The organism is Pseudomonas sp. KH_024_B2 (genome assembly GCF_057839965.1).
This window is the reverse complement of record NZ_CM174502.1, coordinates 5307106-5422448: the sequence shown is the minus strand read 5'-3', so window position 1 is coordinate 5422448 and position 115343 is coordinate 5307106. Positions and strand designations below refer to the sequence as shown.

The 115343-nt window shown below is 59.7% G+C and carries 94 protein-coding genes, 1 tRNA gene and 2 pseudogenes (2 of these 97 only partly in view); 41 read left to right on the top strand and 56 right to left on the bottom strand.

The window, feature by feature from the left end; all coding sequences use genetic code 11:
- The 11 genes from yccS to betI form a co-directional block, all read right to left on the bottom strand.
- On the bottom strand, positions 1-88 hold the start of the coding sequence (gene yccS / locus AC3I0A_RS25215; protein ID WP_489375226.1) for a YccS family putative transporter. The gene continues 2096 nt to the left of window position 1, outside the view; only the first 88 of its 2184 coding nucleotides appear in the window; its start codon is at positions 86-88; the stop codon falls past the left edge of the window.
- Between the two features lie 251 nt (positions 89-339).
- Positions 340-1518: a BaiN/RdsA family NAD(P)/FAD-dependent oxidoreductase gene (locus AC3I0A_RS25210; protein WP_489375225.1), complete on the bottom strand. Its 1179-nt coding sequence runs from the start codon at positions 1516-1518 to the stop codon at positions 340-342.
- A 153-nt stretch (positions 1519-1671) separates the two neighbouring features.
- Entirely contained in the window at positions 1672-3009 is a 1338-nt protein-coding gene (gene dbpA, locus AC3I0A_RS25205) for an ATP-dependent RNA helicase DbpA (protein ID WP_489378596.1), read from the bottom strand.
- A gap of 105 nt (positions 3010-3114) precedes the next feature.
- A complete protein-coding gene (gene mdtD / locus AC3I0A_RS25200) occupies positions 3115-4542 on the bottom strand; it encodes a multidrug transporter subunit MdtD (RefSeq protein WP_489375224.1) in 1428 nt (475 codons plus the stop codon).
- 34 nt (positions 4543-4576) lie between these two features.
- Complete coding sequence (locus tag AC3I0A_RS25195) at positions 4577-5467, bottom strand: alpha/beta fold hydrolase (protein WP_489375223.1); 891 nt, start codon at positions 5465-5467, stop codon at positions 4577-4579.
- Between the two features lie 86 nt (positions 5468-5553).
- The gene (locus tag AC3I0A_RS25190) at positions 5554-6891 is read right to left on the bottom strand and encodes a TldD/PmbA family protein (RefSeq protein ID WP_489375222.1); all 1338 of its coding nucleotides are present in this window, start codon (positions 6889-6891) and stop codon (positions 5554-5556) included.
- The gene (locus AC3I0A_RS25185) at positions 6891-8333 is read right to left on the bottom strand and encodes a TldD/PmbA family protein (protein WP_489375221.1); all 1443 of its coding nucleotides are present in this window, start codon (positions 8331-8333) and stop codon (positions 6891-6893) included. Before AC3I0A_RS25185 ends, AC3I0A_RS25190 begins: the two co-directional genes overlap by 1 nt.
- A 116-nt stretch (positions 8334-8449) precedes the next feature.
- On the bottom strand, positions 8450-9145 hold the full coding sequence (locus AC3I0A_RS25180; RefSeq protein ID WP_489375220.1) for an RraA family protein: 696 nt from the start codon (positions 9143-9145) through the stop codon (positions 8450-8452).
- A gap of 310 nt (positions 9146-9455) precedes the next feature.
- The gene (betA, locus tag AC3I0A_RS25175) at positions 9456-11159 is read right to left on the bottom strand and encodes a choline dehydrogenase (RefSeq protein WP_489375219.1); all 1704 of its coding nucleotides are present in this window, start codon (positions 11157-11159) and stop codon (positions 9456-9458) included.
- Between the two features lie 152 nt (positions 11160-11311).
- A complete protein-coding gene (gene betB / locus AC3I0A_RS25170; protein ID WP_489375218.1) occupies positions 11312-12784 on the bottom strand; it encodes a betaine-aldehyde dehydrogenase in 1473 nt (490 codons plus the stop codon).
- Between the two features lie 106 nt (positions 12785-12890).
- A complete protein-coding gene (gene betI, locus AC3I0A_RS25165) occupies positions 12891-13484 on the bottom strand; it encodes a transcriptional regulator BetI (protein ID WP_489375217.1) in 594 nt (197 codons plus the stop codon).
- Between the two features lie 470 nt (positions 13485-13954).
- On the opposite strand from betI, the gene AC3I0A_RS25160 reads away from it, so the two are divergent.
- Positions 13955-15895, top strand: coding sequence for a BCCT family transporter (locus AC3I0A_RS25160; RefSeq protein WP_489378594.1), 1941 nt, complete (start codon positions 13955-13957; stop codon positions 15893-15895).
- A gap of 224 nt (positions 15896-16119) precedes the next feature.
- Here the strand turns inward: AC3I0A_RS25160 and choV are convergent, their stop codons facing one another.
- The 3 genes from choV to AC3I0A_RS25145 all read right to left on the bottom strand — a co-directional run bounded on the left by choV (position 16120) and on the right by AC3I0A_RS25145 (position 19155).
- Positions 16120-17298, bottom strand: a complete 1179-nt coding sequence (gene choV / locus AC3I0A_RS25155; protein ID WP_489375216.1) for a choline ABC transporter ATP-binding protein — start codon at positions 17296-17298, stop codon at positions 16120-16122.
- Positions 17295-18140 carry a choline ABC transporter permease subunit gene (gene choW, locus AC3I0A_RS25150; protein WP_489375215.1) on the bottom strand — a complete coding sequence of 282 codons (846 nt, stop codon included), beginning with the start codon at positions 18138-18140 and terminating at the stop codon, positions 17295-17297. The genes choV and choW overlap by 4 nt, the downstream gene beginning before the upstream one ends.
- 67 nt (positions 18141-18207) lie before the next feature.
- A complete protein-coding gene (locus tag AC3I0A_RS25145) occupies positions 18208-19155 on the bottom strand; it encodes a choline ABC transporter substrate-binding protein (RefSeq protein WP_489375214.1) in 948 nt (315 codons plus the stop codon).
- A gap of 447 nt (positions 19156-19602) precedes the next feature.
- On the opposite strand from AC3I0A_RS25145, the gene AC3I0A_RS25140 reads away from it, so the two are divergent.
- Positions 19603-20979: an L-serine ammonia-lyase gene (locus AC3I0A_RS25140; RefSeq protein WP_489375213.1), complete on the top strand. Its 1377-nt coding sequence runs from the start codon at positions 19603-19605 to the stop codon at positions 20977-20979.
- Positions 20980-21539: 560 nt separating this feature from the next.
- On the top strand, positions 21540-22643 hold the full coding sequence (gbdR, locus tag AC3I0A_RS25135; protein ID WP_419117515.1) for a choline metabolism transcriptional regulator GbdR: 1104 nt from the start codon (positions 21540-21542) through the stop codon (positions 22641-22643).
- 103 nt (positions 22644-22746) lie between these two features.
- Here the strand turns inward: gbdR and AC3I0A_RS25130 are convergent, their stop codons facing one another.
- The 6 genes from AC3I0A_RS25130 to choX all read right to left on the bottom strand — a co-directional run bounded on the left by AC3I0A_RS25130 (position 22747) and on the right by choX (position 28240).
- Entirely contained in the window at positions 22747-23010 is a 264-nt protein-coding gene (locus tag AC3I0A_RS25130; RefSeq protein ID WP_489375212.1) for a hypothetical protein, read from the bottom strand.
- Between the two features lie 371 nt (positions 23011-23381).
- Positions 23382-24545, bottom strand: a complete 1164-nt coding sequence (locus AC3I0A_RS25125) for a gamma-butyrobetaine dioxygenase (protein WP_489375211.1) — start codon at positions 24543-24545, stop codon at positions 23382-23384.
- 24 nt (positions 24546-24569) lie between these two features.
- Positions 24570-25046, bottom strand: a complete 477-nt coding sequence (locus AC3I0A_RS25120; RefSeq protein ID WP_489375210.1) for a thioesterase family protein — start codon at positions 25044-25046, stop codon at positions 24570-24572.
- Between the two features lie 166 nt (positions 25047-25212).
- A complete protein-coding gene (locus AC3I0A_RS25115; protein ID WP_489375209.1) occupies positions 25213-26178 on the bottom strand; it encodes an L-carnitine dehydrogenase in 966 nt (321 codons plus the stop codon).
- A 157-nt stretch (positions 26179-26335) separates the two neighbouring features.
- Positions 26336-27223: a 3-dehydrocarnitine:acetyl-CoA trimethylamine transferase CdhC gene (cdhC, locus tag AC3I0A_RS25110; protein WP_489375208.1), complete on the bottom strand. Its 888-nt coding sequence runs from the start codon at positions 27221-27223 to the stop codon at positions 26336-26338.
- A gap of 72 nt (positions 27224-27295) precedes the next feature.
- The gene (choX, locus tag AC3I0A_RS25105) at positions 27296-28240 is read right to left on the bottom strand and encodes a choline ABC transporter substrate-binding protein (protein WP_489375207.1); all 945 of its coding nucleotides are present in this window, start codon (positions 28238-28240) and stop codon (positions 27296-27298) included.
- A 195-nt stretch (positions 28241-28435) separates the two neighbouring features.
- Here choX and AC3I0A_RS25100 point away from each other — a divergent pair, with 195 nt between their 5' ends.
- Positions 28436-29395: a GlxA family transcriptional regulator gene (locus tag AC3I0A_RS25100; protein WP_489375206.1), complete on the top strand. Its 960-nt coding sequence runs from the start codon at positions 28436-28438 to the stop codon at positions 29393-29395.
- Positions 29396-29572: 177 nt separating this feature from the next.
- On the opposite strand, the gene AC3I0A_RS25095 is transcribed toward AC3I0A_RS25100, so the two are convergent.
- Complete coding sequence (locus tag AC3I0A_RS25095; protein WP_489375205.1) at positions 29573-29989, bottom strand: DUF3010 family protein; 417 nt, start codon at positions 29987-29989, stop codon at positions 29573-29575.
- 62 nt (positions 29990-30051) lie between these two features.
- Positions 30052-30453, bottom strand: coding sequence for a lysozyme inhibitor LprI family protein (locus AC3I0A_RS25090; protein WP_489375204.1), 402 nt, complete (start codon positions 30451-30453; stop codon positions 30052-30054).
- Between the two features lie 236 nt (positions 30454-30689).
- Here AC3I0A_RS25090 and AC3I0A_RS25085 point away from each other — a divergent pair, with 236 nt between their 5' ends.
- The 8 genes and pseudogenes from AC3I0A_RS25085 to AC3I0A_RS25050 all read left to right on the top strand — a co-directional run.
- Positions 30690-31667, top strand: a complete 978-nt coding sequence (locus AC3I0A_RS25085) for a dipeptidase (protein ID WP_489375203.1) — start codon at positions 30690-30692, stop codon at positions 31665-31667.
- 76 nt (positions 31668-31743) lie between these two features.
- Complete coding sequence (locus AC3I0A_RS25080) at positions 31744-32274, top strand: DUF5943 domain-containing protein (RefSeq protein ID WP_150807153.1); 531 nt, start codon at positions 31744-31746, stop codon at positions 32272-32274.
- A gap of 15 nt (positions 32275-32289) precedes the next feature.
- Positions 32290-34350 carry a dimethylglycine demethylation protein DgcA gene (gene dgcA, locus AC3I0A_RS25075; protein ID WP_008008115.1) on the top strand — a complete coding sequence of 687 codons (2061 nt, stop codon included), beginning with the start codon at positions 32290-32292 and terminating at the stop codon, positions 34348-34350.
- Between the two features lie 170 nt (positions 34351-34520).
- Complete coding sequence (gene dgcB / locus AC3I0A_RS25070) at positions 34521-36470, top strand: dimethylglycine demethylation protein DgcB (RefSeq protein ID WP_489375202.1); 1950 nt, start codon at positions 34521-34523, stop codon at positions 36468-36470.
- A complete protein-coding gene (gene etfA, locus AC3I0A_RS25065; RefSeq protein ID WP_489375201.1) occupies positions 36470-37690 on the top strand; it encodes an electron transfer flavoprotein subunit alpha in 1221 nt (406 codons plus the stop codon). Before dgcB ends, etfA begins: the two co-directional genes overlap by 1 nt.
- Before the next feature lie 15 nt (positions 37691-37705).
- A complete protein-coding gene (gene etfB, locus AC3I0A_RS25060) occupies positions 37706-38482 on the top strand; it encodes an electron transfer flavoprotein subunit beta (RefSeq protein ID WP_007907548.1) in 777 nt (258 codons plus the stop codon).
- Positions 38483-38582: 100 nt separating this feature from the next.
- Positions 38583-39149 carry a GNAT family N-acetyltransferase gene (locus AC3I0A_RS25055; protein ID WP_489375200.1) on the top strand — a complete coding sequence of 189 codons (567 nt, stop codon included), beginning with the start codon at positions 38583-38585 and terminating at the stop codon, positions 39147-39149.
- A gap of 882 nt (positions 39150-40031) precedes the next feature.
- Positions 40032-40175, top strand: a pseudogene (locus AC3I0A_RS25050) (metallophosphoesterase); the annotation flags it as partial.
- A 113-nt stretch (positions 40176-40288) separates the two neighbouring features.
- Here the strand turns inward: AC3I0A_RS25050 and gbcA are convergent.
- Positions 40289-41581, bottom strand: coding sequence for a glycine-betaine demethylase subunit GbcA (gene gbcA, locus AC3I0A_RS25045; RefSeq protein WP_489375199.1), 1293 nt, complete (start codon positions 41579-41581; stop codon positions 40289-40291).
- Positions 41582-41865: 284 nt separating this feature from the next.
- Between gbcA and gbcB the strand changes: the two genes are divergently transcribed.
- Positions 41866-42966: a glycine-betaine demethylase subunit GbcB gene (gbcB, locus tag AC3I0A_RS25040; RefSeq protein WP_489375198.1), complete on the top strand. Its 1101-nt coding sequence runs from the start codon at positions 41866-41868 to the stop codon at positions 42964-42966.
- Between the two features lie 127 nt (positions 42967-43093).
- Here the strand turns inward: gbcB and AC3I0A_RS25035 are convergent, their stop codons facing one another.
- Together AC3I0A_RS25035 and AC3I0A_RS25030 are read right to left on the bottom strand one after the other, a co-directional pair.
- On the bottom strand, positions 43094-43627 hold the full coding sequence (locus tag AC3I0A_RS25035; protein WP_489375197.1) for an REP-associated tyrosine transposase: 534 nt from the start codon (positions 43625-43627) through the stop codon (positions 43094-43096).
- A 258-nt stretch (positions 43628-43885) separates the two neighbouring features.
- A complete protein-coding gene (locus tag AC3I0A_RS25030; protein WP_489375196.1) occupies positions 43886-44926 on the bottom strand; it encodes a threonine aldolase family protein in 1041 nt (346 codons plus the stop codon).
- 102 nt (positions 44927-45028) lie between these two features.
- Between AC3I0A_RS25030 and AC3I0A_RS25025 the strand changes: the two genes are divergently transcribed.
- The 13 genes from AC3I0A_RS25025 (at position 45029) to creD (ending at position 60639) form a co-directional block, all read left to right on the top strand.
- A complete protein-coding gene (locus AC3I0A_RS25025) occupies positions 45029-45748 on the top strand; it encodes a TraX family protein (protein ID WP_489375195.1) in 720 nt (239 codons plus the stop codon).
- Positions 45749-46064: 316 nt separating this feature from the next.
- On the top strand, positions 46065-47318 hold the full coding sequence (gene glyA, locus AC3I0A_RS25020; RefSeq protein WP_489375194.1) for a serine hydroxymethyltransferase: 1254 nt from the start codon (positions 46065-46067) through the stop codon (positions 47316-47318).
- Between the two features lie 23 nt (positions 47319-47341).
- Positions 47342-48592: a sarcosine oxidase subunit beta gene (locus AC3I0A_RS25015; protein ID WP_489375193.1), complete on the top strand. Its 1251-nt coding sequence runs from the start codon at positions 47342-47344 to the stop codon at positions 48590-48592.
- A gap of 14 nt (positions 48593-48606) precedes the next feature.
- Positions 48607-48933 (top strand): sarcosine oxidase subunit delta, encoded by a 327-nt coding sequence (locus tag AC3I0A_RS25010; RefSeq protein ID WP_489375192.1) that lies wholly within the window; start codon positions 48607-48609, stop codon positions 48931-48933.
- A complete protein-coding gene (locus AC3I0A_RS25005; protein WP_489375191.1) occupies positions 48930-51947 on the top strand; it encodes a sarcosine oxidase subunit alpha in 3018 nt (1005 codons plus the stop codon). Before AC3I0A_RS25010 ends, AC3I0A_RS25005 begins: the two co-directional genes overlap by 4 nt.
- Before the next feature lie 200 nt (positions 51948-52147).
- Complete coding sequence (locus AC3I0A_RS25000; protein ID WP_489375190.1) at positions 52148-52780, top strand: sarcosine oxidase subunit gamma; 633 nt, start codon at positions 52148-52150, stop codon at positions 52778-52780.
- A 243-nt stretch (positions 52781-53023) separates the two neighbouring features.
- The gene (purU, locus tag AC3I0A_RS24995) at positions 53024-53881 is read left to right on the top strand and encodes a formyltetrahydrofolate deformylase (protein WP_489375189.1); all 858 of its coding nucleotides are present in this window, start codon (positions 53024-53026) and stop codon (positions 53879-53881) included.
- Positions 53882-54109: 228 nt separating this feature from the next.
- Positions 54110-55309 (top strand): formaldehyde dehydrogenase, glutathione-independent, encoded by a 1200-nt coding sequence (gene fdhA, locus AC3I0A_RS24990; RefSeq protein WP_489375188.1) that lies wholly within the window; start codon positions 54110-54112, stop codon positions 55307-55309.
- A 148-nt stretch (positions 55310-55457) separates the two neighbouring features.
- Positions 55458-56030 carry a DUF2780 domain-containing protein gene (locus AC3I0A_RS24985; RefSeq protein WP_489375187.1) on the top strand — a complete coding sequence of 191 codons (573 nt, stop codon included), beginning with the start codon at positions 55458-55460 and terminating at the stop codon, positions 56028-56030.
- A gap of 317 nt (positions 56031-56347) precedes the next feature.
- Positions 56348-56854 carry a retropepsin-like aspartic peptidase RloA2 gene (gene rloA2 / locus AC3I0A_RS24980; protein ID WP_489375186.1) on the top strand — a complete coding sequence of 169 codons (507 nt, stop codon included), beginning with the start codon at positions 56348-56350 and terminating at the stop codon, positions 56852-56854.
- Between the two features lie 59 nt (positions 56855-56913).
- Entirely contained in the window at positions 56914-57594 is a 681-nt protein-coding gene (gene creB, locus AC3I0A_RS24975; protein ID WP_489375185.1) for a two-component system response regulator CreB, read from the top strand.
- Positions 57594-59012, top strand: a complete 1419-nt coding sequence (creC, locus tag AC3I0A_RS24970; protein WP_489375184.1) for a two-component system sensor histidine kinase CreC — start codon at positions 57594-57596, stop codon at positions 59010-59012. Before creB ends, creC begins: the two co-directional genes overlap by 1 nt.
- A 256-nt stretch (positions 59013-59268) precedes the next feature.
- Positions 59269-60639, top strand: a complete 1371-nt coding sequence (gene creD, locus AC3I0A_RS24965; RefSeq protein WP_489375183.1) for a cell envelope integrity protein CreD — start codon at positions 59269-59271, stop codon at positions 60637-60639.
- A 210-nt stretch (positions 60640-60849) separates the two neighbouring features.
- Here the strand turns inward: creD and AC3I0A_RS24960 are convergent, their stop codons facing one another.
- From AC3I0A_RS24960 to AC3I0A_RS24925, 8 genes are all read right to left on the bottom strand, one after another.
- Complete coding sequence (locus AC3I0A_RS24960; RefSeq protein WP_489375182.1) at positions 60850-61479, bottom strand: glutathione S-transferase; 630 nt, start codon at positions 61477-61479, stop codon at positions 60850-60852.
- 226 nt (positions 61480-61705) lie between these two features.
- On the bottom strand, positions 61706-61879 hold the full coding sequence (locus AC3I0A_RS24955; RefSeq protein ID WP_489375181.1) for a hypothetical protein: 174 nt from the start codon (positions 61877-61879) through the stop codon (positions 61706-61708).
- Positions 61876-63006 (bottom strand): PepSY-associated TM helix domain-containing protein, encoded by a 1131-nt coding sequence (locus tag AC3I0A_RS24950; protein WP_489375180.1) that lies wholly within the window; start codon positions 63004-63006, stop codon positions 61876-61878. Before AC3I0A_RS24950 ends, AC3I0A_RS24955 begins: the two co-directional genes overlap by 4 nt.
- Before the next feature lie 69 nt (positions 63007-63075).
- Positions 63076-65484 carry a TonB-dependent siderophore receptor gene (locus AC3I0A_RS24945; RefSeq protein WP_489375179.1) on the bottom strand — a complete coding sequence of 803 codons (2409 nt, stop codon included), beginning with the start codon at positions 65482-65484 and terminating at the stop codon, positions 63076-63078.
- Between the two features lie 287 nt (positions 65485-65771).
- Complete coding sequence (locus AC3I0A_RS24940) at positions 65772-66752, bottom strand: FecR family protein (RefSeq protein ID WP_489375178.1); 981 nt, start codon at positions 66750-66752, stop codon at positions 65772-65774.
- Complete coding sequence (locus tag AC3I0A_RS24935) at positions 66749-67264, bottom strand: RNA polymerase sigma factor (protein ID WP_489375177.1); 516 nt, start codon at positions 67262-67264, stop codon at positions 66749-66751. The genes AC3I0A_RS24940 and AC3I0A_RS24935 overlap by 4 nt, the downstream gene beginning before the upstream one ends.
- Positions 67265-67543: 279 nt before the next feature.
- Positions 67544-68251, bottom strand: a complete 708-nt coding sequence (locus AC3I0A_RS24930; protein WP_489375176.1) for a 3'-5' exonuclease — start codon at positions 68249-68251, stop codon at positions 67544-67546.
- Entirely contained in the window at positions 68248-70188 is a 1941-nt protein-coding gene (locus tag AC3I0A_RS24925; RefSeq protein ID WP_489375175.1) for a putative nucleotidyltransferase substrate binding domain-containing protein, read from the bottom strand. Before AC3I0A_RS24925 ends, AC3I0A_RS24930 begins: the two co-directional genes overlap by 4 nt.
- Positions 70189-70440: 252 nt before the next feature.
- Here AC3I0A_RS24925 and AC3I0A_RS24920 point away from each other — a divergent pair, with 252 nt between their 5' ends.
- A complete protein-coding gene (locus AC3I0A_RS24920) occupies positions 70441-70887 on the top strand; it encodes a response regulator (RefSeq protein WP_489375174.1) in 447 nt (148 codons plus the stop codon).
- Between the two features lie 196 nt (positions 70888-71083).
- On the opposite strand, the gene AC3I0A_RS24915 is transcribed toward AC3I0A_RS24920, so the two are convergent.
- On the bottom strand, positions 71084-73276 hold the full coding sequence (locus tag AC3I0A_RS24915) for a malate synthase G (RefSeq protein ID WP_489375173.1): 2193 nt from the start codon (positions 73274-73276) through the stop codon (positions 71084-71086).
- 541 nt (positions 73277-73817) lie between these two features.
- Between AC3I0A_RS24915 and AC3I0A_RS24910 the strand changes: the two genes are divergently transcribed.
- Entirely contained in the window at positions 73818-74336 is a 519-nt protein-coding gene (locus AC3I0A_RS24910) for a glycine cleavage system transcriptional repressor (protein WP_489375172.1), read from the top strand.
- Positions 74337-74560: 224 nt separating this feature from the next.
- Here the strand turns inward: AC3I0A_RS24910 and rarD are convergent, their stop codons facing one another.
- From rarD to AC3I0A_RS24885, 5 genes are all read right to left on the bottom strand, one after another.
- Positions 74561-75448 carry an EamA family transporter RarD gene (gene rarD / locus AC3I0A_RS24905; protein WP_489375171.1) on the bottom strand — a complete coding sequence of 296 codons (888 nt, stop codon included), beginning with the start codon at positions 75446-75448 and terminating at the stop codon, positions 74561-74563.
- Between the two features lie 177 nt (positions 75449-75625).
- Complete coding sequence (locus AC3I0A_RS24900) at positions 75626-76600, bottom strand: serine/threonine protein kinase (protein ID WP_489375170.1); 975 nt, start codon at positions 76598-76600, stop codon at positions 75626-75628.
- A gap of 180 nt (positions 76601-76780) precedes the next feature.
- Positions 76781-78682, bottom strand: a complete 1902-nt coding sequence (locus tag AC3I0A_RS24895) for a PhoX family protein (RefSeq protein ID WP_489375169.1) — start codon at positions 78680-78682, stop codon at positions 76781-76783.
- A gap of 186 nt (positions 78683-78868) precedes the next feature.
- A complete protein-coding gene (locus AC3I0A_RS24890; RefSeq protein ID WP_489375168.1) occupies positions 78869-79633 on the bottom strand; it encodes a TOBE domain-containing protein in 765 nt (254 codons plus the stop codon).
- 64 nt (positions 79634-79697) lie between these two features.
- A complete protein-coding gene (locus tag AC3I0A_RS24885; protein WP_489375167.1) occupies positions 79698-80438 on the bottom strand; it encodes a double zinc ribbon domain-containing protein in 741 nt (246 codons plus the stop codon).
- A 93-nt stretch (positions 80439-80531) separates the two neighbouring features.
- Here AC3I0A_RS24885 and bioB point away from each other — a divergent pair, with 93 nt between their 5' ends.
- From bioB to AC3I0A_RS24855, 6 genes are all read left to right on the top strand, one after another.
- Positions 80532-81587, top strand: a complete 1056-nt coding sequence (bioB, locus tag AC3I0A_RS24880) for a biotin synthase BioB (RefSeq protein WP_489375166.1) — start codon at positions 80532-80534, stop codon at positions 81585-81587.
- A 174-nt stretch (positions 81588-81761) separates the two neighbouring features.
- On the top strand, positions 81762-82940 hold the full coding sequence (bioF, locus tag AC3I0A_RS24875; RefSeq protein ID WP_489375165.1) for an 8-amino-7-oxononanoate synthase: 1179 nt from the start codon (positions 81762-81764) through the stop codon (positions 82938-82940).
- Positions 82933-83664, top strand: coding sequence for an alpha/beta fold hydrolase (locus AC3I0A_RS24870; protein WP_489375164.1), 732 nt, complete (start codon positions 82933-82935; stop codon positions 83662-83664). The genes bioF and AC3I0A_RS24870 overlap by 8 nt, the downstream gene beginning before the upstream one ends.
- Positions 83657-84469 carry a malonyl-ACP O-methyltransferase BioC gene (bioC, locus tag AC3I0A_RS24865; protein ID WP_489375163.1) on the top strand — a complete coding sequence of 271 codons (813 nt, stop codon included), beginning with the start codon at positions 83657-83659 and terminating at the stop codon, positions 84467-84469. Before AC3I0A_RS24870 ends, bioC begins: the two co-directional genes overlap by 8 nt.
- Positions 84466-85146 (top strand): dethiobiotin synthase, encoded by a 681-nt coding sequence (gene bioD, locus AC3I0A_RS24860; RefSeq protein WP_489375162.1) that lies wholly within the window; start codon positions 84466-84468, stop codon positions 85144-85146. Before bioC ends, bioD begins: the two co-directional genes overlap by 4 nt.
- A 106-nt stretch (positions 85147-85252) precedes the next feature.
- Positions 85253-85549, top strand: a complete 297-nt coding sequence (locus tag AC3I0A_RS24855; protein WP_489375161.1) for a pyrroloquinoline quinone biosynthesis protein PqqE — start codon at positions 85253-85255, stop codon at positions 85547-85549.
- Between the two features lie 157 nt (positions 85550-85706).
- Here the strand turns inward: AC3I0A_RS24855 and AC3I0A_RS24850 are convergent, their stop codons facing one another.
- Positions 85707-85859 carry a hypothetical protein gene (locus AC3I0A_RS24850; protein ID WP_489375160.1) on the bottom strand — a complete coding sequence of 51 codons (153 nt, stop codon included), beginning with the start codon at positions 85857-85859 and terminating at the stop codon, positions 85707-85709.
- Positions 85860-85912: 53 nt separating this feature from the next.
- Here AC3I0A_RS24850 and AC3I0A_RS24845 point away from each other — a divergent pair, with 53 nt between their 5' ends.
- The 5 genes and pseudogenes from AC3I0A_RS24845 to AC3I0A_RS24825 form a co-directional block, all read left to right on the top strand.
- A complete protein-coding gene (locus AC3I0A_RS24845) occupies positions 85913-87718 on the top strand; it encodes a phenylacyl-CoA dehydrogenase (RefSeq protein WP_489375159.1) in 1806 nt (601 codons plus the stop codon).
- Between the two features lie 388 nt (positions 87719-88106).
- Positions 88107-89396: a GGDEF domain-containing protein gene (locus tag AC3I0A_RS24840; RefSeq protein ID WP_489375158.1), complete on the top strand. Its 1290-nt coding sequence runs from the start codon at positions 88107-88109 to the stop codon at positions 89394-89396.
- Positions 89397-89486: 90 nt separating this feature from the next.
- Positions 89487-91283, top strand: coding sequence for an acyl-CoA dehydrogenase C-terminal domain-containing protein (locus tag AC3I0A_RS24835; RefSeq protein ID WP_489375157.1), 1797 nt, complete (start codon positions 89487-89489; stop codon positions 91281-91283).
- Positions 91284-91534: 251 nt separating this feature from the next.
- The gene (locus tag AC3I0A_RS24830) at positions 91535-93313 is read left to right on the top strand and encodes an acyl-CoA dehydrogenase C-terminal domain-containing protein (protein ID WP_489375156.1); all 1779 of its coding nucleotides are present in this window, start codon (positions 91535-91537) and stop codon (positions 93311-93313) included.
- A gap of 604 nt (positions 93314-93917) precedes the next feature.
- Positions 93918-94160: pseudogene (locus AC3I0A_RS24825) on the top strand (type II toxin-antitoxin system RelE/ParE family toxin); the annotation flags it as partial.
- A 43-nt stretch (positions 94161-94203) separates the two neighbouring features.
- Here AC3I0A_RS24825 and AC3I0A_RS24820 read toward each other — a convergent pair.
- Positions 94204-95756, bottom strand: a protein-coding gene (locus AC3I0A_RS24820; RefSeq protein WP_489378534.1) for an IS3 family transposase whose coding sequence is annotated in 2 segments (ribosomal slippage) — positions 94204-95294 and positions 95294-95756 — 1554 coding nt in all. Because the reading frame shifts where the segments join, the coding sequence is not laid out codon by codon here.
- Positions 95757-95936: 180 nt separating this feature from the next.
- On the opposite strand from AC3I0A_RS24820, the gene AC3I0A_RS24815 reads away from it, so the two are divergent.
- A complete protein-coding gene (locus AC3I0A_RS24815) occupies positions 95937-96257 on the top strand; it encodes a helix-turn-helix domain-containing protein (protein WP_489375155.1) in 321 nt (106 codons plus the stop codon).
- 137 nt (positions 96258-96394) lie between these two features.
- Positions 96395-96553, top strand: a complete 159-nt coding sequence (locus tag AC3I0A_RS24810) for a YqaE/Pmp3 family membrane protein (protein ID WP_007904205.1) — start codon at positions 96395-96397, stop codon at positions 96551-96553.
- A 180-nt stretch (positions 96554-96733) separates the two neighbouring features.
- Here AC3I0A_RS24810 and AC3I0A_RS24805 read toward each other — a convergent pair whose 3' ends face one another.
- The 15 genes from AC3I0A_RS24805 to dnaG form a co-directional block, all read right to left on the bottom strand.
- Complete coding sequence (locus AC3I0A_RS24805; protein ID WP_489375154.1) at positions 96734-98566, bottom strand: alpha/beta hydrolase family protein; 1833 nt, start codon at positions 98564-98566, stop codon at positions 96734-96736.
- On the bottom strand, positions 98532-99704 hold the full coding sequence (gene pqqE, locus AC3I0A_RS24800) for a pyrroloquinoline quinone biosynthesis protein PqqE (RefSeq protein WP_489375153.1): 1173 nt from the start codon (positions 99702-99704) through the stop codon (positions 98532-98534). The genes AC3I0A_RS24805 and pqqE overlap by 35 nt, the downstream gene beginning before the upstream one ends.
- The gene (gene pqqD / locus AC3I0A_RS24795) at positions 99676-99951 is read right to left on the bottom strand and encodes a pyrroloquinoline quinone biosynthesis peptide chaperone PqqD (RefSeq protein ID WP_489375152.1); all 276 of its coding nucleotides are present in this window, start codon (positions 99949-99951) and stop codon (positions 99676-99678) included. Before pqqD ends, pqqE begins: the two co-directional genes overlap by 29 nt.
- The gene (gene pqqC, locus AC3I0A_RS24790; protein ID WP_489375151.1) at positions 99948-100700 is read right to left on the bottom strand and encodes a pyrroloquinoline-quinone synthase PqqC; all 753 of its coding nucleotides are present in this window, start codon (positions 100698-100700) and stop codon (positions 99948-99950) included. Before pqqC ends, pqqD begins: the two co-directional genes overlap by 4 nt.
- A 133-nt stretch (positions 100701-100833) precedes the next feature.
- A complete protein-coding gene (gene pqqB, locus AC3I0A_RS24785; protein WP_489375150.1) occupies positions 100834-101745 on the bottom strand; it encodes a pyrroloquinoline quinone biosynthesis protein PqqB in 912 nt (303 codons plus the stop codon).
- Between the two features lie 85 nt (positions 101746-101830).
- Positions 101831-101905, bottom strand: coding sequence for a pyrroloquinoline quinone precursor peptide PqqA (gene pqqA, locus AC3I0A_RS24780; protein WP_003194766.1), 75 nt, complete (start codon positions 101903-101905; stop codon positions 101831-101833).
- Positions 101906-102061: 156 nt separating this feature from the next.
- Positions 102062-104527 (bottom strand): pyrroloquinoline quinone biosynthesis protein PqqF, encoded by a 2466-nt coding sequence (gene pqqF, locus AC3I0A_RS24775; RefSeq protein WP_489375149.1) that lies wholly within the window; start codon positions 104525-104527, stop codon positions 102062-102064.
- A gap of 48 nt (positions 104528-104575) precedes the next feature.
- A complete protein-coding gene (locus AC3I0A_RS24770) occupies positions 104576-105370 on the bottom strand; it encodes a carbon-nitrogen hydrolase family protein (protein WP_489375148.1) in 795 nt (264 codons plus the stop codon).
- A gap of 12 nt (positions 105371-105382) precedes the next feature.
- Positions 105383-107080, bottom strand: a complete 1698-nt coding sequence (locus AC3I0A_RS24765; RefSeq protein ID WP_489375147.1) for a flavin monoamine oxidase family protein — start codon at positions 107078-107080, stop codon at positions 105383-105385.
- Between the two features lie 198 nt (positions 107081-107278).
- Positions 107279-107740 carry an Lrp/AsnC family transcriptional regulator gene (locus AC3I0A_RS24760; protein WP_027926714.1) on the bottom strand — a complete coding sequence of 154 codons (462 nt, stop codon included), beginning with the start codon at positions 107738-107740 and terminating at the stop codon, positions 107279-107281.
- Between the two features lie 95 nt (positions 107741-107835).
- The gene (locus tag AC3I0A_RS24755) at positions 107836-108633 is read right to left on the bottom strand and encodes a lipopolysaccharide biosynthesis protein (protein ID WP_489375146.1); all 798 of its coding nucleotides are present in this window, start codon (positions 108631-108633) and stop codon (positions 107836-107838) included.
- A 224-nt stretch (positions 108634-108857) separates the two neighbouring features.
- Positions 108858-108934: transfer RNA gene (locus AC3I0A_RS24750), tRNA-Ile, on the bottom strand.
- A 15-nt stretch (positions 108935-108949) separates the two neighbouring features.
- A complete protein-coding gene (locus tag AC3I0A_RS24745) occupies positions 108950-112693 on the bottom strand; it encodes an EAL domain-containing protein (RefSeq protein ID WP_489375145.1) in 3744 nt (1247 codons plus the stop codon).
- Positions 112694-112814: 121 nt separating this feature from the next.
- Positions 112815-114665, bottom strand: coding sequence for an RNA polymerase sigma factor RpoD (gene rpoD, locus AC3I0A_RS24740; RefSeq protein WP_489375144.1), 1851 nt, complete (start codon positions 114663-114665; stop codon positions 112815-112817).
- Between the two features lie 67 nt (positions 114666-114732).
- Positions 114733-115343, bottom strand: partial view of a DNA primase gene (gene dnaG / locus AC3I0A_RS24735; protein WP_489375143.1) — the 3' end only. The gene runs 1369 nt beyond the window's last position; 611 of the gene's 1980 nt are visible here — the last part of the coding sequence; its start codon lies off the right edge, out of view — the gene reads right to left on this strand; its stop codon occupies positions 114733-114735.

Below are 115343 nucleotides of genomic sequence, written 5' to 3'. Positions count from 1 at the left end.
TCAGGGCGATGAACACCCGCAGGCTGTAGCTGAATTTATCCAGCGCCCAGAGGCGACGCAGAGATTGACGAAACGAGGTCGATGGCATGAAGTGGAAAGGCCTTCCGGGGCAATGCAGCTAAATTGAGCCAGTAATGACGACGACGCAATGGCGCCGATCACATCTGACAGCAAAATCTGTTCCGTCCCTGTATGAATGCAATCTGCAAGCACTCACAGATTCCATGTGGGAGCGAGCTTGCTCGCGATAGCGGTCTGACAGTCAACATAGTTGTTGAATGTGCTGGCCTCATCGCGAGCAAGCTCGCTCCCACATTTTGTTTTGTGTACAACTTCGGATTAGACGTACTGCGCCGCAGCGTAACCAGAGGCCCAGGCCCACTGGAAGTTGAAGCCGCCCAAATGCCCGGTGACGTCCAGCACTTCACCGATGAAATACAGGCCGGGGCTTTTCAGCGATTCCATGGTCTTCGAGGAGACCTCGCGGGTGTCGACGCCACCCAGGGTCACTTCGGCCGTGCGATAACCTTCGGTGCCGGCCGGTACCAGTTTCCAGTTCGCCAGTTTCTCGGCGATTTCGGCCAATTCAGCGTGGGTGTATTGCTTCATCGGTTTGGAGGCGAACCAGTGTTCGGCCAACAGGTTGGCCATCTTCTTGGTGAAGATCTCACCGAGCAGGGTTTTCAGTTCGCTGTTGGGCCGTTCGGCCTGTTGCTGTTGCAGCCAGTTCGGCACGTCGTAATCGGGCAGCAGGTTGATTTCCACGGTGTCGCCCGAATTCCAATACGAAGAAATCTGCAGAATCGCCGGGCCGCTGAGGCCGCGGTGGGTGAACAGGATGTTCTCGCGAAAGCTCTGGTCGTTGCAGCTCACCAGGCAATCCACCGAAGTACCGGACAGCTCGGTGCAAAGCTCCTTGAGCTGGTCGGTGATGGTGAATGGCACCAGCCCGGCGCGGGTTGGCAGCAGGTCATGGCCGAATTGTCTGGCCACCTGATAACCGAAACCGGTAGCACCGAGAGTTGGAATCGACAGGCCGCCGGTGGCGATCACCAGGGATTCGCAGGTCAACTGCCCCAGGGTGGTTTCCAGCAGGTAGCCGCTGTCGAGTTTCTCGATCTGCTGGATCGAGGTGTCCAGGTGCAGGCTGACGCCGACCTGTTCGCACTCGTCGAGCAGCATGCCGAGGATGTCGCTGGATTTGTTATCGCAGAACAACTGGCCGAGCTTTTTCTCGTGGTAAGGCACGCCGTGCTTGGCCACCAGCCCGATGAAATCCCACTGGGTGTAGCGGGCCAGGGCGGATTTGCAGAAGTGCTCGTTCTGCGAGAGAAAATTGTTCGGTTCGGTGTACATGTTGGTGAAATTGCAGCGTCCACCGCCGGACATCAGGATTTTCTTGCCGGCCTTGTTCGCGTGGTCGATCAACATCACCTTGCGCCCACGCCCGGCAGCAGTCAGCGCGCACATCAAACCTGCGGCGCCAGCGCCAATGATCACGACTTCGGTAGAGCGCAAAACGGTGTCCTCATAATGTTTCACTACAAAACTAACTGTGGGAGCGAGCTTGCTCGCGATGGCGGACTGTCAGACAACATCTATGTTGAATGTGCAGGCCTCATCGCGAGCAAGCTCGCTCCCACAGGGGATCTTCGTTGGGGCGAAGAGTCCTTACAAAATCCGCACGCGCAACGAGCGGCCTTTGATTTTACCTTCGCTCAAACGCTGCACGGCCTGTTTGGCGATTCCGCGCTCTACCGCGACGTAGGCCTGGAAGTCGAAGATCGCGATTTTGCCGACCTGGGCACCCGGGATGCCGGCATCACCGGTCAGTGCGCCGAGAATGTCGCCCGGGCGAACCTTGTCTTTACGGCCGGCACCGATGCACAGGGTGCTCATGGCCGGCAGCAGCGGGGCGCCGCCCTGGGAGATCAGGTTGTCCAGCTGGTCCCAGCTCAATGGCGATTTCTGCAGTTGCTCGATGGCCTGGGCACGATGGGCTTCGGACGGCGCGACCAGACTGATCGCAATGCCTTTCTCACCGGCACGACCGGTACGGCCGACGCGGTGAATGTGGATTTCCGAGTCACGGGCCAGTTCGACGTTGACCACCATGTCCAGCGCATCGATGTCCAGGCCGCGAGCGGCGACGTCGGTGGCGACCAGTACCGAGGTACTGCGGTTGGCGAACATCGCCAGCACCTGGTCACGATCACGCTGTTCCAGATCGCCATGCAGGCCGACGGCGGAAATGCCTTTGGCGGTGAGGTGATCAACGGTTTCCTGCACCTGCTGCTTGGTGAAGCAGAACGCTACAGTGGACTGTGGACGGAAATGCGCGAGGACTTTGACTACCGCGTCCATGCGCTCTTCTGGCGAGATCTCGTAGAAACGCTGCTCGATTTGCGTGTCGTCGTGGAACGCCTCGGCCTTCACTTGTTGCGGGTTGCGCATGAATTTTGACGCAAGCTGCTTGATGCCCACCGGGTAGGTGGCGGAGAACAGCAGGGTCTGGCGACGCTCCGGGGACTGGGCGATGATTTCTTCGATGGAATCGTAGAAACCCATGTCGAGCATGCGGTCGGCTTCGTCGAGGATCAGCGTGTTCAGGCCGTGGAGCACCAGCGAACCCTTGCGCAGGTGCTGCTGGATGCGCCCCGGGGTGCCGACGATGATGTGCGCGCCGTGCTCCAGCGAACCGATCTGCGGGCCGAACGACACGCCGCCGCACAGGGTCAGGACCTTGATGTTGTCTTCGGCACGGGCCAGTCGACGGATTTCCTTGGCGACCTGGTCGGCCAGCTCACGGGTCGGGCAGATGACCAGCGCCTGGCAACCGAAGAAGCGCGGATTGATCGGGTTCAGCAGGCCGATACCGAAGGCCGCGGTTTTGCCGCTGCCGGTCTTGGCCTGAGCGATCAGGTCCATCCCCTTGAGGATCACCGGCAAGCTTTGCGCCTGGATCGGCGTCATCTGGGCATAACCGAGGGAGTCGAGGTTAGCCAGCATGGCGGCGGACAGCGGCAAAGTATTAAAAGCGGTGGCGATGGTGGTCACGGGACTGGCCTGCAAAACAAAATGTCGCGCAGTGTACCAGCCCTATGGCCATTCGCCCTAAGGCTCGATGTGCTCTTCCGGACGACGAACACGCCGGCCGTCCTTTGGCGACAGCTGCAAAAAGATCGCCGCAGCCAGCATTGCCATGATGCCGACGGTCAGAAAAGTCAGCTGAAAGGCCCCCAGAACGCTGTTTACGCCGTCGTTGCTCACTTCAGCGGTAAAGCCACCGAGCAGGGCACCGGCGCAGGCCACGCCCAGGCTCAGGGACAATTGCGCGACCACCGACAGCAGGCTGTTGCCGCTGCTGGCGCTGGCGTCGTCGAGGTCGATCAGGGTCACGGCGTTCATTGCGGTGAACTGCAAGGAGTTGATCGCGCCCAGGATGGCGAGCTGAAGCAACAGCAACCCATAAGGCGTCTGCTCGCTGACCAGGCCCATGCTTGCCAGCATCAGGCCGAGCGCCAGGGTGTTGCCGGTGAGCACGATGCGATAGCCCAGACGTTCGATCAGTGGTCGGGCGATGGATTTGGCGAGCATCGCCGCTGCCGCCAGAGGCAACATGCTCATCCCGGCCTGTGACGGCGAATAACCCAAGGCGATCTGCAGTAGCAACGGCACCAGAAACGGCAGGGCGCCGCTGCCCAGGCGAGCGAACAAGTTGCCGAGGATGCCCACCGCAAAGGTCCGGGTCTTGAACAGCGAGGGCGCAAACAGCGGATTGTCGATATGTCCGGCCCGCAGCCAATACGCCGCGAGGCAGGCCATGCCGGCGAACAGCAGCAACATCACCCGCAAGTGTGGCAGGTGCAGTTCGCCGAGGCCTTCCATGGCGATGGTGATCAGCGCCATTGCCGCGCCGAATAGCAGAAAGCCGAGGCTGTCGAAGCGCGTGCGTTCGCTGCCGCGCAGATCGGGGATGAAGCGCCAGACGGCGTAGCAGCCAATCAGGCCGACCGGCAGATTGATCAGGAAAATCCAGTGCCAGGTCAGGTACTGAACCATCCAGCCGCCCATGGTCGGGCCAAGCAGCGGGCCAAGCAGGCCCGGAATGGTGATGAAACCCATGATCCGCACCAGTTCAGAGCGTGGGTAGGCCCGCAGCACCACCAGCCTGCCCACCGGCAACATCAGCGCGCCACCCAGCCCCTGCACGACCCGGGCGCCGATCAGCATGCTCAGGGACTGGGATAACGCGCAGAGCAGCGAGCCGACGCTGAACAGAAAAATCGCACTGAAGAAAATCTTTTTGGTGCCAAAGCGGTCGGCGATCCAGCCCGAAGCGGGAATCAACAGGGCCACGGTGAGCATGTAGGCGATGATTACGCCTTGCATGCGCAGCGGGTCTTCCGCCAGGTCCCGGGCCATGGCGGGTAACGCCGTGTTGAGGATTGTCCCGTCGAGGGACTGCATGAAAAACGCGATGGCCACCACCCACGGTACCCAGCGGGCTGTTGTAGCGTCGAGGGGCGCGCGATTCGGCATGAGTACCTTTTGTTAGGAAGCTATGTGTTGGCGATTATGCGCCAACGGCGGGGCGTTTTCCCATTGGCGGTTTGTCTATTTCTGATAGCCCGACATCCTTGCCGACCAGGTAGTCGATCAACACCCGGTGCACCGCATTCGCTGCCTCGCGTGATTCCAGGTCCAGCAAGTGGCCGGTGTGCTCGGCGGTGGCAAAGCTGCTGTGGCGCACGTATTGCCCGAACAACTGTGCTTCCGGGGCGGGGGTGTATTCATCTAGCAGACCGTTGAGAAAGAGCACCGGGGTTTCGATCTGGCGCAGTGCCGGCAGGTAATTGCCGTCCCCCAGGCCCAGCACCTGATGGATATGAAAACGGGCCTGGCGGTACTCGGTGGTGGCCATGTTGGAGAGGTGACGGTGGTTATTGTGCTTGAGACGGGGTGACAGGTACTTGCCCACCGTTTCGTTGAGCAAGTGGCCGATGGCGGATTTGTCGTCACGCTCGATCAGTACCCGCACGCGTTCGACGTACTCGAGCATCGCCTGATTGAGGTTGGGGGCCAGGGCCATGACCACCGAGCTTTCGATGGAGGGCGGATTGTGGGCCAGGGTCAGCAGGGTCGAAATCCCGCCCCAGGACGCCGACACCAGGTGATTAACCTCAAAGCGCTCCACCAGCGCCCTGAGCATCTGCACTTCGTCGTCTTTGGTTACCAGGTCGAGTTCGCCGTTGTGCTCGCGCGAATAACCGGAAAACGGCAAGTCGAACATCAGGACATTGAAATGCTCCGCCAGGCACTTGCTGGTGCGGGCGAACGAGCGGGTCGTCGAGAGCGCTCCGTTGACCAGCAGCACGGTTTTTCGCTCGGGGTTGTCGCCCATCTGTTCAACGTGAACGTTGTAGTCCTTGTACAGCTTATGAATGACGAAACTTCCATGGTTCATGTCAACACTCCGGCAAACCCTTTCCCAGGGCCAAAGGTCATGCATCACTTGTACGCAAGTGGGCCGCAAACGAACCCCACAAGGGGTTACAGAGTCAGGGTCAAGCGCTTGACCAAGGCCCCCGGCAACAGATTGGACGAGGTGTCCCGCTGGCTATAAGTACTGGCCGACAGCAGCAACTCGCGCTCGGCGGTCAATGCTTCCAGCTGAGAACCGAGCAACTGATAAACGCTGTCGTCGAATCGCATGGTGCTGACCGGTGCCTGGATTTCGCCGTTCTCCACCCAGAAGGTGGCGAAGCGGGTCATGCCGGTCAGGCGCGCGGCGGGCAGGTCCGAGTAGTTCAGGTACCAGAGGTTGCTGATGTACAGGCCGGTTCCCAACTGCTTGAGGATCTCTTCCTGCGCCAGCGAACCCGCCGCCATGTTCAACGCACTTGGTGATTCACTGCCACCGGCACCGTTGGCGGTGAGGCCGTATTCGGCAGCGCTGCGCGAGTTGACCAGTCGCGCATCGGCCTTGCCGGCGTTGATCAACGTCAGGTCGCTGCGTGGATAACCTTCAGCGGAAAACGCCGGGCTTAACGATCCCGTTACTTTTTCATCAAGGGACAGCAGCGGGCTGAAATGACTATCGCCACCGTACAGCCGCTGCAGCGGGCTGTTCTTGCTGGCGATCGAGCGGGCCGAGAAACCGCCCCAGCAGAGCATGCCGATGATTTCTTCAAGGGCGGCCGGGGCGAGGTAAGCGCGGTATTGTCCCGGCGCCAGGGTGCGCAGCGGTCGGCCCAAAAACTCAAGCTGCTCGCGAGCCTGCTGGAAGCGCTTGGCGAAACCCTCGCTGCTCCAGTCATGCCCTGCGTAGCTGGCCTTCACCGCCTGGCCGTTGGCGTGGAACAGACTGAAGTCGAAGTTGAAGCTGTTGGCCTGATGCCAGCCAAAGGCTCCGGCGGAACTGGCGAAGCCACGGCTGATGGGACCGGCCGCATAGAAGCCGACCAGATCGAGCCCGTCAGCGGCGCGGCTGATGGCTTCCACGACCTGAGCGGTATCCGGCAGCGGGTGATCCTGCACACTTTTGCTCTGCCAGCCGGTGTAGTTGAGCAGCAGATATGGATCCTGCGGCAACAACGGCAGGGTTTCGCGCAGTTGTTGCAAACCGTCGGCAAGGCGCTGACGGTCGACTTGCGGATCACCGGCGAGGGTGATGCCGAGGTTCCCGTGGCGACCGTCGTTAATCAGCTTGAAGCTCAGGCTGGCCTGCTGCACATGCCCGGCCTGACGCACCTTGGCATGGTTGAAACGAATGAACTCCGAGGACTCGGCGTCGTAGCTGAGGGTGAACTGCTCCGGCTCGCGCAGGTTGTTGCGCAACCAACCGACCAGCGCCTGGAATTGTTGCGCCTGACTCATGGCAGTACTCATCAGGCATCTCCTCCAAACACATCAACGTTGCTGAATACGCAGGCCGGTGAGGCATGGCCGACCCGGATCACCTGATTCGGTTCGCCTTTACCGCAGTTCGGCGTGCCGAGGACCTTGAAGGTGCTGGCGTCACCGACGGCGCTGAGATTGCGCCAGAACTGCGCGGAAATGGCGCGGTAGTTGGGGTTCTTCACCACGCCCTTGAGTTCGCCGTTTTCGATCAACTGGCCCCATTCGCAACCGAACTGGAATTTGTTGCGGGCATCGTCGATCGACCAGGAGCGGTTGGTCGACATCAGCACGCCGTGCTCGATACCGCCGATCAGTTGCTCAAGTGACTGATCGCCCGGCTCGATGTTCAGGTTGGCCATGCGGTCGATCGGTGGACGGTTCCAGCCGCAGGCGCGACTGTTGGCGACGCCGTCGAGGCCGGAACGGTATTGCGACAGTGCGCCACCCAATGGACGTAACAGCAACCCTTCGCGGATCAGAAATTGTTTGCTGGCCGCGGTGCCGTCGTCGTCATGGCCGTAGCTGGCGAGCTGTTCGGGAATGTCCGGGTCGAAGGTTACGTTCAGCAGCTTCGAGCCGTATTGCAGGCTGCCGAAGTCGCTGGCGTTGACGAAACTGGTGCCGGCGTAGTTGCGTTCGTCGCCGAGAATCCGGTCCAGTTCCAGCGGGTGGCCGATGGATTCGTGGATTTGCAGCATCATCTGGTCCGGCATCAGCAGCAGGTCGCGCGGGCCTTGCGGGGTGTTCGGCGCCAGCAGCAGTTGCAGGGCCTGGTCAGCGACTTTGGGTCCGGCGCCTATCAGCCCGCAGCGACCGATCACATCGGCGCCGCCTTGCTGGCCGAAGTTCTCGCGGCCCAGGCTGCGAGTCTGGCTGTCGCTGCCGTCGTAGGCGGTGACTTCCAGGCTCGGGTAGACGAAACGCTGCGCCTGGCGCAGTTCGGCACCGGCGCTGTTGAGGTAGATCTGCTCGACGTTGGTGATGCCAATGCTCACTTCCCAGCTCACCAGTCGCTCGTCCTTTGGCACGGCGGCGGATTCGTCGCCAAGCAATTGATAGCAGTCGCTCAGAGAGGGGAAAGGCTGTTCCAGATTCGGTGAAAAATAATCGGCGCGTTCGCTGGACACTGGCTGTTGACGCAGGTCGAGCAGGGCGTGGACGGCGATCAACCGGGCTTGCTGTTCGGCCCGTTCGAGGGCCGCTTGCAGGCCGGTTTGGGACAGGTCGTTGGTCGCGGCGTAGGCTTCGACGCCATTGACCCGCGCGGTCAGCATCGCGCCTTCGTCGCGGCCAAGGTAGGGAGGCTCCGCAACGTTCTTGCGCACCGACAGGTACTGGCCCGACTCACGCACATAGCGCAGCGAAAAAAACTCGGCGTTCGTGCGCAATGCAGCAAAGCGTTGCTTGAGCTGGGGGTGGAAATCGAACATTCGGAGAACCTCCTTGTGAATACGCGGTGGCCTTGAGGGCCTCTTCGCAGGCAAGCCCGCTCCCACAGGGGTTGGTGGTGCTCTTGCAGGCTTGCCCGCGAAGCTTTTGCTTTTGCTTAGACCGGGCAACCCTTGGCCCGCAGAATCGCATCGAAACGATCCGGGTCCAGGGTGCCGGCTTCAATCGCTGCCAGCGTGGCTTTTTCGCGGGCCAGCAGATCGTGGCAGCGAATCAGCAATTCCGGCAACTCAGCGCGTGCCGCAGCGACCACGCCGTCACCGTCGCCGATCATCAAATCGCCCGGTGCGACGAGCATCCCTGCGCAGGAAATCGGCACGTTGATTTCGCCGCCACCGTCGGTGCTCGGGCCGCGATGCACGCCGCCGATGGCGTAGGCCGGCAGTTCACCGGTCTGCCATTCGTCGAGGTCGCGCAGGGCACCGTTGATCACCACGCCGACGATCCCGGCCTTGAGGGCCATGGCGCGCATGATGCCGCCGAACACGGCACGGGTCAGGTCGGCGCTGCCGTCGATCACCAGCACGTCGCCGGGACGGGCCATCTGCATGGCTTTGAGAATCATCAGGTTGTCGCCAGGACGCACGCGCACGGTCAGCGCGCTGCCGAGCATCGGGGCGTTGCCGTGGAAGGCTTTGAGACCCAGACCGCCGACGTTGCGACCCAGGCAATCGCTGACAGCGGCTGCGGGGATCTTGCTGAATTCCTTCAGCCATTTGGGATCGAGGGGTTCAACGTTTGGATTGATCAGGTAGCCGGTGGGCCATTTGCTCGAAGAAACGACATCAAACATGAGAAAGCCTCGTGGCCAGTCTAGTGGCAGCTTGTCGATTGGGGCGGGGTGAAACGTTTGCGCGGCAATAGATTAGGCCTGCGCAGGGGGTGGGATCAAGGGTGAAGCGGGGTGGGGTGGGTTAACGGGGGTGTGAGACCGGGAGTGATGTGGTGTTTGATAGAAAGTATTCGCGGGCAAGTCGGATCGCCGCACCGCCGCTCCCACAGTGTCCGGGTTGGATCACAGATTTGTGATCGAACCATTATCCTGTGGGAGCGGCGGTGCGGCGATCCGACTTGCCCGCGAAGGGGGCGACGCGGTGTCTTGGTTACTGCGCGGTGCGGCTCACTTCGCGCAGCGGCTTGCCACGTACCGGGGCGTCGCCTGCGACGTAGTACTTGGCCTTGCTGCGTGGAAGTGGCTGGCGGCCACGGATCTTGTCGGCGATTTTCTCGGCGATCATGATCGTCGGCGCGTTCAGGTTGCCGGTGGTGATCAGCGGCATGATCGAAGCATCGATCACACGCAGACTCTGCAGGCCATGCACGCGACCCTGGCCATCGACCACGGCCATTTCGTCGGTGCCCATCTTGCACGAGCAGGACGGGTGGAATGCGGTTTCGGCGTGCTCGCGGATAAAATTATCCAGTTGCTCGTCGGTCTGCACCTCGATGCCCGGGCTGATTTCACGACCGCGCAAAGCGTCCAGTGCCGGCTGCTGCATGATTTCCCGGGTCAGGCGGATGCCGTCACGGAACTCCTGCCAGTCCTGCTCGGTGGCCATGTAGTTGAAGAGGATGCTCGGGTACTCGCGCGGGTCCTTGGACTTCACTTGAATACGGCCGCGGCTCGGCGAACGCATGGAGCCCATGTGCGCCTGGAAACCGTGCTCTTTTACACCGTTACTGCCGTTGTAGTTAATCGCCACCGGCAGGAAGTGGTACTGAATGTTCGGCCATTCGAAATCTGGACGGGTGCGGATGAAGCCACCGGCCTCGAACTGGTTGCTGGCGCCGATACCGGTGCCCTTGAACAGCCACTCGGCACCGATGGCCGGCTGGTTGTGCAGCAGCAGCGACGGGTACAGCGAGACCGGCTGGGTGCAAGCGTACTGCAGGTAAAGCTCCAGGTGGTCTTGCAGGTTCTGGCCAACGCCTGGCAGATCGTGAACCACCGGGATCTCGAGGCTCTTCAGCAATTTGGCCGGGCCGACACCGGAGCGTTGCAGGATCTGTGGCGAGGCGATGGCGCCGCTGCACAGCAAGACTTCCTTGCGGGCCTTGGCCTGAATGCGCGTGTCGCTGTCGCCGACCATGTAAGCCACGCCGGTCGCACGCTTGCCTTCAAAGAGGATCTTGTCGGTCAGGGCGTGGGTGACGATGGTCAGGGTCGAACGCTGCTTGGCGATGTCCAGGTAACCGCGAGCGGTACTGGAACGACGGCCGTTAGGCGTCACGGTGCGGTCCATCGGACCGAAACCTTCCTGCTGGTAGCCGTTCAGGTCGCAGGTTCGCGGGTAGCCGGCCTGTACGCCTGCTTCAACCATCGCCTGGAACAGCGGGTTGTTGCCGGCTTTTGGCGTGGTCACGCTGACCGGGCCTTCGCCACCGTGGTAGTCGTTCGGGCCAATGTCACGGGTTTCCGCTTTGCGGAAATACGGCAGGCAATCGAGGTAAGACCAGTCTTCGAGGCCAGGGTTTTTCGCCCAACCGTCGTAGTCCATCGCGTTGCCGCGGATGTAGCACATACCGTTGATCAACGAGGAACCGCCGAGGCCTTTGCCGCGACCGCATTCCATCCGGCGACCGTTCATGTGGGGTTCTGGATCGGTCTCGTAGGCCCAGTTGTAGCGACGGCCTTGCAGCGGGAACGCCAAAGCGGCGGGCATTTGCGTGCGGAAATCCAGGCGGTAGTCCGGGCCGCCTGCTTCGAGCAGCAGCACGGTGACGCCTTCGTCTTCAGTCAGACGGGTCGCCAGGGTGTTACCGGCAGAGCCCGCACCGATGATGATGTAGTCGAATTCTTGGGACATTGAATGCACCCTCTTTGTGTTGGATCAGGTGGGGCCATTGCGAGTGCTGCGCACTCGATCGCGAGCAAGCTCGCTCCCACAGGGTATTGCAGTGCCCTTGTGGGAGCGGGCTTGCCCGCGAAGACGGCCTCGCAGGCGAAGCAAATACCGCCTTAGAAAACCGAGGCGTAATCGCCCAGCTCGACCTGTACCGATTTGATGCGTGTGAAGTTGTTCAGCGAGCTGAGGCCGTTTTCGCGACCCACGCCCGATTGCTTGTAGCCGCCGACCGGCATCTTGGCGTCGGACTCGCCCCAGGCGTTGATCCAGCAGATACCGGCTTCCAGTTGATGAATCACGCGGTGAGCGCGGTTCAGGTCCTTGGTCACCACACCGGCAGCCAGGCCGAACTCGGTGTCGTTGGCGCGACGGATCACTTCTTCTTCGGTTTCGTAGGTGAGGATGCTCATCACCGGGCCAAAGATTTCTTCACGAACGATGGTCATGTCGTCGGTGCAATCGGTGAACACGGTCGGTGCCACGAATGCGCCTTGGGCGAAGCGTTCTTCGGTCAGACGTTCGCCGCCGCACAACACGCGGGCGCCTTCTTCCTTACCTTTGGCGATGTAGCCGAGCACGCTTTCCATGTGGGCGAAGCTGACCAGCGGGCCGAAGTTGGTGTTTTCGTCTTCCGGGTTGCCGACGCGGATGCGCGCAACACGCTCAACGATCTTGGCTTCGAAAGCGGCTTTCAGGTGGCTCGGAACGAACACGCGAGTGCCGTTGGTGCAGACCTGACCGGAGCTGTAGAAGTTGGCCATCATGGCGGTGTCGGCGGCGCGATCCAGGTCAGCGTCGTCGAAGATGATCAGCGGGGATTTGCCGCCCAGTTCCATGGTCACGTCTTTGAGCGAAGAGCCCGAAGCGCTGGCCATGACCTTCTTGCCGGTGTCGGTGCCGCCGGTGAAGGAAACTTTTTCGATGCGCGGGTGCTCGGTCAGCCAGGTGCCGACTTCACGGCCGCTGCCGGTCAGCACGTTGAACACGCCATCCGGCAGGCCGGCTTCGGTGTAGATCTCGGCCAGTTTCAGGGTGGTCAGGGAAGTGACTTCGCTTGGTTTGAAAATCATCGCGTTACCGGCCGCCAGGGCTGGAGCGGATTTCCACAGAGCTATCTGGATCGGGTAGTTCCACGCGCCGATACCGGCCACGATGCCCAGCGGCTCGCGACGGGTGTAAACGAAAGAAGTGCTGCGCAGCGGGATCTGCTCGCCTTCGATGGCCGGGACCAGACCTGCGTAGTACTCCAGCACGTCAGCGCCGGTGACGATGTCGACGTAACGGGTTTCGGAGTAGGCCTTGCCGGTGTCCAGGGTTTCCAGATAGGCCAGTTCATCGTTGCGTTCGCGCAGGATGTCCACGGCACGGCGCAGGATCCGCGAACGCTCCATGGCAGTCATCGCGGCCCAGACTTTCTGGCCTTTTTCGGCGGCGACAACCGCGCGCTCGACGTCATCGAAAGTCGCACGTTGCACTTGTGCGAGGACTTCACCGGTAGCCGGGTTGATGGCGTCGAAGGTGGCGTCGCCGCTGGCGTCAGAGTAGCCGCCGTCAATGTAGAGCTTTTGCAGTTCGAAACGGGCCATAGTGTCCTCGCAAGTGCATTGTGGTTGGCGTTGACCACTGGGCGTGCCGTAAAGCCTGGGCAACGCTGGTCAGTGGCAGTTCAGGGGCCGAGCGGTTCTGTGTGCTCTAGCGCTCCTGCTTGGCCAGTTGGAAATCCATGTATTCGTAAGCGATCTGTTGCGCCTGCCCGGTGTCGAAAGCATCTCCCGACAGCGCGCCGCGCAACCACAAACCGTCGATCAGCGCTGCCAGGCCGCGTGCTGCGCTGCGTGCATCGTCAAGCGACAGCACTCGGCGGAACTGGCAGCACAGGTTGGAATACAGACGGTGATCGTTGATCCGCTGCAACCTGTGCAAAGACGGGTGATGCATGCTGGTGGCCCAGAAGGCCAGCCAGGTTTTCATTGCCGGGCCATTGACCTGGCTGGCGTCGAAGTTGCCTTCGATAATCACCTGAAGATGAGCCCGCGGGCAGTCATCTCCTATCGCCTGGCGGCGCACGGTGACGTTCTCGCTGAGGACGCTCATCAGATACCGCATCGTGGCGGCGATCAGGCCGTTCTTGTCCTGAAAGTAGTGACTGATGATGCCATTCGAGACACCGGCCAAACGGGCGATCAGCGCAATGCTGGCGTCCCCCATGCCGACCTGATCGACTGCCAGCAAGGTGGCTTCGATCAATTGCTGGCGGCGGATGGGTTGCATACCGACCTTGGGCATCTTGCACATCTCCTTAGGCCTGCCAGTAGTCGATAAGCGGCTACTGGCGTGAAGGCCAGTCTATTTTGTTTTGATTGAACGTTCAATCAACAAAGAATAAGATCTGCGACAATTCGTCGCTGCCTACAGGTTTTTCCTACGTGTAGTTGGCGGAAAAACGGCATCCGAAAAAGCTCGAAACCCAAGCAGAGCATGGCGTAAACCGCCGAGGAAGAACGTGTCGAGCGCTTGCGGCCATGTGCCCAAGCATTCTTTTCGCGCCAAGCCCTCGTCGTTTTCAGCGCGGTCTCTGCCGGTTCGGGCTTTTTTCGGGGTGTCTTTATATCACCCACTGATCGGCTGCCAACTAATCGATTGGTCGGGTAACGCGCTGCCTTGTGTCTTTCTCCCGCACTGCCTGGAGCATCTGTGCAATGAGTTCTGCCTCTCTTATAAAGACCCCACCGGAAAAGGTGACGGTCAACGGTTGGGTGTTCTACACCTCCACCGCGCTGATCCTTCTGCTGACTGTCATCCTCATCGCCGCGCCGCAAGAAGCCGGGAGAATGCTCGGGGTCGCCCAGGCCTGGTTGTCGCGCAGCTTCGGCTGGTACTACATGGTGGTGATCGCCGCCTACCTGGTGTTTGTGGTCGGCCTGGCGTTCTCGTCCTATGGCAAGCTCAAGCTGGGCAGCAAGGACGATACGCCGGATTTCAGCTATGGCGCCTGGGCCGGGATGTTGTTCTCGTCCGGCATCGGCATTTCGTTGCTGTACTTCGGTGCGTCCGAGCCGCTGGATCACTACTTCAACCCACCGGAAGGCGTGCCGGGCAGCAACCTCGCTGCGCGTCAGGCGTTGCAGTTGACGTTCTTGCACTGGGGCCTGCATGGCTGGGCGATCTACGCACTGGTCGGTCTGGCCGTGGCGTACTTTGCTTACCGTCATAACCAGCCGCTGGCGTTGCGTTCGGCGCTGTACCCGCTGATGGGCGAGCGCTGGGTGAAGGGCGCGGCCGGTCATGCGGTGGACGGTTTTGGCATGTTCGTGACCCTGCTGGGTCTGGTGACCAACCTCGGGATAGGTGCGATGCAGGTGTCGTCCGGACTGGAAAACCTGTTCGGCATGGAACACAGCAACACCAACCTGCTGATCGTGATCATCGTGATGAGCACCGTGGCGACCATCGCTGCCGTGTCCGGTGTGGAAAACGGCATCCGTCGCCTGTCCAACCTGAACATCGTGCTGTTCAGCGGTTTGTTGATTTTCGTGCTGCTGTTCGGCCCGACCCTGCACCTGCTCAACGGCTTCGTGCAAAACATCGGCGACTACTTGAACGGTGCGGTGCTGAAGACCTTCGACCTGTATGTGTATGAAGGCGACAGCGAAAAATCCGATCGCTGGTTGGGCCTGTGGACTCTGTTCTACTGGGCTTGGTGGATTTCCTGGGCGCCATTTGTAGGCATGTTCATCGCGCGTATTTCCCGTGGTCGTACGGTGCGTGAACTGGTGGCCGGCGTGCTGCTGATTCCACTGGGCTTCACCCTGGCCTGGCTGTCGATTTTCGGTAACTCGGCGATGGACCTGGTGATAAACCATGGCGCGGTGGAGCTGGGGAAAACAGCCCTGGAGCAACCGTCCATGGCGATCTATCAACTGCTTGAGCATTACCCGGCGTCGAAGCTGGTGATCGGTGTGTCGATCTTTGTCGGTTTCGTGCTGTTCCTGACCCCGGCGGATTCCGGCGCGGTGATGATGGCCAACCTGTCCTGCAAGGGCGGTAATGTCGACGAAGACGCGCCGCACTGGCTGCGGATCTTCTGGTCGGTGGTGATCACGCTGGTGACCATCGGTCTGTTGTTCGCCGGTAACTTCGAAGCCATGCAAACCATGGTGGTGTTGGCGGGGCTGCCGTTCTCGGTGGTGCTGGTGCTATTCATGTTCGGTTTGCACAAGGCCATGCGCCAGGACATGCAGATCGAGCAGGAAAAAGCGGAACTGGCCGCTCGCGGTCGTCGTGGTTTCAGCGAGCGTTTGACTCAGCTGGACCTGCAACCGAGCCAATCGATTGTTCAGCGCTTCATGGACAAGCAAGTCACCCCGGCGTTGGAAGATGCCGCTGCTCAACTGCGCGCTCAGGGTCTGAACGTGCAAACGTTGTTGGGCAAGTCCAAGCGTTGCATGGGTGTGCGACTTGAGATGGAAGAGGGCAACCCTTTTGTCTACGAAGTGAGCCTGGACGGTTATCTTGCTACGCCGACCGAATCGGCTCAGTCCGATGAGGCGCGTCAGCGTTACTACCGCGCCGAGGTGTATCTGCACAACGGCAGTCAGGACTATGACCTGATGGGCTTCACGCCAGAGCAGATCACCCGTGACGTGCTGGATCAGTTTGAAAGCCATCGGCAGCTTCTGGGCCGGGTGTATAGCTAAGACTTGATAGTGCGCGGTGTTTCTGTCTGAAGCACCGCGCTGTCTTCTTCGCGAGCAAGCTCGCTCCCACAGGTGACCGAGTTCTGCCAGAGGCATGCGGTCGAATGTGGGAGCGAGCTTGCTCGCGAAGGGGCCATCAGCGCCGAAGCTGCGTTGCCCGATATCCCGATATCCCTATAAACAAAAACGCCGCGATCTCTCGCGGCGTTTTTGTGTCTGCTGCCTTACCCCAGATTCTTCCCTAGCAAGGCGTGGTAGAGCTCGCTGTCGCCGAGTATTCCGACCACCTTTTGATTGTCATGCAGAACCAGCTTGTTGCCGGTCTGGTAGCGGATCTGCAGCGCGTCGCGCATGCCGATGTTGGAGTCCACCAGGGTTGGCCGGCGGCCCAGACCTTCAACAGCCTGGCCAGGCGCCCAGTTCTGCAGATCAAGGCTGGCGCCGTTCTGGCGTGCGCCCTTGATGGTGTTGCCTTCGGCCAGATCGAGCCAGGAGTCGCCACCCGGGTCCAGGCACACGGAGCCGTTGATGCGTTTGCAGTTGTCCAGCGTGCGCATCAGGCTGCGACCGCACAGGACATTCAGCGGATTGGTATGAGCAACGAAGGTCCGTACATAGTCATCGGCCGGGTTCAGCACGATCTCTTCCGGCACGCTGTACTGGATGATCCGGCCGTCTTTCATGATTGCGATGCGGCTGCCCAGCTTCAGTGCTTCATCGAGGTCGTGACTCACGAACACGATGGTTTTACTCAGCTTGTTTTGCAGCTCCAGCAATTCATCTTGCAGGCCTTGGCGGATCAGCGGATCGAGGGCCGAGAAGGGTTCGTCCATCAGCAGGATGTCGGCGTCCATCGCCAGGGCGCGGGCCAGGCCCACACGTTGCTGCATACCGCCGGAAAGCTCATCGGGCTTCTTGTTGCGCCATTGGGTCAGGCCCACCAGCTCGAGCTTCTCATCGACCAGTTTGCGCCGTTCCTTTTCCGGACGGCCCTGCATTTCCAGGCCGAAGCTGATGTTCTCGCGCACGGTCAGCCAAGGCATCAGGGCGAACTTCTGGAACACCATGGCGATGCGCTTGGTGCGCATCATCTTGAGTTCCGCCGGGGTGCAGGAGGCGATGTCGATTTGTCGGCCTTCATGCTCGACGAACAACTGCCCGCGGCTGACCGTGTTCAAGCCGTTGATGCAGCGCAACAGGCTGGATTTGCCTGAGCCGGAGAGGCCCATCAGTACGCAGATTTCGCCTTTCTCGATGTCCAGGCTGGCATTTTCAACGCCAACGATCTGCCCGGTCTGTTTCAGGATCTGGTCACGCGTCATGCCCTGGTCCAGCAGTCTGAGGGCCTCACGCGGATCTTTGGAGAAGACAACGTCTACCTTGTCGAAGCGGATTATGCTCATGCGTCACCCCCTACTTTAGCGTCGGGTTGTTTGCAAATACGGTCGAGCATGATCGCCAGCAATACGATCGCCAGGCCAGCTTCGAAGCCCAGGGCGATATCAGCAGTGTTCAGTGCGTTGACCACGGGTTTACCCAAGCCATCAGCACCCACCAGTGCCGCAATCACCACCATCGACAGTGAAAGCATGATGCACTGGGTGATGCCGGCAGCGATGCTCGGCATGGCGTGGGGCAGTTCGATACGCGAGAGCAACTGTTGGCGCGAGCAGCCAAAGGCCTTGCCAGCGTCCATCAACTCTTGCGGTACATCGCGGATACCCAGGTAGGTCAGACGGATGGGCGCGGCAATCGCGAACACCACCGTTGAAATCAGACCGGGTACCACACCCAGACCAAAGAGGGTCAGGGTAGGAATGAGGTAAACGAAGGTCGGTACGGTCTGCATCAGATCGAGTACCGGACGCATTACAGTATAGAACATCGGCTTGTGCGCCGCGACGATGCCCAACGGCACGCCGATGAGTACGCAGACCAGTGTCGCGAACAGCACCTGGGCCAGGGTTTCCATGGTTTCCTGCCAGTAACCCAGGTTCAGGATCAACAGGAAGGACAGGGCGACAAAGACTGTGAGGCCCCATTTGCGTTGAATGAAATGAGCCAGTAGCGCAATCAGGCCGATCAATGCCAGCGGATTGAACCAGGTCAGCGCAAACGTCACGCCGTGGATCATCGTTTCCAGTGACACCGCGATCGCATCGAAGGTGCTGGCGCCGTTTTGCGTCAACCATTCAACGAAGGCAGAGATGTACTGGCCAAGGGGGATTTTGTGATCAGTCAGCATGGTAATGAACGTCCCGCATGCAAGGAAAAAAACAGCCCGGGCGAGCGAACCCGCCCGGCATCAACGATTACTGCGCGAGTTTGGCTTTAACGGCCTCCAGGCCTGGTTTACCGTCAATGGTGGTCACGCCAGCGAGCCAGGTATCGAGCACCTGTGGATTCTTTTTCAGCCAGGCCTTGGCGGCCGCGTCAGGCTTCATTTTGTCGTCCAGGACGTTGCCCATCAGAGTGCTTTCCATGTCGAGGGTGAACGCCAGGTTTTTCAGCAACTGTCCAACGTTGCTGCATTCCTGGGCGTAACCCTTGCGGGTGTTGGTGTAGATGGTCGCCTGACCGAAGTTCGGGCCGAAGAAATCGTCGCCGCCAGTCAGGTATTTCATCTTGAAACGAGTGTTCATCGGATGCGGTTCCCAGCCCAGGAAGACCACCGCGGTGTTGCGGCGCTGAGCGCGATCGACCTGCGAGAGCATGCCCGCTTCGCTGGATTCGACGACCTTGAAACCGGCGTCTTTGAGGCCGAAGGCGTTCTTGTCGATCATACTCTGGATCAGGCGGTTACCGTCGTTACCCGGTTCGATGCCGTAGATCTTGCCGTCGAGTTCCTTCTTGAACTTGGCAATGTCGGCGAAATCTTTCAGACCCTTGTTATACAACTCTTCAGGCACGGCCAGGGTGTATTTTGCGTTTTCCAGGTTGGCGCGCACGGTGTCCACGGTGCCGGCATCGCGGTAGGCCTTGATGTCGTTCTCCATGGTTGGCATCCAGTTGCCGAGGAATATGTCCATGTTCTTGCCGTCGGCCAGGGACTTGTAGGTCACCGGTACGGAAATCATCGTGGTCTTGGTTTTGTAACCCAAGGCGTCAAGGACCACGCTGGTGGTCGCGGTGGTGACCGTGATGTCGGTCCAGCCGACATCGGAGAAGTTTACGGTGCTGCATTGAGCCGGTTCTGCGGCTTGAGCCAGAACAGGCAGACTCAGCATGGCGGCCAACAACAACGACTGGGAACCTTTCATGGGGTGGACTCCTTGGTGTTTTTTTTGGCGGTGTTCCGACTGGACGACCGCGCTTAATGTGTTGCGGTTGGATGGCGTTTTGGGAACAGCTCTACCACGGCGCCTTGCAATCGAGTCGACACTGATCATGTAACAGCAAAAATCAAACGCCTACAGGGTGCGTCGTATCCAGTACAGGGAGGGTCGCATCCAGTGTCGGTGACGTCGTTTACAGATTTTTTCAGCCCGGCAACCGCACTTTTTGTCCATCTGCACCGCAAAAAACGGCCGAAACCTGCTCTCGGTCGATTGCGACGTTAGTGGGCATGAGTGAGTCGGTGTGAGACGTCGTGCCTGACTGCAAAAGCCTGATGATGCGGCGATCCCGGCGGATTGCGGTTTGAGCGTAGCAGCTCCGTCACCGGGCGCCTTGGCGCCTGGAGTGTGCTTATCAGGAGGTTCGCGGTAATGGCTATCAGTGTGTTTGACCTGTTCAAGATTGGTATCGGGCCCTCGAGCTCTCATACCGTCGGACCGATGCGCGCCGCTGCGCTTTTCGTTCAGGTTTTGCGTGAACGCAATCTGTTGGAACAAGTGCGTCGAGTCGAAGTTCAGCTTTATGGTTCGCTCTCGGCTACCGGCATCGGTCACGGCAGCGACAACGCGGTGATCATGGGGCTGATGAATGAGTGGCCGGACGCCATTGATCCATCGCAGATCGGCGTGCGTATCGACACCCTGCGCGAAACCAACACACTGTTGCTCGACGGTCATTTGCCGATCCCGTTCCTCTGGGCGCGGGACATGCGCCTGATCGATGAAAACCTGCCGTTCCATCCCAACGCCATGACCCTGGTCGCCGAAGGCGATAACGGCGAGCTGCATCGCGATACCTATTACTCGATCGGCGGCGGCTTTGTCGTCGACGAAGCGCAAGCCAGCAGTGGCGTGGCGGATATGGATCGCACCGTGCTGCCGTACGATTTTTCCAGCGCCGTCGAACTGCTCAGCCTCTGCCAGAAGCACAACCTGCGCGTCGCTGAACTGATGATGGCTAACGAGAAGGTCTGGCGCCCGGAAGAAGAAATTCGCAGTGGTTTGATGAAACTCTGGCGAGCGATGCAGGACTGCGTCGAGCAAGGGCTCAAGCACGAAGGCATCCTGCCTGGCGGTCTGAATGTACGGCGCCGCGCGGCCAAGCTGCATCGCAGCCTGCAAGAGCTAAACAAACCCAACGTGATCGGCTCGACCCTGAGCGCCATGGAGTGGGTCAACCTGTTTGCCCTGGCGGTCAACGAAGAAAACGCCGCCGGCGGGCGCATGGTGACGGCACCCACCAACGGTGCCGCGGGGATCATCCCGGCGGTGCTGCACTACTTCATGAAGTTCAGCGAAGTGGTGACCGAGGCCAATGTCGTCGACTATTTCCTGAGTGCGGCGGCGGTGGGGATTCTGTGTAAAAAGAACGCTTCGATTTCCGGTGCCGAAGTCGGCTGCCAGGGCGAGGTCGGTTCGGCGTGCGCGATGGCTGCGGCCGGGCTGGCGGAAATTCTCGGCGCGACGCCGGAGCAACTGTGCAACGCGGCGGAAATCGGCCTGGAACATAACCTTGGCCTGACCTGCGATCCGGTCGGTGGCCTGGTGCAAGTGCCGTGTATCGAGCGCAATGCGATTGCCGCAGTGAAAGCCATCAACGCAGCGCAGATGGCCTTGCGCGGGGATGGTCAGCACTTTATCTCCCTGGACCGGGTGATTCGCACCATGCGTGATACCGGCGCCGACATGCACGACAAATATAAAGAAACCTCGCGCGGTGGGTTGGCGGTGAGTGCGGTGGAGTGTTGAGGCAGTTCAGGCAGTGATACCGAGGAGCTCCCAATCGCGAGCAAGCTCGCTCCCACATAAGATTCGCGGTGTATGAAGAATTTGCGAACGACGCGATTTAGTGTGGGAGCGAGCTTGCTCGCGAAGGGGCCAGACCAGTCAAAACTGCGCGGTAAGTGAACACTGATTCAAATAGACGCCACCTTTTGGCGCGTCGCTTACAGATAAGAGAAACACCCTCAGGTCAGGGCTCGAGTTCGACCCTGACCGCCGGTCGCCCGTGCTTCTGGTGACACTCTTTTACGACGGTTCTCAACGTCGTTCCCACAAGTGCTACCGATTTGCTCACGCGCAACGGGCTAGAGCACTTGCCTGCCTTGTTGGCACACATAACCCCCACTTGGCGCGCGGCTTATATAGATGCATCGCGACGTCGTTTTCAGGAGTTATTGAATGCTCATTCAACTTTAGGCATGGCAATTGCTCTGTCATAACAAAGCCCGTCTCCACCACGAGAACGATGGCCATAACAAGAGCCTCCGCCTGAGGCCATCACCCGCTTTGTGTGAGGAGATACCGCGATGACGTCGTTCAACTCCGGGGCTCAACCCCAGAACCGTGCGCCTCAATCCATCGGCTTTTTGCTGCTGGACAATTTCACGCTTATTTCTCTGGCCTCCGCAGTAGAACCCCTGCGTATGGCCAACCAATTGTCCGGTCGCGAGCTGTATCGCTGGACGACCCTCACCGCCGACGGCGGCCAGGTCTGGGCCAGCGATGGACTGCAGATCACTCCTGACGCCTCGATGCACAAAGCGCCCGTGATGGACACCGTCATCGTCTGCGGCGGTGTCGGCATTCAACGCACTGTAACCCGTGAGCACGTGTCATGGCTGCAAAGCCAGGCGCGTCAGTCCCGGCGCCTCGGTGCGGTCTGCACCGGCAGTTGGGCTCTGGCCTGCGCCGGTCTGCTGGACGGCTTCGATTGCAGCGTGCACTGGGAATGTCTGGCGTCGATGCAGGAAGCTTTCCCGCGTGTCGCCATGAGCACTCGTTTGTTCACCCTCGATCGCAACCGTTTCACCAGCTCTGGCGGCACCGCGCCGCTGGACATGATGCTGCACCTGATCAGCCGCGATCACGGTCGTGAACTGTCGGCAGCGATCTCCGAAATGTTCGTCTACGAGCGCATTCGTAACGAACAGGATCACCAGCGCGTGCCGCTCAAGCACATGCTCGGCACCAACCAGCCGAAGTTGCAGGAAATCGTCGCGCTGATGGAAGCCAACCTGGAAGAGCCGATCGATCTCGACGAACTGGCTGTGTATGTCACCGTATCGCGGCGTCAGCTGGAGCGTCTGTTCCAGAAATACCTGCACTGTTCGCCATCGCGCTACTACCTGAAACTGCGCTTGATCCGCGCCCGGCAGTTGCTCAAGCAAACGCCGATGTCGATCATCGAAGTGGCGTCGGTGTGTGGTTTCGTCTCCACACCACACTTCTCCAAGTGCTACCGCGAATACTTCGGTATTCCGCCACGCGATGAGCGCGTCGGTTCCAACACTGCGCAACAGGTGGCGATGATGCCGATTCCGCAGGCGCTGGTACTGGCCCCGTTGTCCGGACCGCTGTCGGCGTTGAGCCAGGCGAGGAATGAGTCGACGTTTGCGAGCGTAAGACTTTAAACCGAGTCGCCTTCATTCGCGGGCAAGTCGGATCGCCGCACCGCCGCTCCCACATGGACGATGGTGAATCTGTGGGAGCGGGCTTGCCCGCGAAGGCGATCTATCAGGCGCTACGGCTCTGCTTGTACTGAGCGAGGGCAGGCAACAACTGCTTGTCGATGGCCTGACGCACTGCCGGCAGAATCGTCGCGCTGCTGGTGTACATTTGCTCGACCATCCCTTTGAGTGCCTTGGCCCGCGCGTCGCTCAAACCACGCACTGCACACTCGCAGGCTTGCTCGGCGGTCGAGCCGCTGGATACTTCAAAACCCAGGGCCCTCAACTGGCCCAGCAGGTCATCCTGGTCAATCAAATCTGCGTGCATCATGACTCTAATCCTTATTCAGGGGCGCGTGGTCGTGGCTCGATTCTGGTAGGCACTCAGGAAGACGGCAAGGGCGATTTGTCGCAGTGGCCGCAATACCTATGAACAGGTCGTTTTCGGCTAACTCGCAGGAGAGATGACTGGGCACACTGAGCCTCAGCTGACGTGTCGAACGGTTTGGTCACCCTCCGCGCAAAGCTCCTCTGAAACAAACCTCTGCCTCGATCTTGTCACGGCTTGATCGGGGCTTTTTTTTGTCTGGGGATTGGGGGTAGTCAGGTCGCTGTGTGTTGCGTGGGAGAATGCTTTCGCGGGCAAGCCCGCTCCCACTGTCCTTGTGGGAGCGGGCTTGCCCGCGAAGAAGGCGACGCGGTTTAGCGCTGCAACACCAATATCCGCGACAACAGTTCATCACGGTCGATGTAGCAGCCCTGGAAGTGCCGGGCGCCGGTGGCGGGGTCGAAGGCGTTGCGGGCGTGGAGGGTGCGGCGGTTGTCGAAGCACCACATTTCGCCGGGGTTGAGTCGGGTCATCAGGCGAAAGCGTGCTTCTCGGGTCATGGCGATAAAGCGTCGATAAGCGTGATACAGCTTGGGCATCTGCTCGGCCGACGCATCGAACGGCCCGCGCAGGAAGTTGGCCATGCGTATCTCGGTGACCTGGCCGAGGGCATCGAGGGCGATGATCGGCGCCAGGCAGCGATAGTCGCTATGACGGTCCTTGTTGCGAAATTCCACGGGGATATCGCACAGGCTGCGAAAGGCTTGCGGATCTTCCTGGCGCAAGGCTTCGGCGATGGCGAAACCATCGACAAAAATACTCTCGCCACCGTCCGCTTCATTAACCAGACAATGCAAAAATTGCAGCCCCGGTTGCAGCTCGCGGGTCGGCAGGTCGCTGTGCAACGGCAGGTTGAACGCGGTATAGGCGTTGCTGTCGGCGTCAGCCTTGGATTGCACGTTGAACAGCACGCCGAAGTTGCTCTCGCGGATGAAGGAGATCCGCTTGGCGATCTGCGTCAACGAGCCTGGCTCGGTGGGTACGCCGCGCACTTGCGTGAGGCCGATATCACGTAGCGCCAACAGCCATTGCAGCAGCGCCTTGTTATCGTCCATCACGGCTTGATACTCAAACACTGGCAGCTTCAGATCACGGGTCCACAGCTGGCTTTTCGGTTTGCCGGCGCGACGTTCTGCACGGGATTCATCGTCATAAGCGTGAGTCCGCAACCAGCCGGGATCGAAGCGGCTGCTATGGCCGTCCTGCCAATCGATGCGCAGGCAGCCGTCGTCATCGATGCGGGTCGCGGAGGGCGCCAGGTCTTCGGCGACGTCGACGATTTCCAGTACCTGTTCGCGGGTCACGCTGTAGACGCAGCCCGGGCACGGGCAGTTGTCCCGCAACCATTGGTGGTGAAACGGGCTCAGTCGGCCATCGGCCCACTGCACCTGAATACGGTCCGCCAGGGCTTGCACGGCGGTCAGGGCACTGATCAGCGGATAACTGCGGAAGTCGGCGAAAGCGGCGGCGGTGTTCAAGGCGATCTCCTTGTCGTTGATGGGTTATTTTTCCGCTGGCAGGCCAATCACACGGCCGATGAAGGTTGGTTTTGGCAGGTCCGATTGCTGAGCGGTGATGGCCAGCAGTTTGTCCAGCACCGGCTCGCTGAACGGCGCGGAACGCGGGCCGGCGAGGTCGACGTGAAGCAGCATTTGCTCATTGCCCGCGAGTTCCTTTTCTCCGCCGACCAGATGCAGGCTGTGATAGAGGTGCAGGCGTTTGCGGTCGTGACCGATGATTTGGGTGTGCACTTCCACTTCGGCACCGAGTTTCACTTCGTGCAGGTAGTTGAGGTGCAGCTCGAGGGTGAACAGCGAGTTGCCGCTGGCTTCGCGGTTGTTGCTGTCCATGCCCAGTTGATCCATCAACGCGTCGGTGGCGTAGCTGAAGATCAACAGGTAGAAGGCATCGCGCAGATGGCCGTTGTAGTCGACCCAGTCGGGGATGATGGTGGTTTTGTAGGTGGTTAGTGTGGGCATGGTTTAGGTTCCGACGTTGGTAGTGACTGGACGGCCGCTTTCGCGAGCAAGCTCGCTCCCACAGGGATCTGTTGTGTGACACAAATAGCAATCACACCCCAAGTCAACTGTGGGAGCGAGCTTGCTCGCGAAGGGGCCAGACCTGCTGGCCCGTAAGCCTGGGGGGTTATTCGCTAAACGCCATCCCATGTTTCTCTTTGGTGGTTTTCACCGCTTCAAGCACCGCCAGCAGGCAGTCATCACGATAGCGTTCCAGGGCCGGGATGCTGTGTTTACCGAGTTGATCGCTGGTGCCATCGACCACATCGTCGATCAGTTTGTCGGTCAGTTCCGGTGCTGGCAGGTAGGTCCACGGTAGTTGCAATGCAGGGCCGAACTGGGCCATGAAGTGCCGCATACCGGCGTCGCCACCGGCCAGAGTGTAGGTCAGGAAAGTGCCCATGAATGACCAGCGCAGACCGGCACCAAAACGAATCGCGTCGTCGATTTCGCCAGTGGTTGCCACACCGTCGTTGACCAGGTGCAGCGCCTCACGCCACAGCGCTTCGAGCAGACGGTCGGCGATAAAACCGGGGACTTCCTTGCGCACATGCAGCGGGCGCATGCCAAGGGATTCGTAGACTTTCATCGCTGCTTGCACGGCTTCGGGCGCGGTGTTTTTACCGCCGACCACTTCGACCAATGGCAACAAATAAACCGGGTTGAACGGGTGACCGACCACGCAGCGTTCCGGGTGGGTCGAGCCCTCATAGAACTCGCTTGGCAGCAGACCTGAAGTGCTGGAGCCAATCAGTGCATTGGGCTTGGCCGCGGCGCTGATTTTGCTGTGCAGTTCGAGTTTCAGTTCCAGGCGTTCCGGGGCGCTTTCCTGGATGAAGTCGGCGTCTTTTACGCACTCTTCAATGGTCGCGACAAAGCGCAGACGATCTTGCGAGGCGCCGGGCGCCAAACCTTGTTTTTCCAGTGCGCCCCAGGCGTTGGCAACGCGTTTGCGCAAGGCCGCTTCGGCGCCGGGCGCCGGGTCCCAGGCCACTACGTCCAAGCCGTGGGCGAGGGCGCGGGACACCCAACCGCTGCCGATGACACCGCTGCCCAGCGCGGCGAAGGTTTTGATTTCGGTGATAAAGCTCATGGTGATGTCCTGAAGAGTTTGGTGATCCAGTGTGGGAGCGACGGTGCGGCGATCCGACTTGCCCGCGAAGACGGTGTTCCAGCTGCAAAGCAGGTGGAGGATGTACCGCCCTCTTCGCGGGCAAGCCCGCTCCCACAGGTGAGTTGTAAGGCGCGCTTTAGCCGCGCTTGGTCAGGCCCATTTTCGCCCGGCCTTCGGCAGGGGTCAGAACACGGGCGCCGAGGCGACTGAGAATTTCCGAAGCGCGCTCGACCAACTGACCGTTGGTGGCCAGTACGCCGCGATCCAGCCAGAGGTTGTCTTCCAGGCCGACCCGCACGTTGCCGCCGAGCAGTACCGCCTGGGCAGCCATCGGCATTTGCATGCGACCGATGCCGAACCCGGCCCAGACCGCGTTGGCTGGCAGGTTGTCGACCATGGCTTTCATGGTGGTGGTGTCGGCCGGTGCGCCCCATGGGATGCCCAGGCACAGCTGGAACAGCGGGTCGTCCAGCAGCCCTTCCTTGATCATCTGCTTGGCGAACCACAGGTGACCGGTGTCGAAAATTTCCAGCTCGGCCTTTACGCCCAGCTCTTGAATGTGTTTGGCGCCAGCGCGCAGTTGCGCCGGGGTGGAGACGTAAATAGTGTCGCCGTCGCCGAAATTCAGGGTGCCGCAATCGAGGGTGCAGATTTCCGGCAGCAGTTCTTCAACATGGGCCAGACGGGTCAGCGGGCCGACCAGATCGGTGTTCGGACCGAACTCCATCGGGTTTTCACCGGCGCCGATTTCCAGGTCGCCGCCCATGCCGGCGGTGAGGTTGACGATGATGTCGACGTCCGCCTCGCGAATGCGCTCCATCACTTCGCGGTACAACGCCACGTCGCGGCTGAACTTGCCGGTCTCGGGGTCGCGAACGTGGCAGTGCACTACGGTGGCCCCGGCCTTGGCCGCTTCCACCGCCGCCGCGGCGATTTGTTTGGGGGTGACTGGCACGTGTGGGCTTCTGCCGGTCGTGTCGCCAGCACCGGTGAGTGCGCAGGTGATGATGACGTCGTGGTTCATGAGGCGGCTTCCTTCAGGCGTTGTGAGTCACTGCGCAGCCGTTTGGCGCTGCGCAGATTGATTTGGTTCGGGTTATTTGCTGGTCAGTTTCAGGTTTTCAGCGGCTGGCTTGCCGTCAAAGGTAGTCACGCCTTCAAGCCAGCGCGCCTGGTCTTGCGGGTGATCCTTGAGCCACTGTTTGGCTGATTCGAGCGCGTCTTTGTGATCGAGCAACGGCTGCATCATCCGGCTCTCGTCGGCGGCGGTGAAGGTCAGGTTGCTCAGCAAGCGGCTGACGTTCGGGCATTGCTCGGCGTAGTTCGGCGCGGTGACGGTCCAGACCGTGGCCATGCCTTCATTCGGGCCAAGGGCGTCCTGGCTGCCGGTGAGGTAGGTCATCTTCTGGTTGACGTTCATCGGATGCGGCGCCCAGCCGAAGAACACGATGGCTTCGTCGCGTTTTACCGCGCGGGTCACTGCTGAAAGCATCCCGGCTTCACTGGATTCGACCAACTGGAATTTGCCGAGGCCAAACTGGTTCTTGGCGATCATCTCTTTGATCTGGGTGTTGGCGCCTGAGCCAGGCTCGATGCCGTAGATCTTGCCGCCTAGTTCTTTCTCGAATTTGGCGATGTCGGCGAAGGTTTTCAGGCCTTTGTCGGCGAGGTAAGTCGGTACCGCCAGGGTCGCCCGTGCATCTTTGAGGCTTGGCTCGGCCAGGACTTTGACTTGTTTGCTATCGACGAACGGGGTGATGGTCTGGGTCATCAGCGGGTTCCAGTAGCCCAGGAACATGTCCAGGCGCTGGTCGCGGATACCGGCGAAGATGATTTGCTGGGAGGCGCTGGTTTGTTTGGTCTTGTAGCCGAGGCCGTCGAGCAGGACTTGCGTCATGGCACTGGTGGCAATCACGTCGGTCCAGTTCACTACGCCCAAACGCACGTTCTGGCAGGCGGCGGCGTCGGCCGCCATGGCGCCGGAGCTCAGGAAAGCGGTACCGCTGAGTGCAAGAACACAGCTGCTGATCAGTCGTTTCATGGTGGGTTCCTCGGCAGGTCGTTTATTGTGGGTTCCGGTGTCTTTGTGCGCCGGTGATGCCAAGTTACGCAGCTGAGGGCCTGCGAAAACGCACAGCGGCGACCAGCTCTTGCACAGCAGCGACCTGTTCTCTTGTGCGCAGCTTTCAACTGGCGTATCACCTGTCACACGCTACCCGCCATCCGAGTGCGCTCCATGTCCCAGGATTTCTACTTCTTGTTGATGCCGGGCTTTTCGGCGATTGGTTTTATTTCGGCCATCGAGCCGTTGCGCGTGGCCAATCGCTTTCGTGGCGAGCTGTATCGCTGGCATGTGCTGAGCGCCGATGGTGGGGCGGTATTGGCGAGCAATGGCATGTCGGTCAACGCCGATGCGGCGCTGGAGCCGCTGAAGAAGGGTGCGACCTTGTTGGTGGTCGCGGGTTTCGAGCCGCTGAAATTTGTCACCCCCGCGCTGGAACACTGGCTGCGGCGTCTCGATCATGAAGGCGTGACCCTCGGCGGGATCGACACCGGTAGTGTGTTGTTGGCCGAAGCCGGGCTGCTCGAAGGCCATCGGGTCACCCTGCACTGGGAAGCCATCGATGCGTTCAAGGAGTCTTATCCACAGCTGGAAGTCACCCAGGAACTCTTCGAAATCGACCGTCGGCGCATCACCTCGGCTGGTGGCACGGCGTCCATCGATCTGATGCTCGACCTGATCGGTCAGGCCCACGGCCCGGAACTGGCGATCCAGGTGTCCGAGCAATTCGTTCTCGGCCGCATCCGCCCGCGCAAAGACCACCAGCGCATGCAAATCGCCACCCGCTATAACATTAGCAACAAAAAGCTGGTGCACGTGATCGGCGAAATGGAACAACACAGCGAACCGCCGCTGAGCACTCTGGAACTGGCCGATTCGATCAAGGTGACCCGCCGCCAGCTGGAGCGCCTGTTCCGCCTGCACCTCAACGACACACCGAGCAACTTCTATCTGGGCTTGCGCCTGGAAAAGGCCCGGCAACTGCTGCGTCAGACCGACATGAGCGTGCTGGAGGTGAGCATTGCTTGCGGGTTTGAATCGCCGTCGTATTTCACCCGCAGCTATCGGGCGAGGTTTGCGCGGTGTCCGCGGGAGGATCGGCGCAGGCTGGGGGATGGACGAGAGGTAGTGTGATCGCGTTTCTGAAATGAACACAAGTCTGAAAACGGCCCAAAACCAATGTGGGAGCGAGCTTGCTCGCGAAGGCGAGGTGACATTCAACATTGATGTCGACTGACCCACCGCTTTCGCGAGCAATCGAGCGTCGACCGGCTGCTCCCACATTTGATCGGTTTTGCCTGAAAGACTGAGTTACTTCTTCATCAGCGCCGAACACGCTGCCTTGAACGCTTCATGCTGATACTTGTTCAGCGTCTCAGGCAGCGCGAAATCGAATTTCTTGTTCTGCGCGTTGATGGTCTGCGGTGAGAGCAGGGTTACGTCGCAGTTTTCCAGCAACTGGAAAATCCCTTCGATCTTGAAGGTGGTCGGGCCGCCGGCGAATTCGCCTTTCTTGCTGCGCTTTTTGATGGCGATCCGGTCGATGGCGTTTTCACGAACAAAAGACCCTACCTGAGCGGCAAAGATTTTGACGTTGGCGGCTTCGTCATCGTCGTCGAGGGCGATTTTCTTGGTGGCCAGCGCGAGGTGGCTCAGCACCTGACCGTCGAGGGAGGCCACTGCGATGATTGCTTCGCTGCCCTTGATTTCGATGCCGCAGATTTTCATGTGAATCCTTTGAGTTTCGTTAGATGGTGCGTTTCGGCCCTTCCCACAGGTAATGCGCAAAACTACTCCTGCGCGATCGACTCCAGAAACTCCGACCGTTCGTCACTCATTCGTGCCACACAATCATTTTGCGCAATGGGGTAGGCCTTGCTGCCGGGTTTGGCGGGGAAGGATTCCACGGCACAATCGGCTTCGCGTTGTTTTTGCCACAGTTGCTGGGCGGTTTTGACCTTGCCGGTGATGTCGTTGAGCTGGGCCTTGTCGTTGCCGTACAGGGTACCCAGGCGGTCGAGCAGGGCCTGAACGTTATCGTTCAGCAATTGTTCGGCGGTAGTTTTATTGAACGCCGCGCATTCCACGGTCTGTTGGTCGTTTTCCAGCGCATCGCACGGCGAGTTGTCGGCTTCTTCCGCCGCCTGTACGCCGGTCGCTATGAGTGCCAAAGTCAGGAAGATCGATTTCATTGCGCCACAGCCCCTTTTTTTCAGTGCATATCCAGTGATGCGGCGAATTCTGGCTTAAGCGCAGGGTAAAGAATAGATAGGCTTTGGCCCTCTCTTGAGACCCTTTGTCGCGGATTGACGCTTTCGGCAATTCCCCTGTCGTTTTTGCACCCGGCTGCCCCTGCCCTCAGGCATATGCTGACCCCAAAGCGCCGGCAGACGATTCGGCGCATGAATCGCTAATAGGGGACAGCCTGATGAGCCCAGCCGAATTGCACGCCGACAGCATCGTTATCGACGGGCTGATCATTGCCAAGTGGAACCGTGAACTGTTCGAAGACATGCGCAAGGGCGGTCTGACCGCAGCCAACTGCACCGTGTCGGTGTGGGAGGGCTTCCAGGCCACCATCAACAATATTGCCGCCAGTCAGAAACTGATCCGCGAGAACAGCGATCTGGTGATTCCGGTGAAAACCACCGCCGATATCCGTCGCGCCAAAGAACAGGGCAAGACCGGGATCATCTTCGGTTTCCAGAACGCCCATGCGTTTGAAGACCAGCTCGGCTATGTCGAGATCTTCAAGCAGCTCGGGGTTGGCGTGGTACAGATGTGCTACAACACCCAGAACCTCGTCGGCACCGGTTGCTACGAGCGTGATGGCGGCCTGTCGGGTTTCGGTCGTGAAATCGTCGCTGAAATGAACCGCGCCGGCATCATGTGCGACCTGTCCCACGTCGGTTCGAAAACGTCCGAAGAAGTGATTCTCGAATCCAAAAAGCCAGTCTGCTATTCCCACTGCCTGCCGTCGGGTCTCAAAGAGCACCCGCGCAACAAGTCTGACGAAGAGCTCAAGTTCATCGCCGACCACGGCGGTTTCGTCGGCGTGACCATGTTCGCGCCATTCCTGGCCAAGGGCATCGATTCGACCATCGACGACTACGCCGAAGCCATCGAATACACCATGAACATCGTCGGTGAAGACGCGATCGGTATCGGTACCGACTTCACCCAGGGCCATGGTCAGGATTTCTTCGAAATGCTGACTCACGACAAGGGCTATGCCCGCCGTCTGACCAGTTTCGGCAAGATCATCAACCCGCTGGGCATCCGCACCGTGGGCGAGTTCCCGAACCTCACCGAGACCCTGCTCAAGCGCGGTCACCCTGAGCACGTGGTGCGCAAGATCATGGGCGAAAACTGGGTCAACGTCCTCAAGGATGTCTGGGGCGAATAAGCCTCAAAACCAAATCCATTTCCCTCTGCCGCTCGTGCAGAGGGCAACAAAACGAATTTTCTGGAGTTAAGTTTCCATGGCCAAGATCGCCCCGCAATTGCCTATCGAAGTCGACAGCGAAACCGGTGTCTGGACCTCTGACGCCCTGCCGATGCTGTACGTACCGCGTCACTTCTTCGTCAACAACCACATGGGTATCGAAGAAGTGCTGGGCGCTGACGCCTACGCCGAAATTCTCTACAAGGCCGGCTATAAATCCGCCTGGCACTGGTGCGAGAAAGAAGCTGAATGCCACGGCCTGGAAGGCGTCGCAGTGTTCGAGCACTACATGAAGCGCCTGTCGCAACGCGGCTGGGGCCTGTTCAAGATCCAGGACATCGACCTGGAAAAAGGCACCGCCAGCGTCAAGCTCGAGCATTCGGCATTCGTCTACGTGTACGGCAAGGTCGGACGCAAGGTCGATTACATGTTCACAGGCTGGTTCGCTGGCGCCATGGACCAGATTCTTCAGGCCCGTGGCAGCTCGATCCGCACTGTTGCAGAACAGGTTTACGGTGGCTCCGAAGAAGGCCACGACGACGGCTTGTTCACCGTCAAGCCGTTGTAAGTCGAGGAACCCGCCATGGCTTTCGAAGCAATGTTTCAACCGATTCAAATCGGCAAACTGACCATCCGCAACCGCGTGCTCAGCACCGCGCATGCTGAGGTCTACGCCACCGACGGCGGCATGACCACCGATCGGTATGTGAAGTACTACGAAGAGAAAGCCAAGGGCGGGATCGGCCTGGCGATTTGCGGCGGTTCTTCCAGTGTGGCCATCGACAGCCCGCAAGGCTGGTGGAAATCGGTCAACCTGGCCGACGACCGGATCATTCCGCACTTCCAGAATCTGGCCGATGCCATGCACAAGCATGGCGCCAAGATCATGATTCAAATTACCCACATGGGCCGTCGTTCGCGCTGGGATGGCGAGCATTGGCCAACCCTGCTGTCGCCGTCGGGCATCCGTGAACCGGTGCACCGTGCGACCTGCAAAACCATCGAGCCGGAAGAAATCTGGCGGGTGATCGGCAACTACGCCAGCGCAGCCGCGCGGGCCAAGGCCGGTGGTCTGGATGGCGTTGAGCTGTCGGCAGTGCACCAGCACATGATTGACCAGTTCTGGAGCCCGCGAGTCAACAAACGTACCGACGAATGGGGCGGCAGCTTCGAGAACCGCATGCGTTTCGGTCTGGAAGTGATCAAGGCTGTGCGCAAGGAAGTCGGTCCGGATTTCTGCGTCGGCATCCGCCTGTGCGGTGACGAATTCCACCCGGATGGCTTGTCCCACGAGGACATGAAACAGATCGCCAAGTACTACGATGACACCGGCATGATCGACTTCATCGGCGTCGTGGGCTCGGGTTGCGACACCCACAACACCCTGGCCAACGTTATTCCGAACATGAGTTATCCACCGGAGCCGTTCCTGCATTTGGCGGCCGGTATCAAAGAAGTGGTCAAGGCCCCGGTACTGCACGCGCAGAACATCAAGGACCCGAACCAGGCGACCCGTATTCTGGAGGGCGGTTACGTCGACATGGTCGGCATGACCCGCGCCCACATCGCCGACCCGCACCTGATCGCCAAGATCAAGATGGGCCAGGTCGACCAGATCAAACAATGCGTCGGCGCCAACTATTGCATCGACCGTCAGTACCAGGGCCTGGACGTCTTGTGCATCCAGAACGCCGCAACCTCCCGTGAATACATGGGCGTGCCGCACATCATCGAGAAATCCACCGGCGTGAAACGCAAGGTTGTGGTGGTCGGTGCCGGTCCTGCCGGGATGGAAGCCGCTCGCGTGTCGGCCGAACGTGGCCACGACGTGACCCTGTTCGAGAAGAAAGAATTCATCGGCGGGCAGATCACGACCGCCTCGAAAGCCCCGCAACGGGACCAGATCGCCGGCATCACTCGCTGGTTCCAGCTGGAACTGGCGCGTTTGAAAGTCGACCTGCGCCTGGGCGTGGCGGCGGATGCGGCAACCATTCTCGACCTGCGTCCGGACGTGGTGGTGCTCGCCGTCGGCGGCCATCCGTTCCTGGAGCAGAACGAACACTGGGGCGCGGCTGAAGGCCTGGTGGTCAGCAGCTGGGACATCCTCGACGGCAAGGTTGCGCCGGGCAAGAACGTGCTGGTCTACGACACCATTTGCGAGTTCACCGGGATGTCGACGGCCGACTTCCTCGCCGACAAGGGCAGCCAGGTCGAGATCGTCACCGACGACATCAAACCAGGCGTGGCCATCGGCGGTACGTCATTCCCGACTTACTACCGCAGCATGTACCCGAAAGAAGTGATCATGACCGGCGACATGATGCTGGAGAAGGTCTACCGCGAAGGCGACAAGCTGGTGGCAGTACTGGAAAACGAATACACCGGCGCCAAAGAGGAGCGGGTGGTTGACCAGGTGGTGGTGGAAAACGGCGTGCGTCCGGACGAAGAAATCTACTACGCGCTGAAGGAAGGTTCGCGCAACAAAGGCCAGATGGACATCGAGGCCCTGTTCGCGATCAAGCCTCAGCCTTCGCTGAGCCAGGCGGGTGACGGCTACTTGCTGTTCCGCATCGGCGACTGCGTGGCCCAGCGCAATACCCACGCGGCGATCTATGACGCGCTGCGGCTCTGTAAGGATTTCTAACGGCCTGTGGATAACCTTGTGGGAGCGGGCTTGCCCGCGAAGAGAGCGACTCGGAATGACTGACTGACCGCGTCATCGTTCTTCGCGAGCAAGCTCGCTCCCACAGGTCATCAGGCAAGGCAACTTGGTATTTCCGCCTGCAAGACCCCCGAGGTCTTTGGGAGCTCCACATGTTGAACACCCTTCTTCCAATCCTGTTGTTCGCCGCCCTGGGCCTTGCTGTCCTCGGCGCCTTGCGGCGGGTGGCTATGTGGCGCCAGGGCCGGGCTTCGAAAGTCGACCTGATCGGCGGCCTGTTTGCCATACCCAAGCGTTATATGGTCGATCTGCACCATGTCGTAGCGCGGGACAAATACATTGCCAACACCCACGTCGCCACGGCCGGCGGCTTCGTGCTGGCTGCCGTGCTGGCGATTCTGGTCCACGGTTTTGGCCTGCATAACCGCATCCTCGGCTACGCCTTGCTGTTCGCCTCGGTGCTGATGTTCGTCGGCGCGATCTTCGTGGCCCTGCGTCGGCGCAACCCGCCAGCACGGCTGTCGAAAGGCCCGTGGATGCGTCTGCCGAAAAGCCTGATGGCGTTTTCCGTCAGCTTCTTCCTGGTGACCTTGCCGGTGGCCGGGATTCTCCCTGCGGACTTCGGCGGCTGGCTGCTGGCCGGCGTGCTCGGTCTGGGCGTGTTGTGGGGCGTGTCGGAAATGTTCCTGGGCATGACCTGGGGCGGGCCGATGAAACACGCCTTCGCCGGTGCCCTGCACCTGGCCTGGCACCGTCGCGCCGAGCGTTTTGGCGGCGGTCGTTCGACCGGTTTGAAGCCGCTGGACCTGAATGACCCGAACGCGCCGCTGGGCGTGGAAAAACCCAAGGATTTCACCTGGAACCAACTGCTTGGCTTCGACGCCTGCGTGCAGTGCGGTAAATGCGAAGCCGCGTGCCCGGCGTTCGCTGCTGGCCAGCCGCTGAACCCGAAAAAACTGATTCAGGACATGGTCGTCGGCCTCGCTGGCGGCACCGATGCCAAATTCGCCGGCAGCCCGTATCCGGGCAAAGCAATTGGCGAACACGGTGGCAACCCGCATCAGCCGATCGTCAACGGTCTGGTGGACGCTGAGACCCTGTGGTCCTGCACCACTTGCCGCGCTTGCGTCGAGGAGTGCCCGATGATGATCGAGCACGTCGACGCCATCGTCGACATGCGCCGCCATCTGACCCTGGAAAAAGGCGCGACCCCGAACAAGGGCGCCGAAGTTCTGGAAAACCTGATCGCTACCGATAACCCTGGCGGCTTCGCTCCAGGCGGACGGATGAACTGGGCGGCAGATTTGAACCTCAGCCTGCTCAGCGAGAAAAAATCCACCGACGTGCTGTTCTGGGTCGGCGATGGTGCGTTCGACATGCGCAACCAGCGCACCCTGCGCGCCTTCGTCAAAGTGCTGAAAGCGGCCAAGGTCGACTTCGCAGTGCTCGGCCTCGAAGAGCGCGACAGCGGCGACGTGGCCCGGCGTCTGGGCGATGAGGCGACCTTCCAGCTGTTGGCCAAACGCAACATCCAGACCTTGGCCAAATACAGCTTCAACCGCATCGTCACCTGCGACCCGCACAGCTTCCACGTGCTGAAAAACGAGTACGGCGCCTTCGACGGCAACTACCTCGTGCAGCACCACAGCACCTACATGGCAGAGATCATTGGCGAAGGCGCACTGAACCTCGGCCAGCACAAAGGCAGCAGCGTGACCTATCACGACCCGTGCTACCTCGGCCGCTACAACGGCGAGTACGAGGCGCCGCGTGAAGTGCTGCGGGCGTTGGGCATCGAGATCAAGGAAATGCAACGCTCCGGTTTCCGCTCGCGCTGCTGCGGCGGTGGCGGCGGTGCGCCGATCACCGACATTCCCGGCAAGCAACGGATCCCCGACATGCGCATGGAAGACATCCGCGAAACCGGCGCAGAGTTGGTGGCCGTGGGTTGTCCACAGTGCACCGCAATGCTTGAGGGCGTGGTCGAACCACGGCCGTTGATCAAGGACATTGCCGAACTGGTAGCCGATGCGTTGCTCGAAGACGCAACGCCGGGAAAGCCATCGGCACCGGCCAAACGTGAACCTGCGGAGGTGCATTGATGAGCGACATTATCCGCCGCGACCCTCGCGCTGAATGGATCGCCCGCAACCGTCTGCACCCGCTGCACGCGGCCATGCAGCCGGTTGAACATAGCTGGATGGGGCCGAACGGCATCATTCGCAAGAATCCTCACGGCATCGGTTTCATCGGCCCCAACGGGATCAAACGGATTGACCGCAGCGGCGCTCAGCAGGGCGGGGCGACCAAACGCTCAGCCGCAGTTGAAGTGCAATTGCCGCTGCATCAAGTGGCTGCACCTGCGTTCTACATCAGCGTGGTACCGGATATGGTCGGCGGCCGTTTGAGCAGCCACGACCGTGACTTGCTTGGCCTGGCCCATCAATTGGCCGGCAACGACGGTGCAGTGCTGGCCGTGGTCTTCGGTGAGCACAAGGAAAACACCTTCGCCACGGCTGGCGTTGACCGCTTGCTGGTACTTGAGGGCGATGAATTCAGCGGTTATGCACCGGAACAACGGGTCCAGGGCCTGCGGGCTGTGGATAACCAGTTCAGCCCCCGTCACTGGTTGCTGCCGGACAGCCGCAGTGGTGGTGGCGAACTGGGTCGACGTTTTGCTGCTGCCTTGGGCGAACGCCCGGCCACTCGAGTCTGGCAGGTCAAGGATCAGGAATGCATTGGCCGCGCCGGTGCTGGTTTGCAGGATCTCGCACGACCAGTGGCTCGCTTGATTCTGGCCGCCGTCGAATGCGCCGAACCGGTCAGCGAAACCCGTCACGAGGCCTTGCCGGTGGAGTTATCCACAACCGTCGCACGCAGCCTGTCGCGGATCGAAGATCTGGGCGCGGTGGCGGTGGACCCGGCGGCGATTCCGATGGCCGAAGCCGAGTTCATCTTCTCTGGCGGCAACGGGGTCAAGGACTGGGAACTTTTCCACAGGACGGCCGAGGCCTTGGGCGCGACCGAAGGCGCATCGCGAGTGGCAGTGGACGATGGTTTCATGGCGCGCGACCGTCAGGTCGGTGCGTCCGGCACCTGGGTCACCGCCAGGGTTTACGTGGCGGTGGGCATTTCCGGGGCGATCCAGCACCTGCAAGGCATCGGTGCCTGCGACAAGGTGGTGGCAATCAACCTCGATCCGGGTTGCGACATGATCAAACGGGCCGACCTGTCGGTGATCGGCGAAAGTGCCGAGATTCTTCAAGCCTTGATCGCGGCGGTAGAGGCTTACCGCAACGAAGCCAAGCGCGATGCGGCTTAAGGGAAGGAAAGGGTTATGAGCACGAAAATCATCAGCCTGGTGTCCATCGGCGCCCACCCGACCTCCGGCCGGCCACGCCGCGCCGAACAGGATGCACGGGCGGTTGAACTGGGTTTGCAACTGGCTGGGGATAACCTGCAAGTGCTGCATGCCGGCGACGTCGCCGAACCCGCGCTGCGGGCCTATCTGGGCATGGGCCTGGAACAGTTGCATGTGCTGGAGCAACCGGTCGGCGCGGATGCGCTGCCGGCATTGACCGCTTATTTGCGTGACGCCGGGGCGCAGGTCGTGCTGACCGGCAGCCAGGCGGAAACCGGTGAAGGCTCGGGCATGTTGCCGTTCCTGCTGGCGGAAAGCCTTGGCTGGCCGCTGGTAGTGGGGCTGGCTCAGGTCGAATCCATCGATGGCGGTTCGGCACTGGTGCTGCAGGCCTTGCCTCGCGGGCAGCGTCGTCGCTTGAAAGTGCGCCTGCCGTTTCTGGCGACTGTGGATAACGCAGCGCCCAAGCCTCGGCAGAGCGCCTATGGCCCGGCGCGGCGCGGGGTGTTGCAGGCGGATGAAGTCGAAGTCATCGACGATGAACTGCTGGCGGTGGCGACATTGCAACCGGCCAAGCCACGACCCAAACGCTTGAAAGTGATCAAGGCCAAGAGCGGTGCCGATCGCATGAAAGCCGCGACGGCCAAGGCCAGCGGCGGCGGTGGACAGGTGCTCAAGGGCGTGAGTGCGCAGGCGGGTGCCGAAGCCATTCTCAAGTTGCTGATTGAAGAAGGCGTGGTCCGCCAGGGTTAAGCGACTGCAACAATCGGTCATAAAACCGTCTGCCTGGCCGGTTGTTACGCATCAACCTGCGCGCTAAAAAGGTCGCTTAATGTTCTGTGGAGTCACATCAATGGAAGTTGAATTCCGTCCGGCTTTGCGCACGGATACGCGCGAGATTGCTCGTTTGTTCCAGATTTCGTCAGAGGGGGCTTCAGATTATATTTGGAGCCAGCTGGCGGCGCCTGGGCAGGATCTTCTGGAGGTGGGCGCCACTCGTTACGCCCGTGAAGATGTCGATTTTTCCTATCAGAACTGCCTTGTCGCGCAGGCACAGGGACGGGTCATCGGCATGATGCACAGCTATGTGATGCGTCACGATCCGTTGGCGGCTCCCGTGACCGACCCGGTCCTGGCGCCTTATGCCGACATGGAAGTCCCCGATACCCTCTATATTTCGAGCCTGGCCCTTCATGAAGGTTGGCGAAACAAGGGGCTGGGTGTGCGCTTTCTCGAGCGCGCTCAACAGCGCGCCGATCAACTGGAGCTCGAAGGCCTGAGCCTGATCGACTATGCAGCGAATACCGGGGCCCGGCGTTTTTATGAGCGCCACGGTTTTGGCATCGTCAAAACCTGCCAGGTCGTTCCTCATCCGATGATTCGGGTGACGGGTGACGCCTATCTCATGCATCGGCCTTAGGGCGATCCCCGTCATTGGGGTGAGCATTGGGTTACCCACAATCCCTGTTAGCTCTTCTGTGGATAACATGTTCGCCCCTCGCTACACCTCCCGCCAATCAAGCCTTCCAGCCCTTCGTACAAAAAACGACCAGTCTAACCCACGGTTTTTTCGGGCTTTTTCCACAGAATAACTTCGCTCACAGACCAATACTTGCCCCCAATCTCTGTTGGCGCTTCTGTGGATAAGATGTTCGCTGTCCGCTACAAGCCATATAAAACGTGGCTTTTAGTGAGTTGGTCAAATAATGTTCAATTGGGCCTTTTCCCCCACTAATCCTCCCGCAAAAGCCCGAATTCTCGCGGCTTTCAGCGGTTTTCCACAGAACCTGCAAAGTTGCCCCCAAAGTCTGTTGGTGCTTCTGTGGATAAGGTGTTCGTCATCCCTTGTACGCCATGTAAAACGTGGCCTGCAAGCTTCTGGTTAAAAAACAGACAATGCCTGGTTAAAACCCTGCTTCTGGATAAGTCACGGTTTTTCTTCGGGTTTTGTGAATAAAATGGGCCCGTCATCCACAGTTGTCCCCATTTGCTGTGGGTGGAGGTGTGGATAACTTGTTCGCTAAACCCTGCAAGCCACGGTCCGTATAGGCCGCAACGCGATAGGTCAGATTTCATACAGTTCTAAGGCACTTCCTTGACTTCAATCTGTCGCCTGTCTTCACCCTCATGGCACAAGGATAGCCGTCACTTATCCACATCTGGTTCAGGGAGAACGTGTGATGGATAGCCAGCCGTATCGCTCGCACCCAAGCCCCTGCATGACCTGTGTTCCGACACCCGTCACCTTGCTGCGTAAACGGATTCACCGTCGCGGTGGGATCGCGGCGTCGCGCCTGTCCCGCTGTGGTCGGAAACGCAAAATGCGCGGGATGAGGCGTACCCGGATCGGGTGTTGAACGGTTATGTGAAGGTGCGGCTGGTGGGGGAGAACATCGTCGAGGAATTTATTGGGGAGGATGGGTCGGTGCGGTGGTCTTCAAGTTGATCAGGTGAATGTAAGACCGCTATCGCGAGCAAGCTCGCACAGTTGACCGAGTCGTTCACAGATTTTGTGTACGCCACCGATCCAATGTGGGAGCGAGCTTGCTCGCGATGCTTTTATTGCGCCGCGACGCCCTTGAGGTAGGCTGGAGCTTCGGCGCCCAGGTTGTTCAGCAGACGCTCGCTGTACCAGTCCACAAAGTTCACCACACCAAACTCATAGGTCTTGGAGTACGGGCCAGGCTGATACGCGGTGGAGTTGATCCCGCGCTGGTTTTCTTCGGCCAGACGACGGTCCTGGTCGTTGGTCGCATCCCAGACCTGGCGCATGCGCTCGACGTCGTAATCCACGCCTTCGACCGCGTCCTTGTGGACGATCCACTTGGTGGTGACCATGGTTTCCTGGGCACTGATCGGCCACACGGTGAAGACGATGATGTGATCGCCCATGCAGTGGTTCCACGAGTGCGGCAGGTGCAGGATACGCATCGAACCCAGGTCCGGGTTCTGGATCCGGCCCATGAGTTTTTTGCAGCCCTGTTTGCCGTCGATAGTCATCGACACGGTGCCCTTGAGCAGCGGCATACGCACGATACGGTTACGCAGGCCGAAGCTGGCGTGAGCGTAAGGAATTTTCTCGGCTTCCCAGGCGGCAGCGGAGGCCGCCACGTGGTCCTTGAACGCCTGATCGGCGCGCGGGTCGGTGACGTCGTCCCATTCCAGCAAGGTTTTCAACAGTTCCGGGTGCGCCGCGTTGCAGTGGTAGCACTCGCGGTTGTTTTCCAGCACCAGCTTCCAGTTGGCTTTTTCGAACAAGGTGGTCTGAATCGCCACCTTGGTGTTCTCCATGTCGTACGGTTCCATGTAATGGTTCAGTGTCGACAGGAAGTCATCGATGGCCGGTGGATTCTCCGCCAGGCTGATAAAGATGTAACCGCCGGCAGTCTTCACATTCACCGGTTTGAGGCCGTATTGCTTCATGTCGAAGTCGGCGCCCATCTCGGTGCCGGCGAACAACAGGCGACCGTCCAGCTCGTAGGTCCACTGGTGATAGTGGCAAACCAGCTTGGCGACCTTGCCTTTCTCGCTGGTGCACAGCCGTGAACCGCGGTGGCGGCAGACGTTGTGGAAGGCATGGACCTGACCTTCGGCGCCACGAATGACAATGATCGGGTTCTTGCCGATCTGCAGGGTCAGGAAATTGCCCTTGGTCGGGATTTCGCAGGTCATGCCGGCGATCAACCACTCTTTCTGGAAGATTTCCTGCATATCGATATCGAACAGCCGCTCATCAGAGTAAAACGGCTGCGGCAAAGAAAAAGTCCGCTCGCGGGTTTGCAGCATTTCTGCGGTGGCCTTGCGTGCGGGTTCCAGCGGATCGCCCAAGCTCAGGGTTGCGGTGACGTCCATCGTTTAAGTCCTCATGGCCATTCTGTGTGGCCGGCGAAAGTGGCTAATCAGGGTGCTACGCAAGGCTAATAAATTAGCTGTTATCTGTTGAAGCGAGTGTGCGGTCGCGCGCATCGGGAATCTTATCCATGGGCGACATGGCCCAATCTGTTCCCGACGCGCAACCCCCGGTGGTTGGGGGCTGGTCGCGATAAGTATGTGAATGTCGTAGATAGGTAAGTGGTCGCACTGCGCCTTACGCAGAATTGACAACATGAGGCCGACAGTCGGCCGTGGAGACCCGCATGTCCAACAGCTTCCTGAACCCGGTAACAACCCAGACCTGGGCCAATGGTCGGCACATCGTCCGTTGCGTCAAAGTCATCCAGGAAACCTGGGATGTGCGCACCTTCTGTTTCATGGCCGATCAGCCGATCCTGTTCTTTTTCAAGCCCGGGCAGTTTGTCACCCTGGAGCTGGAAATCGAAGGCGTGCCGATCATGCGCTCCTACACCATTTCCAGCTCGCCTTCGGTGCCGTACAGCTTTTCGGTGACCATCAAGCGCGTGCCGGGCGGCAAGGTGTCCAACTGGCTGCACGACACCCTGCATGAAGGCCAGGAACTGGCTGTGCATGGCCCGGTCGGGCTGTTCAACGCCATGGACTTCACCGCGCCGAAAGTGCTCTACCTCAGCGGCGGTGTCGGGATCACTCCGGTGATGTCCATGGCCCGTTGGTTCTACGACACCAACGGCAATGTCGACATGGTGTTTATCCACAGCGCCCGTTCGCCAAAAGACATCATCTATCACCGCGAGCTGGAACACATGGCATCGCGGATCGAGAACTTCAGCCTGCACCTGATCTGCGAGAAGCATGGTATGGGTGAGCCGTGGGCCGGTTATCGCGGTTACCTGAACCACAAAATGCTTGAGTTGATGGCGCCGGACTTCCTTGAGCGCGAAGTGTTCTGCTGCGGCCCGACGCCGTATATGAACGCGGTCAAGCGCATGCTGGAAGCCACTGGCTTCGACATGTCGCGTTACCACGAAGAATCCTTCGGTGCGACCCCACCGGAAGCGCGCGCCGACGCTGTGGAACACGCCGAACAAGCGGCCGACGCTCCGCAAATCGATGCTGCCGACCAGCACCAGGTGGAATTCACCGCCTCCGGCAAAAGCATTCGCGTCGCACCGGGCGAAACCGTCCACGCCGCCGCCGCCAAGCTTGGCCTGCTGATCCCCAAAGCCTGCGGCATGGGCATCTGCGGCACCTGCAAAGTGATGAAACTGGGCGGGGAGGTCGAAATGGACCACAACGGCGGCATCACCGAAGAAGACGAAGCGGAGGGGTACATCCTGTCGTGCTGCAGCGTGCCGAAGGGGGATGTGCGTATCGAGTTCTAAACCACACAGATGATCGTTCCCACGCTCCGCGTGGGAATGCATCCCGTGACGCTCTGCGTCACATCCGAAGCGGACGCAGAGCGTCCATGGCGGCATTCCCACGCGGAGCGTGGGAACGATCGCTGTCCTAGAACCACCGCTGAATTTCGATCAATCCCTCCATCCCCGCGTAGTTGCGAGCGCTGGAATACCGCCAGTGTTCCGCGAGATCAACATACCCACGCTTCACCGGATTGTGATGAATGTAATCCAGCTTTTGGCGCATCACCTTTTCGCTGTACACCATTTCCGCATGTGAACCTTCCTGCCACAGCTGATAAACCCGATCCTGCTTATGGGCACGCTTACTGAAACGCAGGCGCTGCAATGCGCGTTCTGCACCCTTGCTTTGCAGGTCGTCGATGATTTGTCGGGCGGTGAAGGATTTGAACTGGCTAAGGCATTTGCTCAGGTCTGGGGCTTGGGCAATAAAGTGGAGATGGTTTTCCAGGATCACGTAACCATACAGCTGCAAGTCCCTATGGGTTTGTTGATAGCGCCAGCAATTGAGCAGGTGATCGACAATGTAGGGGCGGATGAACAGCGGAAGCCATTCCATGAGGGTGCATGTGAGGAAATGGGGTTTGTCGGGTTCAGTGATGGTGTAGCGGCTTCGGCCCATGAGTGCATTCCTTTGCTGCGCGGGGGAATGATCAGGGTGAACGGGGTTGTGTGGTGATGCTAGAGGACAGCGCAGCGGAGTAAGTCGGCAATTGCGACGCGGCTCTATAGATCGTTCCTACGCTCTGCGTGGGAATGCAGCCCGTGACGCTCTGCGTCACAACGGTGTTCGGCTCTACGTAGGCGGTGAAGCAGGAACGCGGAGCGTCCCGTGAGGCATTCCCACGCGGAGCGTGGGAACGATCATGGTGAAGGGGGGTTAGCGGGACATGACTTCTCGAATATCCGCCGCCAATTCCCGCACGCGTTCTTCTTCTGTATCCCACGAGCACATGAAGCGTGCGCCGCCGTTGCCGATGAAGGTGTAGAAGCGCCAGCCCTTGGCCGTCAGCGCAGCAATAGCCGGTTCAGAGAGTTGCAGGAACACGCCGTTGGCCTGCACCGGGAACATCAATTCCACGCCAGGAATATCGTTCACCAGTTCCGCCAGCAATTGCGCGCAGTGGTTGGCGTGGCGGGCGTATTTGAGCCAGGCGTCGTTTTCCAGCAAGCCGACCCATGGGGCCGAGAGGAAGCGCATCTTGGACGCCAGTTGCCCGGCCTGTTTACAGCGGTAGTCGAAGTCTTCGGCCAGTTTGCTGTTGAAGAACAGAATCGCTTCACCCACCGCCATGCCGTTTTTCGTGCCGCCGAAGCACAGTACGTCAACGCCGGCTTTCCAGGTCAGGTCCGCGGGTGAGCAGCCCAGGTATGCGCAGGCGTTGGAAAACCTTGCGCCGTCCATGTGCAGGTTCAGGCCCAGTTCCTTGCAGGTGATGCTGATGGCGCGGATTTCTTCCGGGGTGTAGACGCTGCCGACTTCGGTGGCCTGGGTCAGGGTCACTACGCGCGGTTTCGGGTAGTGGATGTCCTGGCGCTTGAGGGCGATTTCGCGGATCGATGCCGGGGTCAGCTTGCCGTTTTCGGTACGGGCGATGAGCAGCTTGGAACCGTTGGAGAAGAACTCCGGCGCGCCGCATTCGTCGGTTTCGACGTGGGCGGTTTCCGAGCAGATTACGCTGTGGTAACTCTGGCACAGCGACGACAGGGCCAGCGAGTTGGCCGCGGTGCCGTTGAAGGCAAAGAATATTTCACAGTCGGTTTCGAACAATTTGCGGAAATCGTCGGAAGCGCGGGCGGTCCACTGGTCGTCGCCATAGGCGCGTTCGTGGCCGTGGTTGGCCTGCTCCATGGCGGCCCAGGCTTCAGGGCAGATACCGGAATAGTTGTCGCTGGCGAATTGTTGGCTCTTGTTGTTCATGGCCTGCTTTCCGTGGTCAATGATGGTGCACACTTTACTCAGGATTGTCCGGGGAGCACAGGTGATGTGTCTGTCAGAAAAATACAAAGTCCCTGGGCAATTATGCACATGACTCAGAGGGACGGTGCGCTGGATCTGCTCAAGTGGCTGGCACTGTTGAGCATGGTGGTTGATCACCTGCGATATGTCGGTTACTCCATCGATCTGCTGTATGTGCCGGGCAGGCTGGCGTTTCCTTGGTTCTGTCTGGCGATGGCGGTGAATCTTGCGCGATCCGGCACGCCATCGACGAAAAGCGGACAGTGGCGTTACCTCGGTTGGTTATTGCTGTTTAGCGCTCTGAGCGAAATTCCCTACCGAATGTTCATTCCTGATCCCGACACATTGAACGTGTTGCCCACGTTGGCCCTTGGTCTGTTGGTGGCGTGTGGCTGGCAGCACCAGACGCTTCAGTCGCGACTGCTGGCGGCGGTTGCCTTGTTGCTGGCGGCACTGTTCCCGCAGCGACTGATGTTCGGCTTCTTCGGCGTGCTGTTGCCACTGGCGATGTTGCTGGTCATCAGGCGTCCCTGGTATTTCAGCCTGTTGCCGGGCCTGGTCTGCCTGGCGGCCAATCAGTTGCAAGTGCTGTTTCCCGGCGCCGCCTACGGCAACAGTGTCTCCATCCTCGGCATCGCCACTTGTCTGATCGCGCCGCTGATCGGGATGCTTCTGTTGCGCCACTCGAAGCAAATCAAACCGCTGCCGATGCGCCGCTGGGCTTACGTGCTCTATCCCGCGCATTTCCTCGCGCTACTGGCCTTACGCCAACTCATCGCCTGACACTGTCCCTGTGGCGAGGGAGCTTGCTCCCGCTGGGCTGCGCAGCAGACCCAAACTCAGCGTACGCGGTTCGTCAGTTAGATCGAATTTGCTGGTTTTACGACTGCTGCGCAGCCGAGCGGGAGCAAGCTCCCTCGCCACAGGGGATATTCGCTCGGCCAGCCTTTTCGGCGCATGTCGTAAACGCACCTTTGCGTGGCGTCCATAGGCATTTGACCTGTCTGCGCCGGCCATACCATCGCATCCAAAGGGCACTGCCTAAACGCCAGTGCCTTACCGAGACGAAAGGCGCACCGCCGCCGCTGGGAGAGACGCGATGTTCAGCAAGCAAGACCAAATCCAGGGTTATGACGATGCACTGCTGGCGGCGATGAATGCCGAGGAGCTGCGTCAGGAAGATCACATCGAGCTGATCGCGTCGGAGAACTACACCAGCAAGCGCGTCATGGAAGCGCAAGGCAGCGGCCTGACCAACAAATACGCTGAAGGCTATCCGGGCAAGCGCTACTACGGCGGTTGCGAGCACGTCGACAAGGTCGAAGCCCTGGCCATCGAGCGCGCCAAGCAGCTGTTCGGTGCCGACTACGCCAACGTTCAGCCGCACTCCGGCAGCCAGGCCAACGCGGCGGTATTCCTCGCCCTGTTGCAGGCCGGCGACACCGTACTGGGCATGAGCCTGGCCCACGGCGGTCACCTGACCCACGGCGCCAAGGTCAGCTTCTCCGGCAAGCTCTATAACGCTGTGCAGTACGGCATCGACACCGTTACCGGCCTGATCGATTACGACGAAGTCGAGCGCATGGCGGTCGAGCACAAGCCAAAAATGATCATCGCCGGGTTCTCGGCCTACTCGAAAACCCTGGATTTCCCACGTTTCCGTCAGATCGCGGACAAAGTTGGCGCTTACCTGTTCGTCGACATGGCCCACGTTGCCGGTCTGGTTGCCGCCGGTCTGTACCCGAACCCGCTGCCGTACGCCGACGTGGTCACCACCACCACTCACAAAACCCTGCGTGGTCCACGTGGTGGCCTGATCCTGGCCAAGGCTAACGAAGAGCTGGAAAAGAAATTCAACGCTGCCGTATTCCCTGGTGGTCAGGGCGGCCCGCTGATGCACGTGATCGCTGCTAAAGCGGTGTGCTTCAAGGAAGCGCTGGAGCCTGGCTTCAAGGTTTATCAGCAGCAAGTGATCGACAACGCTCAAGCCATGGCCAGCGTATTTATCAAACGCGGCTACGATGTAGTGTCCGGTGGCACCGACAACCACCTGTTCCTGGTCAGCCTGATCCGTCAGGGGCTCACCGGTAAGGAAGCCGACGCCGCTTTGGGTCGCGCGCACATCACCGTGAACAAGAACGCCGTACCGAACGATCCACAGTCGCCGTTCGTCACCTCGGGCCTGCGTATCGGCACCCCGGCGGTCACCACTCGCGGCTTCAAGGTCACTCAGTGCGTCGAGCTGGCCGGCTGGATCTGCGACATTCTCGACAACCTCGGCGATGCCGATGTCGAGGCCGATGTGGCGAAGAATGTGGCAGCCCTGTGCGCGGACTTCCCGGTTTACCGCTGAGAGCAGTTTTGGAGTAAATGACTATGCAACGCTACTCGGGCTTCGGCCTCTTCAAGCACTCCCTCAGCCACCATGAAAACTGGCAGAAGATGTGGCGCACGCCGACCCCGAAAAAGGTCTATGACGTGGTCATCGTCGGCGGTGGCGGGCATGGTCTGGCGACCGCCTACTACCTGGCCAAGGAACACGGCATCACCAACGTGGCCGTGGTCGAAAAAGGCTGGCTGGGCGGCGGTAACACCGCGCGCAACACCACCATCGTTCGCTCCAACTACCTGTGGGACGAGTCGGCGCACCTGTACGAACACGCGATGAAACTGTGGGAAGGCCTGTCCCAGGACCTGAACTACAACGTGATGTTCTCTCAGCGTGGTGTCTACAACCTGTGCCACACCCTGCAGGACATTCGTGATTCCGAGCGTCGGGTCAGCGCCAACCGCCTCAATGGCGTCGATGGCGAACTGCTCAACGCCAAGCAGGTGGAGGACGAGATTCCGTACCTGGATTGCTCGAAGAACACCCGTTACCCAATCATCGGCGCGACCGTTCAGCGTCGCGGCGGCGTGGCGCGGCACGATGCCGTGGCCTGGGGCTTTGCCCGTGCCGCCGACGCCTTGGGCGTGGACCTGATTCAACAGACCGAAGTGATCGGTTTCCGCAAGGAAAACGGCGTGTGCATCGGTGTGGAAACCAACAAGGGCTTTATCGGCGCCAAGCGCGTCGGTGTGGTCACTGCCGGTAACTCCGGGCACATGGCCAAACTCGCCGGTTTCCGTCTGCCGATCGAATCCCACCCGCTGCAAGCGCTGGTGTCCGAGCCGATCAAGCCGATTATCGACAGCGTGATCATGTCCAACGCCGTTCACGGTTACATCAGCCAGTCCGACAAGGGCGACCTGGTGATCGGCGCCGGTATCGACGGTTACAACGGCTACGGCCAGCGTGGTTCGTACCCGGTGATCGAGCACACCGTTCAGGCCATCGTCGAGATGTTCCCGGTGTTGTCCCGCGTACGCATGAACCGTCAGTGGGGCGGCATCGTCGACACCACGCCGGATGCGTGCCCGATCATCTCGAAAACCCCGGTCCCGAACATGTTCTTCAACTGCGGTTGGGGCACCGGTGGCTTCAAAGCGACACCTGGCTCGGGCAACGTGTTTGCCGCAAGCCTTGCCAAGGGTGAAATGCACCCGTTGGCCGCTCCATTCTCCATCGACCGCTTCCACAGCGGTGCGTTGATCGACGAACACGGCGCTGCAGCTGTCGCCCACTAACAGGAGAAATCCCTATGTTGCACATCTTCTGTCCTCACTGCGGCGAACTGCGCTCCGAAGAGGAATTCCATGCATCCGGCCAGGCGCACATCCCGCGTCCACTGGACCCGAACGCCTGCACCGACGAACAGTGGGGTGACTACATGTTCTTCCGTGACAACCCACGCGGGTTGCACCACGAACTGTGGGATCACGTCGCCGGTTGCCGTCAATACTTCAACGCGACCCGTGACACCGTGACCTACGAGATTCTCGAAACCTACAAGATCGGTGAAAAGCCACAATTCACCGGCAAGACAGAAACGGCGAAAGTCGCCGCTGGTCTGGGAGAGAAGGTATGAGCCAGATCAATCGCCTGTCCAACGGCGGACGGATCGACCGCAACAAAGTCCTGACTTTCACCTTCAACGGCCAGAGCTACAAAGGCTTTGAAGGTGACACCCTGGCCGCAGCCTTGCTGGCCAACGGTGTAGACATCATCGGTCGCAGCTTCAAATACTCCCGTCCACGCGGCATCTTTGCCGCCGGTGCCGAAGAGCCGAACGCCGTGCTGCAGATCGGCGCGACCGAAGCCACGCAAATCCCTAACGTACGCGCTACTCAACAAGCGCTGTACCAGGGCCTGGTCGCCACCAGCACCAACGGCTGGCCAAGCGTTAACAACGACATGATGGGGATTCTCGGCAAGGTCGGCGGCAAGCTGATGCCGCCGGGCTTCTACTACAAAACCTTCATGTACCCGCAATCGTTCTGGATGACCTACGAGAAGTACATTCGTAAGGCCGCAGGTCTTGGCCGCTCGCCGACCGAAAACGATCCGGACACCTACGACTACATGAACCAGCACTGCGACGTGCTGATCGTTGGTGGTGGTCCTGCTGGTCTGGCTGCTGCTCTGGCGGCTGCGCGCAGCGGTGCCCGAGTGATTCTGGCGGACGAGCAGGAAGAGTTCGGCGGCAGCCTGCTCGACTCCCGCGAAAGCCTCGATGGCAAACCTGCTACCGAATGGATCGCCAGCGTTATCGCTGAACTGAAATCCCTGCCGGACGTGCTGCTGTTGCCGCGCGCCACGGTCAATGGCTACCACGACCATAACTTCCTGACCATTCACGAGCGCCTCACCGATCACCTCGGCGACCGTGCACCGATCGGTCAAGTGCGTCAGCGTATCCACCGGGTTCGCGCCAAGCGTGTGGTGCTGGCCACCGGCACGCATGAGCGTCCACTGGTCTACGGCAACAACGACGTGCCGGGCAACATGCTGGCCGGCGCAGTCTCGACTTATGTGCGTCGTTACGGCGTAGCGCCGGGCAAGAAACTCGTGCTCTCCACCAACAACGATCACGCCTATCGCGTGGCGCTGGACTGGCTCGACGCCAGCCTGCAAGTGGTGGCCATCGCCGACGCACGGAGCAATCCACGCGGTGCGCTGGTTGAAGAAGCACGGGCCAAAGGCATCCGTATTCTGACCGGCAGCGCAGTGATCGAAGCTCGCGGCAGCAAACATGTGACTGCGGCTCGCGTCGCGGCCATCGATGTCAAGGCTCACACGGTGACCAGCCCTGGCGAATGGCTGGACTGCGATCTGGTGGCCAGCTCCGGCGGCTACAGCCCGGTGGTTCACCTGGCTTCGCACTTGGGCGGCAAGCCGATCTGGCGTGAAGACATCCTCGGTTTCGTACCGGGTGAAGCTCCGCAGAAACGCGTGTGCGTCGGTGGTGTGAATGGCGTGTACAGCCTCGGCGACACCTTGGCCGATGGTTTTGAAGGCGGCGCGCGCGCTGCCAGCGAAGCCGGGTTCAAAACGGTCCAGGGCGTGTTGCCAAAAGCCCTGACCCGTCAGGAAGAGCCGACTCTGGCGTTGTTCCAGGTGCCCCACGAAAAAGCCACCGCACGGGCGCCGAAGCAATTCGTCGACCTGCAGAACGACGTCACCGCCGCCGCCATCGAACTGGCGACCCGCGAAGGCTTCGAGTCGGTCGAGCACGTCAAACGCTACACCGCACTGGGCTTTGGTACTGACCAGGGCAAACTGGGCAACGTCAACGGTCTGGCCATTGCGGCGCGTTCACTGAACGTGACCATTCCGCAAATGGGCACCACCATGTTCCGCCCGAACTACACGCCGGTAACCTTCGGCGCAGTAGCCGGTCGTCACTGTGGCCATATCTTCGAGCCGGTGCGTTACACCGCCTTGCAAGCCTGGCACGTGAAGAACGGCGCCGAGTTCGAAGACGTCGGCCAGTGGAAGCGTCCTTGGTACTTCCCGAAAAACGGTGAAGACCTGCATGCCGCCGTCAAACGCGAATGCAAAGCCGTGCGCGACAGCGTCGGCCTGCTCGATGCCTCGACCCTGGGCAAGATCGATATCCAGGGCCCGGATGCGCGTGAGTTCCTCAACCGCGTCTACACCAACGCCTGGACCAAGCTCGATGTGGGCAAGGCGCGTTATGGCCTGATGTGCAAAGAAGACGGCATGGTCTTCGACGACGGCGTAACGGCTTGTCTGGCGGACAACCACTTCGTGATGACCACCACCACCGGCGGCGCTGCGCGCGTGCTGCAATGGCTGGAAATCTACCAGCAGACCGAATGGCCAGACCTCAAGGTGTACTTCACCTCGGTCACCGACCACTGGGCGACCATGACCCTGTCCGGGCCGAACAGCCGCAAGCTGCTCAGCGAAGTCACCGACATCGACCTGGACCGGGACGGCTTCCCGTTCATGACCTGGAAAGAAGGCCTGGTCGGCGGTGTGCCGGCACGAGTGTTCCGTATCTCGTTCACTGGTGAGTTGTCGTACGAAGTCAACGTGCAGGCCGACTACGCCATGGGCGTGCTGGAAAAAATCGTCGAGGCCGGCAAAAAGTACAACCTGACTCCGTACGGCACCGAAACCATGCACGTCCTGCGGGCCGAGAAGGGTTTCATCATCGTCGGTCAAGACACCGACAGCTCGATGACCCCGGACGACCTGAACATGGGCTGGTGCGTTGGCCGGACCAAACCGTTCTCGTGGATCGGCTGGCGCGGCATGAACCGTGAAGACTGCGTGCGTGATCAACGCAAACAGTTGGTGGGCCTGAAACCGATCGACCCGACCAAATGGCTGCCTGAAGGTGCGCAACTGGTGTTCAACACCAAGCAAGCGATCCCGATGACCATGGTCGGTCACGTCACCTCCAGCTACCTGCACAACTCCTTGGGCTATTCGTTTGCCATGGGCGTGGTGAAGGGCGGCTTGAAGCGTATCGGTGAGCGCGTGTTCGCACCGCTGGCCGACGGCAGCGTGATCGAAGCGGAAATCGTTTCTTCGGTGTTCTTCGATCCGAAAGGTGATCGCCAGAACATCTAGTGGCTTTAGGTCTTGTGGGTGGGCAATGACACCGAGTCGGCCCATTCGCGGGCAAGCCCGCTCCCACAGGATCGAAGTTCATCAAGGGAATTTGAGTCAGGCATCAATCAATGTGGGAGCGGGCTTGCCCGCGAAGACGGCAGTCCAGTCACCGCAAGGGTTGAGATCAACCGCACAACAGAATTCAAGACAGGTGCTTTATGACCGCAGCCAATGTTTACCAACAACGCCCAACCACCGGGGCCAAGGCCGAGCCGTCGTTGCATCACGCCGACCTCGCCAGCCTGGTGGGCAAGGGCCGCAAAAACGCCGGTGTCACCGTGCGTGAAAAGAAACTCCTCGGCCATCTGACCATCCGTGGCGACGGCCATGATCCAGCGTTCGCCGCCGGCGTGCACAAGGCGCTGGGCCTGGAACTGCCAGTGGCCCTGACCGTCGTCGCCAAGGGCGGAACCAGCCTGCAATGGATGGGGCCGGATGAATGGCTGCTGATCGTCCCGACTGGCGAAGAATTCGCTGCCGAGAAAAAGCTGCGTGAAGCGCTGGGCGATCTGCACATCTCCATCGTCAACGTCAGCGGCGGCCAACAACTTCTCGAACTGAGCGGCCCGAAAGTCCGCGAAGTGCTGATGAAGTCCACCAGCTATGACGTGCATCCCAACAACTTCCCGGTGGGCAAAGCCGTCGGCACGGTGTTCGCCAAGTCGCAACTGGTGATCCGCCACACCGCCGAAGACACCTGGGAACTGCTGATCCGCCGCAGCTTCTCCGATTACTGGTGGCTGTGGTTGCAGGATGCGGCTGCCGAATACGGGTTGAGCGTTCAGGCTTAACGCGGTGTAGCGCCGGGCTTGTTGTGGCGAGGGGGCTTGCCCCCGCTGGACCGCGAAGCGGGCCCAAAACCGGTGAATGTGTTTTCTCTGACGGAACGCGTTGGATGGTTTTACGACTGCTACGCAGCCGAACGGGGCGGTGCGGCGTTCCGACAAGCCCCCTCGCCACAGAGACCTCACTGGCCACAGATAGCACTGCCGACCCTTGGTTGTGTAGGTATTGAGAACAGGAGTCACCGCACTATGAGCCGCGCCCCAGACACATGGATTTTGACCGCCGATTGCCCTAGCGTATTGGGCACGGTGGATGCGGTGACCCGTTTTCTGTTCGAACAGGGTTGCTACGTCACCGAGCACCATTCCTTCGATGATCGGCTTTCCGGGCGCTTTTTCATTCGCGTGGAATTCCGTCAGCCCGACGGCTTCGACGAGCAGGCATTCCGCGCAGGTCTGGCCGAACGGACTGATGCGTTCGGCATGATCTTCGAACTGACGGCGCCGCACCACCGGCCAAAAGTGGTGATCATGGTTTCCAAGGCCGATCACTGCCTCAACGACTTGCTCTACCGTCAGCGCATCGGCCAATTGTCCATGGACGTGGTCGCGGTGGTCTCCAATCACCCGGACCTCAAGCCGCTTGCCGATTGGCACCAGATTCCCTACTACCATTTCCCGCTGGACCCGAACGACAAGCCAGCGCAAGAGCGTCAGGTGTGGCAGGTCATCGAAGAGTCCGGCGCCGAACTGGTGGTCCTTGCCCGCTACATGCAAGTGCTGTCGCCGGAGCTGTGCCGCAAGCTCGATGGCAAGGCGATCAACATCCATCACTCCCTGTTGCCCGGTTTCAAAGGCGCCAAGCCTTATCACCAGGCCTACAACAAGGGCGTGAAACTGGTGGGTGCCACCGCGCACTACATCAACAACGACCTGGACGAAGGCCCGATCATCGCCCAGGGCGTGGAAGCGGTGGATCACAGTCACTACCCCGAAGATTTGATCGCCAAAGGGCGGGATATCGAAGGGCTGACGTTGGCGCGGGCGGTTGGGTATCACATAGAAAGACGGGTGTTTCTCAACGCGAACAGAACCGTCGTTCTTTAGATTTTTGGGGCCGCTTTGCGACCCAATCGCGGGCAAGCCCGCTCCCACAGTGGATCGCAGGTGTGAATGATATTTGTGCTCCGACACAAATCCCTGTGGGAGCGAGCTTGCTCGCGAAGAGGCCCTAACAAACAACACAAAACACACAGGCAATAAACCCAAGCAATCAACGCGCTGCCGTTCCATGGCAACGCGACCGCTACATAAAAACAACAGCGAGGTGAAAGCATGTCTGGTAATCGTGGTGTCGTGTATCTCGGCAATGGCAAGGTCGAAGTGCAGAAAATCGACTATCCCAAAATGCAGGACCCGCGCGGCAGGAAGATCGAACACGGTGTCATCCTGCGCGTAGTTTCCACCAACATCTGCGGTTCGGATCAGCACATGGTGCGCGGTCGTACCACCGCCCAGACCGGTCTGGTGCTGGGTCACGAGATCACCGGTGAAGTGATCGAGAAGGGCAGCGGCGTCGAGAACCTGCAGATCGGCGACCTGGTATCGGTACCCTTCAACGTTGCCTGTGGCCGTTGCCGTTCGTGCAAAGAGCAGCACACCGGCGTCTGCCTGAGCGTTAACCCGGCGCGTCCCGGCGGTGCCTATGGTTATGTCGACATGGGCGACTGGACCGGTGGCCAGGCCGAATACGCGATGGTGCCGTATGCCGACTTCAACCTGCTGAAACTCCCTGATCGCGACAAGGCCATGGAAAAAATCCGCGACCTGACCTGCCTCTCCGACATCCTGCCGACCGGTTACCACGGCGCAGTGACTGCCGGCGTTGGCCCGGGCAGCACCGTGTACATCGCCGGTGCTGGCCCGGTCGGCCTGGCCGCTGCCGCGTCCGCTCGCCTACTGGGTGCTGCGGTGGTGATCATCGGTGACGTCAACCCGATCCGCCTGGCGCACGCCAAGGCCCAGGGTTTTGAAATCGCCGACCTGTCGACAGACACCCCACTGCACGAACAAATCGCTGCGCTGTTGGGCGAACCGGAAGTGGACTGCGCTGTTGACGCCGTAGGCTTCGAAGCTCGCGGTCACGGCCATGCCGGTGTGAAGCACGAGGCCCCGGCCACCGTACTCAACTCGCTGATGGGCGTGGTTCGTGTCGCCGGCAAAATCGGCATCCCTGGCCTCTACGTCACCGAAGATCCAGGTGCAGTCGACGCCGCCGCGAAAATGGGCAGCCTGAGCATCCGCTTCGGTCTGGGCTGGGCGAAATCCCACAGCTTCCACACCGGCCAGACCCCGGTGATGAAGTACAACCGCCAACTGATGCAAGCCATCATGTGGGACCGCATCAAAATCGCTGACATCGTCGGTGTTGAAGTCATCAGCCTTGATGATGCGCCACGTGGTTATGGCGAGTTCGATGCGGGCGTACCGAAGAAGTTTGTGATCGATCCGCACAAGTTGTTCAGCGCGGCGTAAGGCAGCAGGCAAAAATGGGCGACCCTCGGGTCGCCCTTTTTTTTTATTTCCGGAGGGTCTCGAGGAACAAGTCCCCGCTTTTGCTGGTCAAACCGGCAGTTTTTCCACCTGATTGCGGGTGGCATTCACGGCTCAAGAGGTTGTCTCGATGAAGGTTTCTCGCGTTTTTGCACTGGCTTCGCTCATGACCCTGGCGGCAAGCCCGGTCTTCGCGGCTTTCAACCTGAACGATATGGCCAACGCAGTCTCCGGTGCGCAAGGCAATCAGAGCGACGACACGACGGTCGCGGCAGCACCGCAAGCGGCCGGGTTGCTCAATACGCTCGGTTCGCAGCTCGACATCACTCCGGAGCAGGCGATCGGTGGCGCCGGCGCGATGCTCGGGCTGGCGAGGAACCAGCTGAGCAGCGGCGACTTCTCGCAATTGAGCAAAAGCGTGCCGGGGCTGGATCTGCTCTCCGGCAATAGCGCCTTGGGCGGGCTCGGTGGTTTAAGCGGCCTGCTCGGCGACGAGTCCGGCAAAGCCATGGGGCTGGACGGTCTGTTGGGCAATGTGAAAGACACCAATGATCTGAACAACGCCTTCAGCGCCCTGGGCATGGACAGCGGGATGATCGGCCTGTTTGCCCCGGTGATCCTGCAATACTTCGGTCAGCAGGGCGTTGGCAGCTCGCTGCTGCAAAACCTGGGCGGGATCTGGGGTACTGGTCTCGGTAGCTGATTGGGGCGAGAGGTCAAATCCGGGTGACTGACGAATGTTTCACCTTTGGTTGGGTAGGGTGGTTCTTTATTAGCGACGCAGATCCCCTGTGGCGAGGGAGCTTGCTCCCGCTCGGCTGCGCAGCAGTCGTAAAGCCAGAAAATGGGGTTTACCTGAAACACCTCAGTGGCAGGTTTTGGGGCCGCTGCGCGACCCAGCGGGAGCAAGCTCCCTCGCCACGGGGTTTGTGTCCGGCTCAGGTTTCTTTCCAACTTACTGTGCTTTTCGCGGTCTAGAATTCGACGTCATTGCCCCATTCCCCCAAGGAACCCTCCCACGTGAAATCCGTCCTTGTACTGTTATCTCTCCTGGCCCTGCCGGTCATGGCCGCTGAGCCAACGCTCTACGGTCGCTATGAAAACATCAAGCTGCCGGAAATCGGCGGCGAAGTCCTCAAAGCCAAAATGGACACCGGCGCCCTGACCGCATCGCTGTCGGCCAAGGATATCGAGACCTTTACCCGTGACGGTGAAGACTGGGTGCGTTTCCGTCTGGCGACCAAAGGCGCGAGCAGCAAGGTCTACGAGCACAAGATCGCGCGCATCAGCAAAATCAAAAGCCGCGCCGATGAAGAGGACGAAGACAAGGACGTGAGTGAAGTCACCAAACGTCCGGTCGTCGATCTGGAAATGTGCCTGGGCAACGTCAAGCGCACCGTCGAGGTCAATCTGACCGACCGCAGCAGCTTCAACTATCCATTGCTGATCGGCGCCAAGGCGTTGCGTGAGTTTGGTGCGGCGGTGAACCCGGCGCGGCGCTTTACCGCGGATAAACCCGACTGCTGATTGACGGCGAATCAGGCATCCGGCACCGTTCGGCTACGAAACCTCTGTGCTCGGACGCCATGCCCCATATCCTGATTGTCGAAGACGAAGCCGCGATTGCCGATACCCTGATTTTCGCCTTGCAGGGCGAGGGCTTCACCACCTCCTGGCTGAGCCTCGGCCAGGCAGCGCTTGAGCATCAGCGCAGCACCCCGGCAGATTTGATCATTCTCGACATCGGCCTGCCGGACATCAGCGGCTTCGAGACCTGCAAACAGCTGCGGCGTTTCAGCGAAGTGCCGGTGATGTTCCTCAGTGCCCGCGATGGTGAAATTGATCGGGTGGTGGGCCTGGAGATCGGCGCTGACGATTATGTGGTCAAGCCGTTCAGCCCGCGCGAAGTCGCAGCGCGGGTGCGGGCGATTCTCAAGCGTGTGGCGCCCCGGGCCACGGCTGCGGTTTCCAATGAGTTGTTTCAGATCGACAACGAACGGGTGCAGATCAGCTATCGCGGCCAGCCGCTGAGCCTGACCCGCCATGAGTTTCGCCTGCTGCAATGTCTGCTGGAACAACCCGAGCGGGTCTTCAGCCGCGAGCAATTGCTCGATGCACTGGGCGTCGCCGCCGATGCCGGGTACGAGCGCAGTATCGACAGCCACATCAAAAGCCTGCGGGCCAAGTTGCGTTTGGTGGCGGCGCACGCCGAGCCGATCCAGACCCACCGCGGCCTCGGTTACAGCTACAGCCCGGGGCACAGCTGATGCCGTTGGGGATCCGGATTTTCCTGGTGTATCTGCTGTTTATCAGCCTGACCGGGTATTTCGTGCTGAGCACCGTGATGAAAGAAATCCGCCCTGGCATGCGTCAGTCCACCGAGGAAACCCTGGTGGACACCGCGAACCTGATGGCCGAGATCCTGCGCGATGACTTCAAGGCCGGGACGCTCAACCAAAGCCGCTGGCCCGAGCTGCTCAAGGCCTACGGCGAACGGCAACCGGCGGCGACCATCTGGGGTTTGTCAAAGAATCAGGTCAACCACCGCATCTACGTCACCGACGCCAAGGGCATGGTGTTGCTGGATTCCAGTGGCATGGCGGTAGGGCAGGACTATTCTCGCTGGAACGATGTTTACCTGACCCTGCGCGGCGAATACGGCGCGCGCTCGACCCGCAGCATCCCGGACGACCCCACTACCTCGGTGATGCATGTCGGCGCGCCGATCCGTGACAACGGCCAGATTATCGGCGTGGTCACCGTGGCCAAACCCAATAGCTCCCTGCAGCCTTACATCGACCGCACCGAGCGGCGATTACTGTGGTACGGCGTTGGTCTGATCGGCCTCGGTTTACTGTTCGGCGGGTTATTGTCCTGGTGGCTGAGTGCAGCGCTGCGGCGGTTGACTGCGTATGCCCAGGCCGTCAGCGAGGGCCGTCGTGCCGAGCTGCCGCACTATCGCGGCGGCGAGCTGGAGCAGCTGGCTACGGCGGTCGAACACATGCGCACCCAGCTCGAAGGCAAAGCTTACGTCGAGCGTTATGTGCACACGCTGACCCATGAATTGAAGAGCCCGCTGGCGGCGATTCGCGGCGCTGCCGAACTGCTGCAGGGCGAAATGCCGGTGACTCAGCAGCAGCGTTTTGTCAGCAATATCGACAACGAAAGTGCGCGCATGCAGCAGTTGATCGAACGGTTGCTGAACCTTGCGCAGGTCGAGCAGCGTCAGGGGCTGGAGGAGCAAGTCGCGGTGCCGCTGGCGCCGTTGCTGGACGAATTGCTGGATGCCCAGAGTGCGCGGATCGAACGTAAGCAATTGCAGATCGGGCAGCAGATAACATCGGGACTGAGTCTGTTGGGCGAACCGTTTCTGTTGCGTCAGGCGCTGGGTAATTTGCTGGAGAACGCGCTGGATTTCACACCGTCCCACGGAATTTTGAGGTTCACGGCTGAACAGGTCGGTCAGCAGATCGAATTCAAGCTCTTCAATCAGGCCGAGCCTATTCCCGATTACGCCTTGCCGCGTTTGAGCGAGCGCTTCTACTCCTTGCCGCGCCCGGACAGTGGACGCAAAAGCACCGGGCTCGGGCTGAATTTTGTGGAAGAAGTGGTGCAGTTGCACGGCGGCGAGCTGCACATCGGCAATGTGCCGGGTGGGGTTGAGGTGACCCTGCGCCTGCCCTGACACAGCGCAGTTTTTGTGGCGAGGGAGCTTGCTCCCGCTGGGTCGCGTAGCGGCCCCAAAACCGGTAATCGCGGTTTTTTCAGACAGATCGCATCTGCCGGTTTTACGACTGCTTCGCAGCCGAGCGGGAGCAAGCTCCCTCGCCACAGGGTTTGTGTGAGCCCTAATACCTACTCTCCACACACTCTCCACATTCCCCCCATAAAACCCCCACATACCCGCCACAGACTTTCTCCATCCAAACAGGGAGAGTCCCATGAACCGTAGCCTGACCCTAAAACTGGGGGCGATTGCCCTTTTGATTCTGCTGTTGATGATTCCGCTACTGCTGATCAACGGGATCATCAATGATCGCCAGCGACTGCGCGACGGCGTGCTCGAAGACATCGCCCGCAGTTCCAGCTACAGCCAGCAACTGAGCGGTCCGATCATGGTGGTGCCGTATCGCAAAGTGGTGCGTACCTGGAAGACCAATGAGAAAACCAACAAACGCTACCAGGAAACCGGTGAAGAACGCGGCCATCTGTATTTTCTGCCGGAGCGTTTCGAGCTCGACGGCAAGGTGCAGACCGAGTTGCGCTCGCGGGGTATTTACGAGGCGCGGCTGTACCACGCCGACAACCACATCAGCGGCCTGTTTTCGATTCCCGCGCAGTTGGGTATCGAGGAAGATTTCGCCGATTATCAGTTTGACCAGGCGTTTCTGACGATAGGCATCAGCGATATTCGCGGGATCGAAAATGCCCTGAAGCTGGATCTCAATGGTCAGAGTCTGGACTTTGAACCGGGCACGCAGCTGGGCTGGCTAGGCGAGGGGGCACATGTCATGTTGCCCGCGCTGGACCGGCACAAAGGCGCTGAACTGGCGTTCGCCTTCGATCTGCGCCTGCAGGGCACCGGCCAGTTGCAGATCACCCCGGTCGGCAAAACCAGCAAGGTGCAACTGGCGGCCAACTGGCCTCACCCGAGCTTTATCGGCAACTATTTGCCGGCTCAACGTGAAGTCACCGGAGCAGGTTTTACCGCGAACTGGCAGACCTCGTTCTTTTCCACCAACCTGGAAGAAGCCTTGACCAACTGCTTGACCCGCGACCGTTGTGACGAATTCAAGAGCCGCAACTTCGGGGTGAGTTTCATCGACCCGGTGGATCAGTACCTCAAGAGTGATCGGGCGATCAAATACGCGCTGCTGTTCATTGCCCTGACCTTCGCCGGATTCTTCCTGTTCGAAGTGCTCAAAAGCATGGCAGTGCATCCGATCCAGTATGCGTTGGTGGGTGTGGCGCTGGCGTTTTTCTACCTGTTACTGCTGTCGCTGTCCGAACACATTGGGTTTGCTCTGGCCTATGGGGTGTCGGCCAGTAGCTGCGTGTTGCTGATCGGGTTTTATGTCTGCCATGTATTGCGCAGTTTGCGTCACGGCTTGAGTTTCGCGGCAGGGCTGGCGGCGTTGTATGGCCTGCTCTATGGCTTGCTGAGCGCTGAGGATTACGCGTTGCTGATGGGCTCGTTGCTGCTGTTTGGTCTGCTGGGGGTGTTTATGGTGCTGACCCGCAAGCTGGACTGGTATGGGATTGGGCAAAAAGCGGGCAAACCGCTGGAGTTTGATCTGGACGCGGTGAAATGAGCCGGTCGTTGGGGTTGCGTGAGGATCAGCTGGTTGGAGCGATGTTGGCGACGCGGATTGCCGGGTTGTTTCCTCAGAAACCGGTGTGGTCCCTTCGCGAGCAAGCTCGCTCCCACACTGGATCTCCTGTGGACACACTACTTGTGAACACCAGAGATCAAATGTGGGAGCGAGCTTGCTCGCGATGAGGCCAGATCAGTCACCGCCTATTCAAACCGCTGGCTGAGTCTCCAGCATCGACGGCCGCTGACTGACCTTGGCATACCAGGCGCCAAGTTTTGGATTGGCTTCACGCCAGTTCAGGTCCGGATGGCGGAAGTCCAGGTAGCCGAGAGCGCAGGCGACGCTGATGGCGGCGATGTCGAAATGGCAGGTGAGTTCGGCGATTGCATCGGCTTCGAACACGGCCAGGGCGCGGCGGATTTTGTCGCGTTGGGCTTCGAGCCACTCGTCCCAATGTTTTTCCGGGGCACGCAGGGCGACTTCGTAGCGCACCAGTATTGCGGCATCCATGATTCCGTCGGCCATCGAGGCCAGGGTCAGGCGTCGCCAGCGGGCCGATCCATCCCGGGGGATCAGCGGGTTACCGACGTGTTGGTGGTCCAGGTAATCGAGGATCACCCGGCTGTCGTGCAGCACATTGCCGTCGGCCAGGCGCAGGGCCGGGATTTTGCCCAGCGGGTTGTCCTGATTGAGGGCAGCGTCCGGGCTGACCGGGCTGAGTTGGCTGTGTTGCAGCGCCACGCGGTTCAGTTGACCGGTTTCGTGGAGTAGCACCATCACTTTGCGAACGTAGGGCGAAGCAGGGTTGTGGAATAAGGTCATGCTGGGGGTGGACATGGTTTTTCTCACAAGATGGGCAGGGGGTTAGCCTATTAAGTTCCGTGGTGGCTGGCGAGGGGTTTGAATCTGGAAATGATTTGGTGGCTGTGAGGCAGCCATCGCGAGCAAGCTCGCTCCCACATTAGATCCTTGTTGTTCATGCAATGTATGCCTGACACAGATCCAGTGTGGGAGCGAGCCTGCTCGCGATGGGGCCCTGTCAGACACCCGGGATTTCAGGACGCTATTTGAACAACCCCCGCAACCCAATCACCGCCGGTACCCCCAAGCCTACCCAGCTCAACCCATCCCACACACCATCCCCGAGCAGCGCGGCGAACAGTCCGGCGGCAGCGAGCAGGGCGATGACCGTGGGAGTGGCGAAGACTTTCCAGAAATTCGACTGCCTGGGCCTCATGCTGCGGTCTCCAGTACCGCGGCCACAGGTTTCACCGCCTTGCGCCGTACCACCCACAAATACACCCCACTGCCGAGGACGATGATGGTCAGTACATCCAGTGCCGCCCAGAGGATTTTCATCAGCATACCGCCGTAGTCACCGAAGTGCAGCGGTTGCGACATGCCCATGGCGTCCATGTACCACGGTCGTTCGGCGACGGCGGTGACCTGCAGGGTGCTGGCGTCGATCAGGACCGGGGTCAGCAGGTGCGAGGTCAGGTGGGTGCTGCCTTTCATGAACACTGCGTAATGATGCTCACTGGAAAACCGCGTGCCGGGGAAGGCGATGAAGTCCGGCTGCATCTCGGGTGCCACGCTTTCGGCGATTTCGAGCAAACGGCTGGCCGGTGCCAGTTGGGTCAAGGGCGGGGCTCCCCGATAAGGTTCGATCATTGCGCTCAGGCTGTCATTGCGCCACGCGGCGATCAGCAGGTCGGAGCAGGCGCTGATCACGCCGGTCACGCCGACCACCAGCGCCCAGGTCAGGGTAACCACGCCGATCAGATTATGCAGATCGAGCCAGCGCAGCCGTGTGGATTTGTCCTGACGCACGCTGGCAAATTTCAGCCGACGCATGAACGGCAGATACAGCACCGTGCCGGAGATAATCGCCAGCACGAACAATATCCCCATGAATGCCAACAGCAGCTTGCCCGGCAGACCGGCGAACATGTCCACGTGCAGACGCAGCATGACCATCATCAGGCCGCCATTGGCCGAGGGGACTTCCAGCGCTTCACCGGTGCGGGCGTCGAGCATGAAGGTGTGGGAGGAGTTCGGTTCGGTGCCGGCGGTGGGCGCCATGATCGCGATCACGCCGTTGGGGTCTTCCTCGTCCCAGCCGAAGTACTGCATCACCTCACCCGGTCGATGGGCCTCGGCGGCGCGGACCAGTTGCTGCAAGTCCAGCTGGGGAGTGCCTGCCGGCATTTGTTTCAGCTCGGGGGCATCACCCAGCAAGTGATCGATCTCGTGATGAAAAATCAGCGGCAAGCCGGTCAGTGCCAGCATCAGCAGGAAGACGGTACAGATCAGGCTGGTCCAGGTGTGGATAAAGGACCAGCGGCGGATGGTTTTACTTTTCATCAATCATCCAGATGCAAAAGGGCCACGACTGAGCCGTGACCCTTGTGTTGCTGCGGCGGGGCTAGCGGGTTACCACTTGTAATTCACGCTGGCGACGACGTTGCGTTCGTCGCCGTAGTAGCACCAGTAGCCGTCACAGGTCGACAAGTAGTCCTTGTTGAAAATGTTCTTGGCATCCACTGCGAGCGAGGCGCCTTTGAGGCTGTTGCTCAGGCGGCCCAGATCATAGTGGACCGACGCATCGTAGATGGTGTTGGAGCCGACATGGCCCAGGTCCGTGTTGGCCACATCGCCGTAAGTGTCGCCGACGTAGCGCACGCCGGCGCCGACGCCAAAGCCGTCGAGCACACCGTTATGCCAGGTGTAGTCGCCCCACAGGGTCGCCTGGTTGCGTGGAATCTGCTGCATGCGGTTGCCTTTGCCGGCGCCTTCCAGGACTTCACTGTCGGTGTAGCTGTAAGAGCCGACCAGCTTCAGGTTGTCGGTCACGTCAAAGGTGGCTTCCAGTTCGAGGCCGCGAAGCTGGACCTCACCGGTTTGGCTGGTGACGTTGCCTTCAGTGACTTTCACATTCTTCTGGCGCAGATCGAATACGGCGGCGGTGAGTAACATCCGGCTTCCGGGAGGCTGATACTTGAGCCCCGCTTCGTATTGTCGGCCTTCTGTCGGTTTGAACGACTGCTCGGCACTGGCCGAGGCGCCGGTGGAGGGCTGGAACGACTCGGTGTAGGAGAGGTAAGGCGTCAGGCCGCTGTCGAACACATAACTCAGGCCGGCATTGCCGCTGAAGGCCTTGTCACGCTGGGTGTTGGTGGCGTCGGTCTGGTTGAAGGTGGTGCCGGTGTGTACCCAGTCCTCACGACCGCCGAGGGTCAGCCGCCATTTGTCCAAGGCCATCTGGTCTTGAACGTAGAGGCCGGTTTGCCGGGTCTTTTGCGCAAAGTCATTCATCGCAAAATAGGTGACGTTGGAGAAGTCCTGGCCATACACCGGCTTGTTCACATTGGTAGTCGGTACGTTCTGGTAGCCGTAAAGCCATTGGTAGTTGGTGTTCGAACGTTGATGATCCAGACCCAGCAGCAGGGTGTGGCTCAGTTCACCGGTCTGGAAATCGGCCTGGAAGTTGTTATCCACCGCGAACTGGCTGATGTCTTCATTGACGATGCCGGTTTCACGGTTAAGGGTGCCGTCGGCCTGTACCCTGTTGAACGTGGCGGCGTTGATGCCCTGGAACGACAAATCGCTCTTGGTGTAACGCAGGTTCTGGCGGAATTGCCAGACATCGTTCAGGCGATGATCGAAGGCGTAACCCAGCGCGTAGTAAGTGCGGTCGTAAAATTCCCAGTCCGGGTCGCCGAGGTTCTTGTGGTGGGAAATCTTGCCGGCGGCCGAGGGCAGCTTGGTGCCTTGCAGGGGCAGAAACTGCCCGGTAATACCGGTGTCGTCGCGGGTGTACTGCGAGATGAAGGTCAGGTGGGTGTCGTCGTTGATGTTCCAGGTCAGGCTGGGGGCGATGTTATAGCGCTTGTCTGGAATGTGGTCGACCGGCGCATTGCTGTCGCGCACGGTGCCGCTGACACGGTAGAGAAACTGAGCTTCATCATCGATCTTGCCGGTGCTGTCGAAGTTGATCTGTTTGTGCTCGTTGCTGCCGGCTTGCAGCTCGACTTGATGGCTGCTTTGCTCTTGCGCACGACGGCTGACCATGTCCAGCATGCCGCCGGGAGGCGTCTGGCCGTACACCGAAGAAGACGGGCCGCGCAGTACCGCGATGCGCTCCAGGTTCCAGGGCTCGACCTTGGGATTGGAGAACGAGCCTTTGGGCAGTGGCAGGCCGTCGAGGAACTGGGTGGGCTCGAAGCCGCGAACCCTCAGCCAGTCGGCGCGGGAGTCGGAACCATAGCCACTGCTGATGACACCGGCGGTATAACGCAGTGCGTCATTGAGATTGAGTACCGAACGATCGTCCATCTGCTCGCGAGTGATCACCGAAATCGAGCGCGGCACTTCGACGATAGGGGTGTCGGTCTTGGTCCCGGCCGCGGTGCGGGTGGCGACGTAACCCGCTACCGGGCCCCAGGCGTTTTCGTAGCTTTCCTGGCCGGTGATGCTGGTTTCCGGCAATGCAACAACGCCGTCCGGGATTGCCACCAGGCTGAAGGTCCCGGCACTGCTTTGTTCCAGTTGCAGACCGGTGCCGCGCAAGGCTTCACGCAGGGCGCCGGCAGCGTCGAACTGGCCGTTGACCGGGGCCGAGGTTTTGCCCGAGGCCAGCGCAGGGTTCAGGCTCAGCGCCAGGCCGGCCTGGCTGGCGATCTGATTCAGGGTGCTGGCCAACGGCGCGGCCGGCAGGTTGTAGGCGCGAACACTGGACGCCTGTTCGGCGGCGATCAGCTGGCTACTGGCCAGAGGGGCGCAAAGGGCAATGGCGACGGCCAACAGGCTGGGGCGCAACAAGGTGTCTAGCGAGCGGGACATACAGCGGCTCCTGAATGGAAACATTTCTCAATTGCCTATGTGCCGGACGAGATTCAAAAAGTGATAGGGCTGATTGAAAATAATTTCGATTCAGGAAGTGGGCGGGATACAACTGGGTGAAGTGTCGATCACCCCCTGTGGCGAGGGAGTTTGCTCCCGCTCGGCTGCGCAGCAGTCGTAAACCGGCCAGCGCGATCTACCTGATAAAACCCGGTGACTGGTTTTGGGTCCGCTTCGCGGACCAGCGGGAGCAAGCTCCCTCGCCACAAGGGGATCTGCGTCCAGATTCAGGGTTTTGTTTCGGCCTTCGCCACCACCGTCACCCACCATGGCGTGTGCTGCTCGATCTGCACCGGCAGGGTCGGCAGCAGGGCGGTCAGGGCCAGGTCGATGTCGTGCAGCGGGAAGCTGCCGGTGATGCGCAAGTCGGCCACTTCCGGTGCGACGCCCAGATGACCGCGGCGATAACGCCCGAGTTCGTTGATCAGATCCCCCAAACGGGCGTTATCCACCACCAGCATGCCGCGAGTCCAGGCATCGGCACCTGAGCTCAACGCCAACAGTGGACCGAGGCCATCACGGCGTATCAGTACTTGCTGGCCTTCGCGCAGGATCTGTTCGTCCGGGCGGGATTGCGGGTGCGCAGCCACGGCCGATTTCAATACGCTCAACCGTGTGCCTTGCTCCTCGCGCTTGACCAGAAACCGCGTACCCAGAGCGCGCATGCTGCCTTCGCGGGTTTCGACGATAAACGGCCGGGCATCGTTGTGGCCGGTTTCGATAAGGATTTCACCTTCCTGCAGAATGATTCGCCGCTGCTTCTCATCGAAGCGCACATCCAGCGCGCTGTGGGTGTTGAGGTTGATCAGCGTGCCGTCGGCCAGCCGCAAGGTGCGTTGCTCGCCGGTGGCTGTGCGCTGGTCGGCCAGCCAGTAGTCGAGCGGCAGATAACGTTCACCGGCGAACAGCGCCAGACCGCAGACCAACACCACACTGGCCAGCCCGCTGCCGAGTTTGCGTACCCGCCGCCGAATGCTTTCGCGCGATTGCAGCAAGGCCGAGCGGGCGGGGCCGCTGGCGACATTGAAGCGTTGATCGAGCATGCCCAACTGCCGCCAGGCGCGGGCATGCTCCTCGGCGGCGGCGTGCCATTTGGCGAATTCTTCGCGTTCAATGGCGCTGCCATCGCCGGAATCCAGTGACAGTTGCCAGGCGATGGCGGCATCGAGAACACGGGCCGAAACCGGTTTGCAGCTGACCTGACTCATGCCGGCTCACCGTACAGCGCGATGTAGCACTGGCGAATGCCCTGAGCCAGATACTGCCGCACCCGAGGCACGGAAACCCCGAGGCGCTCGGCGATTTCTGCGTGGCCGAGGCCGTCCAGACGGTTATAGAGGAAAGCCGCGCGGGCCTTGCTCGAGAGTTTGCCGAGCAGGCGGTCGATGGCTTTGAGGTCTTCGAGGATCAGTTGCTGTTCTTCCAGAGAGGGTTGCTCGCTTTCCGGGATCAGCATCAGTTCGGTAAGGTAGGCCTGTTCCAGCACGGCGCGACGGAAATAGTCGAACAGCAGACCTTTGGCGATGGCCACCAGAAACGCTCGCGGTTCACGCGGGGCATTCAGTTCGTCACGGCCGAGCAAACGGACAAAAGTGTCCTGGCTCAGGTCTTCGGCCCGTTGCGGACAGGCCACATTGCGCCGCAGCCAGGCCAGCAGCCAACCACGATGGTCGCGGTATAACGCGCCGACAAGCTCATTGTGGCTTTGGGCTGACGACACGGGGCATCACCGAATGAGAAGTTTAAACTAACGAGAATTATTCGCGATTGTGTCAGAGGCGCGGGATGTGCGCAATTGGCGTTGGTCGGGTGGGGCGTGAGCAGCGCAACCGGAGTCAGGCTAACCCCTGTGGCGAGGGAGCTTGCTCCCGCTCGGCTGCGCAGCAGTCGTAAAGTCGGTGAACGCGGTATGTCTGATACAACGCGCCTGCAGGTTTTTGGGGCCGCTTCGCGCCCCAGCGGGAGCAAGCTCCCTCGCCACAGGTGTTCACTGCGCGCTCTAAAACGAATGCGCCTGCCTGCGGCGTTTCCACTGGCTCAGCCGCTGTTGCAGATTCAACGGGCTATGAATCTGCTGTTGCCGAGCACGGCTGAACAGGATCAGCGCCAGTTCGGCGGTGGCCAGGGCGTCGGCGCTGGCGTGGTGGCGTTCGCCAACCTGCAGCTTGAAGTAGTCGATCCAGTCATCCAGCCCGGCTTCACGGATGTGCGCCTTGGGGCAGAGCAGCGGCGCCATGTCTGCGATGTCCAGAAACGGGTGCTGCAAGCGATAACCCAGGCTGTCCTTCAGGGCGCGTCCGAGCATGTGCTGGTCGAACGGCGCATGGAAGGCCAGCAACGGGCTGTCGCCGACGAACTCCATGAAGTCCAGCAAGGCTTCCACCGGATCGCTCCCGGCGGCGATGGCGCTGGGGCCCAGACCGTGAATCAGCACGCTGGGGCCGAGTTTGTGTTCAGCGCGCTGCAAGGTGCGCTCGAATTGCTGGCTGAAGTCGATAGCGCCGTCTTCGATCACCACCGCGCCGATGGACAGCACCAGATCCTTGGTCAGGTTAAGCCCGGTGGTTTCCAGATCGACCACCACCCAGCGCTGCTCGCGCAGGCTGCATTCGCTTAGCTGAGGGGCGGCCATCAGGTGCTCCAGGCGCTGTTGTTGCCCGGCGGTTAGTGACGGGCTATTGGGCCGTAGCCAGGAGAACAGACTCATAGTTGATACCGCAGTGTCAGGCTGCTTTGCAGGCGTTGGGCCTGACGCAGGGATTCACGCAGGATTCGCCGATCCAGATGATTGAGGCTGTCGGGGTCGACCCGGTTGGAGTAGGGCAGGTTTTCGCGGGTTTGCAGCTGATGCTGCTGCATACGGGTCTGCTGGATGAAGTGGTAGGCCTCTTCATAGGCGGCGCCGTCCAGTCGTTCGATAACTTCCTTGGCCACCAGTTGGCGCAAGCGTTCCAGGGTGTTGTTGGCTTCGATACCGTTGGCCAGCGCCAGCAGTCGTGCGCCGTCGACGAAGGGGGTCAGGCCCTGGATTTTCAGGTCGAGGGTAGCTTTTTCGCCATTTTTCCTGGCCAGCACAAAATCGCGGAAACGCCCCACGGGCGGGCGTTGGCGCAAGGCATTTTCCGCCATCATGCGTTGGAACAGACGGTTGTCAGCGACCTGATCGAGAATGCTGTGGCGCAATTGCTCACAGCCTTGCTCATCGCCCCAGACCACGCGCAAGTCGAAATAGATAGTCGATGCCAGCAGGTTCTCCGGCGTCGCTTCACGGATAAACGCCGCAAAACGCCGGGCCCATTCGGCGCGGGACAGGCACAGCTCGGGGTTGCCGGCCATGATGTTGCCCTTGCACAGGGTGAAACCGCACAACGCCAGGCTCTGGTTGATCTGCTGCGCCAACGGCAGCAGCTTGCCGCGGATCTCGGCGGCGTGGGCGGCGTCTCTCGCTTCGAACAGGATGCCGTTGTCCTGATCGGTATGCAGCGTCTGCTCGCGACGGCCTTCGCTGCCGAAACACAGCCAGCTGAACGGCACGCCAGGGTCGCCTTTCTCGGCCAGGGTTAGTTCGATGACCCGGCACACCGTGTGGTCGTTGAGCAGGGTGATGATATGGGTGATCTGCGTCGAAGACGCGCCGTGGGCGAGCATGCGCTCCACCAGTTGGCCGATCTCGCCGCGAATCGCCACCAGATTGTCCACCCGAGGCGCGTTGCGGATGGTTCGCGCCAGGTGGACCAGATCGACCCGTTGCAGGGAAAACAGATCCCGTTCCGAGACCACGCCGCACAGGCGCTGGTCTTTCACCAGGCAGACATGGGCGATATGCCGCTCGGTCATGGCGATTGCAGCATCGAAGGCGCTGTGATCGGGCGTCAGGAAGAACGGCGCCTGGGTCATGTACCGCTCGATGCCCTGGTTGAAATCGCTGGTGCCATCGGCGACCACCTGACGCAGGTCGCGCAGGGTGAAAATACCGATCGGGGCTTTTAGCTCATCGACCACCACGATACTGCCGACCTGCTGCTCGTGCATCAGGGTCACCGCTTCGCGCAGCGGCGTGAGGGGACTGCAGGACACCGGATGGCGCATGGCTAGCTCGCCCAAGCGGGTGTTGAGCGAATACTGGGTGCCGAGGGTTTCCACGGCTTTTTGTTGGACTTGCTGGTTGACCTGATCGAGCAGGCTGCTGACCCCGCGCAGGGCAAAGTCGCGGAACGGGCTGGACAGCGCGAACAGCTTGATAAACGCCAGTTTGTTCAGTTGCAGGCAAAAGGTGTCTTCGGCCGCCAGGTGTTCGGTGCGGGTCGCGCGTTCGCCGAGCAGTGCCGCAAGCGGGAAACACTCGCCGGTGGCGATTTCGAAGGTGGTTTCGGTGCCACCCTTGGCAGTGTGCGGGCGCTCGCCGACCACTCGTCCCTGTTTGACGATATAAAAGTGCTCAACCGGCCCGTCGGCGGGTTTGATAATGCTTTCGCCCGGGGCGTAGAAACGCAGCTGACATTGCTCGACCAGATAAGCCAGGTGAGCGTTTTCCATTTGATTGAAAGGCGGGAATCGCTGAAGGAACTGCATGGTGCCGTGAATGTTCTGCAACACCGCGGTTTTCCCTGCCTGGGTGAAGGCATCCGCTTTACTCATAACCATTACCGCAGTCTTTTGTGCATTGTTGTTGTCGGTTCATTAGCCATGGTCGGCCCCTGCGCGCCGGGTGCCCATTGGACGTAAGTCTAGGTGGCTGACGTACGAGACAACTTTTGGGAGATGTCTTAGGCAATAAATGCGAAAAACCCTTCATCGACCCTCTTGGAAAATTATTCGACGAAGTGCACATTGAAGGCTGGCTTAGCGATGTCAGACCACTGTGCTAGGGATTGATGTGAACACGTAGAGAAACGTATGTCTGACCACGATATTTTGAGTGATGCCGAGCGCGAAGCGTTGAGCGCCGTCATGCTGGAACCGGATCTGCCGTTGCAGCGCGTGTTGATCGCCGATGATGATCGGGACGCAAGGGAGTTGTTGTCGGAGATTCTTGGCCTTGATGGCATTCGCTGCATGACCGCGGCAAGCGGTGAAGCGGCGCTGGAATTATTGGACTCGAATAAATCGATTGGTCTGCTCATCACCGATCTGCGGATGGCGCCATGCAGTGGCCTGGAATTGATACGCAAGGTGCGCGAGTCGGAGCGGGCAGCGTTGCCGATTATCATCATTTCCGGGGATGCGGATGTCCGGGACGCCATCGACGCCATGCATTTGAGTGTGGTGGACTTCCTGCTCAAGCCGATCGATACCAGCGAGTTGTTGGCGTTGGTGAGGCATGAGTTGGGGGTGGTGCTGTAGGGTTCGAAATTCAGGTTGCCTGTCAGGCAGCCTTCGCGGGCAAGCGAAGCGTCGCCCGGCCCATCCCACAAGAGCGCCGCAATCCCTTGTGGGAGCGGGCTTGCCCGCGAATGGTTCACTGCATAAACCAAGCGAACACAAAAAAGCCCTGATCGTTGCCGATCAGGGCTTTTTCTTATCTGCTGCTACCGCTTATTCACAGACCATTTTTGGCCTTGAACTCGCGGCGACGACGGTGCAGGACCGGCTCGGTGTAACCGTTCGGCTGTTGGGTGCCTTCGATTACCAGCTCGATAGCGGCCTGGAAGGCGATGTTGTTATCGAAGTCGGGTGCCAGCGGACGGTACAGCGGGTCGTTGGCGTTCTGCCGGTCGACCACGGGCGCCATGCGCTTGAGGCTTTCCAGCACCTGGGCTTCATTGACGATGCCGTGACGCAACCAGTTGGCGATGTGCTGGCTGGAAATACGCAGTGTGGCACGGTCTTCCATCAGGCCGACGTCATTGATGTCCGGAACTTTCGAACAACCCACGCCCTGGTCGATCCAGCGCACCACGTAACCGAGGATGCCTTGGGCGTTATTGTCCAGTTCGTTCTGGACTTCTTCGGCCGACCAATTGGTATTGCTCGCCAACGGGATGGTCAGGATATCGTCGACCGAGGCACGACCACGCTTGGCCAGTTCGGCCTGGCGGGCGAACACGTCGACCTTGTGATAATGCAGCGCATGCAGTGCAGCGGCGGTCGGCGATGGCACCCAAGCGGTGTTGGCGCCGGCCAGCGGGTGAGCGATTTTCTGCTCGAGCATCGCGGCCATCAGGTCGGGCATGGCCCACATGCCTTTACCGATCTGGGCGCGACCTTGCAGGCCAGTGCTCAAACCGATATCGACGTTCCAGTTCTCGTAGGCGCCGATCCACTTCTCGGCCTTCATGTCAGCCTTGCGCACCATCGCGCCAGCTTCCATGGAGGTGTGGATTTCATCGCCGGTACGGTCGAGGAAGCCGGTGTTGATGAACACCACACGCTCGTTGGCGGCCTTGATGCAGGCCTTGAGATTGACCGTGGTACGCCGCTCTTCGTCCATGATGCCGACTTTGAGGGTGTTGCGCGGCAGCTCCAGGACTTCTTCAATGCGCCCGAACAGCTCGTTGGTGAACGCCGCTTCTTCAGGTCCGTGCATTTTCGGTTTAACGATATAGACCGATCCGGTGCGGCTGTTTTTGCGCGAGCTATTGCCGTTGAGGCTGTGAATCGCCGCAAGGCTGGTGACCAGGCCGTCGAGAATCCCTTCCGGAACTTCGTTGCCGTCTTTGTCGAGAATCGCGTCGATGGTCATCAAATGGCCAACGTTACGCACGAACAACAGGGAACGGCCATGCAGGCTCAGTTCGCTGCCGTCGAGCGCGGTGTAGCGACGGTCGGCGTTCATGGTGCGAGTGAAAGTCTGGTCGCCCTTGGACACTTCTTCCGACAGATCACCCTTCATCAGGCCGAGCCAGTTGCGGTAGATCACCACTTTGTCATCGGCATCGACCGCGGCGACCGAGTCTTCACAGTCCATGATGGTGGTCAGCGCCGCTTCCATCAGCAGGTCTTTGATGCCGGCAGGGTCGGTCTGGCCGACCGGGGTGCTGGCGTCGATCTGGATTTCGAAGTGCAGGCCGTTGTTTTTCAGCAAAATCGTGGTCGGTGCAGCGGCGTCGCCGTGGAAGGCGATCAGCTGTGCGTCGTTGCGCAGGCCGGAGCTCTTCAAAACCGAGTTACTGCCACCTTTGAGGCCAACCACCAGTTTGCCATCGACGATCTTGTAGCCAGTGGAGTCGACGTGGGAGCCGGCCGCCAATGGCACTGCTTCGTCGAGGAAGGCGCGGGCGAAGGCGATGACCTTGTCACCACGGACCTTGTTGTAGCCTTTGCCTTTTTCCGCGCCGTCAGCCTCGCTGATGGCGTCAGTGCCGTACAACGCGTCGTACAGCGAACCCCAGCGGGCGTTCGAGGCGTTGAGGGCGAAACGGGCATTCATCACCGGGACGACCAGTTGTGGACCGGCCATGCGGGCGATTTCGTCGTCGACGTTTTGCGTCGTTGCCTGGAAATCGGCCGCTTCTGGCAGCAGATAACCAATGTCTTGCAGAAAGGCTTTGTAGGCCACGGCGTCATGCGCCTGACCGGCACGGGACTGGTGCCAGACATCGATTCGCGCCTGGAAGTCGTCGCGTTTGGCGAGTAGGGCTTTGTTCTTCGGCGCCAGGTCATGAATGACCTTGTCGGCACCGCCCCAGAACTTATCGGCGGTGAGGCCGGTACCGGGGATGGCTTCGTTGTTCACGAAGTCGAACAGGACTTTGGCGACCTGCAGGCCACCGACTTGAACGTGTTCAGTCATTGCTTGCCTCACTCTGCTCAGCTATTTCGCTTTTCAGCTCTTCAATTTAACAATGAAGCCTCTGGCCATTTAAACCACAAACCCCTGCACCAGTACATGCCATTGCTGGCGGCTGGGTAGGTCCAATCAACGGCTTGAGGCCTTGCTGACGGGGCTTTCGGGGTTGCGACGGCGCTTGGGCAGACATCGATCCAGCGTTATGTAGTGCGCGCTGCGGCATACTACATGATGAATTGCGGTTGTGAAAATTAGACTAAATACGTCGTTTAGCGACTTAAGCCAGCTGTCTGGTCACGCTGGGGGATGCGATGTTCTCAAAAAACTATTGGATTGTTCCAGATAAATCTGGAAACAGTACACGATTAGTTTTTTGGCAGGACCGGCGGCGGTGTCCCTATTCGCGGGCAAGCCTCGCTCCTAGAGTGATCGCGCTGCCCCTGTAGGAGCGAGGCTTGCCCACGATGGCGTCAATTCAGCGCAGAATGAAGGCTTGCCTATACTTCCTCTTCTATAACAAAAGTCATGACAAGAGGGCTGCGCCATGGACCACCTCGTACTTACCGTATTTGCCCCGGATAAACCCGGCCAGGTCGAGCGCATCGCTCAATGCATCGCCGAACACGGCGGTAACTGGCTGGAAAGTCGTATGTCACGCATGGCCGGGCAATTTGCCGGAATCCTGCGGGTCGGGGTGCCGGCCGAAGGCTATGACGAACTGGTGGATGCGCTGCAAGCGCTGTCCGTGCACGGTATCCGCGTGCTGATCGCTGAAAGTGGTATCGAACAATCCTGCACCTGGAAGCCGATCGCTATGGAGTTGGTGGGTAATGACCGGCCGGGGATTGTGCGCGATATCACGCGGCTGTTGACCGAGCAGGGTGTGAACCTGGAGCGGTTGGTCACTGATGTACGGCCAGCGCCGATGAGCAGCGAGCCGCTGTTCCACGCCGAAGCCATTCTGGCAGTGCCGCTGACCTTGTCTCTGGATGTATTGCAGGCGCGTCTGGAAACCCTGGCGGATGATTTGATGGTCGAGTTGGTGTTGCGCAGCGAGGTATAAGCCAGAAGAGCAGGTTATCCAGGTAAAACGTGCACCTGCCTGTGGATAACCTGTAGAGATGCGCCGCAAGACCAAGCCGGCCGGGGCTCTTCAGGATCTGAGCAAAAAACGAACAGTTTCAAGGGCTTGTGCACAAACGGCGGGGATCACGCTGTGGATAACCTTGGGAAGGATGCTTGCAGGCCACGTTAATCGTGGCCTGCAGAGTTTTGTGTGTTTTTTGATCAGGCGCGCCGACGCAGGCTAAACCAGGCATCTACGCTGTAAATCGCCAGACCTGCCCAGATAAACATGAATGCGATCAGCGTGCTGGAAGACAGATGCTCGCCAAACAACAGCACTGCCTGCGATAGCACCAGGGTCGGTGCTATGTATTGCAGGAAGCCCAGAGTGGTGTAGGGCAAATGCCGTGCAGCAGCGTTGAAACATACCAGCGGCACCAAGGTGATCGGCCCCGCGGCCACCAGCCACCAGGCTTCAGAGGTGGTCCAGAACGCAGCCTGAGCACTGGTCGCGACCGGATTGAGCAACAACCAGCCTAAGGCAATCGGCACCAGCATCCAGGTTTCCACCACCAGCCCGGGCAAGGCCTTGACCGGTGCTTGCTTACGGATCAACCCGTAGGCGCCGAAGCTCAGTGCCAGCGCCAGCGACACCCAAGGCAGGCTGCCGACTTGCCAGACCTGCTGCGCCACGCCAACGGTTGCCAACCCCACCGCCAGCCACTGTATGCGCCGCAAACGCTCGCCGAGTAACAGCATGCCCAACAGCACGTTCACCAGAGGGTTGATGTAGTAGCCGAGGCTGGCTTCGAGCATGCGGCCGTTATTCACCGACCACACATAGATCAGCCAGTTGGTCGCGATCAGCGTGCCGCTCAAGGCCAGAATCGCCAGCCGTTGCGGGTTCTCGCGCAGTTCACGCCACCAGCCCGGATGCTTCCAGACCAATAGCAACAGTGAGCCGAACAGCGCGGACCAGAGCACCCGGTGAACGATGATTTCCACGGCGGGCACGCTGGCGATGGCTTTGAAGTAGAGCGGGAACAGTCCCCAGATGATGTAGGCGGTCAGACCCAGAATGTACCCGCGACGCGGGTTGGCGGCTTGCATGCAGAATCCTTGCTTAGGCAGCTAACAAACGGCGATTGTAAGGCGGCTGGTGAGATGTGTCGTGTCTTGTGAGGGGGGCTTTTGTGGGAGCGGGCTTGCCCGCGAAGAACGGTAATGCGGTCTATCAGGTAAGACCGAGTCGCCCCATTCGCGGGCAAGCCCGCTCCCACAGGAGGATCAGAACAATTTCAAAGGTTCTTCGTTCAGCGCGGAAAGCTGCTCACGCAACGCCAATACCTGATCACCCCAATACCGCTCTGTGCCGAACCACGGGAAACTGCGGGGGAACGCGGGGTCATCCCAGCGCCGGGCCAGCCAGGCGCTGTAGTGCATCAGACGCAGAGCGCGCAACGGTTCGATAAGCGCCAGTTCACGCGGGTCGAAGTCATGAAACTCGCTGTAGCCGTCCATCAGTTCCGACAACTGACCGAGACATTCCTGACGGTCACCAGCGAGCATCATCCACAAGTCTTGCACTGCCGGGCCCATGCGACAGTCGTCGAGGTCGACGATGTGGAACATTTCATCGCGGCACATCATGTTGCCGGGGTGGCAATCGCCATGCATGCGGATGTTCTGATGGGGCGTGGCCTGGTAGACCTCTTCCACTCGCTTGAGCAGATCCCGGGCGACTGACTCGTAGGCCGGGAGCAAGCTGCGAGGCACGAAATTGCCTTCGAGCAGGGTATTGAGCGAGTCATGGCCGAAGTTCTTCACGCCGAGGGCTTCACGGTGTTCGAACGGGCGGGTGGCGCCGACCGCGTGCAAGCGGCCGAGCAATTGCCCGAGGCGATACAGCTGATCCAGATTGCCGGGCTCTGGCGCGCGACCGCCACGGCGTGGGAACAGGGTGAAACGAAAACCCGCGTGTTCGAACAGGCTTTCGCCGTTGTGGATCATCGGCGCGACCACTGGAACATCGCACTCGGCGAGTTCGAAGGTGAAGCGATGTTCTTCGAGAATCGCTTCGTTGGTCCAGCGCTGTGGGCGGTAGAACTTGGCAATCAATGGCTCGGAGTCGTCGATACCCACCTGATAAACGCGGTTTTCGTAGCTGTTGAGCGCAAGAATGCGGGCGTCGCTGAGAAACCCGATGCTTTCAACAGCATCGAGCACCAGGTCGGGTGTAAGGGTTTCAAACGGATGGGCCATGCTGACTCCTGCGCGCAGCAGGCTGCCGCGTCCGGCCAAACATGGTAGCGCAGACGGGGCGTCTTTAGTGGTTGAGGTTGAGATGAGTGTTGCCTGTGCCGACGCCTTCGCGGGCAAGCCCGCTCCCACAGGGGGTTGCACAAAACCTGTGGGAGCGTGGCTTGCCTGCGAATCGGTTTGTCAGGCGCCGACTATCCCGCCATCTTCACGGGTGATCGCCATCACCGAAGAGCGCGGCTTGCCGTTCGGCAAATGCTCAGGGAAGGTCGAGCCGCCGTTCTCGCCCGGGTGCTGAATTCCGACAAACAGCGTTTTCTGATCCGGCGAGAAACTGATGCCGGTCACTTCGCAGCCTATCGGGCCGACCATGAACCGACGGATCTCACCGCTGGTCGGGTCGGCGCAGAGCATCTGGTTATTGCCCATCCCGGCGAAGTCACCGCTGTTGCTGGCGTCACCGTCGGTGAGGATCCACAGCCGGCCAGTGTCGTCGAAACCGAGGCCGTCGGGGCTGTTGAACATGTTTTGCGGGGTGATGTTCGACGAGCCGCCTTTTGGTGTACCGGCATGCACGGTCGGATTGCCGGCGACCACAAACAGGTCCCAGGAAAAGCCCATGGCTGCATGATCGTCCAGGTTTTCCTGCCAGCGCAGAATCTGCCCGTAGACGTTCTTTTCTCGCGGGTTCGGGCCGCCGACCGGTTGGCCCTCTTCGCCGCGCTTGGCGTTGTTGGTCAGGGTGCAATAGACCTGGCCGTCTTTGGGGCTGACCACGATCCATTCCGGACGGTCCATGCGTGTCGCATTGACCACGCTGGCGGCGAGACGTGCGTGGATCAGCACTTGCGCCTGGTCAGCGAAACCGCTATTGGTGTCGATGCCGTTTTTGCCGTGGGTCAATTCGATCCACTGGCCCTGACCTTTCGGGTGGTCGGGGTTGCTGTCGCCGGCATCGAAACGTGCAACGTACAGGGTGCCGTGATCCAGCAGGTCGTGGTTGGCCTTGGGGTTGCCGTGATTGATCTTGTCGCGGCTGATGAACTTGTAGATGAATTCGCCGCGCTCATCGTCGCCCATGTACACCACGGCGCGCCCGTCACGGGTCTCGGCCAGTGCGGCGTTTTCATGTTTGAAGCGGCCAAGGGCGGTGCGTTTGACCGGGGTCGATTGCGGGTCGAACGGGTCGATCTCCACGACCCAGCCATGACGGTTGAGTTCGTTGGGGTTTTTCGCCAGGTCGAAGCGCGGGTCGTGTGGATGCCAGTTGATGTCTTTACTGGTCGCCACCGCGCCGTAGCGTTTCTGTGCAGCGTCGAACTTCTGCTCGGCATTGCTGCTGCCGAAGCAGTCGGTGAAGTTCTCTTCGCACGTTAGATAAGTACCCCATGGCGTTTTGCCATTGGCGCAGTTCTGGAAGGTGCCAAGGACTTTTTTACCGTGGGGGTCGGCGCTGGTTTTCACCAGATCATGCCCGGCGGCCGGACCGCTGAGGCGCAGTGGCGAGTTGCCGTGGATGCGGCGGTTGTAGCGCGAGCCCTGAACGAACTGCCATTGGCCGTTTTTGCGTTGCACCTCGATCACCGACACGCCTTCGCTGGCCAGCGCCTTGCGCACGTCTTCTGCCGACTGCGGCATGCCGCCGTGGGGGTAGAGGTAGCGGTAGTTGGTGTATTCGTTGTTGATTGCCATCAGCGCACGGTTGTCATCGCCGGGGAAGGCGAACAGGCTCATGCCGTCGTTGTTGTCGCCGAACTGGACTTCCTGGGCCTGAGCCGTGCCATTGCCGCTTGGGTTGAAGGCTGGCCCATTCTTTTGCAGCGCCTGGCCCCAACTGATCAGCACCGATGACTTGTAGCCCGGCGGCAAGGTGATGGTGTCGCTGGTGGCGGCGGCAATGCTGTCGAAACCCAGCAGTTTGCTTGAGCCGGCGCTGACACTCGCGGCCAATACGCTGCGGCTCAGCAGGTTACCACCGAGAAACATCGCCGCGCCGCACAAGGCGCCGGCACTGATGAAGCCGCGACGGCTGAGGCCGACGATTTTTTCGAGGTCGGTGGGCTGGTTTTCTTCTAATAGGTTCACATCAGGCTCCCTGCAGGTTTTGGCAGACACCTTAACCAGCGCTGATGACGGAAATGTTGCAATGGGATGTCGAGCCGCGCCACGAACCCCGTAGCAGCTGCCGAAGGCTGCGTCCGAGTCGGGCCGCGTTCGGACGAAGCGAACGCAGGCTTCGCCAGCTGCTACGAAAAGCGCGGCAGCCCTGGGTTAAAGCGGCGTACCAAGCAACACGTTGGACGGCGCGAACTGCACCAGGACGGGTTTTGCAGTGGTCAGGCCCTGGGTCTTCAGATGAAGCGGCTCGGCCAGCGCACACAGAGTCTGGCCGTTGGGCAAGGCGATCCGCACTTCACTGGGTCCGTCTTCGGCGTCGAGAATTTCTTCGATAATCCCGCTCAGGCAATTGTGTCCAGCGATTGCGGCTTGATCGATGGCCAGCAAGTCCAGCCAGCCGGCCTTGATCAACGCCACTACTTCAGTGCCGGTTTCCAGCTCCAGACGCAGGGTACTGTCGTGGGTGATTTGCGCCTGGATCGTCAGCCCTTCAGCCAATTCGAGGTGGACCAGGTCATTGCGCCCCTGACTGTCGATGGCCACGACCTTGCCGTGCAGTTGATTGCGCGCGCTGGTCCTGAGCATCAACCGGCCGAGCAGATCCAGATCGCTGGCGTCTTCGGCGGCTTCCAGCACTTGAGCCTGCAACGCTTGCAGGCGTTGATAGAGCCGCAATACCCGCTCGCCTTCTGTGGATAACTTCGCGCCACCACCGCCCTTGCCACCAACGCTGCGTTCCACCAAGGGTTTTTGCGCGAGGTTGTTCAACTCATCGATGGCGTCCCAGGCCGCCTTGTAACTCAATCCTGCGCTTTTTGCGGCGCGGGTGATTGAGCCTTGTTCGGCAATGTGTTGCAGCAAGGCGATGCGCTGCGGGCGACGGACGATGTGTTGGGTCAAAAGCGTGGGCAAGGACATGGCGGTGCGCTACGAGCTGTATTGATGGGGTGGGACGTTGGCGGCTTGGGGCGTGAGAGTCAAGTCAGGTCAACTCGCCGGGCTTGGGGGTTCTTGCCAGGCAGTAGACGTCAACCCTCGCGGCGCCGGCGTTGATCAGCAAACGGGCGAGGCTCTCAGTGGTGGCGCCGGTGGTCAGCACATCGTCGACCAGGGCCAGATGCCGGCCTTTGATCTGTGCATCAGGCGCCAGGGAAAACGCCTTGCGCAGATTGTGTTTACGCGCCTTGGCATCCAGGTCCTGCTGCGCCGTGGTGTCCAGAACACGCAGCAGCAAGCGTTCATCGCAGGGGATGTGCAGGCTGTCGCGCAGCCAATGGGCGATCATCGCTGCCTGGTTGTAACCGCGTTCGCGCAGCCGCTTGGTCGATAAGGGCACAGGGACCAGAGCGTCAGGTCGAGGGAAACCTTCCTCGAAGCGATGTTGCAGCGATTGGCTGAGAAGTTCGGCCAGCAAGCGACCAAGCGGCCACTTTGCATTGTGCTTGAAACGGGTGATCAAACTATCGATCGGAAAACTGTAAGTCCAGGGCGTTACGACCTGCGCAAAAGCCGGGGGCTTTTTCAGGCACTGGCCGCAGGTCAAGCCAGTCATGGGCAAGGGCAGGGCACAGATCTGGCAGTGATCACCGAGCCAGGGCAACTCACTTTCACAGGGTGTGCAGATGGCGTGAGGGGTATCTGTCGACTCATCGCAGAGCAAACAGGTTTGTTTGTTTTTTAACCAGATGTAAACCGGGCCTTTGTATTGTGGTTGACAGTGCATGGCTCTTCCTTAAATATGCCGAACATCCGTGTCGCGCCTGTGGGTATTACTGACCGCAGCCGCTTGCCAAGCATAAAACAAGGAAATCAGCCGATGAGCGCCAGCATCACCGCCAAATTGCGTCACGATTGGTCTTTAGCCGAAGTCAAAGCGCTGTTCGTTCAGCCTTTCAATGACCTGTTGTTTCAGGCGCAAACGGTGCATCGCGCGCATTTCGACGCCAACCGGGTTCAAGTATCGACGCTGCTGTCGATCAAAACCGGTGCCTGCCCGGAAGATTGCAAATATTGTCCGCAGTCCGGTCACTACAACACCGGGCTGGAAAAAGAAAAACTGATGGAAGTGCAGAAGGTCCTCGAAGAGGCCGCTCGCGCCAAGGCCATCGGGTCGACCCGTTTCTGCATGGGTGCGGCCTGGAAACATCCGTCGGCCAAAGACATGCCCTACGTGCTGGAAATGGTCAAAGGCGTGAAGGCCATGGGCCTGGAAACCTGCATGACCCTGGGGCGTCTCGATCAGGATCAAACTGTCGCCCTGGCCGAAGCCGGCCTGGACTACTACAACCACAACCTCGATACCTCGCCTGAGTTCTACGGCAGCATCATCACCACCCGTACTTACGGCGAGCGTCTGCAGACTCTGGCTTACGTGCGTGATTCCGGGATGAAGATCTGCTCCGGCGGCATCCTCGGCCTGGGTGAGTCCCTCGATGACCGTGCCAATCTGCTGATCCAGTTGGCCAATTTGCCGGAACATCCGGAGTCGGTGCCGATCAACATGCTGGTGAAAGTCGCCGGTACGCCACTGGAAAACGCCGATGACATCGACCCGTTCGACTTCATCCGCATGCTCGCGGTCGCACGCATCCTGATGCCGAAATCCCACGTGCGCCTGTCCGCTGGTCGCGAAGCGATGAACGAGCAGATGCAGGCCTTGGCATTCTTCGCTGGCGCCAACTCGATTTTCTACGGCGACAAACTGCTGACCACCGCCAACCCGCAGGCGGACAAGGACATGCAGCTGTTCTCGCGCCTGGGCATCCTGCCGGAAGCCCGCGAAGAGCACGCTGATGAAGTGCATCAGGCGGCGATCGAGCAAGCGCTGGTGGAGCAGAAGAGCAGCGAGCAGTTTTATAACGCGGCTGTTTGATCGCCCCACCGATTCCCCTGATTGGAATGCAAAACACTGTGGGAGCGAGCTTGCTCGCGATGGCGATCTGGCAGTCAGCACAAATGTTGAATGTTATGGCCTCATCGCGAGCAAGCTCGCTCCCACATTGGATTGTGCCGAGCCCATTTCCTGTGATCTAACTTCGAGGCCTGCATGTCTTTTGATCTCGCCGCACGCCTTGCTGCCCGTCGTGCCGAAAATCTCTATCGCCAGCGCCCTCTGCTCGAAAGCCCTCAAGGCCCGGAAGTGGTGGTCGACGGTCAGCCGTTGCTGGCGTTCTGCAATAACGATTACCTGGGGCTGGCCAATCATCCGCAAGTGATCGAAGCCTGGCGCGCCGGCGCCGCCCGCTGGGGCGTGGGTGGTGGTGCTTCGCATCTGGTGATCGGCCATAGCAGCCCGCACCATGCACTGGAAGAAGCCTTGGCCGACTTGACCGGCCGCCCGCGTGCGTTGTTGTTCACTACCGGTTATATGGCCAACCTCGGCGCAGTCACGGCGCTGGTCGGGCAGGGCGATACGGTGCTGGAAGACCGGCTCAATCACGCGTCGTTGCTGGATGCGGGGCTATTGTCCGGTGCGCGTTTCAACCGCTATCTGCACAACGATGCCGCTAGCCTGGCCAAGCGTCTGGAAAAGGCCACCGGCAATACGTTGGTGGTGACTGATGGCGTGTTCAGCATGGACGGCGACCTCGCCGACTTGCCCGCGCTGGCCCGGGAGGCCAAGGCCAAAGGTGCCTGGTTGATGGTCGATGACGCCCATGGCTTTGGTCCGTTGGGTGCCAACGGTGGCGGGATTGTCGAGCACTTTGGTTTGAGTCTGGAAGATGTGCCGGTGTTGGTCGGCACGCTGGGTAAAGCCTTCGGCACGGCAGGGGCGTTTGTCGCCGGGAGCGAAGAGCTGATCGAAAGCCTGATCCAGTTTGCCCGTCCGTACATCTACACCACCAGCCAACCGCCAGCCCTGGCTTGCGCAACCCTGAAAAGCCTCGAACTGCTGCGCAGCGAACACTGGCGCCGCGAACATCTGAATGTGCTGATCCGTCAGTTCCGCCACGGCGCCGAGCAGATGGGTCTGGAATTGATGGACAGTTTCACGCCGATCCAGCCGATCATGATCGGCGATAGCGGCCGCGCCGTTCGCTTGTCGCAGATGCTGCGCGAGCGCGGTTTGATGGTCACTGCAATTCGCCCTCCGACCGTACCAGCGGGCAGTGCGCGTTTGCGCGTGACCTTGTCCGCGGCCCACAGTGAGGCTCAAGTCCAGCTATTGTTAGAGGGTCTGGCAGAGTGTTTTAGCGAACTGGGACCGGAGCCAAGCCATGCGTGATCGACTGATTCTGCTGCCCGGTTGGGGCCTCGGCATTTCGCCGCTGGAACCGCTGGCGGCGGCCTTGCAGGGGCTGGACGAACACCTGCGAGTGGAGATCGAGCCGCTGCCGGAGCTGGAATCGAGTGACCTCAATGAGTGGCTCGACGAACTCGATGCGATCGTGCCGGAGAATACCTGGCTGGGTGGCTGGTCGCTGGGCGGCATGCTCGCCGCGGAACTGGCTGCCCGACGTGGCGACCGCTGCTGCGGTTTGCTGACCCTGGCCAGTAATCCGTGTTTTGTCGCCCACGCCGAATGGCCGAGCGCGATGCCCGGTGAAACCTTCGATGCGTTTCTTGCCGGCTGCAACGCTGACCCGCGAGGGACGCTCAAGCGCTTCAGTCTGCTCTGTGCCCAAGGCGCCGAGGACTCGCGCGGTTTGGCTCGACTGCTGCTGGGCGGTGCGCCGAATACCCCATCGTCAGTCTTGCTGAGCGGGTTGGAGTTGCTCGCGCAACTGGATACCCGCCAAGCCTTGCAAGCCTTCCGCGGCCCGCAACTGCATCTGTTTGCCGGGCTCGATGGGCTGGTCCCGGCCGAAGCAGCGAGCGAGTTGCTGATGTTGTTACCGGATGTCGAAATCGGTCTGATTGAACAGGCCGGCCACGCGTTTCTTCTGGAAGATCCCCACGGTGTGGCGGGGGCGATCCAGGCCTTTTTGCATGAGTCCGGTGATGACTGATTTGTCCTTTCCCAAGCTTCCCGGCAGCCTGCCCGACAAGCGTCAGGTCGCAGCATCCTTTTCCCGTGCGGCGGCCAGTTACGACAGCGTGGCTGAATTGCAGCGGGCGGTTGGCAGTCAATTGCTGAGCCGCTTGCCGGGTAACCTCTCCCCCGAGCGCTGGCTGGATCTGGGCTGCGGCACAGGTTATTTCAGTCGTGTACTGGGGCAGACATTTCCCGAGAGCGAAGGGCTGGCGCTGGACATCGCCGAAGGCATGCTCAACCACGCTCGACCGTTGGGCGGCGCAGCGCATTTCATCGCCGGCGATGCCGAACGGTTGCCGTTGCAGGCGCAGAGTTGTGAGCTGATCTTCTCCAGCCTGGCGGTGCAATGGTGTGCGGACTTCGCCGCGGTGCTGAGTGAGGCGCACCGCGTACTGAAGCCTGGAGGCGTGTTGGCGTTTGCCAGTTTGTGCGTCGGTACCCTGTATGAATTACGCGATAGCTGGAGCCGGGTCGACGGCATGGTTCACGTCAATCGTTTCCGTGAGTTCAGCGCTTATCAGCAACTTTGCGCTGCCAGTGGTTTGCGGGTGGTCAGTCTGGAAACTCGCCCGCATGTTCTGCATTACCCGGACGTGCGCAGCCTGACTCACGAGCTCAAAGCCCTGGGCGCGCACAATCTGAACCCTGGTCGGCCGGGTGGTTTGACGGGGAGGACGCGGATACTCGGCTTGATTGACGCCTACGAACAGTTTCGTCAGCCGCAAGGGCTGCCCGCGACTTATCAGGTGGTCTATGCCGTGTTGGAGAAACCGTTATGAGCGCAGCCTATTTCATCACCGGCACCGATACCGATGTCGGCAAGACCACCATCGCCGCAGGCCTGTTGCACGCGGCGCGGTCGGCGGGGATGAGCACGGCGGCCGGTAAACCGGTGGCCTCCGGCTGCGAGGTGACGCCCAAGGGTTTGCGTAACGCCGATGCACTGGCGTTAATGGCGCAATGCTCATTGCCGCTGAGCTATGCCGAGGTCAACCCGGTGGCATTCGAGCCGGCCATTGCACCACATCTGGCGGCTCGCGAGGCTGGGGTGGCGCTGACGGTTCAGTCATTGTCAGGACCGATGCTGCATATCCTGGACAAGGAAGCCGATTTCACCTTGATCGAAGGCGCTGGCGGCTGGCGAGTGCCATTGGCCGATCAGGACAACCTGTCGGACCTGGCGATGGCCCTGGGTTTGCCGGTGATTCTGGTGGTGGGCATGCGGCTCGGTTGCATCAATCATGCGTTGCTGACGGCCGAGGCCATTGCCCGGGACGGTTTGCAGTTGGCGGGTTGGGTGGCCAACATCATCGATCCCAAGACGTCGCGGCTGGAGGAGAATCTCGCGACTTTGGCCGAACGACTGCCCGCGCCATGTCTCGGTCGAGTGCCCAGGCTCAAGGCGGTCACGGCAGAAGCGGTGGCCGAGTATCTGCAGTTGGACCTGCTTGACTAGATTTTGCCTATGACAAGGCATTGTGCCATTAGTGTTTTTGTCGGGTCTTTTCCGGGTGGGTCTGCTTCAATGGCTCTGTTTATCCTCTGCAGGATTGAGTTCTCCCATGGAAATTTCCGGGAATACCGCTTTCTACGCGGGTCTGAGCACCATTCAGACAGGGCAGAACCGTGTCGATCAGGCCGCTGGCCAGATCGCCAGCACGACCATTGAGCGCTCTGTCACCAGTCAGTCTTCCGAAGTTCAAGTCGATCGCCTGCGCTCGGTAGACCGCAGCCAGCAATCGGATCTGGCGAGCAGCATGGTCGAGATGTCCATGGGCAAGATTCAGGCGGAACTGGGCGTCAAAGTCGCCAAGGCTTCCGATGAAATGCTCGGCACGTTGATCGATACTTTCGCTTGAAATCCTGCCACCTGCTGATTTTGTGCTAGATACAAAGCCCTCATTCGCGGGCAAGCCCGCTCCCACAAGTTCGATGCAATTCCTGTGGGAGCGGGCTTGCCCGCGAAGACGTCTTCCCAGTCAAAATAGATTCTGCTTCATCCTTCTGTAGCTCCCCTCAACTATTCTTTTCATGATCAGCCAATGCTGCTTGACCGCTGCAGGCCTTTGCCTGCGCGCTATTCAGCGCGTCGATGACGAATGGCGCTTTACGGGTGCTTGACAAGGTTTGGTCGTAAACGTATGTTTCAAACAACTGTTTGACCGCCATAACCAATCAACGCGGTTGTTCATTCCAGGATTCATCAGCAGAGGTTTATCGCTATGCCTGACTACAAGGCCCCCTTGCGTGATATTCGCTTCGTTCGTGACGAACTGCTCGGTTACGAAGCGCACTATCAGAGCCTGCCGGCTTGCCAGGACGCTACCCCGGATATGGTTGACGCCATTCTCGAGGAAGGCGCCAAGTTTTGTGAGCAGGTGTTGGCTCCGCTGAACCGCGTGGGTGACACCGAAGGCTGCACCTGGAGTGAGTCTGGCGTTAAGACCCCGACTGGCTTCAAAGAAGCCTACAAACAATTCGTCGAAGGCGGCTGGCCAAGCCTGGCCCATGCCGTAGAACACGGCGGCCAGGGCCTGCCGGAGTCTCTGGGTCTGGCAGTCAGCGAAATGGTTGGTGAAGCCAACTGGTCGTGGGGCATGTACCCAGGCCTGTCCCATGGCGCGATGAACACCATTTCCGAGCACGGCACGCCTGAGCAGCAAGAGGCTTACCTGACCAAACTGGTCTCCGGCGAATGGACCGGCACCATGTGCCTGACCGAACCGCACTGCGGCACCGACCTGGGCATGCTGCGCACCAAGGCTGAACCTCAGGCTGACGGTTCCTACAAAGTCTCCGGCACCAAGATCTTCATCTCGGCCGGTGAACACGACATGGCCGACAACATCGTCCACATCGTTCTGGCACGTCTGCCGGATGCACCGGCCGGCACCAAAGGCATTTCACTGTTCATCGTTCCAAAGTTCATGCCGAACGCTGACGGCAGCGTCGGCGAGCGTAACGCTGTGACCTGCGGTTCCCTGGAACACAAGATGGGCATCCACGGTAACGCGACCTGCGTGATGAACTTCGACGCGGCCACCGGTTTCCTGATCGGCCCGGCGAACAAAGGCCTGAACTGCATGTTCACCTTTATGAACACCGCGCGTCTGGGTACGGCTCTGCAAGGTCTGGCTCACGCCGAGATCGGTTTCCAGGGCGGCCTGAAATACGCTCGCGATCGTCTGCAAATGCGCTCCCTGACTGGCCCGAAAGCGCCGGAAAAAGCCGCTGACCCGATCATCGTGCACCCTGACGTACGCCGTATGCTGTTGACCATGAAGGCCTTCGCCGAAGGCAACCGTGCAATGGTTTACTTCACTGCCAAGCAAGTCGACATCGTCAAGTACGGCGTAGATGAAGAAGAGAAAAAGAAAGCCGACGCACTGCTGGCCTTCATGACTCCGATCGCCAAAGCCTTCATGACTGAAGTGGGCTTCGAGTCCGCCAACCACGGCGTGCAAATCTACGGCGGCCACGGCTTCATCGCCGAGTGGGGCATGGAGCAGAACGTTCGCGACAGCCGTATTTCCATGCTGTACGAAGGCACCACCGGCATCCAGGCGCTGGACCTGCTGGGCCGTAAAGTGCTGATGACTCAGGGCGAGGCTCTGAAGGGCTTCACCAAAATCATCCACAAGTTCTGCCAGACCAACGAAGGCAACGACGCGGTCAAAGAGTTTGTCGAGCCTCTGGCTGCACTGAACAAAGAGTGGGGCGAGCTGACCATGAAGGTCGGTATGGCGGCCATGAAAGACCGCGAAGAAGTCGGTGCCGCTTCGGTGGATTACCTGATGTACTCCGGTTATGCCTGCCTGGCTTACTTCTGGGCTGACATGGCGCGTCTGGCTGCCGAGAAACTGGCTGCCGGCACCAGCGAAGAGGCGTTCTACACTGCCAAGCTGCAGACCGCGCGCTTCTACTTCCAGCGCATCCTGCCGCGGACCCGCTCTCACGTTGTAACCATGCTGTCGGGCGCCAACAACCTGATGGACATGAAGGAAGAAGACTTCGGCTTGGGTTACTAAGCCCCGACGCGGTCCTTCAAAAGCCGCTGCTCCTTTGGGAGCAGCGGCTTTTTTGTGCGTGGTGAGTTCCTGTAGGAATGCGTACTTGTGGCGAGGGAGCTTGCTCCCGCTCGGCTGCGGAGCAGTCGTAAAGCCTGCCACCCCGTTCTACCTGAAGAAACGGTGCTGCCAATTTTAGGGCCGCTGCGCGACCCAGCGGGAGCAAGCTCCCTCGCCACAGGTTTTGTATCCGACGCTGGATGGAGTAAAAAACCCGACCAACTCAGATGATTGCCTTTCCTGCCGTTAAGAGAGAGGGCGTTGTGATCCAGATCACAATGTGAGTGCTTAACTACGCGCAATGCAGGCACAATGCCATCTGTCGATATGCCGGGTCGGAGCTTTACCCTTGCCGCGTTCTTCTGCTGCGCGTTTCAGTCATTTTTTGCCCTCATTACTGTTGTTGCTTGCGGGGCTTGCGGTTGCCTACGTCAAGGAGCTGAACGTCTTCTTCATCTCGCTGTTCAACGTGCTGCCGACCTTGGTGCTGTTGCTCGGCGGGGCTTATTGCGCGGTTTACCGACGCCAGCGTGAACTGTTTCTGATGGTCACGGTGTACATCGCCTACTTCCTGCTCGACACCCAGACCGATTACTACCGCGACAACGGAAAAGTCCGTGACGACGCTGCGCTGGTGTTCCACCTCTGCTGCCTGCTGCTGCCCTTGCTGTATGGACTGTTCGCGGCCTGGCAGGAACGTACCCACTTGTTTCAGGACATGGTGGCGCGCTTTGCTGTGCTGCTGGTGTTCGGCAGTGTCGCGCTGAGCCTGGAGCAAAGTTATCCGCAAGCGCTGCTGGCCTGGTTGGCGCAGATCCGTTGGCCGGTTTTGCACGGTTCGTGGATGAGCTTGATCCAGCTGTCCTACCCGGTGTTCTTCGCCGCTTTTGTGCTGCTGGGTGTGCAGTACTGGCGCAACCCTCGGCCTTTGCATGCCGCGCAACTGGTGGGTTTGCTCGGGCTGTTCTGGATGTTGCCCAAGACCTTCATCCTGCCATTCACGCTGAACGTGATGTGCAGCCAGGTGATGTTGATGATTGCCGCCGCGGTCGCCCACGAAGCCTATCAAATGGCCTTCCGTGACGAATTGACCGGTCTGCCGGGGCGTCGCGCGTTGAACGAGCGCCTGCAGCGTCTGGGTCGCAATTACGTGCTCGCCATGGGCGACGTCGATCACTTCAAGAAATTCAACGACACCCACGGCCACGACGTCGGCGATCAGGTGCTGCGTCTGGTGGCCAGCAAGCTGTCGAAGATCAGCGGCGGCGGTCGCGCCTATCGCTATGGCGGTGAGGAATTCGCCCTGGTGTTCGCCGGCAAGACCCTGGAAGAGTGCATGCCGCACCTTGAAGTCATTCGCGAATCGATTGCCACTTACAACATCCATTTGCGTAATCAGGACAGCCGCCCGCAGGACGATCAACAGGGTCGGCAGCGCCGAGCCGGGAGCGCGGCGTCCAGCGTTTCGGTAACGGTCAGCATCGGGGTGGCCGAGCGTCTGGAGCAGCGAAACCCGGAAGAAGTCCTCAAGTCGGCCGACCAGGCGCTCTACAGCGCCAAGGGGGCAGGACGTAACTGCGTCATGGCATTCGGTCAAAACCGCCGCGGCGCGGTACGTATGGACGCCGCTGCAGGTTGAGTGATGATGGCGCATTCAGCGTCTGGACTGTGATTGTCCGGGTCGGGCCTGCGCAGTAGGTTGGGGTTATCTGCTGCCGGAGAAACGACCATGCCCGAGTACAAAGCTCCCCTGCGTGACATGCGCTTTCTGATCGACCATGTCTTCGACTTCCACACCCGTTACGCCGCGCTGGGTGCCACCGATGCCAGCCCGGACATGGTCAATGCGATCCTCGAAGAAGGCTCGAAATTCTGCGAAAACGTGCTGGCGCCGTTGAACCGCTCCGGCGATGAAGAAGGCTGCCATTTCGATAATGGTGTGGTCACGACGCCGAAAGGTTTCAAGCAGGCTTTCGCCCAGTATGTTGAAGGCGGCTGGCACGGTCTGGCGGCGGACCCGACCTATGGCGGTCAAGGTTTGCCGCTTTCGCTGGGGCTGGTGATCAGTGAGATGGTCGGCTCCAGCAACACCTCGTGGGGCATGTACCCCGGCCTGACTCACGGCGCGATGTCGGCGATTCACGCCCACGGCACCGAAGAGCAGAAACAGACTTACCTGAGCAAACTGACTGCGGGCCAATGGACCGGCACCATGTGCCTGACCGAAGCCCATTGCGGCACTGACCTGGGCATTATCAAGACCCGCGCCGTGCCGCAGGCCGATGGCAGTTATGCCATATCCGGCAGCAAGATTTTCATCTCGGCCGGCGAGCACGACATGAGTGACAACATCATTCATCTGGTGCTGGCCAAACTGCCGGACGCGCCGGCCGGAACCAAGGGCATTTCACTGTTTATCGTGCCGAAGTTCTTGCCCGATGCCGAGGGCGAGGCCGGCGAGCGCAATGCGGTGAGCTGTGGCTCCATCGAGCACAAAATGGGCATCAAGGCTTCAGCCACCTGTGTGCTGAACTTCGATGAGGCCAAAGGCTTCCTGATCGGCGAGGCCAACAAAGGCCTGAACTGCATGTTCACCATGATGAACCATGCGCGGCTCGGCACCGGGATGCAGGGCTTGTGTCTGGGCGAGGCAAGCTTTCAGGGCGCGATCAAATACGCTAACGATCGCCTGCAAATGCGCTCGTTGACCGGCCCGAAAGCGCCAGAGAAAGCCGCTGATCCGATCATCGTCCACCCCGACGTGCGCCGTATGTTGCTGACCATGAAAGCCTTCAACGAAGGCAACCGCGCGCTGACCTACTTCACCGCACAATTGCTGGACATCGCGCACCTGGGCGCGGATGAAACCCAACGTCAGGACGCCGAAGACCTGCTGGCCTTCCTGACGCCAATCTGCAAAGCCTTCATGACCGAGACCGGTCTGGAGGTGACCAACCACGGCATGCAGGTGTTCGGCGGCCATGGTTTTATCCGTGAGTGGGGCATGGAGCAGCTGGTCAGGGATTGCCGGATCGCGCCGATCTACGAAGGCACCAATGGCATTCAGGCGCTGGATTTGCTTGGGCGTAAAGTCCTTGGCAGTCAGGGCAAGTTGCTGCGTGGCTTCACCAGAATCGTCCACAAGTTCTGTGCCGCGAATGCCGGGCATCCACAGCTCAAAGGCTATGTCGCGCAACTCAATGATCTGAACCAGCAGTGGGGCGAGCTGACCACCAAGGTCGGTATGGCGGCCATGAAAAACCCCGATGAAGTCGGTGCCGCCGCCCTGGATTACCTGATGTACAGCGGTTACATCATCCTTGCCTGGTTGTGGTTGCGCATGGCACTGGTGGCTCAGGCGCGACTGGATGCGGGCAGCGGCGACGCGGATTATTGCCAGGGCAAACTGGCGACGTGTGAGTTCTACTTCAAGCGTCTGTTGCCGCGCACGGCCGCTCATCGGGTTGCGATTGAGGCGGGGAGTGATTGCTTGATGCGATTGCCGGCAGATTTGTTCGCGCTTTAAGTCCTATTCGCGGGCAAGTCGAATCGTCGCACCGCCGCTCCCACAGGTATTACGCAGCCTCTGTGGGAGCGGGCTTGCCCGCGAAAGCGTCCTCATTGTTGCCGCCAAAACTAATGTAAAACCTAGATGACCAAAAATTACATAATAGTCACCATCTGACCCTATGTGTCTTAAAAGTTGTTCGGTTACACTCGGGGTCTAGAATAAACCTGATCCTACGAATCACTTTTCAAGTTCTCACGAGGTTTGCCATGGCTGACTACAAAGCGCCCCTGCGCGATATGCGCTTCGTCCTCAATGAAGTTTTCGAGGTCGCCAAACTCTGGGCCGAACTGCCTGCTCTGGCCGACACAGTCGATGCTGAAACCGTCGAGGCGATTCTCGAGGAAGCCGGCAAAGTCACCAGCAAAAGTATCGCGCCGCTGAGCCGCAGCGCCGATGAAGAAGGCTGCCGTTGGAGCGACGGCGTGGTCACCACGCCGCAAGGTTTCCCACAGGCTTATCAGACCTACGCTGAAGGTGGCTGGGTCGGTGTCGGTGGCGATCCTGCCTTCGGCGGCATGGGCATGCCCAAGGCGGTCTCGGCCCAGGTCGAGGAAATGATCAACTCGTCCAGCCTGGCCTTCGGCTTGTACCCGATGCTGACATCTGGCGCTTGTGTGTCGATCAACGCCCATGCCAGTGAGGCGCTGAAAGCTACTTACCTGCCAAACATGTACGCCGGCGTCTGGGCCGGTTCCATGTGCCTGACCGAACCTCATGCCGGGACTGATCTGGGAATTATCCGCACCAAAGCCGAGCCGCAGGCTGACGGTTCCTACAAAGTCAGCGGAACCAAGATCTTCATCACCGGCGGTGAGCACGACCTGACCGAAAACATCATCCATCTGGTGCTGGCCAAGCTGCCGGATGCCCCGGCCGGGCCTAAAGGTATTTCGTTGTTCCTGGTGCCGAAGTTCATGGTCAATGCTGATGGCAGCCTGGGCGAGCGTAACCCGGTGACCTGCGGCTCCATCGAACACAAGATGGGAATCCAGGCTTCCGCCACCTGTGTGATGAATTTCGATGAAGCCGTGGGTTATATCGTCGGTGAGCCGAACAAAGGCCTTGCGGCGATGTTCACCATGATGAACTACGAGCGTCTGGGCGTCGGTATTCAAGGCCTGGCGTCTGGCGAGCGGTCTTATCAGAACGCGGTCGAATACGCTCGTGATCGTCTGCAAAGCCGTTCGCCTACCGGTCCGCAAGCCAAGGACAAAGTCGCTGACCCGATCATCGTCCACCCTGATGTGCGTCGCATGTTGCTGACCATGAAAGCCTCGAACGAAGGTGGTCGTGCGTTTTCCACCTACGTGGCCATGCAACTGGACACCGCCAAGTTCAGTGAAGACGCCACCGCCCGCAAGCGCGCTGATGACCTGGTGGCTTTGCTGACGCCGGTCGCCAAGGCATTCCTCACCGACCTCGGTCTGGAAACCACCGTGCATGGCCAGCAGATTTTTGGCGGCCACGGCTACATCCGCGAGTGGGGTCAGGAGCAGCTGGTTCGTGACGTGCGGATTACCCAGATTTACGAAGGTACCAACGGCATTCAGGCGCTGGACCTGGTGGGGCGCAAGATCGTCGGTAGCGGCGGGGCGTTCTACGCACTGTTCGCCGACGAGATTCGCCATTTCACCGCGACCGCCAGCGCTGACCTGGCCGAGTTCACCAAGCCCTTGAATGACGCCGTCGATACCCTCGACGACCTGACCTCCTGGCTGCTGGACCGTGCGAAAAACAATCCAAACGAAATCGGTGCAGCATCGGTCGAATACTTGCAGGCATTTGGCTATATGGCCTACGCCTACATGTGGGCGTTGATGGCTAAAGCAGCGTTCGGCAAGGAAGCGCAGGACGACTTCTACGCCAGCAAACTGGGCACGGCGCGTTTTTACTTTGCCCGCCTGTTGCCACGCATTCACTCGCTGAGCGCCTCGGTCAAGGCCGGCAGTGAATCGCTGTTTTTGCTGGACGCGGCGCAGTTCTGAGGAATGTAACCTCATGTAAGCATTCTCTTACATGACGTGCTGACGTTCTCCCATAGCTCAGAATTGGATCCAGAGCTAATCTACTTCACATGGACGCCGCGCAGGAAGCGCAATGTAACAACAAGGACACGTAGGATTCTGCCAGGACGGCGGAGTGAAATGGATGTCAGGGAAACAGTCTGCAAAGCCCCGCTTCGGCGGGGTTTTCTTTTTGCCTGTGTTTTTTGTTTTTTAGCCTCGCACTTCCAGCGTTGCCGGGTTTGCTATCCGCCTATTCGAGCCATTCATCACGTCTTCCAGCAGATTGAGCGCGGCATAACCTGATTGCCTGCGTTTTACGTCTCGATAACCTCCTTGCGTATTTCCCAATCGTCTCGCGGTATAGCGCATCCCCATCCCCATCCCCATCCCCTGTGCCTGATTTTTTTGGCGTTTTTTGTCGCCAGGCTTTTCAAAATGCCAACTCGCGCTTGAGAGATTGCCGGAACAATGGCTTTTTAACGGGATCGGCAGGGACTGCCGATGCCACGGCCAGAAATCCTCGCTGCGGCTCCTGCTTGGAGATATATACCACTGAGTGGTATGTTAATGGGAAGGGATGTCCATGACGTTCAGGTTATTCAAGACGAAACGTTTTACGACGCAGGCCAGCAAAGCTTTGATTTCCGACACTGCCCTATGGGGTGCATTCAGCGAAATGCTAAGCGGGCAGGCTGACAATCTTGGCGGCGGAGTGTGGAAGAAGCGCTTGAACGCAAACCGCCATCGCTCGATTGTGTTGGCCAGGGGCGGTCGTTATTGGGTTTATCAGTTTTTGTTCGCCAAGCAAGACCAAAGCAACATCACTCAGGCCGGCGTTTTTCAAGGTAGTTGTCGCGTCAACCGTCTAACTATGCCGCTCTTTTCTCGACCTGTTGCTCTCGATCCGGGTTCAACAGCACGGTGCCGATCGGTTCCCAGTTACGTGTTCGACCCGACCACCGTTCCGGCTTATTCGCTTTGGCTCGTTCGTACAGCTCATGTCGCCGGGCCAAGACCTGATGGTCCAGTCCTCGATGCCGCTCAGCCGGTGTGACGAACCGGATACGGCTATGCCGGTGCTCGTGGTTGTACCAACGCATGAAATCCCTCACCCACGCTCGTGCCGCGTCCAGACTGGCAAAGCCTTCCTGCGGCCATTGCGGGCAGTATTTCAGCGTTCTAAACAGCGACTCCGAGTAGGGATTGTCGTTGCTGACCCGCGGTCGTCCCCGCGAGGGCGTGATGCCCAGTTCGTACATCTTGCTCAACAGCGTCACCGATTTCATCGGCGCTCCGTTGTCCGAGTGCAGCACCAGCGGTTCGTGTAAACACTGCTCGCCGATTACGCTGCGTTGCAGCAGCGCGGCAGCTTTCTCGCCGCTTTCCGCGTCGTAGACCTCCCAGCCCACGGCCTTGCGGCTGTAAATATCCTCGATCAGATAGAGGTAGTAATACTGGCCGCGTATCGGCGACGGCAGATACGTGATGTCCCACGACCACACCTGATTGGGCGCTTTGGCCGCATGCGTCGTCGGTGCTGCGTACCGCCTGGGGCGCTGACTACGACCTCGATACTGCTGTTGACCCGCTGCACGCAAGACGCGATAAAACGTCGCCTCCGACGCCAGATAACGCCCTTGATCGGCCAGGCGCGGCACGATCTGGCTCGGCGGTAGGTGGGCGTACTCCGGGCTGTTGCACAGCGTCACAAGGGCCTGCCGCTCAGCCTCGTTCAGTGCATTTCGCGGCGTTGGCCGTGTGACTGTCGTTCGGGCATCGGCCTGGATAACGTCTGTTTCAGTCCACCGTTGCAAGGTCCGCAGCGATAGACCGATTTCCCGGCAGGCTCTGATTTTTCTGGCTCCCGCCGCGACCGCTTGGCTCAGCCAGTCAACGAGTAACTGCCGTTCTGGCAAAGACGTCAGTTGTCCTCGTTGTCGGTCCCCCAGTAGTCGTTGAGCTTTTTTCGCAGCACCAACAACGCGGCTGTTTCAGCGAGCGCCTTGTCTTTGCGGCGCAGTTCGCGCTCAAGTTCCTGGATGCGTTTCTTATCTTTGCGAGACTGCTCCCGATCGTCTTTTTGCTGGGCCTTTTCTGACTTCTGGCCGGTGATGAAGGCTTGTCGCCACGCGGTGATTTGCTCGGGGTAAAGGCCTTTGCGGCGGCAATACTCGCCCAGGTCGATCTCGGACAAACCGGCCGCTTCAAGGACGACAGCAAACTTGGTTTCGGCTGACCAGTTCTGGGTCGATTGCTTGTTTTCGGACACTGCACTTCCTTCAGAACTGAGCTGCTTGCGCCAGTTGGACAAAGACATTTCGCTGACCCCTTCGCGCCGGGAAACCTCGGCCATCGACAGGTTCAGTGGGGGAAGCAGCATCTTGAGTAATGCGGCTCTGCGTTCAGGTGAATAATACGGCACGACCAGTCTCTTTCCGCCCCCGATATGCTTTTTTAGGAAAATTCGGAGAGGCGACAACTATCCTGACACCGGGGGAGGCGGAGCTGTTAGCTTTCCGGGAGTTGGCCAAGGCCTATGAGGGCCTGAGTGACAGTCAAGTCCAGCAGTTGTTGGACATGAAGGAGTTTGTGGAGATAAGCCATGAGTAAGAAATTCAAGAGTGAAGCACTTGAGTCAATCCATGATTCGGCCAGTGCTCTGCTTTCGGTCGGGGCCATCAGCAAGACCACCATGCGCCAGTTCGATGAATCGTGCCTGGCGGCAGTGCCTGCTGATATTCCAGCGGAGCAAATCAAACAGCTGCGCGAGCGCAACAATGTCAGCCAGCCAGTGTTTGCGCGTTATCTGAATACCAGTGCATCTACCGTCAAACAGTGGGAGTCAGGAGACAAACACCCAAGCGGTATGGCACTCAAATTGCTGAGCATCGTGCAAAAGTACGGTATCGAAATACTGGCTTGAAGCCATGTAAAAACGCCTCGCTCAAACCGAGGTGTTTTTATGTCAAACAGGGTCTGCATCCGAATGAACCCTCCTGACCGCTGCGGGTCGATTAACTGTGTGGCTCACGCGAGCCGACGTTAATCAGGAGCTGATCCATGGACTTTATCCGCATCATCATTGCCATCCTGTTGCCGCCATTGGGTGTGTTCCTGCAAGTGGGATTCGCCGGTGCGTTCTGGCTGAATATTCTGCTGACCTTGTGCGGTTATATCCCGGGGATCGTGCATGCGGTGTACATCATCGCCAAGCGTTGAGATTGTGGCGAGGGGGCTTGCCCTAATGCCTTTCAGTTAAGCCGTTACGCGAACCGTAGCAGCTGGCGAAGCCTGCTACGAGGAATATGGCGAGCCTGAAACTCCTTAACTTACCGGCATTGGGGCAAGCCCCCTCGCCACAAGTGCTCACAAGACTCTAGATTTGACCGATCGCGTTCGTCAGTCCACCTGCTCCATCACCCTTCGATAAAACAACCACTCCTGCTCCAGCGCATGGGCCTGATTGCTCGCCTTGCGGAAGCCGTGGCGTTCGTCGGGGTAGTAATGCGCTTGCGCCGGGATGCCGTTGTCCTGCAAGGCCTTGAGCATGTCGCGGGTCTGTTGCGGCACGACGATTGCGTCGAGTTCACCCTGGAAGAAAATCACCGGCACTCGGATGTTGCTGGCGTGCAGCAGTGGCGTGCGGGCGTTGTAGCGATCGGCGTCCTGTTCGGGGTCGCCGATCAGCCAGTCGAGGTAGTCGGCCTCGAACTTGTGGGTGGTACGGCCCAGGGCGAGCGGGTCGCTGACCCCGTACAGACTGGCGCCGGCACGAAATACATTCTGAAATGCCAGCGCACACAAGGTGGTGTAACCGCCGGCACTGCCTCCGCGGATGAACGCATTTTCGCCGTCGATCAGCCCTTGTCCGGCGAGGTAGGCAACAACTGAGCACGCATCTTCGACATCCACTTCGCCCCAACTCAAATGCAACGCCTGTCGATAGGTCCGACCGTAGCCGCTGCTGCCGCGATAGTTGAGGTCGGCTATGGCGAAGCCCCGTTGCGCCCAGTACTGGATGCGTGGATCGAGTATCGGGTAGCAGGCGGAGGTCGGGCCGCCGTGGATAAATACCACTAGTGGCGGTTTAGCCGCGCCGTTCATGGCCGGGTAGAAAAAGCCGTGGGCCTCACCCTTGCCGCTTGGGTAGCGCAGGGTTTGCGGGCGGCTGATCTGCTCGGCAGGTAACGGCGCAACACCACCGGCCAGCACCTTGACCTCATGGGTTTGGCGATGGATGGCAACTACTGCTGCCGGGCTGACCGGTGACGCAACGATGCAGTAAACAAACTGAGCATCCAGCGCCAGATTGCGGAAACGGCTGTAGTCACCGGTGAAATCCTGTAGCGAGCCATCACCTTGACGCAGTCCGAGCCGGCCAAAACCCTTCTCGGTCCAGCTCGCCAGGTAAGCACCTTCACCCAGCGGCAGCCATGTGCTGCCACCCAGTTGCCAAGGCGCGGGTGCGTGATCGGCTGCAGCGCTGGGTAGCGGACTCAAATCTGATCCGGATTCAATCCACGGTTGCCAGAAACCGCCGCGATCGGTCAGGCAATAGAGACGATTCGTCTCATCAAAGCGTGGCTGTTGCAGGGATTCCTCTGTGCCATCACCGGCCACGCAACGCGGCTGACTCCAGTTGCTGTCGGCCTGACGCTCGGCCACCATCAAACGCGTGGACGTCCACGGCTGATGCGGACGACTCCATTCGATCCACGCCAGTCGCTGGCCGTTTGGGCTCAGGGTCGGCGCGGCATAAAAGTCCGCACCTTCGGCCAGCAACCGGCGCTGGCCACTGGCGACATCGATGGCGACCAGTCGATGTTGATTGTGGTTTTCCTCGACCGCCAGCACCTGACCGTCAGCGAACTGCAGATCGCCGTAACGGCACTCGCCCAGGGTCAATGCCAGGGGCGTTTCACCTTGCAGTGATTGCCGATAAAGCTGTTGATCCGCTTCGTTGACGAACACCAGCCCGTCATCGCTCAGGCAGAACGAACCGCCGCCATATTCATAAACCCGACTGCGCACGCTGAACCCCGACGGCGTCAGGCAGCGGGCCTGACCGTCCTGCCAATGCCAGATCCGGCAGGCTGCGTCTTCGGGGCGATATTCATTCCAGAACACGCCGTGCGGGCTGATGCGCAATTCAGCGAAGTCGATACCCGCGGCGACAGCTTGGGCGGCGCTGAAGGGTTCAGCCTTTAACGATGAGGCGTGAGTTTCGTTCATTGCGAAAGGCCAGTTGTTCGATGGTCTGGGTCGCGTGTTCGGCTTCTTCGCGGGCCTTGAGAATCACGCCGTGATGTTCCGACTTGCTGCACACCGGGTCGGCGTTGCTGGCGTCGCCGGTGAGCATGAAGGCCTGGCAGCGGCAGCCGCCGAAGTCCTTTTCTTTTTCATCGCAGGAGCGGCACGGCTCAGGCATCCAGTCGTAGCCGCGAAAGCGGTTGAAGCCGAATGAGTCGTACCAGATGTGTTGCATGCTGTGATCGCGCACGTTGGGAAACTGCACCGGCATCTGCCGCGCGCCGTGGCACGGCAGGGCGGTGCCGTCCGGGGTGACGGTGAGGAAGATGCTGCCCCAGCCGTTCATGCAGGCTTTGGGGCGCTCTTCGTAGTAGTCCGGGGTGACGAAAATCAGCTTGCACGGATGCCCTTCGGCTGCAAGTTTTGTGCGGTATTCGTTGGTGATGCGCTCGGCACGAACCAGTTGCTCTTTGGTCGGTAACAGGCCGACACGGTTGAGCTGTGCCCAGCCATAGAACTGGCAGGTAGCGAGCTCGACAAAGTCGGCTTCCAGCGCGATGCACAGTTCGATGATGCGCTCGATTTTGTCGATATTGTGCCGATGGGTGACGAAGTTCAGCACCATCGGATAGCCGTGGGCTTTCACCGCGCGGGCCATTTCGAGCTTCTGTGCGAAGGCTTTTTTCGAGCCGGCCAGCAGGTTGTTCACCTGTTCATCACTGGCCTGGAAGCTGATCTGGATATGGTCCAGCCCGGCTTTCTTGAAGTCGCTGATTTTCTGCTCGGTCAGGCCGATACCCGAGGTGATCAGGTTGGTGTAGAAGCCGAGTTTGCGCGCTTCACCGATCAGCTCCGCCAGGTCCTGACGCACCAGCGGTTCGCCACCGGAAAAGCCCAGCTGTGCGGCGCCCATTTCCCGGGCTTCGCGGAACACCTTGAGCCACTGTTCGGTACTCAGCTCTTTGCCCTGCTCGGCGAAATCCAGCGGGTTTGAGCAATACGGGCATTGCAGCGGGCAGCGGTACGTCAGTTCGGCCAATAGCCACAGCGGCAGGCCGATCTCAGGCTTGGGCGGTATCGGCTGCGCCTGCTCAGACAAGTTCGATCCAGTGCTGTGCACGGGCGACCTCCATGAATTGCTCGATGTCGTCACCGAGCTCGGGTACGCCGGGGAATTTGGCGTCCAGTTCGGCAATGATTGCTGCGACGTCACGCTCTCCGTCGATCAGACCGCCAATCAGCGCGGCGCTTTCGTTGAGTTTGATCATGCCTTCGGGGTACAGCAATACATGGCCTTTTTGCGCCGGCTCGTACTGGTAACGGTAGCCGGTCCGCCAGCTCGGGGTCTTGCTGCGATCGAAACTCATAGGGCGATTCCCTTATGCCAGACCCGCTGCCCGGTCACGCTGTGATACGGCGGGCGGTTCAGTTCGTAGGCCATGCTCATGGCATCGAGCATGCTCCAAAGAATGTCCAGTTTGAACTGGAGAATTTCCAGCATGCGCTCCTGGCCTTCCCGTGTGGTGTAGTGCTGCAAGGTGATCGCCATGCCGTGCTCCACATCACGTCGAGCCTGACCCAGGCGAGTGCGGAAGTACTCATAACCGGCCGGGTCGATCCACGGGTAATGCTGTGGCCAGCTGTCGAGGCGTGACTGGTGGATTTGCGGGGCGAACAGTTCAGTCAGCGAACTGCTGGCGGCTTCCTGCCAACGGGCCCGACGGGCAAAGTTGACGTAGGCGTCCACGGCGAAGCGCACGCCGGGCAGGACCAGTTCCTGGGAGCGCAGTTGATCCGGGTCCAGGCCAACGGCTTGGCCCAGGCGCAACCAGGCTTCGATGCCGCCGTCTTCACCGGGCGCGCCGTCGTGGTCGAGCAGGCGCTGAATCCACTCGCGGCGGACCTCGCGGTCCGGGCAGTTGGCCAGGATCGCGGCGTCCTTGAGCGGGATGTTCACCTGATAGTAAAAGCGATTGGCGACCCAGCCCTGGATCTGCTCGCGAGTCGCCCGGCCTTCATACATCGCCACATGATAGGGGTGATAGATGTGGTAGTAGGCGCCCTTGGCGCGTAGCGCCTGTTCGAACTCGGTGGGGGACAGTGGTGTGTCAGTCATCTGGGCTCTCCGGGAACAGCCGTAAATTTTGTGTCGCTGGTGAGGCCGCCTTCGCGAGCAAGCTCGCTCCCACAGGGAGTTGCGGTGTCTGTAGGAGCGAGCTTGCTCGCGATTGATCGTGAGACGATCTGTGTTACAGCTCAATACTCATTCCGTCGTAAGCCACCTCGACCTTTCGTCGTAGAAGTTCGGCACGTTCGGCCGAGTCTTCGTCGAGGATCGGGTTGGTGTTGTTGATGTGGATAAGCACTTTGCGCTGCTTGGGCAATTGCTCCAGTACTTCCAGCATGCCGCCGGGGCCGTTTTGTGCCAAATGGCCCATTTCCCGACCGGTACGGGTGCCAACGCCACGACGCTGCATTTCGTCGTCGTCCCACATCGTGCCGTCCACCAGCAGGCAATCACTGCTGGCCATGATTTCCAGCAGCGGTGCATCGACCTTGCCCAGGCCTGGCGCGTAGAACAGCTTGCCGCCGGTGCGCAGGTCTTCGACGATCAGCCCGATGTTGTCGCCGGGATGCGGGTCGAAGCGGTGCGGCGAGTAGGGCGGCGCGGCACTGCGCAATGGCAGGGGGGTGAAGCGCAGATTCGGGCAGGCGGGGATGGTGAACGCGCCTTCGAGCTCGATGCGGTTCCAGTTCAACCCGCCATTCCAGTGGGTGAGCATGGTAAACAGCGGGAAACCGCTGCTCAGGTCTTCATGGACCATGTCGGTGCACCAGACTTGATGCGGGCAACCTTCGCGCAGGCTGAGCAGACCGGTGGTGTGATCGATCTGGCTGTCCATCAGGATGATCGCGCTGATCCCGGTATCACGCAGGGCGCGCCCCGGTTGCATCGGGGCGAAGTTCTGCAGCTGCGCGCGGATGTCCGGCGAGGCATTGCACAGCACCCAGTTCACGCCATCATCGGAAATCGCGATGGACGACTGGGTGCGCGCCTCGGCCCGCAGGCTGCCGTCGCGAAAACCTGCGCAGTTCACGCAGTTGCAGTTCCACTGCGGAAAACCACCGCCAGCGGCGGAACCTAGAATCTGGACAATCATGGCCGCTCCATCACTTCAACGCTAAAAATAAAAACGCCCCGGACGGGCCGAGGCGTTGTACCGCATGTTCTACCCAAAGGCAGAATCAGCGGCTGGCGAAGTACATGGTGACTTCAAAGCCGATACGCAGGTCGGTGTAAGCAGGTTTGGACCAAGTCATAAAAACGTTCCTTCGGGCTGGTGAGAAAAATTCACTCTATACATATAGTCCACCTCCCGAGGGAGGTGTTCAGATGCTTGCCGGGCTATGTTACTGAAACGTTTCCGCTAATTGGAGATATCTATCGAAGAAAGCCCATTACAGCCCCGGTAATGATCAGGCAGTCGGTTGCCAGATGCCATCCGGGCAGGCACCGCTGGCCAGGCATCTACGGCCACCTTCTGCGTGAATCAACCGCCTTGCCGCGTCGAGCAACGCTGTGCGGTCCAGTAGCAGCACGGCCTGTTGCAACTGAAGCAGGTAATCCGACGGATGGCCGGCCAGTTTGCCTTGCCAGAGCAGTTCGGCTGCCTGGGCGACGGGCAGGGCGCTGCTGTCGAATTGTGCCGCGAGGGTCTGGCACTGGTTAAGCAAAGACGAATCATCGATCCCCAAGATTAGTTCAGGTATCCGCTGAAGGAAGACTTCGATGTGTTCCAGGATGTCTCGCAATGAAGTGTTGGGTGACTGAACGCCAAACAGCAGCCCGGTTTGCCCATTGATCTGCCGCACCCCGCTGAATACCGCATAACCCAGTTGCAACTCGACCCGCAGGCGCTGGTAGAACGGCGACTGGCAAAGCTGCGCGAGCAACCGCCAGGCGGCTTCGTTGGCAATGTCCTGGAGGGGTGTCGGGCAAAACAGCAGCAGCGCGTGTTCGCTGGAGTCGGTCGGCACCTCGCTCCACAGCTGCTGTGAGCGAATCGATAGCGCCAGTGAAGCCTGGTTGTTGGGGATGCCTGGCATTCGGCTCAGTGCGCCGGCAATGGCGGTCTGTGTATTGGCTGGCAGACCGAGCGCCAGCCCATCCCAGCGAGCGGTCGACCAGAGGTGTTGCAGGTCGGTGGCGCTGACGGGCTGCTGCGCCGGTAGTCGGGAATACCCCAGGCAATGTTCGGGCAATACTTTCAGCAACTGTCGAATAGGGATCAGTGGGGCGGTTCTGGTTGGCTCGCCCTGTTCTTGCCAGATGTCGGCGTCGGGCTTTGTCAGACGTTGCAACGCCTGTTCGAGAATCGCCGGCATCGGCTCATGAATACCGATCATCTTCAGCAGCCATTCATCGCCCAGTGCGCTAAAGGAAAAATCGACACCGGCCTGGCGGGCGTCTTCCTGCAAGCTTTTCAGGCTGCTTTCCAGTTTCGGCTGAAGGCTGGCCTGCACCGCAGAGTCCAGGCGCCAGCGCAGATACACCGCGCCTTCGCCGGTATCGTCCGCAAGCTCCTTGCCGAACAGCATGCTCGAACTGTCACGGCGCCCGCGCAAGCGATCCTGAGCAAAAGTCCGCAGGCCGCGGTGAGCGCTGGTTTGTCCGCGGATCAGCCCGGCCTGCGCCGGTAACGGGCTCTGACACAGGAAGGGGTTGGGCGGCGGTAACTGCCAGGTGTTTGCTGGTTTAGTTGGCTGCATCTGCTTCAAGAGTGCCTTGAGTGCGACGACACCTTGTCCGGACAAACCCGGCTGCAGTTGCTCTGCGTCCAGTCGGGCCAGTTCCAGTGCGCTGCTGATCTGCTGTTTGCGCTGTTGCAGCGAGGCATATTCTTCGCGTAATTGCGGCCAGTCGGCGTTTTCGTTGAAAAAGCCGAGCCAGTCGAAAAATAGCTCGCTGATCAAGGGGTGCTGTTTCGACCCGCTGGCACTGAGGGTGAATTCAATGTTCAACACTGCTTGCCCGGCGAACTGGTACAGCGGCGCGGCTTTCAGGGTGTCGATCAGCTGGCGACTGTGTAACTCGGCGAGCAAGCCGCCGGGCTTTGAAGAGCTTAGCCAGGTGCACAGAAAGTCCAGTGCCGCTGCTGATGCGTCGGGCAACTGCTCACAGGCAAACAGCAGGTTCAGACGGCGCTCGCCAGCCTGTTGATAACGGTTGTCGGCGCTCGCCATCAATGTCGGCGGCGCGCTCTGCTTCACCTGTTGGCCGATGGTTAACGCGGCGCTGAATTCTTGCGCCAGGGCCTTCAACTCGGCAACAGACTGTGGCCCGGCCAGGCTCAAGGTCATTTGCCCGGTCTGATAGAAGCGCTGATAGAACTCGCTCAAGGCCTGCTGGAACGCCGGTTGCGGCACCGGCAGGCTGTAGCGATTCCCGGCATGAAAGGCCCGCAACGGATGCGCCGCCGAAAGGCCGTCGAACAGCCTGAATTGGTGTTGCGCCGACACATCCTGAGACCAGGCGATAAATTCGGCGTGCAGCACTTCCCGCTCGCGCAGTTGATCGGCCTGGCACAGGCGCGGATGGGCAAGCATGTCACCCAAACGCTCGAGCCCGCCCTCAAAGGCTGGTGGTGGCAGTTCGAAGACGAAGTCCGTGGTGCGCTCGTTGGTCCGTGCATTGACTTGCCCACCGTGACCTTGCACGTAGGCCATCAACCCTTGATCTGCAGGAAAGCGTTCGGTACCAAGAAAGAATAGATGTTCGAGGAAGTGCGCCAGCCCAGGCCAGGCGAGCGGTACGTCATGGCTGCCAGCGGCAACTCGTAAAGCCGCCGCGCAGCGCTTCAAGCGTGGCGCATGACGCAGTGAAATCCGCAGCCCGTTGGCCAGGGTTTCAGTGTGATGATGGGGGTGGTTCAGCGCGGGCATGAGCACTTCCAGAACAGAGAAGCGCTTATGCTAGCGGATAACCACAGATCAGCGCTTGTTCAGGTCACCATAAAGCTCGGGTCGGCGATCAAGGAAGTAGCGATTGGCGGCGCGGGAATCGAGCATCAACTGCCGATCCAGCGTCCCAACGATCAGCGCCTCATCCAGACCTGCCTGGGCGATGCGGCTGCCGTCCGGGGCGGCGATGCTGCTTTGGCCGCAGTAATGAATGTCACCTTCATGGCCGCAGTAGTTGGCGTAGGCCACATAACACTGGTTTTCGAAGGCGCGGGCGCGCACGGTGACCTCGGCGATAAAGTCATACGGCACCATGTTCGCCGTCGGCACCAGAATCAGCTCGGCACCGGCCAACGCCAGACGCCGGGCGTTTTCCGGGAATTCGAGGTCGTAGCAAATCAAAAAGCCGAGCTTCCAGCCGTTCAATTCCACCAGTGGAAATTCATCCGGGCCGACGCTGAACATCGAGTGATCGAGCTCGCCGAACAAGTGAGTCTTGCGGTAGTTGCACAGGCTTTCACCCTTGGCGTCGATCAGCTGCACGGCGTTGTAAAGCTGCCCGTCATCCGCCCGCTCCGGGTAGCCATAAAGTATGGCGACGCCCGAGGCCTTGGCGATGCTCGCAATGTGTTGCGCCGACTCGCCGTCCCGCGCCTCGGCCAATGCGCCGACCGCCTCGACGCCGATGTTGTAACCGGTCAGGAACATCTCCGGCAGCACCAGCAGATCCGCGTCTCCGGCTTCCGTTGCCAGTTTTCGCAGGCGCTGCAGATTGCCCGCGACGTCCAGTGGCAGCGGCGGGCATTGGTAAAGGGCTACTCGCATATCGAACTCCTGTCACTCGGGCAGGGCAATCGGCCCGATTTCATGGAACACATCACCTGGGCCGGGGTTCTGCGCATGAGTTTCGCCACCGAAGTGTTTCATGATGCCCCACACGGCATTCAGCGAAGTCTGTACCGCGCCTTCAACCCAGGCCGGGGTCCATGACACATCGTCGCCGGCGATAAAGATCCCACGCTGCTCGGCGGGCATGTCTTGCTGCATGAAGTGCGCGTACATACGCTGGTTGTAGCGATAGTGACCCGGCAGTGCACCCTTGAAGGCGCCGAGGAAATGCGGATCGGCTTCCCACGACACAGTGATCGGATCGCCGATGATGCGCGCGGCGATGTCGACTTTCGGGTAGATCTTCTTCAGCGCATCCAGCGCCAGTTTCACGCGTTTTTCCACCGGTTGCGGAAGCATTTTCAGCGCGTCGCTCATCCACGAATAGGACAGGCAAATGACGCCGGGCTTGTCGTCGCCGTTATCAAACTTGCCGTTGTCGAACAGGTAGGTGCCGCGGGTCAGGCGATCGGTGAGGGTCATGCTCATCAGGTCGCGACCGGTTTGCGGGTCCTTGTCCTTCCAGAATGGCCGGTCGACCATGACGAAGGTTTTCGACGACTGCATGTAACGGGTGCGGTCCAGGGCCATCCACATCTTCTGCGAGAACAAGGTTTCGTCGCATTCGATCTGGGTGGTCAGCAACCAGCTCTGGCAAGTGGTCAGCACTGCCGCGTATTCCCGGGTATCGCCCCAATTGTCGGTGACGGCAAAACGGCCGTCTGGCGCGTGGGCAATGCGTTTCACCCCGGTACGTGGTGCGCCGCTGTGCAGCGAGCTCAGACTGGTGCCTTCCGGCCAATGGGCGCAACGCTCGGGTACGTGGCGCCAGATGCCCAGCGGCACTTGCTCGACACCGCCGACGACCAGGTGCTGGTGGTCATCGCAGTTGGTCATGACGACGCGGAAGATTTCCAGCATCGAGTTGGGGAAGTCCGAGTCCCAGCCGCCAGTGCCGAAGCCAACCTGACCGAACACTTCGCGGTGATGGAAGGACAATTTGGCGAAGGCTTTCGAGGTCGCGACGAAGTCGTAGAAGGTGCGGTCATCCCACAGCGGGACAAGGGTGTTCCACAGCTCTTTGAGACGAGGCACATCGCGGTCGCGGATCGCTTGCTGGATCTCGCCGAAGCGCGAACCGTCTTCCAGCGCGTCAGCCCAGGCGTCAGCGACTTCCTGGAACAGCGCGGGCAGGTCGGCAAGTTTCTGTGCGTAATGGGTCTGGCCTTCGAGGTCGATCACCGTGCTGCCCGATGCGGGCGTCAGCGGGTTGGGGAACGGTTTGGTCTCCAGACCGAGCTTGTCGACATAGTGGTAAAACGCGGTGGACGACACCGGGAAACGCATACCGCCCAACTCGGCGATGATCCCTTCGGCGCCTTCGAAGGCCTGGGAGCGCAAACGACCGCCCATTTTCGAGGCCTCGTACACCACCGGTTTCAGACCCAGCTTCATCAGCTCATAAGCTGCCACCAGCCCGGCGATGCCGGCACCGACGATGGCCACTTCGGCACCGTGGTTTTGCGCAGGAATACTGCCCAGGCCCGCCGGGTGCTCGATCCAGTCGTCGAAGGCGAAAGGGAAGTCCGGGCCGAAAATAGTGACCGGCTTTTTACCGTCTGCAGGATGGCGATTATTTTTGTTCATGGCTGACCTTGCTGGCGACTCGCGCGGTGCGGTGACCGTTGCGGAGTTTGGAAGTAGAAAAAGACTGCCGCCATTCTAGGGAGTGTAGAGCACGTTAATAAGACGCAAAGTGTCGTCGATATGAATGCTTTTCAAGCAATCTGACGAAGGCGTTGAGCTAAATGATCAAACGGGGATCGTCGGTCGCCGGGATAACCGTTAAACCGGCTGCCCACGATCGATCTTGCTGCTGAGGATGATCGAGGTGGTGGTTTTCTCCACTCCATCGACGCTGCCGATCTGATCGAGCAACTGGTCGAGCTGTTCCGGTGAGTCGGTGCGCAGCCACGCCACGTAATCGAACTCGCCGCTGACCGCACACAGTTGCTGGACTTGCGCCATGGCGCTGAGGCGGCGCAGCACTTCCTTGCCGGAGCGGGGTTGCACGGTGATTCCGACGTACGCCTGCAATCCGCCATCGACCACCCGCTGGCCGAGACGCACGCCGTATCCGGTAATCACCCGAGTCTTCTCCAGCCGCGCCAGCCGTGAGGTAACGGTGGTGCGGGCGATGCCCAACTGTCGGGCGAGCATGGCGACGCTTTCACGGGCATTGATTTGAAGTGCCGCGATCAATTGGCGGTCGATTTCGTCGAGAACAGGAGGGCGGGTGTCAGGCAAGGTCTTCTCCGGCGGCATATATCGGTGGGCGAGCATGTTACAGGTGCCGATGCTCGAAGGGGCGTTTGCTTTTGTGCCGCTATAAACCCTTGAGTCTATTGGGGCGAAATCATCGAGTGAACTTCAGCGAGGCTTTTGAATGGAATAATGCTGGTCGGAACTCTTGAGGCCGAAGAGAGGTTGTAAACGGCGAATTGGTGATCGACTACTTTTTCTGACATGAGTTTTAGTGAGGGAAGTATTCTTGAGTGGTAATGCTGATCAAGTCCACAGGGTGATGCGATAGACGTTTCATTCTCATAAAATCGCCCGACGTTTTGATTCAAATCAAACCCCACCAGAAACACTTTACTAAAGCCCGAATGATAGGCGATTTGCAATGCCAGATAAGCGACAGTCCTGGCATCAAAAAAGCCGTACTTTAGATTTTTGCTAAAGCCGATGGATTTGCTCCGACCACTCCATGCAGCGCGGCTTCGTACCAGGTCGCTGTTTTTTCCAAAAAAGCTGTCAGTCCACTTTGATTTCGGCGGCTTACGAAGCAAATAAACGTCGCCTGCGGGTTTGGTATGTGCACTCCAGAGATGATCTTCCCATAAAGCAACTCGTTGACTAACTTCCATTGCGTACGAAAACAGCTCAGGTTGCTGTATGGAAAAACTGTTGTCGGTACAGGCGTAAAAGAAGGGTTTTATCTGTGTGCCGACGAACATTGAAATGGCACCGTTCATCGTAATCATGGGGAACGCAGAGAAGTCTTCGATCGGGAAGTCCTTTGCAGAACTACCAGAGGCAATAATAAAAACCGCCCCACTTGCTATGTTTTTGCACTCGTCAAACTCAAGTGCGGAAAAACCAGGGAGGTGAGTGTTTTTTTGTTGCACGACTTCCATGCTGATATTCCTCATCCTGCGGCACGGTACCGCGATGCTGAGTTACATTGTGATTGGTTTTATTTTTCCTGCCAACTGCGCCGTGGCGGTGGATGCGAACGTTTCGGTAGGGCCTTCTTCCGCAAGGGTTACCATCTGGCCCCGGCACTTCAGTGAAGGGGCCCCGTTCAGCAAAAACATAACTGTTAAATACACGAAAGCCGCGCAGTGCGCGGCTTTGAGTATGGTGGGCCCAGCAGGACTCGAACCTGCGACCAAGGGATTATGAGTCCCCTGCTCTAACCAACTGAGCTATAGGCCCTCAGTAGGTCGCGGATTATAGCGATGGTTTCTCGGCTGTGCTATCCGAAAAATCCGAAAGGTTTATACGAAGAAAGCTTGCGGCGAATTCATCGGCCGGAAGAGGGAGGCTGACGATATAGCCCTGGATCTCTTCGCAGCCTTCTGTGGCCAGGAATTCCAGCTGTGCCTGGGTTTCGACGCCCTCGGCGATGATGGTGAATTGCATGCTGCGGCCCAGTGCGATGATGGCACGGACGATGGCTGCATCGTGGGGGTCGTCAGGCAGGCCACGGACGAAGGACTGGTCAATCTTCAGGAAGTCCAGCGGCAGTCGCTTGAGGTAGCTCAGGGAGGAGTAGCCGGTACCGAAGTCGTCGATAGCCAGTTGCACGCCCAGACGTTTGAGCTGGTGCAGGACTTCAAGGGCCTCTTCGGCCTGGCTCATGATGAAGTTTTCGGTGATTTCCAGTTGCAGGAGGCCGGGCTTGAGGTGGTTGTCTCTGAGCAACTGTTCGATCCGGCCGAGCAGGTTCGGTTGACGCAGTTGAGCCCCGGCCAGATTGACCGATAGCGGGCCGAAGCCGTCATAGAGCCTGTTCCACTCGTACATCTGCTGGCAGGCCTGCTCCAGTACCCAATCACCAATTTGCAGAATCATGCCGTTTTCTTCGGCCAAAGGGATGAAGTGCTCGGGGGGCACGTCGCCGAAGGTTGGATGGCGCCAGCGAATCAGGGCTTCAGCACCGACGATATGTCGATCTTTCAGGCTGATTTTTGGCTGGTAATAGAGGCATAGCTCATTACGCTCGATGGCGCGGCGCAGTTCATGTTCCAGCGCTATCCGTTCGCTGGCCTGAGCCGTGAGGTCGCGTGTGTAGCTTTCGACCCGGTTGCGGCCCTTGGCTTTGGAGCGGTACATGGCCGCGTCGGCGTTTTTGACCAGCGTGGCGACGTCGCAGCCGTCCTTGGGGTAGAGGCTGGTGCCGATGCTGGCGCTGATGAAGAACTCATGCTCGTCGGCCTGGAAGGGCGCTCCAAAGCAATTGAGCAGCTTGGTGGCGATGTTTTCTGCGTCGCTGGCTTGCTGCAGGCCGGGAAGCAGGATGATGAATTCATCACCGCCCAGGCGGGCCACGGTGTCGATGTCACGCAGTTGCTCTTTCAAGCGCACGGCAATGCCCTTGAGCAGCAGATCGCCGACCGGGTGGCCAAGGCTGTCATTGATATGTTTGAAACGGTCCAGATCGAGAAACAGTACGGCGCCTTGACCGCCGTTCTCTTGCTGATTGTTTAGCGCTGTCAGCAACCGACTCTCGAACAAGGTACGGTTGGGCAGGCCGGTCAGCGGGTCATGGTGGGCCTGGTAGTCGAGGCGTGCCTGAGCGTGTTTCAAGCTGGAGATATCCGCGAAAACCGCAACAAAGTGGGTGATGAATTTGTCCTGGTTACGCACGGCGCTGATGGTCAGCCAGCTAGGGTACAGCTCACCGTTTTTGCGTCGATTGGATATCTCGCCTTGCCAATGACCTTCGGCGGTCAGTTGATGCCACATGGCCGCGTAGAAGGCGCTGTCATGCAAACCTGAGGCAAGCAGCCTGGGGGTATGGCCCAGGGCTTCGGTTTCGCTGTAGCCGGTGATCTCCGTGAAGGCCCGGTTGACCGCACTGATGTGCTGTTGAGTGTCGGTGATCAGAACCCCTTCGGCGGTGCTCTCGAACACGGTGGCCGCCTGTTGCAGTTTTTCCTGCATCAGATGGCGCTCGGTGATGTCCCTGGCGATGGTCAGCATGCAGTCTTCGTCACCAATGGGCAGCGGGCGACTGGAAAGCTCGCACAGGCGGATTTGCCCGTCGTTACGGCGGATGTGGCAACTGAAGTCGCGGACAAAACCGTCGCGCTGCAGCAGGTCGAGCATCTTTTTGCGTTCGTTCAGGTTGACCCAGATACCCAACTCCAGCGTGGATCGGTCCAGAGACATCGCGCTATTGAACCCGGTGATGCGGCTGAAACCTTCATTGACCTCAATCAGCAGGCCATCGCGCTGGCGGCTCAGCAGCAGACCGTCGGGTGAGGCGTGGAAGGCTTTGGCGAATTTCTCTTCGGAAGTTTGCAGTTGTTGCTGGGTTTCCTTGAGTTGGCTGATATCGCGCACCACCACCACCAGCGCGTGGGTGGTGTCGAGATCGAATGGTTCGGCAGAGATCAGGCCGGTGAATACCTGCCCGTTGCTGCGTCGAAAGGGCATTTCCAGATTGCGGATGCTGCCAGCCTGCAAGCGCTGCAAAAGGCCGGGACCGACGCCCGGTAATCCCCAGATATTCAGCTCGGTAGCGGTCTGGCCGATGACTTCCTCAGCGCTCAGGCCGATTTGCTCCTCAAAGGCTTCATTGACCTCCAACAAGCAGCCGTCGGACAGCCGCGCGATGACCAGAATGTCCGGACATTGCTGGAATACCGAGGCGAATTTCTGCTCGGACAGGCGCAAGGCTTCTTCGGTTCTCTTGGCTTCACTGATATCGATCATCAAGCCGCGCAAGACTGGCTCGTGGCCGTGCTCAATCAGGCTGACGATATCGCGAACCCACAGGCAGCGGCCGTCGGCGGTGATGACGCGGTAGTCGAGGCTGTGATCGCGGCTGGCGAGGACTTCCTGGTCGCAAAAGGTTTGGGCGCGAATCAGGTCGGCGGGATGAATGATATTGCGCCAGAATCCAGGAATCAGCCAATGAGACAAGGGGTAGCCAAGCAGGGCCTCGGCATGGGGTGACACGTAGCTATACGTGAAGTCGCTTATGTGCGCTTCCCAGGCAATCGCTGAAAGGCTTTCTACCAGTCCGCGGTAATGGTATTCGCTGCTGCGCAATTCTTGTTCCAGCGCGACCCTGCGGGAGATTTCCGAACTTAGCCGGCGATTGATGCGGATCACTGCCGCCAACACAGCGAACAGCAGCAGGATGCCGGGCAGGCCGTAGAGCAAGAGGTCGTACCAGAAGGTGCGGTGGTCGAGGACATTTCCCACCCAGTGTTCCTGAATGGCGCTGATTTCCTCAGGGCTTATATCTGCCAGAACTTTATCGAGGATGCCGACCAGGATTTTGTTCGATTGCGGTACTCCCATCGCCAGTTGGTAGCGATAGGGCGTTTCGCCGCTGACGTAGAGCCCATCGAGTTTCAGCTGCCGCAGACTCCAGACGCTCGAGGCGAGATCTCCCACCACTGCATCCACCTGGTCGGTAGCCAATGCCTGCAGCGCGGAACTGACATTTGGCAAAGCGACCAGGTTCAGGTCGGGATGCTGCGTACGCAATAGTTCATGGGGTGCGTAGTTCTCCACCACGGCAATTTTCAGACCGTACAAGTCTTGCAGATTGTGCGGTTGTTTCCCGCCTTCGTGGGCAAGAATTACGATGGGGAAGTCCAGGTAGGGGCGGGTGAAGGACAGATAGGTCTGGCGCTCGGGCGTCGACATGATACCCGGCAAGAGGTCGAGCTTGCCTTGTTTGGCTTGTTCCAGCACCACAGTCCAGCTGACTGGCTCAACGGGTGTGACCTTGATGCTCAGACGTGACTGGATCAGCCGGATGTAGTCCGCCGCCAGGCCTTGGTAGCGACCTTGTTCATCGCGATACTCGAAAGGCGGCCAGGACGCATCGACACCCAGGCGCAACTCCGGGTGGGCCGCAAGCCAGCTACGTTCTTCGTCGGTGAGAGTCAGCGCTCCAGCCGTTGCGGTCCAGGTCAGCAGCCACAGCAAGAGCACAGCCGGCATTCTGGGCATAACGGTCTCGTTATGGTTCGGGGGACTGTTTCGAGTGTAGACGGGCAATTCGGTGGGGGTGGAGCGCGGGGGATTTAATCTGCAGAAAGCAAAACCCCCAGCCGGGCTGGGGGTTTTGTGATCACTCGTCGAGGAAGGAGCGCAAATGCTCGCTTCTCGTCGGGTGGCGCAGCTTGCGCAACGCCTTGGCTTCAATCTGACGAATCCGTTCGCGGGTAACGTCGAACTGTTTACCGACTTCCTCAAGGGTATGGTCGGTATTCATGTCGATGCCGAAGCGCATGCGTAGAACCTTGGCTTCACGCGCGGTGAGGCCTGACAGTACTTCGCGAGTCGCTTCTTTAAGGCTCTCAACAGTGGCGACATCGATTGGCGACTGCATGGTCGAGTCTTCGATGAAGTCACCCAGATGGGAGTCTTCGTCATCACCGATCGGGGTTTCCATGGAGATCGGCTCTTTAGCGATCTTCAATACCTTGCGGATTTTGTCCTCAGGCATTTCCATGCGTTCGCCCAGCTCTTCCGGGGTCGGTTCGCGACCCATTTCCTGCAGCATCTGCCGGGAAATACGGTTGAGCTTGTTGATTGTCTCGATCATGTGCACCGGAATACGGATGGTGCGGGCCTGGTCGGCAATCGAGCGAGTGATCGCCTGACGGATCCACCAGGTGGCATAAGTCGAGAACTTGTAGCCGCGACGGTATTCGAACTTGTCCACCGCTTTCATCAAGCCGATGTTGCCTTCCTGGATCAAGTCGAGGAATTGCAGGCCGCGGTTGGTGTACTTCTTGGCGATGGAGATCACCAGACGCAAGTTCGCTTCAACCATCTCTTTCTTCGCGCGGCGGGCCTTGGCCTCACCGATCGACATGCGACGGTTGATGTCCTTGATCTCGGCAATCGTCAGACCGGTCTCGGTCTGCAATGCAGTCAGCTTCTGCTGGCAACGAACGATGTCCGGTTGCAGGCGACCAATGGCTTCAGCGTATTTGCTTTTACCTTTGGCCAGTGCATCGCTCCAGCTTTCGTCGACTTCATTGCCCGGGAACTGGCGCAGGAAATCGGCACGCGGCATGCGTGCGTCACGAACGCAGAGCTGCATGATCGCGCGCTCTTGCTGACGCAGGCGATCCAGAGCACTACGCACACGCTCAACCAGGCCTTCGAATTGCTTCGGAACCAGTTTGATCGGCATGAACAGCTCAGCCAGGAGCACCAGTTCGGCGATTGCCAGCTTGTTGCCACGACCGTGCTTCTTCAGCGCCTTGCGAGTGACTTCCATCTGGTCAGACACGGCACCGAAGCGCTGTGCAGCGATGATCGGATCAGGACCGCTTTCGACTTCTTCCTCGTCGTCAGAGCTGGCTTCGGCTTCGTCGTCGTCGGTTTCGTCATCCGCTTTCGCGGTTTTCGGATCGACAGGCGGCGGAACTTCGGCTGCAGGCGGCGCAATACCGTCGTCCGGGTCGATATAACCGCTCAGGACGTCGGACAGGCGGCCACCTTCGGTGGTGACGCGAGTGTACTCGGAGAGAATGTGGTCAACCGTGCCAGGGAAGTGCGCAATTGCGCCCATCACTTCACGGATGCCCTCTTCAATACGCTTGGCGATTTCAATTTCGCCTTCACGTGTGAGGAGTTCTACCGTGCCCATTTCACGCATGTACATGCGCACTGGGTCAGTGGTGCGACCAATGTCGGTCTCGACCGCTGCCAACGCAGCCGCTGCTTCTTCCGCGGCGGCCTCGTCGGTGTCGGCGTCGGCCAGCATAAGGGAATCCTTATCTGGCGCAACCTCGAATACGTTGATCCCCATGTCATTAATCATGCGGATGATGTCTTCCACCTGTTCCGGATCTGAAATATCCTCCGGCAGGTGGTCGTTGACCTCCGCGTAAGTCAGGTAGCCCTGCTCACGACCAAGAACGATCAACTCTTTGATACGAGACTGCTGTTGCGCTTTTCCGGACATAACACCCTATCCACTGAAGGTCTTGGCGGGCAAAAAACAAGCCGAGGATTATACCTGAGCTATGACCTCACGCGCCAGTTGAGGTCGGGTTTGATACAGCCATATTGCGTTTTAATAGGTCGCGCATCTGATTTGCTATCTGAATTGCTTCCTCTGCAGTCAATCCTGGCTGCCTTGCTTTTCTGATAAGTACTTCCAGGCTATCTGTGTGTTGACCTGCTGATAACCTAGTAATGGTGTCTAAAAACTGTTGTTCAAGGTTGTCGCCTTCAATCAGCCACTCCTTTTCCGCTAATGCTTTGAGCAGGCGTCCCTGTTCGGTCCCGTGCCAGCGCGCCATTAACTGGATAGAGTTTAGCTTAGGATTTTTTTGCACAGCCTCGATAAGAGCTACCAGCAGTTGCGCATAGGTGTTGCTCTCATTGGCGAAGTGATTGGCGGTCTCTACCTTGCCAGCCAGTTGTGGATGATGAATGAGGGTGCGCAGCGCAATCAGCGTTGGGGCTTCGACAGCAATCGGTGTGCGCGGGGCGCTCTGTTGATCGCGGTCGCCGCCACGCTTGCCGTTCTTGTTCCACGGCTTCTTGTCCCATTTCTTTGCGTCGGCGCCGGGTTTCTTCGGTGTCCATTGCTGCTGCGGCACATACATCTCTTGTGCCTGCGGCTGATGGTAGTCGC

Bases quoted from the DNA above. Each gene is read 5' to 3' on its own strand.
- dbpA (WP_489378596.1), bottom strand. From the start codon at position 3,009: ATGCTGGCTAACCTCGACTCCCTCGGTTATGCCCAGATGACGCCGATC.
- mdtD (WP_489375224.1), bottom strand. From the start codon at position 4,542: ATGCCGAATCGCGCGCCCCTCGACGCTACAACAGCCCGCTGGGTACCG.
- AC3I0A_RS25195 (WP_489375223.1), bottom strand. From the start codon at position 5,467: ATGAACCATGGAAGTTTCGTCATTCATAAGCTGTACAAGGACTACAAC.
- AC3I0A_RS25190 (WP_489375222.1), bottom strand. From the start codon at position 6,891: ATGAGTACTGCCATGAGTCAGGCGCAACAATTCCAGGCGCTGGTCGGT.
- AC3I0A_RS25185 (WP_489375221.1), bottom strand. From the start codon at position 8,333: ATGTTCGATTTCCACCCCCAGCTCAAGCAACGCTTTGCTGCATTGCGC.
- AC3I0A_RS25180 (WP_489375220.1), bottom strand. From the start codon at position 9,145: ATGTTTGATGTCGTTTCTTCGAGCAAATGGCCCACCGGCTACCTGATC.
- betA (WP_489375219.1), bottom strand. From the start codon at position 11,159: ATGTCCCAAGAATTCGACTACATCATCATCGGTGCGGGCTCTGCCGGT.
- betB (WP_489375218.1), bottom strand. From the start codon at position 12,784: ATGGCCCGTTTCGAACTGCAAAAGCTCTACATTGACGGCGGCTACTCT.
- betI (WP_489375217.1), bottom strand. From the start codon at position 13,484: ATGCCCAAGGTCGGTATGCAACCCATCCGCCGCCAGCAATTGATCGAA.
- choV (WP_489375216.1), bottom strand. From the start codon at position 17,298: ATGAGCATAATCCGCTTCGACAAGGTAGACGTTGTCTTCTCCAAAGAT.
- choW (WP_489375215.1), bottom strand. From the start codon at position 18,140: ATGCTGACTGATCACAAAATCCCCCTTGGCCAGTACATCTCTGCCTTC.
- AC3I0A_RS25145 (WP_489375214.1), bottom strand. From the start codon at position 19,155: ATGAAAGGTTCCCAGTCGTTGTTGTTGGCCGCCATGCTGAGTCTGCCT.
- AC3I0A_RS25140 (WP_489375213.1), top strand. From the start codon at position 19,603: ATGGCTATCAGTGTGTTTGACCTGTTCAAGATTGGTATCGGGCCCTCG.
- gbdR (WP_419117515.1), top strand. From the start codon at position 21,540: ATGACGTCGTTCAACTCCGGGGCTCAACCCCAGAACCGTGCGCCTCAA.
- AC3I0A_RS25130 (WP_489375212.1), bottom strand. From the start codon at position 23,010: ATGATGCACGCAGATTTGATTGACCAGGATGACCTGCTGGGCCAGTTG.
- AC3I0A_RS25120 (WP_489375210.1), bottom strand. From the start codon at position 25,046: ATGCCCACACTAACCACCTACAAAACCACCATCATCCCCGACTGGGTC.
- AC3I0A_RS25115 (WP_489375209.1), bottom strand. From the start codon at position 26,178: ATGAGCTTTATCACCGAAATCAAAACCTTCGCCGCGCTGGGCAGCGGT.
- cdhC (WP_489375208.1), bottom strand. From the start codon at position 27,223: ATGAACCACGACGTCATCATCACCTGCGCACTCACCGGTGCTGGCGAC.
- choX (WP_489375207.1), bottom strand. From the start codon at position 28,240: ATGAAACGACTGATCAGCAGCTGTGTTCTTGCACTCAGCGGTACCGCT.
- AC3I0A_RS25100 (WP_489375206.1), top strand. From the start codon at position 28,436: ATGTCCCAGGATTTCTACTTCTTGTTGATGCCGGGCTTTTCGGCGATT.
- AC3I0A_RS25095 (WP_489375205.1), bottom strand. From the start codon at position 29,989: ATGAAAATCTGCGGCATCGAAATCAAGGGCAGCGAAGCAATCATCGCA.
- AC3I0A_RS25090 (WP_489375204.1), bottom strand. From the start codon at position 30,453: ATGAAATCGATCTTCCTGACTTTGGCACTCATAGCGACCGGCGTACAG.
- AC3I0A_RS25085 (WP_489375203.1), top strand. From the start codon at position 30,690: ATGAGCCCAGCCGAATTGCACGCCGACAGCATCGTTATCGACGGGCTG.
- AC3I0A_RS25080 (WP_150807153.1), top strand. From the start codon at position 31,744: ATGGCCAAGATCGCCCCGCAATTGCCTATCGAAGTCGACAGCGAAACC.
- dgcA (WP_008008115.1), top strand. From the start codon at position 32,290: ATGGCTTTCGAAGCAATGTTTCAACCGATTCAAATCGGCAAACTGACC.
- dgcB (WP_489375202.1), top strand. From the start codon at position 34,521: ATGTTGAACACCCTTCTTCCAATCCTGTTGTTCGCCGCCCTGGGCCTT.
- etfA (WP_489375201.1), top strand. From the start codon at position 36,470: ATGAGCGACATTATCCGCCGCGACCCTCGCGCTGAATGGATCGCCCGC.
- etfB (WP_007907548.1), top strand. From the start codon at position 37,706: ATGAGCACGAAAATCATCAGCCTGGTGTCCATCGGCGCCCACCCGACC.
- AC3I0A_RS25055 (WP_489375200.1), top strand. From the start codon at position 38,583: ATGGAAGTTGAATTCCGTCCGGCTTTGCGCACGGATACGCGCGAGATT.
- gbcA (WP_489375199.1), bottom strand. From the start codon at position 41,581: ATGGACGTCACCGCAACCCTGAGCTTGGGCGATCCGCTGGAACCCGCA.
- gbcB (WP_489375198.1), top strand. From the start codon at position 41,866: ATGTCCAACAGCTTCCTGAACCCGGTAACAACCCAGACCTGGGCCAAT.
- AC3I0A_RS25035 (WP_489375197.1), bottom strand. From the start codon at position 43,627: ATGGGCCGAAGCCGCTACACCATCACTGAACCCGACAAACCCCATTTC.
- AC3I0A_RS25030 (WP_489375196.1), bottom strand. From the start codon at position 44,926: ATGAACAACAAGAGCCAACAATTCGCCAGCGACAACTATTCCGGTATC.
- AC3I0A_RS25025 (WP_489375195.1), top strand. From the start codon at position 45,029: ATGCACATGACTCAGAGGGACGGTGCGCTGGATCTGCTCAAGTGGCTG.
- glyA (WP_489375194.1), top strand. From the start codon at position 46,065: ATGTTCAGCAAGCAAGACCAAATCCAGGGTTATGACGATGCACTGCTG.
- AC3I0A_RS25015 (WP_489375193.1), top strand. From the start codon at position 47,342: ATGCAACGCTACTCGGGCTTCGGCCTCTTCAAGCACTCCCTCAGCCAC.
- AC3I0A_RS25010 (WP_489375192.1), top strand. From the start codon at position 48,607: ATGTTGCACATCTTCTGTCCTCACTGCGGCGAACTGCGCTCCGAAGAG.
- AC3I0A_RS25005 (WP_489375191.1), top strand. From the start codon at position 48,930: ATGAGCCAGATCAATCGCCTGTCCAACGGCGGACGGATCGACCGCAAC.
- AC3I0A_RS25000 (WP_489375190.1), top strand. From the start codon at position 52,148: ATGACCGCAGCCAATGTTTACCAACAACGCCCAACCACCGGGGCCAAG.
- purU (WP_489375189.1), top strand. From the start codon at position 53,024: ATGAGCCGCGCCCCAGACACATGGATTTTGACCGCCGATTGCCCTAGC.
- fdhA (WP_489375188.1), top strand. From the start codon at position 54,110: ATGTCTGGTAATCGTGGTGTCGTGTATCTCGGCAATGGCAAGGTCGAA.
- AC3I0A_RS24985 (WP_489375187.1), top strand. From the start codon at position 55,458: ATGAAGGTTTCTCGCGTTTTTGCACTGGCTTCGCTCATGACCCTGGCG.
- creB (WP_489375185.1), top strand. From the start codon at position 56,914: ATGCCCCATATCCTGATTGTCGAAGACGAAGCCGCGATTGCCGATACC.
- creC (WP_489375184.1), top strand. From the start codon at position 57,594: ATGCCGTTGGGGATCCGGATTTTCCTGGTGTATCTGCTGTTTATCAGC.
- creD (WP_489375183.1), top strand. From the start codon at position 59,269: ATGAACCGTAGCCTGACCCTAAAACTGGGGGCGATTGCCCTTTTGATT.
- AC3I0A_RS24960 (WP_489375182.1), bottom strand. From the start codon at position 61,479: ATGTCCACCCCCAGCATGACCTTATTCCACAACCCTGCTTCGCCCTAC.
- AC3I0A_RS24955 (WP_489375181.1), bottom strand. From the start codon at position 61,879: ATGAGGCCCAGGCAGTCGAATTTCTGGAAAGTCTTCGCCACTCCCACG.
- AC3I0A_RS24950 (WP_489375180.1), bottom strand. From the start codon at position 63,006: ATGAAAAGTAAAACCATCCGCCGCTGGTCCTTTATCCACACCTGGACC.
- AC3I0A_RS24945 (WP_489375179.1), bottom strand. From the start codon at position 65,484: ATGTCCCGCTCGCTAGACACCTTGTTGCGCCCCAGCCTGTTGGCCGTC.
- AC3I0A_RS24940 (WP_489375178.1), bottom strand. From the start codon at position 66,752: ATGAGTCAGGTCAGCTGCAAACCGGTTTCGGCCCGTGTTCTCGATGCC.
- AC3I0A_RS24930 (WP_489375176.1), bottom strand. From the start codon at position 68,251: ATGAGTCTGTTCTCCTGGCTACGGCCCAATAGCCCGTCACTAACCGCC.
- AC3I0A_RS24925 (WP_489375175.1), bottom strand. From the start codon at position 70,188: ATGGTTATGAGTAAAGCGGATGCCTTCACCCAGGCAGGGAAAACCGCG.
- AC3I0A_RS24920 (WP_489375174.1), top strand. From the start codon at position 70,441: ATGTCTGACCACGATATTTTGAGTGATGCCGAGCGCGAAGCGTTGAGC.
- AC3I0A_RS24915 (WP_489375173.1), bottom strand. From the start codon at position 73,276: ATGACTGAACACGTTCAAGTCGGTGGCCTGCAGGTCGCCAAAGTCCTG.
- AC3I0A_RS24910 (WP_489375172.1), top strand. From the start codon at position 73,818: ATGGACCACCTCGTACTTACCGTATTTGCCCCGGATAAACCCGGCCAG.
- rarD (WP_489375171.1), bottom strand. From the start codon at position 75,448: ATGCAAGCCGCCAACCCGCGTCGCGGGTACATTCTGGGTCTGACCGCC.
- AC3I0A_RS24900 (WP_489375170.1), bottom strand. From the start codon at position 76,600: ATGGCCCATCCGTTTGAAACCCTTACACCCGACCTGGTGCTCGATGCT.
- AC3I0A_RS24890 (WP_489375168.1), bottom strand. From the start codon at position 79,633: ATGTCCTTGCCCACGCTTTTGACCCAACACATCGTCCGTCGCCCGCAG.
- AC3I0A_RS24885 (WP_489375167.1), bottom strand. From the start codon at position 80,438: ATGCACTGTCAACCACAATACAAAGGCCCGGTTTACATCTGGTTAAAA.
- bioB (WP_489375166.1), top strand. From the start codon at position 80,532: ATGAGCGCCAGCATCACCGCCAAATTGCGTCACGATTGGTCTTTAGCC.
- bioF (WP_489375165.1), top strand. From the start codon at position 81,762: ATGTCTTTTGATCTCGCCGCACGCCTTGCTGCCCGTCGTGCCGAAAAT.
- AC3I0A_RS24870 (WP_489375164.1), top strand. From the start codon at position 82,933: ATGCGTGATCGACTGATTCTGCTGCCCGGTTGGGGCCTCGGCATTTCG.
- bioC (WP_489375163.1), top strand. From the start codon at position 83,657: ATGACTGATTTGTCCTTTCCCAAGCTTCCCGGCAGCCTGCCCGACAAG.
- bioD (WP_489375162.1), top strand. From the start codon at position 84,466: ATGAGCGCAGCCTATTTCATCACCGGCACCGATACCGATGTCGGCAAG.
- AC3I0A_RS24855 (WP_489375161.1), top strand. From the start codon at position 85,253: ATGGAAATTTCCGGGAATACCGCTTTCTACGCGGGTCTGAGCACCATT.
- AC3I0A_RS24850 (WP_489375160.1), bottom strand. From the start codon at position 85,859: ATGGCGGTCAAACAGTTGTTTGAAACATACGTTTACGACCAAACCTTG.
- AC3I0A_RS24845 (WP_489375159.1), top strand. From the start codon at position 85,913: ATGCCTGACTACAAGGCCCCCTTGCGTGATATTCGCTTCGTTCGTGAC.
- AC3I0A_RS24835 (WP_489375157.1), top strand. From the start codon at position 89,487: ATGCCCGAGTACAAAGCTCCCCTGCGTGACATGCGCTTTCTGATCGAC.
- AC3I0A_RS24830 (WP_489375156.1), top strand. From the start codon at position 91,535: ATGGCTGACTACAAAGCGCCCCTGCGCGATATGCGCTTCGTCCTCAAT.
- AC3I0A_RS24815 (WP_489375155.1), top strand. From the start codon at position 95,937: ATGAGTAAGAAATTCAAGAGTGAAGCACTTGAGTCAATCCATGATTCG.
- AC3I0A_RS24810 (WP_007904205.1), top strand. From the start codon at position 96,395: ATGGACTTTATCCGCATCATCATTGCCATCCTGTTGCCGCCATTGGGT.
- AC3I0A_RS24805 (WP_489375154.1), bottom strand. From the start codon at position 98,566: ATGAACGAAACTCACGCCTCATCGTTAAAGGCTGAACCCTTCAGCGCC.
- pqqD (WP_489375152.1), bottom strand. From the start codon at position 99,951: ATGAGTTTCGATCGCAGCAAGACCCCGAGCTGGCGGACCGGCTACCGT.
- pqqC (WP_489375151.1), bottom strand. From the start codon at position 100,700: ATGACTGACACACCACTGTCCCCCACCGAGTTCGAACAGGCGCTACGC.
- pqqB (WP_489375150.1), bottom strand. From the start codon at position 101,745: ATGATTGTCCAGATTCTAGGTTCCGCCGCTGGCGGTGGTTTTCCGCAG.
- pqqF (WP_489375149.1), bottom strand. From the start codon at position 104,527: ATGCCCGCGCTGAACCACCCCCATCATCACACTGAAACCCTGGCCAAC.
- AC3I0A_RS24770 (WP_489375148.1), bottom strand. From the start codon at position 105,370: ATGCGAGTAGCCCTTTACCAATGCCCGCCGCTGCCACTGGACGTCGCG.
- AC3I0A_RS24765 (WP_489375147.1), bottom strand. From the start codon at position 107,080: ATGAACAAAAATAATCGCCATCCTGCAGACGGTAAAAAGCCGGTCACT.
- AC3I0A_RS24755 (WP_489375146.1), bottom strand. From the start codon at position 108,633: ATGGAAGTCGTGCAACAAAAAAACACTCACCTCCCTGGTTTTTCCGCA.
- AC3I0A_RS24745 (WP_489375145.1), bottom strand. From the start codon at position 112,693: ATGCCCAGAATGCCGGCTGTGCTCTTGCTGTGGCTGCTGACCTGGACC.
- rpoD (WP_489375144.1), bottom strand. From the start codon at position 114,665: ATGTCCGGAAAAGCGCAACAGCAGTCTCGTATCAAAGAGTTGATCGTT.